Origin of the sequence: Nonomuraea phyllanthi (assembly GCF_006334985.2) — a bacterium.
Classification (GTDB): domain Bacteria; phylum Actinomycetota; class Actinomycetes; order Streptosporangiales; family Streptosporangiaceae; genus Nonomuraea; species Nonomuraea phyllanthi.
Window position 1 is genome coordinate 1 of sequence record NZ_VDLX02000024.1, and the last position, 115,343, is coordinate 115,343.

A 115,343-nucleotide genomic window follows, 5' to 3' on the forward strand; every position below is an offset into this window, starting at 1 on the left:
GACCGGGAGTGATGTGCATTCCAACAACGGGACCAAGGCGGTTCCGTCGCTGTCGGGCGACGTTCTGGGGGACTGGCGTGAGGAGGTGATCTGGCCCACCTCCGACAACCGGGCGTTGCGGATCTACTCCACGCCGGTCCGTACCGGCATCAAGATCCACACGTTGCTGCACGATCCGCAGTATCGCGTGGCTCTGGCCTGGCAGAACACCGCCTACAACCAGCCGCCGCATCCCAGCTTCTTCATCGGCGACGGCATGAGCACCCCGCCCCAGCCCGACATCTACGTCCGCTGAACACCCGGCGTCGATCTCCGCGGGTTCTTCGTCCGTCATGGCCACCCGTCCGGCGCTCGCCCGCGCCGGCGGGTGGCCACGGAAGGAACGGAATCACCATGAAGCTCACGCGCCCCGCCGTCGCCGCCGGCACCGTGGCCGCCGCGCTCGCGGCCCTACTCGTGGCCCTGCTCGTGGCCCTGTTCGTGGCACCCTCCGGCGTCCTGGCCGCCACCGGGGACGGCTCGCCCACCGACCCGAACATCCGCTTCGTCGGCCGCTGGGACACCCGGAACGCCACCGCGTACGTCCCGGGCTGGGCCGGCGCGTACCTCACGACCGGGTTCACCGGCACCACCGTCAAGCTGAGGCAGCGCGACACCATCGACCTCTACTACAGCATCGACGGCGGCCCTGACGTCTACCTGCAGGGCGTGCGCGGCACGGTGAACCTCACCCCGAACCCGCTGCCGGCGGCCACGCACAGCCTGCGGGTGTCCTACCGCGTGGTGGCCGGTTCGTACCATGGCGACGCGGTGTTCCAGGGGCTCGTGCTCGACCCGGGCGCGCGCACGCTGCCCGCCGCGCCGCCCCGCGGCATGGTGGAGTTCGTCGGCGACTCCATCACCGTCGGCACCACCACCTCGAAGAACGCGCTCACCGCGTACGGGTGGCTGGTCGGGGAGCAGTTAGGGCTGGACCACATGCAGGTCGCCCAGGGCGGCGCCTGCCTGGTGAGCACCGCCGACGGCTGCGTCGGCCTGGACCGCCGGTTCGTGAAGGTGAGCGCGGTCGACGGGGCGCCCGACCACGACTTCAGCCGCTACCAGGCGGACGTGGTCGTGATCAACCTGGGCACCAACGACGTCGGGCACGGCGTGTCCACGACCCAGTTCCAGAGCTCCTACACCGGGCTGCTGCGGACCATCCGCGGCAAGTATCCCGATGCCGTGATCCTGGCACTGAAGACCTTCCGCGGGCGGTACGTCCCGCAGACCCAGGCCGCGGTGGCGGCCGTCAACGGCGCCGGTGACCCCAACGTCTTCTTCGTCGATACCGACGGCTGGGTGCCCGCGGACGGCCTGTCCGACAGCGTCCACCCCAACGACGCCGGACACCGCGCGATCGCGGCGAAGCTGGCGCCGATCGTGGCCGCCCACCTCCCGTCGCGTCCCACCCCCACTCCTTCGGCGTCGCCCACCCCGACGCCGAGCGACACGTACGGCGCCTGCACGGCGCACTACGCGATCACCAACCAGTGGCCCGGCGGATTCCAGGGCGAGGTTCAGGTCACCAACACCGGGACCGGCACCCTCGACGGCTGGGCGCTGCGCTGGGCCTTCGCCGACGGCCAGCACATCGACCAGGGATGGAACGGCACGTTCAGCCAGACCGGCGCCACCGTCACCGTCACCAACCCCGGCTGGAACCCGGCCCTCGCTCCGGGCGCCTCCGCGACGCTCGGCTTCACCGGGACCTGGAACGGCGCCAACACCGCCCCGGCCGCCTTCACCCTCAACGGCGCCGGATGCGCGCTGGCCTGACCCCGGCCACGGGCCCACAGCCTCGCCACTTCGCTCGAGAAGGAGAGAACCGCGGATGAGCATGGTTCGACGGCTGGCCGCCGCGGCGGTGGCCGTGCTTTGTGGGGCGTCGGCCCTCGTGGCGGCGTCGAGCGCCGGCGCCGCCACGACCGGATGCGCCGTCACGTACAAGATCACCAGCCAGTGGCCCGGCGGGTTCGGCGTGGACGTCACCGTGACCAACCTCGGTGACGCGGTCGACGGCTGGACGCTGGCCTGGACCTTCGGCACCGGCCAGAGCGTCACCCAGGCATGGAACGCGGTCGTCGCCCAGACCGGGACCGACGTCACCGCCGGGAACGTCGGCTACAACCGCACCATCGCGGCGGGCGGATCGGTCGCCTTCGGATTCAACGGCGCCTGGAGCGGCGCCAACCCGGTGCCCGCCTCCTTCGCGCTCAACGGCACCACCTGCACCGGAGCACCCGGCACGGCCTCCCCGACCCCGACCCCAACCCCGACGCCGACCCCGACGCCGACGCCGACTCCGGCCCCGGACGAGATCACGGTCTGGCTGGCCGGGGACTCCACCGTCGCCAACAGCTCCGGCAGCAACATCGTCGGCTGGGGCCGGGAGCTCGCCTCGTACCTCACCACCGACGCCACCGTGGTCAACAGCGCCGTGGGCGGGCGCAGCGTCCAGACCTGGCTGTACGAGTCCGCCGTCACCAGCAGCCAGAACTCGGCCGGTGAATGCGTGCTCAGCTCCACCGCCTACGCCGCCCGCTGGCAGGCGATGCTGAACTCCGCCACCGGGATGCAGGCCGGCGACTACCTGTTCATCCAGTTCGGCATCAACGACGGCTCGCCCACCTGCCCGCGCCACGTCGGCTCCGCCCGGTACCGTGAGCTCCTCACCACCATGGTCCACGCCGCCCAGCAGCGCGGCGCGCATCCCGTACTGGTGACCCCGGTGGCCGCCCTGACGTGCAGCGGGAGCACGGCGACGCCCAACCGCGGGTTCGTGAGCGAGACCTTCGCCGTCGGCACGGCCACCGGCGCCCCGGTCATCGACCTCCACAAGCTGAGCTACACCCTCTACAACAGCCTGCGCTTCTGCCCGTTCGACGGCGACTACACCTCCGGCCCCGTCGGCGCGTTCTTCGCCAACGACCACACCCACTTCGAAGCGGCCGGGGCTCGGCAGATCGCGGGCCTGGTCACCACGGCGGTACGCGACCAGCGACTTCCCCTCACGGCGTACCTGCGCTGACCCCCCGGCCTGGCCGTCCGTACTCCATGAGGTGCCGGCACGGCTTCGGTCAGGCCGTGGCGTCGAGGACGGGCGATGATCCCGGCCGTGGCGAGGCCGACGTTGAGCGCGCAGTGTTTCGGGAGTCTTTGCCGAGACTGATAGTATCGACAAATCCGGATACCGAAACCCCCGGTTCCCTCAAGTGCTACGCTCGGCTGCGTGAGCCCTGAGCCCCGACCGCACACCGGGCGCCGGCGCAATCCCGCCGTCCGGCAGGCCATCCTCGATCACGCCGCCGACCTGCTGATCGCGCACGACTACGCGGCCGTCTCGACCGACGCGATCGCGCGCGCCGCCGGGGTCAGCAAGCACACGATCTACCGCTGGTGGCCCTCCAAGGGCGCGGTCCTGCTGGAGGCCATGGCGGAGCGGGCCAGGCAGCAGACGCCCGGCCTGAACACGGGGGTGTTCGCCGAGGACCTGGAGACCTTCCTGGCCGCCACCTTCCGCACCGCCGACAGGGTGAGCGGGCTGCTGCGCGGCATCATGGCCGAGGCGCAGCGCGACCCCGTGGCCGCCGAAGGGCTGCGCCAGTTCGTCACCGGCCGCAGGGACGAGCTCCACGCCCTCCTCACCCGCGGGCTCGAACAGGGCGAACTACCCCCCGACACCGATCCGGACCTGCTCGTCGACCAGATCTTCGGGCTGATGTGGTACCGCCTGCTGATCGGTCACGCCCCTGTGGACGGCGACGTCGCCACCCGCCTCGCCCGCTCGCTGATCCACCGCCAGGAAGGCTGAGGCCAGTCCGGGGCCGCGACCGGCCCGCCGCCTCCTCACCGGCGTCGGGCACGACGGAGCTGTAGTGGCCGGCCCACACGGGCGCGGTGCACGGCTACATGCGAGCAGCGGTCGGAGCTCGCCGCGCCTCCACAGCTCGATCTCCTCCTCCAGGTGCCGTTCCTCCGGCGGCGGCGCCGTCGCGGGCGCCGCGCCCCGTGCCTGGCGCCGACGTCGACCCGCGGGGCGTCACAGGGAGACGGCTTCGGGCCCGAACAGTTGCTTGATGTCGGCCGCGAACGACGGCTCCGGATTGACCCGGAACTCCGGCAGCGACATCACCACGGTCTTCCCGGCGACCCGGCGCAGGTTGATCAGCAGCGGCACCTGGCCCTCGTGCAGCTTGAGGACGTTGCGCAGCTCCTCCACCACGCTCGGGTTGATGCGTTCCTCGCGCAGCTGGAGGGTGACCGGCGCTCCGCCGTCGCTGTTGACGCCGGACACGTCGATCAGCGTGAGCTCGTTCGCGAACACCGAGATGGCGCCGTCGCGGTTGTTGATCTGCCCGGACACCGACACCACGATGTCGGGGCGGAGCTCGGGCCCGTACAGCTCGTAGGAGCGGGGGAAGAAGAGGCATTCGACGGAGGCGTCCATGTCCTCGACGGTCACGATCGCCCACACGTTGCCGGCCTTGTTGACCCGCTTGTCCACATTCGTGATCATGCCGCAGACGCGGATGTCACCGCGGTCGTCCCGGCCGCTGTCGAGCAGTTCGGCGATGGTGGTGTCGCGGTTGCGGGACAGCAGCCGCTCGGTGCCGGCGAGCGGGTGATCGGACACGTACAGGCCGAGCATCTCCCGCTCGAAGTCCAGTTTCGTCTTCTTGTCCCATTCCATGTCGGGGATGGCGACGGTGAACGCTTCGCTGCCGTCCTCGTCGTCCATGCCGCCGAACAGGGAGTCCTGGCCGTGCGCCTCGTTCTTCTTGATGTCGATGACCGAGTCGACGGCCTGCTCGTGGATCATCAGCAGGGCCTTGCGCTGGTGGTCGAGCGAGTCGAACCCGCCGGCCTTGATCAGCGATTCGATGACCCGCTTGTTGCAGGCGGTGAGCGGCACCTTGTCGAGGAAGTCGTTGAAGTCGCGGTAGGCGCCCTTCTGGGTGCGGGCCTTGATGATGCCTTCGACGACGTTGGCGCCGACGTTGCGGACCGCGCCCATGCCGAACCGCACCTTGTCCTCGCCGACCGCGGCGAAGTCGAGCTGGGAGTCGTTGACGTCCGGCGGCAGGACCTGGATGCCCATCTTGCGGCATTCGGCCAGGTAGATGGCCGCCTTGTCCTTGTCGTCGCCCACGGAGGTGAGCAGGGCGGCCATGTACTCGGCGGGGTAGTTGGCCTTCAGGTAGGCGGTCCAGTAGGCGACCAGGCCGTAGCCGGCGGTGTGCGACTTGTTGAAGGCGTAGCCGGAGAACGGGAGCATGACGTCCCACAGCGCCTGGATCGCCTCGTCGCTGTAGCCGTTGCCGCGCATCCCGCTCTGGAAGTTCTCGAACTCCTTCTCCAGGATCTCCTTCTTCTTCTTGCCCATCGCGCGGCGCAGCAGGTCGGCGCCGCCGAGGGTGTAGCCGGCCAGCTCGCGGGCGATGGCCATGATCTGCTCTTGGTAGACCAGCAGGTGGAAGGTGGAGCCGAGGATCGGTTCGAGGGCGTCCTTGAGCTCGGGGTGGATGGGCTCGATGTCCTGGCGGGCGTTCTTGCGGTGCGCGTAGTTGGTGTGGGCGTTGGCCGCCATCGGGCCGGGCCGGTACAGAGCGAGCACGGCCGCGATGTCCTCGAACCGGGTCGGCTCCATCAGCCGCAGGAGCTGCCGCATGGGGCCGCCGTCGAGCTGGAACACGCCGAGCGTGTCACCGCGGGCCATCAGCTGGTACGTGCGCGCGTCGTCGAGGGGGATCGTGAGGGTGTCGAGCTCGATGCCCCGGTTCTGCTTGATGATCTTGATGGCGTGATCGATGATGCCCAGGTTCCGCAGACCCAGGAAGTCCATCTTGATCAGGCCCATTTCCTCACATGAGGGATAGTCGAAGCCTGTGATGATCACGCCGTCCTTGTCCCGCATGTGCATCGGGATCAGGTCCAGCAGCGGCTCGCTGGACAGGATGACGGCGGCCGCGTGCACGCCGGTGCCGCGGATCAGGCCCTCGATGCCGCGACCGGTGTCGATGACCTTGCGTACGTCGGTGTCGTTCTCGTAGAGGGTCCGGATCTCGGTGCCCTCGTTGTAGCGGGCGTGCTCCTCGTTGAACAGGTCCGCCAGCGGCACGCCCTTGCCCATGACGTCCGGCGGCATCGCCTTGGTGATCTTGTCGCCCATGGCGAACGGGTAGCCGAGGATGCGGGAGGCGTCCTTGACCGCGGCCTTGGCCTTGATGGTGCCGAAGGTGTTCACCTGGGCGGTCATCGCGCTGCCGTACTTCTCGGTGACGTAGGACACCATGCGGTCGCGCTGGCGGTCGTCGAAGTCGAGGTCGATGTCCGGCGGGTTGATGCGCTCGGGGTTGAGGAACCGCTCGAACAGCAGGCCGTGCTCCAGCGGGTCGAGCTCGGTGATGCGGGTGGCGTACGCGACGATCGAGCCGGTCGCCGACCCTCGGCCGGGCCCGACCGGGATGCCGTTGTCGCGGGCGTACTTGCAGATGTCGGCGACCACCAGGAAGTACGACGAGAACCCCATGGGGCCGATGACCTTCATCTCGGTCTCGTACCGCTCCAGCACCTCCTCGGGGACGGGCGCGCCGTAGCGCATCTCCAGGCCGCGCTCCACCTCCTTGCGCAGCCACGACTCCTGCGTCTCGCCTTCGGGCAGGTCGGGATAGTCGGGCATCCGGTCCACGTACGCGAAGACGTCGCTGTAGTCGCCCACCATCTCCGCCACGAGCAGCGTGTTGTCGCACGCCTCCGGCAGCTCGGGGAACAGGGCGTACATCTCCTCGGCGCTCTTGAGGTAGTAGCCCGAGCCGTTGAACCGGAACCGGTTGGGGTCGTCCTTGTTCTTGCCCACGCCCACGCACAGGAGGCTGTCGTGGGCGTCGGCCTGGTCCTCGGTCACGTAGTGGGAGTCGTTGGTGGCCAGCAGCGGGATGTTGAGCTGCTTGGCCAGCTTGAGCAGGTCGGCGCGGACCTCCCGCTCGATGTCGATGCCGTGGTCCATCAGCTCCAGGAAGTAGTTCTCCTTGCCGAAGATCTCCTGGTATTCGCCCGCCACCCGGACCGCCTCGTCGTACTGGCCGAGACGGAGCCTGGTCTGCACGGCGCCGGACGGGCAGCCGGTCGTGGCGATGATCCCGTTCGCATACTGGGAGACCAGCTCCTGGTCCATGCGGGGCTTGCCGTAGTAGCCCTCGAAGGAGGCCAGGGACGACAGCCGGAACAGGTTGCGCAGCCCGGTGGCGTCCTTGGCCCACATGGTCATGTGGGTGAACCGGCCGCCGCCGGAGACGTCCTTGCCGCCCTCGTTGTCGGCCACGCCGGTCTCCGCCCGCTGGCCCCAGAAGACGGGCTTCTTGAACTGCCTCGCGCCCGGCGCCACGTAGGCCTCGATGCCGAGAATGGGCCGGACCGCACTGTCCTTGGCGATCTTGTGGAACTCGTACGCGCCGAACATGTTGCCGTGATCGGACATCGCGATGGACGGCATCCCCAGCCGTTCGGCCTCCTTGAACAGCGGTTTGATCTTCGCTGCCCCGTCAAGCATGCTGTACTCGGTGTGAACATGCAGGTGCACGAACGACTTGCTCACCCGTCCCCCAACTCCCAGCGACCCCAGATCCTCGCCTGAGCCTATTCCTTCTCCGGCGACCTAGGGAGCACGGCGCGAAGGGGTCATACAGGTTGTTGCCAGGCTGTTGTCCACTCTGCGTACAGGGCTCGCGCCGGCCCTGCGGACAGCGTCGGAACCCGCTCCCCTCAGGGGGAGGGCGGCGGCCATGAAACGCTCCGCGTGCTGGAGGACTGGTACGCGGGCAGCCGCACCGCGACGCGGAGCCCGCCGGCCGGGCGGGAGGTGAGGGTGAGGGTTCCGCCGTGTGCCTGGGCGATGCTCTTGACGATCGCCAGGCCGAGGCCGACACCCGCCTGGTCGGTACGTATGCGCTTGGTGCCGCGCTGGAACGGCTCGACCAGCGTGGAGACCAGTTGCGGGGCGAGCCGCCCGCCGGTGTTCTCGACGACGAGCAGCACGGCGTCGGGTTGGATGGCGGTCGTGACCCACACGGTGCCCTGTTCGGCCAGGTTGTGGACGATCGCGTTGTGCACGAGGTTCGTCGCCATCTGCAGCAGGAGCTCGTGCGAGCCGACGGTGGGGGTCATGTCGCCGGAGGTCTCGATGGTGACGCCGCGTTTCTCCGCGAGGGGGAGGAGCGTCTCGGTGGCTTCCTCGGCGATGAGGGAGAGGTCGACGTGGTATCGGGTGAAGCCCCGCTGGTCGGCGCGGCTGAGCAGGAGCAGCGCCTCGGTGAGGCCGATCGCGCGGGTGTTGACGGCGTGGAGGCGGTCGACGAGCTCGCCGGTGTCGCTGATGGGATCGTTGCGGGCCACGTCGAGCAGTGTCTGGGCGATCGCCAGTGGGGTGCGCAGTTCGTGGGAGGCGTTGGCCGCGAATCTCTGCTGTTCGGCGACGTGTGCTTCGAGGCGGGCCAGCATGGTGTCGAAGGCGTCGGCGAGTTCGCGGAACTCGTCCTTGCGGCCCGGCAGCCGGATCCGGTGGGAGAGCGATCCGTTCGCGGCCTTGCGGGTGGCGTACGTGATGCGCGCCAGCGGGGTGAGCATGCGGCCGGCGAGGATCCACCCGCCCACGAGACCGAACACCAGCAGGAACACCAGCACCACGGTCGCCGCCGGGACGAAGGCGTTCATGAGGTCGGACCGGTTCGGAACGAAACGGCGGGTGATGATCACGCCGTCCGGCACATAGCGCAGAAGGAACCGCCACACGGCCGCGAGCAGCAGGGCGCCCGCGAGCATGACGAACCCGGCATAGCTGAGGGTCAGTTTGAGGCGGACGCTCATTCCGGGTGCCCTAGCCATGCCCTCCTCCCTCAGCCCCGGTGCCGGGTGCTGTGTCGATGCGGTAGCCGACGCCGGCCACGGTGGCGATGACCCAGGGTTCGCCGAGGCGTTTGCGCAGGGCCGAGACGGTGATGCGGACGGCGTTGGTGAAGGGATCGGCGTTCTCGTCCCACGCCCGCTCCAGGAGCTCCTCGGCGCTCACGACACCGCCCTCGGCGGCGGCGAGGACTTCGAGCACGGCGAACTGCTTCCGGGTGAGCGCGACGTAGCGCCCGTCGCGGTGGACCTCGCGGCGGAACGGATCCAGGCGCAGGCCCGCGATCTCCCGTACGGGCGGTCTGTTGTGGGCGCGCCTGCGGTCGAGCGCTCTGAGGCGGAGCACGAGTTCGCGAAGCGCGAAGGGCTTCGTGAGATAGTCGTCGGCGCCGAGTTCGAACCCGGAGGCCTTGTCGTCGAGCCGGTCGGCGGCGGTGAGCATGAGAATGGGCATGCCGCTGCCGGAGGCGACGATGTGTTCGGCGATCTCGTCGCCGGAAGGCCCCGGAATATCGCGGTCGAGGACGGCGATGTCGTAGGAATTGACGCTCAGCATTTCCAGAGCGGTGTCACCGTCACCGGCGATGTCGGCGGCGATCGCTTCCAGGCGCAGGCCGTCGCGGATTCCTTCTGCCAGGTAGGGCTCGTCCTCGACGATCAGCACACGCATGCTCTCGATGCTATGAGCCGGTGCGTATCGCCGGCATATCGAAAACCTCATACGTGCTGACAACGCCGCCCTGCCTTGACTGCGGGCATGACCTCCAGGGAACCAGCACGAACATCAGCCCGCCGTACCCGACCGGCCATTCTCACCATTCTTGTGGTCGTCTGCGGAGCGATTGTCGCTGCCCTCGTTCACCAGCCGCCGGCGTCATTCGCGTCGCTCGTCGACGTTCTTCGCGGCGGCCACCATGGTGGTCTCGGCGAGGCGGACGGGGCCGTCCCCGACGGCGTGACGGTCTTCGACGACGACATTCCGTCCGTGGCCAACCTCGACCCCGATCTGCTCGGCGCCCTGCGCGAGGCCGCGGCCGACGCCGCGGACGACGGGGTCGAGTTCTTCGTCAACAGCGGCTGGCGTTCCGCGGAGTACCAGGAACAACTACTCCGGGAGGCGGTCTCGCAGTACGGCTCGAAGGAGGAGGCCGCCCGATGGGTGTCCACCCCGGAGACGTCTCGCCACGTCCTGGGTGACGCGGTCGACATCGGGCCCACCGACGCCACGGCGTGGCTGTCCAGGCACGGCGCCAAGTACGGGCTCTGCCAGATCTACGGCAACGAATCCTGGCACTACGAACTGCGCCCCCAGGCCGTCGACGACGGATGCCCGCCCATGTACGCCGACCCCACGCAGGACCCGAGGGCGCGGAAGTGACCGGCCTGGGCCCGTCCCGGCCCGGACGCGAGAGGCCCCGCGAACGGGCCCCTCCTCGAACCCGTCCGCGGCACACTCCCCGACGCCGCCGGCCTCGGGAAGGATCGGTCAGCAGCCGTCGGCGCCGTCGAAGGAGCGGATGCCTCGCGGCACCTGGGACCAGATGGTCTCGCCCGGCTCTACCGTCTGGCACGCGCTGTCGGTCCCGCGTGCCCACTTGATCTTCAGGCGTAGCTTGGAGCCGCAGTCGTTGCGGACGTACCCGGTCTTGGTGATGCGTCCCGTCTTCTCCCAGACGGTCACGCACGAAGGGGCGTTGCCCGCCGGCGCGGCGGCCCAGGCCGGTGGCGTGGCGGCGACGGCACAGCACGTGACGGCGAGAGCGGAGAGGACTGCGGTGACGGTTGGGCGCATGACGACCCTTCTGTCCCGCTCCGGGACCGGCTTGGCGCCTGGTCGGGTGGCGAAGCGGACACAGAAGCGAAGATCTCAAACGGGCACGGGTGCCGCGATGGCGCAGCGATACAGCATGTGACCTGCGGCTTTGGGCGTGTCGCCGGTAACGTTGGAGCGGCGTGGCCGAGAATGCGGACAGAGGCCACAAAGCCCGGTGTTGTCGACGAATCCCGGTTCGTCTCCGTCGATGTGCAGCCCAAGGTCTGTGACGTCAGCCTCAAGGCGATCAGGATCGCCGCCCTCGCGACAGCGGTAGCTGTAGAGGCTGAAGCTCGTGACCAATCGACGCCGAATCCGTCCCCCTCCAGAGGGCTGCCCGGCACCACGTACCGCCCGCCTGACGCGGGAAAGCGATCGAGCACTTCTTGAGCACGACCAGAGCCCGCGTCCGGTTCGGACCCGGCCTAGATGTCGCCCCGTTGCCAGCCTCGGTGCGGCCCGGCGGTGCCGACGAACCGGGGGTCGCGCGCCCGGTAGACGATGTACGGCCGGAAGAGGTAGTGCACCGGCGCCGCGTACGCGTGCACCAGGCGGGTGAACGGCACGACCGCGAACAGCAGCAGCCCCGCCACGGCGTGAACCCGGTACTCCAGCGGCGTGCGGGCCATGAGCTCGATGTCCGGCTGGAAGACGAACAGGCTGCGCGCCCACGGGGAGACGCTCGTCCGGTAGTTGTAGTGCAGGGTCGAGGCGTTCATGAACGTCGTGACGAACCCGAGACACAGCGGCGCCAGCAGGAACAGGTACATGATCTTGTCGTTGACGGTGGTGGCCAGGAACACCGGTCCGGTGGTACGGCGGCGCCAGACCAGCAGGGCGATGCCTCCCAGCGTCAGCACCCCGGCGACCAGGCCGAACGTCATCGCCATCCAGCTGTAGGCGGCCTCGCTCAGGCCGACCGCCTGGGTCCAGGACATCGGGACGAACAGCCCGAGGATGTGACCCGCCAGGACGGCGAGCAGGCCGAAGTGGAACATCGGGCTGGCGAGCCTCAGCACGCGCTTCTCGTACAGCTCCGACGACCGCGTGGTCCAGCCGAACCGGTCGTAGCGGTATCTCCAGACGAGGCCGGTGACGAGCAGGGCGACGCACATGTACGGCAGGGCGCCCCAGAGGAAGACGTCGATGAGCGATGGCACGGAAACCTCACGATCACGGGTCAGGCGCCCCGCCCCCGCTGCGGGGCAGGGTCGGACGGTAGGAGAGGGTGGCCGGGGAGAAGGCCCGGCGCCTCCAGCCCGACCAGCTCGGGTCCGGCGGCGGGCGGGCGCCGGATCATGGCCCTGGCCTGCTCGCGGCTGGCGGGCGAGGGGCCTGGCAGGGTGGCGCAGACCGCTTCCAGCAGGAGCGCGTAGGGCGTGCCGGCGTCGGCGAGGGCGAACCTGATCAGCTCCAGGGCGCCCCGGTGCTCGATGAGCAGCGCGGTGCCGTCGTCGGGCTCCAGCGCCGCGTACTCCAGCACGACCGGCAGGTAGTCCGGCAGCTCCGCCCCCTCCGGAGGGGTCAGCCCGCGCGCCCGGTAGCGCTGCTTCAGCGTCGCGAGTGACGAGCCTCGCCGGCGGGTGTCCCCGTCGGTCCACCAGGTCAGGTACAGCGTCCGGCGGTTGCGCGTGTCGAAGACCGACACGTAGTGCTCCTGCGCCCGCAGCAGGGGCCGGCTCTCCAGCTCCGCCGCGAACTCGGCGACGGCACGCAGCGCACGCAGCGCGGGACGCCCGCCGTCCTTCCGCGCCGCATCGCCGTCCTTCCGCACCGCGGCGGCGTCCTTCCGCACCGCGGCGGCGTCCTTCCGCACCGCGGCGGCGTCCTTCCGCACCGGGGCGCCGGTCTCCCGCACCGCGGCGCGGATCAGGGGCAGCCGCTCGTACAGTGCCTGGTCGGGATAGTCGAGGCACAGGCCGGCGGCCCGGTGCACCACGCGACGGCCGTCCGGGGAGAGCCCCGGCCCGCCGCGCCTTCTGCCCCACCTCACTGCGGTCGCCGCTCGTCCGGCGGCCTGAGCTGGATCTCGCCGGGCCCGGCCGCGAGCCGATCGCTCCCGTCCACACCGCGCCGCTGCTCCTCGCGGGCGCCCTCCGCCTCCGCCTTCGTGCCCTCCCGGGGCGGGAAGAGGCCCTCGGGATCGCTGCGGGCGTCCCAGTTGAGCAGGTTGACCTGCCCGTGCCGCAGGGATGCCCGGCTCGCGCTGTCCGCCGTGCTGCGCTCCCGCAGCCCGTGGAAGGTCTCGACGGCGATGGGCGCCGGGCGTCCCGACGCCTCGCCGAACGGTCCCGACCCGGCCCCGCCGCCCATCCCGGGCCCGCCCTCGTAGTCCAGGCTGCAGCCCAGCGGCGCCTCCTCCAGCGCCCTGACGTCCCCGGCCACGGCGGTCGGGATGACGTAGCGGTCCTCCGGCTTGGCCAGGGCCAGCAGCCGGTACATGTCCTCCAGTTGATCGACGGTGAAGCCGACCGACTCGGCGATCGAGGGATCGACCGGGTCGCCGAGGTTGAGCCGCCTGCGATGGGTGCGCATCGCCGCCAGCCGGCGCAGCGAGCGCCGGACCGGTTCCTCGTCACCGGCGGTGAACAGCTCGGCGAGGTAGGACACCGGGATCCGCAGCACGTCGATGGCTGCGAACAGGTTGTCGTGGTCCTCTCCGTCGTGGCCGGACGCGGTGATCGCCTCGACCACCGGCGACAGCGGCGGGACGTACCAGACCATCGGGAGCGTGCGGAACTCCGGGTGCAGGGGAAGCGCCACGCCGTAGGTGACGATCAGGTCATAGACGGGGGAGCGGCGGGCGGCGATCAGCCAGTCGTGCGGGATCCCGGCCCGCTCCGCCTCGGCCGCGACCCGTGGGTCGTGCGGGTCGAGGAAGACGCCGAGCTGTGCCGGGTACAGGTCCTGCTCCCGGGGCGTCGCCGCCGCCTTCGGGACCCTGTCGGCGTCGTACAGCAGCACCCCGATGTTGCGCAGCCGCCCGACGCATGTCTCCGAGCAGACGGTGGGCAGCCCGATCTCGATCCGCGGAAAGCAGAACGTGCACTTCTCGGCCTTGCCGGTGCGGTGGTTGAAGTACACCTTCTTGTACGGGCAGCCGGTCACGCACATCCGCCAGCCACGGCAGCGATCCTGGTCGACCAGCACGATGCCGTCCTCCACCCGCTTGTACAGCGCGCCGGAGGGGCAGGAGGCGACGCAGGAGGGGTTCAGGCAGTGCTCGCAGATCCGCGGCAGGTAGAACATGAACGCCTGCTCGAACTCCAGCCGGATCTTCTCCTGGATCCGCGCCAGGATCGGGTCGTCGCTCTCGTGCTGGGGCATGCCGCCGAGGTTGTCGTCCCAGTTGCCCGACCAGGTGATGTTGTCCATCCGCTCGCCGCTGATCAGCGACCGCGGCGGCGCGACGGGGAAGTCGTCGCCGGGCGGGGCCTGGGCGACCGATTCGTAGTCGTAGGTCCAGGGCTCGTAGTAGTCGCGGATGTTGGGCAGGAGCGGGTTGGCGAAGATGCTCGCCAGGCGGCGCGCCCGCCCTCCGGCCTTGGGTACGAGCCGTCCCCTTCTGGTGAGCTTCCAGCCGCCGCGCCACCGTTCCTGGTCCTCGTAGCGGCGAGGGTACCCCTGGCCGGGGCGGGTCTCCACGTTGTTGAACCACACGTACTCGACGCCGGGCCGGCTGGTCCACAGCTGCTTGCAGGTGACCGAGCAGGTGTGGCAGCCGATGCACTTGTCCAGGTTCATCACCATGGCGATCTGGGCCATGACGCGCATCAGTACTCGACCTCCTGCGCCCGGCGCCGGATCACGGTGATCTCGTCACGCTGCGAGCCGACCGGGCCGACGTAGTTGGGGAAGAACGTCTGCTGCCCGTATCCGCCGATGAGGTGGGTGGGCTTGAGCAGCACTCTCGTCAGCGAGTTGTGGGTGCCGCCGCGACGGCCGGTGGTCTCGCTCTTGGGCACCGCGATGACGCGGTCCTGCGCGTGGTACATGTACACCGTGCCGGCCGGCATGCGGTGCGAGACGATGGCGCGCGCGACCACGACGCCGTTGCGGTTGACCGCCTCGACCCAGTCGTTGTCGGCCACGCCGATCGCGGCGGCGTCCTGCGGGCTGATCCAGATCGTCTGGCCACCCCTGGACAGCGACAGCATGATCAGGTTGTCCTGATACTCCGAGTGGATGGACCACTTGTTGTGCGGGGTGAGATACCGGACGGTGACCTCCCGTGCCCCGTCCGCGCCCACCGACGGCTCGCCGAACAGGCGGTGCATGTTGAGCGGCGGCCGGTAGACGGGCAGGTTCTCCCCGAACTCGGACATCCAGTCGTGGTCGAGGTAGAAGTGCATGCGCCCGGTGAGGGTGTGCCAGGGCTTGTCGTGCTCGACGTTGATGGTGAACGCGCTGTAGTGGCGCTCCTCGGACTCGATCCCGGCCCATTCCGGGCTGGTGAGGCTCCGTTGCGGGTGCGCCTGCGTGTCGGCGTAGCGGATGCGGTGCCCGGCGTCCGGTGCGGCGAGCCCCGCCAGGCCGTCACCGTCGGACCGTCCTGTCAGACCGTCACCGCCGGCCCGCCCGGCCGGGCCGTCCCCGCCGACCTGCCGGGCCAGGGTCCGGAATCCCTGGTCGGCGAGGTGGCCGTTGGTGGATCCTGACAGCGCCAGGATCGCCTCGCACGCCTTCACCCCGGTGTCGATCAGCGGCCGGCCGGCGGCGGGGCCGGCGCGGGCGACGCCGTTCTCGGCGGCCAGCTCGCGCAGGACCGAGCGGACGTCGAAGGTGACGCCCTTGCACGACAACCCCTTGCTCTCGGCGAGCGGCCCCAGCGTGCGCATGTGGTCCGCGACCGCCGCGTAGTCGCGCTCGACGACGGTCACGGCGGGCATCGTCCGGCCGGGCACCGGCACGGTCCCGTCGGCCCGCCAGTCGCGCCCGGCGCCGCCGGGATCGCCCAGCTCGCCCGGCGTGTCGTGGTTGAACGGGGTGGCCACCAGGTCGTACCGGGTGCCCAGGTGCACGGTCGCCAGCCGGGAGAACGCCCCGGCGATGTCGTTGAACGTCTCGAAGTCGGTACGGGCCTGCCAGGGGGGCTCCACGGCGGGGTTGAAGGAGTGCACGAACGGGTGCATGTCCGTGGAGCTCAGGTCGTGCTTCTCGTACCAGGTCGCCGCCGGCAGCACGATGTCGGACAGCATCGTCGTGGACGTCATCCGGAAATCCAGGGAGAGCAGCAGGTCGAGCTTCCCCTCGGGGGCGGGCTCGCGCCACTGGACGTCCCGGGGCCGCAGGCCCTCCGGCGCCTCCTCCGCGCGCAGGTTGTGGTGCGTGCCGAGCAGATGGCGCTGGAAGTACTCGGCGCCCTTCCCCGACGAGCCCAGCAGGTTGGCCCGCCAGGCGATGAGGATGCGCGGCCAGTTGACCGGATGGTCGGGATCGTCCGCGGAGAAGCCGAGGCGGCCCGCGGCGAGTTCCTCCGCGACGTACTGCCCCGGGTCGCGTCCGGACGCCCGCGCCTCGTCCGCCAGATCCAGCGGGTTGCGGTCGAAGGTGGGATAGGACGGCATCCAGCCGAGCCGGCACGCCTGCGCCAGCGCGTCCGCGGCGGACGTCCCGGCGAACCGCCCCCGGCCGAGCGGGGAGGCCAGGACGTCGGTACGGAAGTGGTCGTAGCGCCACTGGTCCGTGTTCAGGAAGAAGAAGCCCGTACCGATCATCTGCCGGCTCGGCCTGGTCCAGTCCGAGGCGACGGCGAGCGTCGTCCAGCCGTTGAGCGGCCGGCACTTCTCCTGCCCGACGTAGTGCGCCCAGCCCCCGCCGTTCCTCCCCACGGTGCCGCAGAGCAGCAGGAGCGTCATCAGGTTGCGGTAGGCGGTGTCGGCGTGGAACCAGTGGTTGACCCCGGCCCCCATGATGATCATGCTGCGCCCGCGCGTGCGCTCCGCGGTGCGGGCGAACTCCCGGGCGATCCGGATCGCGGCGGCGGCCGGCACGGAGGTGATCGTCTCCTGCCAGGCGGGCGTGCCGGGAGCGTCCGCGTCGCCGTAGCCGGACGGCCAGTCGCCGGGCAGCCCCTCGCGGCCCACCCCGTAGCGGGCCAGGAGCAGGTCGAAGACGGTCGTGACCAGCGGTCCGCCGTCCGTCAGCCGGCAGGCGGGGACGCCACGCCGCAGCACCTCCCCGCTCCCGTCGGCGGTGTCGAACCGGGGCAGCAGCACCTCCACGCCGCCGGCGTCGCCGAGGCCCCGGAGGCTGAGCCGGGGCACCACGTCGCCGAGGCGCAGGTTCCACCGGCCGGGCTCGCCCGACCAGCGGTCGGCGACCGTTCCCGAGGGCACCTCCGGGCGGCCGGTGGTCTCGTCCATGACCACCGTGCGCCATTCGGCGTCCTCGGCCTCCGCCCGCGGCCCGCCGAGATCGGTCGCACGCAGGAACCGCCCCGGGACGTACGCGCCGTCCCGCTCCTCCAGCCGGACCAGGAACGGCAGGTCGGTGAAGCGCCGTACATAGTCGGAGAAGTACGGCACCTGCCGGTCGACGAAGAACTCCTTCATGATCACGTGGCCCATCGCGTGCGCCAGCGCCCCGTCGGTCCCGGGATGAGGGTGGATCCAGTCGTCGGCGAACTTGCTGTTGTCGGCGAAGTCCGGCGAGACGACGACGACCTTCTGCCCGTTGTAGCGCGCCTCGGCCATCCAGTGGGCGTCCGGGGTGCGGGTCACGGGGACGTTCGAACCCCACATGATCAGATAGGCGGCGTCCCACCAGTCGGCGGACACCGGCACGTCCGTCTGGTCGCCGAACACCTGGGGCGAGGCCACCGGCAGGTCGGCGTACCAGTCGTAGAACGACAGCGCCTGACCGCCGATCAGGGCCAGGAACCGGGTGCCGATCGCGTGGGAGAGCATCGACTGGCCCGGGATGGGGGTGAAGCCCGCGATGCGGTCGGGGCCGTGCTCCTTGATCGTGTGAACGTGCGCGGCGGCGATCATCTCGAGCGCCTCTTCCCACGTGGCGCGCACCAGCCCGCCCTTGCCCCGGGCCCGCTGGTAGGTGCGCCGCCGCTCCGGATCCTCCACGATGTCGGCCCAGGCCAGCACCGGATCGCCCAGCCGTTCGCGGGCCTCGCGGTACATCTCCGCCAGCACGCCCCGCACGTACGGATACCGCACCCGCGTCGGCTGGTAGGTGTACCAGGAGAAGGCCGCTCCGCGCGGGCAGCCCCGCGGCTCGTACTCCGGGCGGTCGGGACCGGCGCTCGGGTAGTCCAGCTCCTGCGTCTCCCAGGTGATGATCCCGTCCTTGACGTAGACCCGCCAGCTGCACGAGCCCGTGCAGTTGACGCCGTGGGTCGATCGCACGATCTTGTCGTGCGCCCACCGGTCCCGGTAGAAGTCGTCCGCGACCCGTCCGCCCCGGTAGGACACGTCCCGCAGGTCACGGGAGTAGGTGCCCTTGCTGAAGAACTTCCCCACCCGAAGGAGCATCGCTGCGTCTCCCTCGTTCGGGCGCGCCTGAGCGTCGTGGGCGTCGGCCATACGGGGTTACCTACCGGAGACCCTCAGGCGGTACACAGTGCACGATATCAACAATGCGTAAAGTACGGTGACTCTGTGTGATATGCGCGATTGGGGTGGCGTGATCTCACCGGCGCGCTCACATCCCCGGGTGGACCGAGGTCGCGCTCAGCGCCCAGCCCTGCCCTGAGGGTACGTTTCAGATCGCTACATTGAACGATGTTCTGCCCCGACCGGCTCACCGCGAAGGACCCGTTGATGCTCATCCGCCGCGTGTCGATCGTTGCCGCTCTCACCCTTGTCGCGTCCCTGGTGGCCCTGCTTCCGGCTCACGCCTGGGCGCCCGCCGTCGCCTCTTCGGGTGTCCCTTTACCCGGAGGGATATACCCAGGCCAGCCTGGCTATCAGGACGCCGGCTACTACCAGTACGCGCCGTCCATCGTGCAGACCTCCGGCACCCAGAGGATCATCTACTACTGCGCCAACACGGTCGAGTACGCACCAAGTAGCGGCAACGCCCTCAGGGCCACCCACGATCACGTCCTTTTCAATGTCGGCACCCGGCAGCCGAACGGGTCGTACACCTGGGGTCCCACCCGGACGGCGCTGCGGCCCCGCCTCGAAGCAGGCGACCCCGGGCACAGTCCGGCGACACCGAGTTGGGCGGCGTACCACATCTGCGATCCCGATGTCGTCAAGGGACGCTTCACCTACACGACACCCCAGACGGGCAGGACGACCTACACCTGGGCGATGTTCTTCACGGCCGCGGACAACGACGACCATGGCGCTGACGGGCGGTTCAACGTCGTCGGTGTCGCCCTGGCCACCTCGCCCCTCGGACCGTGGACCATCGTCGCCAAGCCCGTCATCGACGTCACCGAGCCCGGCTACAACGCCGCCGGGTACGGCGTGGGGCAGCCGAGCGTGACCAGCGTCGATCAGCAGGGGAATCTCCTGCTGTTCTACAGCGGCCTGGACTGCGCGGCCCTGGACACGCCGGATCCCTCCTGCGACGTGGCAGACCGGGGCACCGCCGTACGCACGCTGGACCTCGGCGACGCCGACGCACCGGTACTCGGCGAGAGGTCGTTCGTCACCACGGCCGGGCTGACCCCGGAGCCGTTCCTGCCGAACTCCGGGCGATTCCTGCACAACGCGTGCTGGGCCTACGATCCCAGCCGGCAGTCGTTCGTCATCTCCCGTGACACCGGGCCGCTCGACGGCAATGAGATCCAGAAGAACGTCGAAGTCGACCGGATCGCGGGATCCGGTATCTGGACAGGTAGTGGGGCCTGGACAGTCGTCGGTCAGATCACCGAGGCCCAGACCGGCTACACGTGGAACCACAATTCCGGCCTTGTCCGCGACCCCTATGGGGGCCTGGCTTACGACAGACCACTGGACTACTCAGGTGTCGACGTCTACTTCGCCACCGAGCCCGGCACGGGAAACACCCCGCCGCCTTGGGACGGCTACTTCACCTACCGCATGCTCCACAGCACTTCGGTGCTGTGACCGCGCGAAAGGCGGGGCTGGACGTCGGGTCCGACGCCGACCGCGCCGTGGTGCTGTACTGGGAGCACGTGTTCGAGGGTTTCGTTCCGCCGTGGACTGGCCGGCCTCGTTCTTCTGGCGCGAGCTCGCGGACATGTACCCGGACGCCAAGGTGGTCCGGCCCCCCTCGGTGCCCACAGCGCCCACCGAGCCTCCTGCGCGGAGCAAAGCGGCCCCGCAGGGCGCCTGAAGCCCGGCCGGGGCCGGGCGGAGCTGTGGTGTTCCGCCCGGTCCCGGGGTTCGGTTCAGGTGGGTTGCATCATGGGCAGTTGCCGATATCGCTTTCGGAGGAGGCCAGGACGACGTTGGTCTTGGCCAGGCCGAGGGCGTTGACGGTGATGTGGACGGCGTTGACGGTCAGGCCTTTGTCGGGGGTGGTGAACGGGATCTGCTCGTTGAGGACCAGCTTGACGACGCCGACGTTGACGGTGGTGTTGGGTTGGATCTCGGTAGGTTCTGCGATGACCACCGTGTTGCCGACCTTGAGGAAGGCGATCGTGGTGGTTCCGTTCGATCCAGCGCAGGTGGTGGTGGAGCTGGAGTTGATGGTCTTGACGGTGATCACGGGGATACCGGCGATCCCGACGGTGGTGTCGTCGATGGAGGCGGTGGCCACCGATTTGCCGGGGAATGCGGTGGTGGCGACCTGGGCGCACAGGGTGTGCCCGGTGATCAGTCCGCTGAGGGTGACGGTGCAGGGCACCGAGGTGGTATCGGTTGAGGTGGTGGAGATGTGGCCGGTGTCGGGGGTGGGTGCGATGTCGACCAGTTGGATGCCGGCCAGAGAGGCGTCAGCGGTCAGGCCGTAGGCCCGTCCGGTCAGCCGCTGCGGCGTGACGGTGACTTCTTCGTCCCCGCACGGTGAGGTGACGGAGTTGTTGTGGGCGTCGCCGCTGTAGGTGGCGGTCCACCGGTAGGTGCCGGCCGCGCCGATGGTCACGTTGCCGGATGCGGCGGTGCCGCTGCCGGACACCGTTTCGGTACGAGTCTCGATCGGCTCCGTACAGCCGGTGTCACCGGGCTCGAACAGCTGGAACGTGACGGTGCCTGTCGGGTGGTACCCACCGGACAGGGTCGCCGTATCAGAGACGTTCCCGCCCGCGGGCACCGTGCCCGATGGCGTCGTGGCGATCGACGGGGTCGCCTTCGGGACGTGTTCGGTGATCGTTTCAGTGAAGCCCGGTGACAGGGCGCCGTTGAGCAGGAAGTCCACCTTGCAGGTGATGGTGCTTCCCGGTACGGCTCCGCCGCCGACGGAGACGGTCTCAGTGAAGGCGGCATCATCGCCGCTGGTCACCGTCCGGCTGTCCGGGGTCAAGGACACCGACAGGTCCGGGTCGCAGTCGCGCAACTCGTGGGTGACCGTGACCGGCAGGTTGCTCAGGGCCTCCAGGATGGTGTCGCTGACCTCCGAGGAGTTGATGCCGGAGAACAGCTGTCCACCCGTGGCGTCGGTGATCGCGGTCGCTTGCCCGGTCGAGTCCAGCCCGGCCAGGTCGAACGCGAGCACGGTGATGTCGGCTGCCTGCAGGGCGCTGATCGCGTCCGCCAGCGTATGGCCGTTGCTGGGATCATGGCTGGGGGCGTCCCCGATCAGCAGCACGATCCGAGAGCTGTTCGGCCTGAGGTCGACAGCCCCGGACGCGACCTCGAACAGGCCGTTGATGCCGTCCTCGGGGAAGTCGCCGCCGCCCGACGCGACCAGCGAGTTGAGACCGTTGGTGACGTCGGTGTCGTTGGCGGTGAGGTTTTGCGCCACCCGGAACGACGTCGGGTCCGCCACGTCCTTGTACTCGGCGACCGCGAACTGCGCGTCCGGCTGCGCCGAAGCGACGTTGGACAGGATCGCGTTCGCATTGGTCTGCACGTTCGAGATGACGCCGCCCATGCTCCCTGTCGTGTCGATCAGGAAGGTGATATCCGGCTTGGGCGGGATCGCCGGAGTGGAGACGGTCTTGGCGATCGTCGTCGATCCGCCCGGGTCCAGGTTCAGCGTCACGTCCGCCGGGGTGACCCCGGGCGCGGCGGACGCCGTGCCTACCCCGGCCACCAGCATTGCACCGGCCACCGCCATGCACACGGCAGCCCGTAATCTTCGAGTCATTCTCACGGTGTGATTCCTTCTGTGTGGCGTTATGCCTTTGGGATCGCTGGCCGTGCAGAATTTCTATGATTACGCCATCCGGGACGCCCGCTCCTCATGCGTTGGCGCGACCGGATACGATGTCGCATTGGTTGACAACCTCGGTGACTTTTCAGCGCCAGCCGTTGATCAACGAGGCGAGGTGTGGCCACGGTCATAGGGTGACTGGTCGACGAATCGATGTAAATAGGGCACTTACGGGAATTTCCCTACTGGCCGCATTCGGCCACTTCCTGCCGATGAGACCGTCCACGAGAAGCAGCCTTTGTCAAGACCTTTGGCGCATATCCGATCAAATGAATAATTCTCAGATTATCGTGGTAAAAAGAGCGGCCGTTTTCAGACCTCCGTACCGGCTGAATTGGGGTTATGAGCATTGCCGCGGAGCCGACCGGACCTCTCACGCCCGGTACGGTGGCCGCTGAGCCAGTTCGGCCATTCCGGTGGCGCGGCCTGGCTCCATCCGCTGCACCGCGCCGCCGACAGCGCCGCCGACAGCGCCGCCGACCGCGGCGGCGTTCAGCAGCGCCGTCGACGCGAGCACGCGCAACACGTCCACGTTGGCCGCGTACATCTCGACGATCGCGTGGATCGCGCCGCGTAGCGCCTCGCGAGCGTCGGGATGGGCGATGCCCGGAGCATGCGGTCGAAGCCGCCGCGCTGCAGCAGGTCCGCGCCGACCGCGTCGAATGGCAGCCCTTGTTGCGGCAGCGCATGGCGCTCACTGCCTGCGGTGCGACGGACACGGCCGCCTGACAGGCCTCCGGACCGCAGACGCCCACCTCCGAGCCGGAAACCTCCGAGCCCGCCGGTAAGGGTCTCCCTCCTGAGCAGGAGCAGGTGAATGACGTGCCGTCGGAGCCGGCTGAGCCAGGCTCGATGATGAAGGGACGTCACCCTCCGGGAGGCCGCAGCGCGATCATCGCGATGTCGTCCTTGGCCGCCATGCTCAGCCGGGCGAGGAGCTGGTCGCACAGGACGTCGAGCGGCTCGCGAGCCAGGGAGGAGGCGTTGCGGATGAGGCGCTCCAGGCCTTCGTCGAGGTGCTCGCCGGGGTTCTCGACCAGCCCGTCGGTGTAGAGCAGCAGGGTGCTCTCCGGGGGCAGGTGCGCCACGGCGGTCGTACGGGGCTGGTCGCCGGCGACGCCGAGCAGCGGGTCGCCGAGGGAGTCCAGGTAGCGGGCCTCGCCCTCCCTGGTGACCAGCAGGGGCGGCGGATGCCCGGCCACGGAGTACGTGAGCCGCCACCCGACGCCCCGGCAGCGCTCCAGGCGGGCGAGCACGCAGGTGGCCGTGACCCCGTCGTACAGGGACTCGGTGGCGACGTCGAGGCGGCGCAGGATGTCGCCGGGCGGCTCGTCGCGGTCCATGGCCAGCCCTCTGAGCATGTTGCGGAGCTGGCTCATGGTGGTCGCGGCGGTCAGGTCGTGCCCCGCCACGTCGCCGATGGTGAGGACGGCCGAGCCGTCGGGCAGCCGGAAGCAGTCGTACCAGTCGCCGCCGATCTCGGCGACCGTGGCGCTGGGCCGGTAGCGGGCGGTGATCTCCAGGCCGGGGATCTCGGGCGGGTCGGAGAGCAGGTACTGCTGGAAGGCGAGCGCGACGCGCTGGGTGCGCTGGAACCGCATGGCGTTGCTGAGATGGGCGTGCGCGTGGTCGACCAGCCGGTTCAGCAGCTCGACGTCGGTCTCGCCGATCGGCTCGCGGTCGCCGCAAACCACCGCGTCGAGCACGGCCGCCACGGAACCGTCGACGATCACCGGCACCAGGGCCGCGCTGTTGGCCCCGGTGCGCCTGAACCACTCCTCGGCCGCGGGCGGCGCCAGCCCCGGCGGCGGCCTTCCGGCCGGGAAGGTCCTGTGCACCGGCCGCCGGGTCCTCACCGCCTCGACGAAGCCGCTCCACCCGCCCGTCAGGACGACGGTGCCGGGTTGGGGAGCGGGCTCCAGGTCCCGCCGTACGATGCTGACGAACCGCTGGACCACCAGGGGTTCCGGCAGCTCCCCGTCGAACTCGGGCACGAGGTAGATCCCGCACCCGTCGAGCACGTTGGGCACGATCACGTGCGTGAGCATGGTCAGCACCTCGTCGAGATGGGCGACGTTGGCGGTGGCGGTGGCGGCCTGTTCGAGCAGCTCCGCCTGCCGTGCCTCCTGCCATTCCTGCTCGACGTCGGAGCAGACGCCGACCCACTCGACCAGCACCCCGTGGGAGAGCACCGGCTGGCTCACCAGGCGGATGTGCCGGTAGGTCCCGTCGGCCATGCGCAGCCGCATGACGACGTCGAACCGGGTGGCCGTACGCGCCGCCTCGGCGATCACGTCCTTGACCCGCCCCAGGTCGTCGGGGTGCACGGTGTCCTGCCATCCCTCGCCGCGCATCTCCTCCCAGGACTGGCCGGTCATCCGCTGCAGGCCGGGGCTGGGCTCGACGACGTCTCCGACGGGGTCGGCCACCACCAGCACCTGGGTCTCGACCGCCATGAGGCTCCGATAGCGGGTCTCGACCTTCAGCAGGCTCTGGTAGTGCCGAAGGAACCTGGTCCTGCTGCTGCCGACCAGCTCGCTCGCCCGGACGGCGTCGACCCGATCGGTGACCTCGGTGACCATCATGAGCACGCCGTCCACGCCGTCGCCCAGCGAGATCCTCGACCAGCTGCAGGTGGCGTAGCGCTCGTATCCCTGGCCGCTCAGTTCGAAGGGCGCCTCGCTGAGGGCCAGCGACTCCCCGGTCCGATAGACGCGGTCGAAATGGCTGACGTAGCCGCGCTGGACGAGATCGTCGAACGCCTCGAAGAAGGGGATGCCGAGCGTGCGGTCGCCGAGCATGGTCCTGAAGGCGTCGTTGATGTAGACGAGCTCGTGGTCCGGCCCGCTGGTCACGGCCACCCCGACGGGAGCGGGATCGAAGGCGCGCAACGGCAAGCCGCCCCCGTGCCGCGCTTGTTCTCCCATCAGCGCTCCGGCCGCCTCCCCCGTTCCTGCATGCGTGGTGGCCTCGCCCGCCCAACGAGGCACGCGAATCCCCCTATGCCACCACTCAAGCATTCGCACAAACAAGACATAAGGCACAAAGGGACCATCAGGCCTTGACAAAGGCTTCAGAGGGCGCTTCGAGAGCCCAAGGCGCCTTCGCCTGTCGGGCGCCCGCACGATCTACCGTGCCGGCCGCATGCGCCCGATCCGTGGCGCCACCCCTCACGGCTTCAGCTTGAGCCTCTTCCTCGACGCACCCGGGAACACGACGACCAGGTGCTCCTCCCCGACATCGCCGACCCGCACGTAGACACGGAGCCGGTAGCGGCCCTTCCCCGCGATCGCCAGGTTCGGCATCGGGGCACCCGCACCCACCTCGCCCTCACCCTTCTCAGGCACGGTGAGCCGGCCGCTGAGGCTGACGATCGGCACCTCGTTGACCTGATCCCACCCGGCCGTCCGCCGTGGCGGCGCGGTACGGAGGGCCTTCACCGTGAGGCACAGATCGACGACGTCCTCGACATGTCCGATGAGCGCCGCGGTGCGGGCCACCCCGATGCCGGTGCTGTCGTCGAAGACCTTGTCCATCGCCTGTCCCGCCGCCTCCTCGGCAGCTTCGTCCGCGGGGTCGTGGACCAGATAGCCGGGATCGCCGTCGACGAACAGGAAGTAGTTGGCCGTGGCCTGGACGACACCCTTCGTCCGGGGCCACGGATCGCGGCACCTCGCGTTCTGCTCGGCGATGTAGGCGTCGTTCGCCGCCTTCATCTCCGCGGTCGACCGCAGCAGTTCGGGATGGGTCTCGCCGATGATCTCCGGGCAGACGTAGACGAGGTCCCACGGGTCCGCGCCCCAGGCGGGCCGCGCGCTCCCGGCCCGCTTCAGGATCGCCTCCTGCTCGTTGCGGTCCTTCGCACGGCAAAGCTCCCGCCCGTACGCGAGGATCGCCTGGTCCGACAGACCGTCCGGGAACATGGGCGGCACCCCGCCGTCTGTGCTCCGCGCCCGGCACAGGAACACGGCGTCGCGTGCCGCGGGTTTCACATCGCCGAAGCTGGGCCGGTCGTAGCAGCCCGGCGACCTGTCCGTGTAGGTGAGGTACGCGTTCTGCTCCGGTTGGATCATGGCGATGATCGGCAGCACGGCCACGGTCGCCACCGCGACCCGGACCGCGCGCCGCCGAGCGGGCGGAAGGTCCTCCAGGCGGTCGTCAGCGGGCAGTTCGCGGGCGGTCGCCGCGATCCACACGGTGCTGACGAGCCCCACCGCGTCCATCATGACGCTTGTCGCCAGACTGCCGCTGAAGACCTCTTCGAGGAGAAGGTTGAGTGGGATCACCAGTGCGTAGACGCCCACCGACAACCATCCGGCGGTCAGCGTGCCGCGGCTCCACCGGCCGTCGCGCCACTGCCCGATGACCGTGATGACGGTCGCCGCCACTCCGCCCAGCATCAGGCCCAGTCCGAGGATGTCGCCTGAGCCGAGCTCCAGGAGGTCGAGCTCGTCGAGCAGCTCATCGGCCATCCCGGCCAGTTCGAGCGCGAACAGCACCCCGGCCGCCGTGCGCAGCATCCCGGACCGCCAGCGGATGACGAGCAGGTACAGGACGTCGATCGCGGTCCACAGCGCGAGCTGGAACGCCGCGTCGACCACGTCGGGGAGCAGCGCGATCGGCAACCACAACACGAGCGCGTACGCCACCGCCAGATACAGCAGCCGGCGCAGCGCCCTCGCCCGGCGACTCAGCGGTCCCGGTGCGGGGGCACGCAGGATCAGCCACAGGAGCGCGGCCTTCACCGGGGCGGCCATGAGCAGCGCCACCACCGTCAGGGTGTCGAACCCGTTGTGCGCGTAGAACGCCCCATAGGCCGGGGGCGACCATTGGACGGCCACCCAGAGCCAGGAGTCCCCGATCAGCAGTCCCGCGACCGCCGCCGCGAGAACCAGACCCACTAATCCGATCCTGAGAATCCGCCATAAACCATCGGACAGCACGGGACGCGATCTTAGCGCGGCGCCGCCGCGGCGAGCCGCCGCGCGCACCTGCTCGGAGTCACGGAGCCCATGGACCGCCCAGGCCACCCGCAACGTCCTCATTGGCACCGCATCGGTACCGCGGCCCACGGTTGTCGACGTGGTGATCGGTCAGCCGTTATGACCGGGGCCGGTGAGGCAGACCGCGCAGAACCCCTCCATCAGGGCGTTGAACGCCGATGACAGTACGGCGGGGTCGCCGGGCAGGTCGAACCCGGCGGTCTGGAGCCGCTGGAGGTGTCCGCGCATGGTCTGCAGTTGGGCGTGGCGGATCTGGGCGACATGTTCGGCGAACTCCGGGTCGATGAGCGCCGGCGAAGTGCTTATAGAAGGAGCCGGCGGAGCTACTCGGGGAGGACCGGTGGGGTGCGGCCGTCGCGGAGCGCGGCCGCGAGGACGTCGCGCCAGGTCGCGCCCGCGTCGACGACGATCCGGTCCGCGCCGACGTGGTGGATCGTGTTGTGTCCGGACATGTCGACGACGACGCCGTGACCGACCTGGGCCCGGCCGTACACCGAGTGCCGCGCGCCCTGGGCGGCGACCTGCTTGCCGGCGCCGGCCGCCCATCGCACGACGGCGGCGACGTCCGCGACCGAGCCGGGGCGGAGCACCGCCTCCGGGACGGTGCGCACGACGTGGCCGAAGTCGGCCGCGGCGCGCTCGCGGGTGGCCGGGTCGCGCACGAGCTCGCCGTCGAGCGGTGGCTGGTCGAGGTCCTGGGGGTACGAGCGGAGTTCGACGGTGTTCCCGTCGGGATCGCGGACGTAGATCGACTGGCCGTCGCCGCGGGCGCCCGAGCGGGTGACCGGGCCCTGGACCACGTCGAGCACCCCGGAGTCGATGACCGCCGGCCAGTCGAGCGGCGCCACGACCAGGCAGATGTGGTCCACATTGGACTCACCGCGCGGACGTTCGACGAGGTCGATGATCGTGGCCGCGTCTACGCGGACCGAGGGGAGGAGACTTCATGATGGCCCGGCTCGTGCGGAAGGGGCTGGCGATCGCGCTGCTGCCCTCGGTCTACGTCCCCCACCTGACCGGTCTGGCCACCATCGAGATCACCGACGCGCCCATGCGCGTCGAGTACCTCGACTGGAGCGGCGTCGGACGCACCCCGGCGGCGACCGCGTTCCTCAACCTGCTGGACCTGCCGGACCGCTGACTACCAGGGGATTCTGGTGAGCTTGTCCGGGTTGCTCACCGAGCAGATGCCCAGCGCCCGGCCCCCGGCCGCGTTCGCAGCGACACCCGCAAGCGGCTCCGCGACCGTCCCCTGGTCGCCGGCCGGGTCCGGATGCTGGTCGCCGCCGCCTGCGTGGTTGTGGAAATCGCCACGCTCTTCAGGTACGAGGGCCGGCGTGCAGGACAACGAGCAGCCCCCGCGCGCGGGTGCCGTCCGGCACACGCCAGGAGCCGGCGACGTGGCCCATCGCTTCCGGCGGAAGGAAAGGCGCGTTGTCCGGGGCGGGGCGGAGGACCCGGTGCAGGCGCAGGGCCGTACCCTGCGGTGCAGGCAGCTCTGTGCCCTCCTGGTCGTCGGTGGCGGCGGTGGCGGTGAGTTCCGTGAGGGCGAGGCTGTCACCGATGTAGGAGCGGGTGACCTCCCGGTCAGGGGTGTCGCTGGTGTTCTGGTCCTGGGCGTGGACCCGGCCCTCGATCAGCGCCAGCAACTGGGTGACCAGCACCGGGTCGTGGCAGCCGTCGTAGGCCCAGCGCCGCCCCAGCACACCGTGCTCCATGGTGCCGACGAGAGCGTGCTCGGCACCGTCGAGCGGGGCACCGCGATAGGTGAGCGGCACCAGGTAGCTGGTCGGGTGAGTGCCTGAGGTGTCGGTGACCACCAAGAATTCGATCCCGACCTCGCCCTGGGGGTCATCCAGCCGGAAGCCCCCGGCCTTGGCCAACTCTGGCTCGCCCGCCCCGAGGTACCACGGCCGGGAGGGTAGCCAGGAGGCGAGCAGTTCCAACTTGGTCGGCTTGAGGTCGGTGTGGTGAATGACGGCCATGCCGAGGATTCTCTTCCGTTGAGCGGTACGACCTTCACATTTTCCCATCCGCACGGTAAGGCCCTGGACCAACAACCAGACGCGTCCCCGTGCCCAGCGGCTCCCGGTCCCTTCGGCCTGTGTACCCTCCGCGCCCTCCGAGACGGTGGGCCGGGCTGACGAAGGAAGCCCGGACCTTCGATCGCCGTCAACCAGTTTGATGATCAGCCACAGCGCGATCGCGACCTGTATGGGTGTGGTGGCTGACCCGTAGCTCTAGTCACGCTTGGGCCAGATCGGGCCCTGGTCGGTCCAGATGACGCCCTTGTTGCGGCACAGGCAGAAGGGGTGGCCGATCGGGTCGGTGTAGACCCGCCAGCCGTAGCCGTCGGGGCCGGTGAAGTCCTGCTGCAGCGTCGCGCCGAGATCGATGACGCGGCGCTGCTCGGACTCGATCTCGTCCACCTCAAAGTCGAGGTGGAACTGCTTGGGGTGCTCGCTGTCGGGCCACTGCGGAGCGCGGTAGTCGTCCACCCGGATGAAGGCCAGCTCGACCTCGCCGAACTTGATGCCGGCCCAGTTCTCGTGGCTGCCTACCTTGATCGGGCGGCCCGTCACCTCGGAGTAGAAGGCCGCCAGCTTCATCGTGTCAGGGCAGTCGATGATGAAATCGGTGAGTCGCAGCATCCCGCGATCTTGCCACAAGATCAGGGGAGCCTTGGGCTGTGCCCGAGCTGTCCTCTGTGCGGACGCAGTGGCGGCATCTGCGACGGCGCGTCCCTGTCGGCGGGTGTGAGGCTTGGTACGGCGAGCGCTGCGTGCGGCGGGCGGCTGTAAGGACCCGCACGCCGGCGGCGAAAGGCTCTACCGCTACCCGTGCCCGAAGGACCGCCCAAGGCCAAGAGCAAGGAAGCCGTCATGATCCCGCCCCCGCTGATCCCGCTCCTCAAGCCCCACCAAGAGGCCCAGCACGCCGTGAAGGAAGCGGCGGGGGAGCGGTGGCAGGACAAGGACGCCCGCGTAGACGACGCCCGCCACACTGCCGCGCGCCTTCTCATCGAACAATGGCTGGACATCAGCGTCGTTCAGGAGATCATCGGCCATTCACAACTGACCACCACCAAGCGCTACACCCATATCACGGCGACGCTCTCGACTGACGGCGCAGCCCGCATGGGTCGGGCTCTCTGGGGCTAACTGCAACTGGGAATGCAACCGGGCGGGCTTTCTGATCATCATGATCGACGAGTCCGCCCAGGTCATTGGTGGTAGGGCGCCCGGGGCTCGAACCCGGAACCTACGGATTAAAAGCCGCAGTTCTCAATGCCGCCCGCTATCGCAACGTGTCCTCTTGTATCGCCATGCCATGCGTTGCCCGCGCTCAAAATGTCCGAGGATGCCGCCCGGTGGTATGCCGCATCAGGTGCCGATGAGCATCCAACGAGCAACCGTGCAACGGTTGGCATCCCTTGACCATGCGCACTTCTCGACTGCCTGGGCAGTGTGCCACGTGGATCTCGCTGGTGCGGACCGCTGGTCACCAGGCATGGAACCGCCGGTTACTCGGCTGTGAGGCACACGTCGTTGAGCCGCTTGATGAGGCTGGGCTTGCGCTGGTGTCGTTCCCGGAGGCGGGCGAGGCGCCGGGTGAAAGCGCCGACATGATCGTCGCGGATGGCCAGGGCGTGCAGGTCACGCAGAAGTTCGACGGCCAGATCGTATTCGCGGGGCTTCTTGGTGCCGATCGAGGTCTCCACCACGTTCCATGCGGCGTCGAGATCCTGGGCGAGCCGGTTCAGGCGCAGTTCCCTGGCCTGCCGTCGCTCCTGTTCTCGTTGGGCCTGTTCTCCGGCGCGCCGGGCCGCCTCCTGCTGCTCGCGTATGTGGCGGCGGGTGGCGGCGGCGTCGAGCAGTTCGGCGACCGTCCGCCCTGTCTCCACCGCCTGGCCGGTGATTCCGCCGCCGAACTCGCGCAGCAGCTCCCACCGAACCTTCGCGCCGTCTTCCTCGATCACCCGCAGCAGCAGCGCGTCCTTGCGTTTGGCGGGCAGAGCGCCGATCCAGGCGGTCAGGGCCGTTCGGTTGTGCTGTACGGGTTGCGCCGGCGGGCTGGCTTCGGCGGCGGCTGCGAGCAGGTCGTCGTCCAGGCGCAGAAAGTCGGCCAGGGCCCGTTGCGGTGCGCTGAGCGAGCCCAGTCCGGGTGGGACGGGCGGCTCCAGTTCGTCCTCTTTCTCGTAGTCGAAGGCGTCCTCGTCACGCTCCCAGGTCCCGTACGCCGACAGCCAGGCCAGATACAGCGGCCGCAGGTCCCCGGCGGCCAGCTCGGCGCGGATGCCGACGATGGCCGACAGCGAGCGTTCGACGTCGTTCTCCCAGTACTCCTCTTCCGCTTCGCTGGTGAAGTCGAGGATGAGGTGTGCGCCGCTGGTCCAGACGCCGACTTGATCGCCTACGCAGTAGCATTCGGCCTGCTCGGGGTCGAGCAGGGCCTTCGGCAGGCGCAGCATGATGCGGTGGGTGCCCCAGTTGGCCAGGTACAGGTGGGCGTCGTAGTAACGCTCCATCATGCGGGACGGGTCGCCGTGGAAGTCGCCCCAGTGGTACTCGTTGGTGAAGCTGGTGGCGGTGATGTGGGCCCGGGTGGACAGGGCACGCACCTCGGCCTGCTGCTGCTCGGTGAGCGGCCGGTCGATGGCCAGAAACTCGTAGTACTGGTATTCGCTCATGCTGTCACCCGGCCCAGCGGCGGAACGCGTGGATCCATTCGGCTCCGGCCGGTGGCGGGTCGGGGAGCGGCAGCTCGAGGATGCCGATCGCCTGCTTGTGCTCGCCATGGCGGCAGATCGCTACGATGCCACTCCCGACCAGGAAGTCGATCGCGGTGACGGTGACTTGCAGGCCGAGCACGGTCGTCTCGAACGGCATCGCCAGATTGTCGCCGATCATCACATGGAAGCCGGAGAGCTGCTCGTCATCGTCGTAGGCGTCCACGATCGCCTGCTCGATCAGCTCATCCAGATGATCGTCATGGGGGCGGCGAGTCACGGCAACACACGATACTCCCGGAGGAAGCCGCTGTGATCGCGCTCGGGCGTGGAGATTGCTGGTTGTCAAGGCTGTGCGGGGGTGAGGTCGGTGTGCGGGAAGTCCTCGCCCTTGAAGAGCAAGGGCTGCGTGCAAGCCGAGATCGTCCGTAAGCTCAGCCGCAACCATCTGGAGTGGCTCGCCGACTTGGTGCCTGCCGACTCCTCCGACGAGGAACTTCTCGCCGTCCGCACCCAGGCCCGGTACTTGGCGCGCGTCGCCCAGAAACTGCAGACGGAGGGTGCCACGGTCCCCTACCTGACGTACGCGACCTACCAGGACTATGTGGCCGCGATGCTGGATGTGGCCAGAAACCTCAGCGACACCATCCGCGGCTACCAGAGCCAGATCCGGCAGCGCAGGGAGGCCGAACGGGAGGCCGACAACGCCGAGAAGATCAACCAGAACTCATCACGAACCACGGCTCCCAGAAGAACGACCTGACCATCAACGTCAACGAACCGATCCCGGACAACTACGCATGCTCGCTGATGATCGACACCAAGATCATGTTCCGGGACATCTTCGTCGGCGGCTTCAACCAAGGTAACAGCACGCTCACTCCGGGCGGCCCATGCGCCTGCACCGACAACGACCTCAAAATGCGAGCGCTGGACGGCATCAAGGGCAAGCTCCCGACTGCACTCAAGGACCAAGTGGGCAGCGTGACCTTCAAGCCTGTCTCGGTGTTCGCCCTGGAAAACCTGCTCTTCCCCGCCGCTCAAGTCATCAGCTTGGAGCAGGCTTACGTTCCTGGCGATCTCCTCGTCGTCGGAAACTTCATTGACAAGGACTCGTTCTAGAGAACCGGGTCATCTATCGTTAGCCTCGATCTTTCGGGTGCCCAGCAGTGAGGAGCAACCGGGCTCCGGCTGCCTGCGGCTCGGGGAACCGCCGCCCGCCGAGCGTCTCGGGCAGGCCACCGCGCCGCCTATCTCTCGGCCGTTTCGGCCGAGAGATAGGATCACCGCCACAATCACTTTACCGAGGTGGCCAGGCGTCCCGAGCGCCTCGATCCGGCCAACGGCAGCCGTCCGCCTGGACGGAGCGCTATCTCGATCTGGCCGTACACAGAATCCGCTCGGCGGTGGTCACCGTCAAGGTCTTCTGGCATCTTGCGACGCCTTGGCACCTGGAGCCCACAGGACCTGAACCGCCCGTGTGCGTCGACCAGGCTCCCGCCCTCTCGCCGATCAGTCGTCCGCCACCGCGGAGAAGTAGTCGAAGAGCAGCTCGTCCGGCACGTCCATCGCGGTGCTGATTCCTTGCAGATGTGTGGTACGCAGCATCGGCAGGTTGGCCTCTCCACCAGGACCGCCGGTGCGCGCGGTGCCGCCGTCGATGGGTAGCAGCGGGACGGGGCCCAGATGGCTGTCATTGATCTTCAAGGTGCCCCCGTTGCGTACTTCCGTCGCGAAGGCGGTGATGACGGCGCGATCGGTGGCCCACAGGGAGTTGCGCAGCCCGTAGCGGTTGGCGTTGAGGAAGGCGATCACGTCGTCGATACGGGGTGGGTCGGCGATCACCGCGGTCAGCAAGGGGTAGAAGGTCTCCTCGCAGGCCGCGCGCAGCGTTCGTGCTTGCTGCAGTCCGTCCACCCGCAGCAGGGCGGGCCGGATGAACGGTCCTCGCGCGCGTGGCACCTCGTGGACGTCGACGAACTCTCCGCCGGTCACCAGCGTCGCCCCCGCACCGACCGCCTCCGCGACGACCTCGGTGAACTCCGCGCGCCGCACGACCGGGCTGAGAATGACGTCCGGACGTTCCGGGCGTCCCACGGCCAGCCGTTCGATCTCCCGCTGCAGTCCTTTGAGCACCTCATCGGCGATCTCGGAGTGCAGCACGGCACGGTTGGGAGTCAGGCAGATCTGTCCCGACGCGTAGAAGGCCTCCAGCATGGCTGTGATCGCCGGGTCCAGGCGAGCGTCCTGCCACACCACCACGGTGTCATTCGCCGACAGTTCCAGGATCGGCTTCTTGCCGTGCCGCAGGCAGTCCGCAGCCAGCTCCAGCCCCCGGCAGGACGGGCCGAAGTAGTAGATGTCGTCAAGGTTCGGACTGTCCAGCCACTCCGGCACCACCTCCCGCACGGGGGCACACAACGCACTGAACACGCGGGCATGGCCGGCCAGCAAGGGCGCGATCAGCTCATGGCAGACGAACGCCGCGCTGAGCGGGGCGCTCGGCGGCAGATCGACCACGACCGCGTTGCCCGCGGCCAAGGTCGTCACCGCGGAGAACACCAGGGTCGCGGCGGCGGCGTTGCGGGCCGGGATCAGGCCGACCACGCCGTCCGGCTTGCGTACCAGCTCGATCCTGCGGCCGTTGACCCCATGATCACAGCTCATCAACCTGGCCGCGACGGTGACGGTCCTGGGGTGCACCGCCGCCAGCATGGTGGAGATCTCCATCCGCGCGACGCGTACCGGATGGCCCTCCGCGACCAGAAGATCCAGCAGCTCATCCTGGCGGGCGCGCAGCACCTGGTGGAAGGCGGTCACGAAGCCCACGCGCTCGGCCAGCGGGACCCTGCCCCAGGCCGGCTGATGGGCGCGGGCGGCGTCCAGAGCCTGACGGCGCTGGCCGGGGCCGCTCAGCGCGACCCTGCCGACCAGGGACGGGTGGGTAAGCGCATCGGGGCCGGCCGCGCCGGTGTCCAGCGTCGCCTTCAGCGCCGCCATGTCGTACGGCGCCTCGAGCGCGTCCCCGGCCCGCACCCAATGCACCCATCCGGCGCCATCCACCAGTTGGCCGCCGACCAGCGGCCGGTAGCTGCGCAGCACGCCTTAAACCCTGCCGAACAGCCAGTGTCCGAGCGCGTCGGCGCTCTCATCGGGGTTGCTGTAGTAGTCGCGCATGGCGGCCAGCAGCTCGGTGACGCTCAGAGAAGCGCTGCCATCGGTGTCCAGTTTGCTGAAGGCCAGGTCGGCGTTGTTCACGGAGGTGCGCATCACCTTGTGGAACTCGGCGAACTCCTGGCGGCTGACCGTGCCGTCGCCATCGGTGTCCAAGAGCCCGCACAACGCCTCGGCCATGGGCAGGAACGCCCGGTCGAAGCCAGTGGGATCGTCGACGAACGCTCGCGTCATGCCCGTCCGGTACTCCTGAAGAGTGAGCCGCCCGTCGCCGTCGACATCGGCGGCCGAGCACAGCGCCTCCCAGAACCGGACCATCCCCGCTGCCATGGCGGTCGCCTTCGGCGAGGTCGGGGACTCGCCGAACTGGGCCACCAGGCGCGAGCCGACTCCGAGCAGGTCGTCCCGTTCGACCGTGCCGTTGCCGTCGACGTCGAGATGTCCGAAACAGATATCGATCTTGCGGGTCATCAGGTCCAGGGTTTGCATGGCCGGCCTTCCGTCGGAGATCGTCACGCCAGTTACATCAGCAACCAGCCCTTCCCTCTTTGTATTCATATCGTCACCGACAGTGAAACTCATGGTTATGCTGGTGTCTCCGCCCGGCCAGGGTCCGGATCCGACGAACGACAGATGGGCCCGCAGTAGCGTCGCGTCATGTCGGGCGCCTTCGCCAGGGTCCTCGTACAGACCGACCAGAGTGGCCACCGCCCGCCGGACATCCGGCAACCTGGGCGCGGGAAGGCGGCCCACCGCTCTTGTCGGATGGACGCAGCGGCCTCGCTCGATGGCGTCGCCGCCACTGAGTTCTGGCTACGCTTTTGCCTTTCGCGCACAGATCAAGCGTGGGGCCCAGAAGGCGACCAGCCTTGCCATGCCGTTCTCTGGTGACTTCCATTCGGCTTTGGCATGGCGCATGAGGACGATTCGCCAGGATGTGTCCATCGACACGGTGTTCCACACCGGGCCCTTGCAGCGCCCGCCTCGGATGACGCGGGCGCTGGCGAGTTCGATGAGGGTGGTCGAACTATGCGCAGGCCGTGGAATGGATCACGTCTGGCTCCTGGGCGTGTCCGCGTCGCAGGGCTGGGTGCCGGGGTTGCGGTAGAGGGACAGCAGGCAGCGGCCGAGCGCCTGCTGGCCGAATGCGTTGGGGTGCATGGCCTCCTGCTGGTGTCCCTGGCTGATCTTCGCGCCGACGGTGCCGTACCGTACCCACTCCATCGTGTCGCCCAGTTCGGCGGCGTCGTCCAGCGTGCCGGCTTGGCCGGTGCCCCGCTCGCACAACGCGTGGCCCTCCACGGCGCCCAGCATGCTCAAGAACTCCGCACCGGTCGCGGTGGCGACCCGTCGCAGCATGGCGTCGATCGCGGGTGCCAGGGTGTCGTGCATCAGGTCGAAGTCGGCGTCCCACAGCGGGCAGCCGCCCACGAGCGTACGCGTGGCGGTCTTGCCGCCGCTGCCCTCGCCGTAGCGCACCCGGGACGAGGAGGGCACCGGGGAGGGATAGGACTGCAGGATCAGCCGGTAGCCGGCGGAGCGGGCCGGTGCCTGGCGCATCACTTGGCGGATCTTCTGCACCGCCAGGGTCACCTGCTGCTCCGTCGCCGGTAGCGCGGCGAGAAACCGGTCGCCCTCGCCCGTGGAGGCGCAGGAGCGTTTGTCGCCCGCCATGTACAGGGCGGCGCAGCGGCGCAGCATCCCGGACAGGTTCAGGTCGTTGCCGCCGATCGACAGCACGACCGCCTCGACCTGCCGGGTGGCGGCGACCTCGGCCAGCAGGTCGGCTTGGGAGGTGGTGTTCTCCTTGAACGCCTCGTCGATGACGTGCCGGGTCTCCGCGCCCGAGCAGGCCAGGTTGACCGGGGTGAACCCGGCCTGGCGCAGCCCGGTGATCTCGGCCACATCGGAGCGGTGACATCCGGTGCCCGCTCCGTGCACGGCCGTGTCGCCATAGACCCGCTGGGGGTCGTAGCGGCAGATCAACCGCTTGCGATAGGCGGCCCGGTCGGTTCCGCCGCGGGTGCAGCCCGCGGCGGCGGCCACCGTGCTGTTGCCCCACCATCGACCCGCCTCGCCGGAGATGAAGCTGTCTCCCAAGGACACCGCCACCTGCCCGGCTTCCTGGGCATGGGCGGGTGCGGGAACGGCCAGGGCTGTGCCGCTCAGCACCAGGAGTGCCAGGACCCGGCCAGCGTACCCGGCACGGCGCAGGCGGCGGGGAGCGGCGGGAGCACTGCGGGGATGCTGCGGGGTGGTAAAGCTCACTGCTGTTCCTTCACTGTGAGTGGGAAACGCCTCTGAGTCGGCCTTCGGCGTGTGGAAGTACGCAAACGCATGCCTGATCTCGGCGTTCGGGGCTGCTGGAGATCCGTTGGCTGCTTTCTCAGGTGAGAGTGGGTGGTGCGAACACGTGTCCGGTTCGGGGGGAGCCGCCGGTACCGGGCGCTGAGCGCGTACAGCGGCGGGTGGAGCTGCCGTCCAGGCCGAGGTGTTCGACGATGGCGGTGCCGTTCCTCCAGGCATGGAAGCACGCACGCACGCTCATCCTGTTTCCCGGCTCATGCGGGACACATGAGACGAGGCGGGGCCGGGGGAGCGGGTGGCTACGGCCGGGGGCAGGGCAGGTGGCCGTTCAGGCGGTGCTCAGGGCGGCCGGGAGCCGGGGGGTGGGTGGGATGGGCAGGTACATGACACTTCCTTTCCGCCGAACATGCGAACACTTAGAGTAGTCATTGATAACTGTGTGTTGATGTATCGTTTGAGTGAGGAGACTCTGCCCTGCATGCGATGCCTGAGCGCGCCGGGCAGCCGACAGGGCCCTCCGTCGCCCGAGGGCCCACGGTTGCTGTTCCTCGAGTGCCGCATCGGCATGAACGATTGCGGGACGGCATGTTCTCCTGCGATGGCGTGCGCTCGCATGTGCCGACCAGAAGTTGTACGCACTTGCTTGGTTCCGGTCGTTAGCCATTCCCCACCCCGGGTAGATCCGGTTGGTCCATCAGCGGTCGGGAAACGAGGGCCGAACATGACCCTGCAAGTAGCCGAGATGCTCTCCACCTATCCCAAGGATCTGGGCGGCGTCGATCAGGCGCGCCTCACCAGCTGTATCGAAGCATGCGTGCGGTGCGCCCAGGCCTGTACGGCGTGCGCGGACGCCTGTCTCAGCGAGGACATGGTCGCCGAGCTGACCAAGTGTGTCCGTACCGACCTCGACTGCGCCGACATCTGCGAGACCACCGCCCGGGTCCTCTCCCGGCACACCGGATACGACGCCCACATGACGCGCGCCATCCTCCAGGCCTGCGCGCAGGCGTGCAAGGCGTGCGGCGACGAGTGCGAGCGGCACACGCGGCACCGCCACTGCGCCGTCTGCGCCGAGGCCTGTCGCGCCTGCGAACGCGCCTGCCGCGACCTGCTCGGCGCCCTCGGCTGAGGACCTCGCCTAGCCTGGGCAGCGCCGTTCGAAGACGGTCAGATTCCTGAGCTCATGGCGCCGCGTCGGCTCGCCCAGGGCCTGAGCGATCCGCGCCAGCTTCTCCTCAGCCAGGGAGTTCTTCCTGGCGATCGGTGAGCTGCCGGTGGCGCTGTGCCAGGCGATGAGCAGCCTGCCACGTGGCCGGGTCACGCGGCGCAACTCGCGGACGCCTGCCTCCAGATCCGGCCACATCGCCACGTTGTTCACCGAGACCACGACATCGAAGCTGCGGTCGGGATGGCCCGTGTCCGCCGCGGTGCCGAGCCGTAGGTCGATGTCGCGTCCGCGGTTGTGCCGGGCCGCCAACTGGAGCATGTCGGGTGAGGGGTCGATGCCGCAGACTCGATCGGCGTCGATGTGCCGCAGCAGACCGCCCGGACCGCATCCCACTTCCAGCACGCTGCCCTGTTTCCCGATGAGCGTCACGAGCTCGCCCGGATCGTTGAGCCACAACATGAGCCGCCCCGCCAGACGTCCGAGCGCTCCTCGCGGAAGGGCGAACGGAGAGCGGATGGGCTCGTCGTACGCCCAGGACTGGATTTCGTCGGTGGCCATGCCCCCAGGTTCGCGGTTCAACCGGGCTTGAAGTCAAATGGACGCATGGAGCTCATCTCGATAGGTGAGGCCGCCCGCCGCCTCGACCTCAACGCTTCGGCTCTGCGCTACTACGAGGAACGAGGTCTGGTACGGCCGGCCGCTCGACACTCCGGCAAGCGGATGTACGGACAGGCCGAGCTGCGCCGTCTCGCCCTGGTCGCCCTGATGCAGCGGCTTGGGGTCCGGCTCGACACCGCCGCCGCCGTCATGGACGAGTCGGGCGAGCAGTGGCGCTAGATGGTACGGGACCAGATCGTCGAGCTGGAAGCACTGATCGAGCGAGCCCAGGGAGCCCGGAAGTTCCTCTCAGAGGCGCTGACCTGCCCCGCCGACCATCCCACGAGCGAGTGCCCGCATCTGGTCGGCGTCCTGGACCGGTTGTTCACCGGCGGAACGTTCGAGGAACTGGCCGAAGAACACGTGGATGATCAGGACAACGCGATTAGATGATCCGTCGGGCAGAAGCCGGCCGGGGGTAGGGCTCCCTCACGCATGTCAAGGGCGGTTCTCAGTGGCCGTGGTGGTACTGGTGCGTCACCGCGTGCCCCTTGCCGCGGGAGATCAGCCACTTGTTCACCGGTGTCGTCAGCACGAAGGCCACCAGCAGCGACCCGGCCAGCGCCACCCAGAACAGCCAATTGGCCAGGCCCGCGTCCATGGCGCCGGGCACCACCAGCATGACCGTGTTGTCCAGGATCTCCATGATCGCGATGGACACGGTGTCGGCGGCCAGCGCGACCTTCAACGCCGTACGCAAGTCGACCCCCGCCCGCAACACGCCCCGCATGGTCAGCGCATAGCCGAACACGAAGGCCAGCGCAACGGACAGCACCACGGTGGCGAGGTTGGACAGGCCGGCGGCGGTGCCGATGACCATGCCGAGCACCTCGCCGATGGCACACCCGGTCAGGCAGTGCAGCGTTGCCTGCGCGGCCATCGGCCAGGTGGCCACGGGCAGGCGATCCTGCCCGGCGGATTCGGTCGCATGGTGAACGTGCTCGTGCCCGGAGGGTGGAGTGGGCTCAGGGGTTGCGTGATGGTGACCGCTGTGGTCCATGAAAACGCTCCTTAGTCGGAAAGCCCAGACTATATACGGCAGGGGGGTATCCGGGAAGGCTGGGACGATGCGTCCCGCGCCCTGTCATGAGCGTTTGCGTTTTTGATCCGGACTTGGACGGGTCGGTCGCGGCTCGAGAGGCTCGGAGCGCATGAGCACCTTGTTCACTCGGTCGTGTGGTGGGGGCGATGGAGAGAGCCGCTCCGCGATCATGGACTGAAAGTGGGGACAACCGGCCAGATCCTCATGATCGCAGTCCAGCGCACAGTCGATGAGGTCAAGAGACGCCTGTGCCTCGGCGATGTGCCGGGCCAGCTCCTCCCGGCGGCGCAGCAGGGCGGTGCGTCGTTCGGCCGCGTCCGAGGTGGCCATCATCTCGTGGATCTCTTCCAGGCTGAATCGCCGCCGCGGACACCAAGGACGAACTGCTACGCCGAGCGCTGGATCCGGACGATACGCGGCGAGTGCACCGACCGAATGCTGATCTACGGCGAACGTCATCTGCGCGTGGTCCTGAACGAGTATCTCGATCACTACAACGCGCATCCGCCGCATCAGGGCCGTGGACAGCGACCATCCGATCACAATGAGCATGTAGTGGTGTCACTGAAAGGCTGGATCGAACGCCACGCGATACTCGGGGGAGTGATCAACGAGTATCGCCGAGCCGCATAGCTCGGTCGCAGAAACCTCAGCTCAAACCATGCACGCGAGTTTTGACGCCCTACACGCCCGGCTGTTCGGCGACAATGCCTGGCCCCGCCTCACGTCAAGGCTGTGCTCAGCTCATCCTCGCCGCGCGATGATGGCCCGTCTGTCGCTCAGATCACGAGATACGTGCCGGCTCCGGTACCGCTTCAGGTCCCGCGGCGTCGGCCGGGTCGTTCTCGATCAGGATCACTTCGGCCCGATTATCCGGGCGTCCTCCGGCACATTGCCGAGGCCTGGAGCGGCCGGGCTGTCCCAGTCGACCCGGTGGTGGAAGACCCAGGCCATCTTCTCGGGTTTGGCCAGCTTGGAGAAGGTCTTGATGGCCCACGCGTTGATGATACGCATGACCGGTCCTGCGGCCTTGGCACTGTTCTTGCGGTTCGTGGCGGCGATGACCTTCTCCACGCGCGGCCGGCGGTTCTTCTCGTACGTCGCGAACGCCTCGGCATACGGCTGATCGCGCAGGCATCGGGCCAGCTCGATCGCGCTTTCGATGGCCAGTGACGCGCCCTGCCCCGAGCTGGAGGAGGGGGCGTGCACCGAGTCGCCGACCAGGACCATCCGGCCCTTGCTCCAGGCCGGCACGCGCGGCATGTTCTCCATCGGGCCTACGACGATCAGCTCGTCGGGGCGGGTCGCGGCCATCAGCTGGGCGGCAGGGGTGCGGTCGGCCGCGTAGGCCTCGGTCAGGATGCGCAGCCACTCCTCGGGCTTGGTCTCCCGGACCTGTGCCGGCGTCATGGGCTCTGCCTGGGGGAAGTTGGCGAACCACACACTGGTGTCGTCGTCGAAGACCTGATAGCCGAAGAAGCCCTTCTTGCCGAACGGCATGTTCATCTTGCCCTCGGTGGACGGGATTCCGGGTTCCTTGATCAGTGCGCCGAAGCTGATCAGCCCGGCGTACCTGGGTCCGGGCGCGTCGGGGTCGATCAGTGAACGGACCGCGGAGCGGATGCCATCGGCGCCGATGAGGATGTCGCCCTCGGCCGTCGTGCCGTCGGCGAAGTGCGCCGTAACGCCGTCGTCGCCTTCCTTGGCGTCGACGAATCGTTTGCCGTACTCGATGGGGATGCCGCGCCGGGCCGCCTCGGCCATCAGCACGCGGTAGACGTCGTGGCGGAACATGAACAGCATCGGCGGGATGCCCGGCGGGTTGCCGAACTCGCCCAGTCTGCCGCTCTTCCAGTCCTGTAACACGATGCCGGTCATGGGCTTGCCCAAGGGGCGGACGATGTCGCCGAGGTCGAGCGCGTCCAGGGCGAAAGCACACCTCTCGCGCTCACCGTTCTCGGAATGCTCATGTACGAGCCGCAGCACGTGTACGGCCTGCAGCAGTTGATCAGGCAATGGGGGAAGGACCTCGTGGTAAACGTCGGCCAGCGGACCAGCCTGTATCGCGTGATCGAAAGGCTGGCCACCGAGGGGTTGGTGGCGGTCCAGGGCACCGAGCGCAATCAGGCCTAGCCCGAGCGCACCGTGTACGAGATCACTTCGGCCGGGCGGCGGGTCGCGGTCGAGTGGCTGACCGAGATGCTGGCCGTGCCAAAGCAGGAGTTCGCGCAGTTCCCGGCCGCCCTGTCACATCTGCTGATGCTCGCCGCCGAGGACGCCGCAGGCATCCTCCAGCAACGGCTCGACGCGATGGACAAGGAGATCCAGGACCTGCAGAACCGGCTGGCCGGGCAGGAGGTCGAGCGGGTGAGCATGCTGGAGTTCGAGTACCTGCACGCCGTCGCCCAGGCGGAGGCCGCGTGGCTGCGGGGTGTAATCGCCGACCTGAAGGCCGGCCGACTGTCCTGGTGAGAAACCACCGTGATCAGCTGATCCGCGGTCAGCGGTTTGAGCAGCTTGGCCCATCAGGCTCGACCCGCACGTCCTGCAGCATCAGCGTGTTGATGTATTCCCTGAACCAGCGAGGGGCTGTATGGAGTTGAGATCAGAGAGTTTCGCTGCGCTACGGTGCGTGATCCTGGTAGGTCTGCGTCATGGCGTGTGGAGACCTCTGCGCCTGCCGACAATCACATCCACCCCCGTCATGGCCATGCGCGCCTTCGCGCGGCGTACGCGGCCTCCGGCCATCAGGAGAAGAAGAACGTGTCAGTCGTGCACCTTCGCCTGGCCTACTTGACCGTCACGAACGCCTTCGCCGCGTTGCGGCTGCTCTCCTTGGGCGATCGGGACAAGGAGGTCGAGATTCTCGCCTGGCGTCACCAGATCACCGTTCTGCAGCGACAACTCGGCGATGACGCCCGGGTGAGATTCGCGCCCGAGGATTGGGCCCTTCTCGCCGCTCCTCTGACCTCGCTGCCCTACGATCTCCTGCGCCGGCTGCGGCTGCTCGTCCGACCAGACACCGTCCTGCGCCGGCACCGCGATCTCATAAGACAGCGTCATGCCCGTACCTGCCGGTCGAGGCGGCCAGGGCTCCCGCCCACGGTCCGCTCCATCCGCGCCCTCATTCTGCGCCTGGTTCGCGAGAAGCCCGGCTGGGGCTACCGGCGGGTCCACGCGGAGCTCACCACGCTCGGTATCAGGGTCCGGACGCGAGCGGGGGTGAGCCGCTCGGGCGACAGCGGCCTCTCCCACGGGCGGCGCAGGTCTCCGGCGAGCAGGCGAGCGAGACGAAGCCGGGCGTAGGCGATAATGATCAGCCAGGTCCAGCGGTCAGCGGCATAGGGGTCGCGGATCTTCGGGACGGCCCAGCCCAGGGTCTGCTTCCACATTCTGAACGTGTGCTCAAGATCGAACCGGCGCCAGGCGCTGCGGCGGCCCAGCCGGGGGTGGAGCCGGTCCCAGCAGGAGGCGACCGCCGTGCCGTACCGGCTGGTCGCGGTGCTCGTGAGGTGGGCTGGCTCGCCCCAGCTGGTCTCGTCCTTCATCCGGAACTCGCCTCCGTGTTTGGGCGGACGTCCGCCACAGGGGCCGGCCAGCAGGAATTCCTCACGCGACGGGGCGGGACGCAGCAGCACCCGGTCCGAGCGCAACCAGCCCGGGGACGGTGTGCGGCAATGCCCGCTCGATGAAGCATTCTGGTCCAGCATCAGTTGCTCGCCGACCCCGGGTGCGCGCATCGATATGAACAGCGGGCGGGCGTCGGCGGGGAACTCCTCCCACGACATGGGGCAATCGGTCGACCACCTGGAACGGGCGGGCTACATGGAACGCCGCCCGAATCCCCACGACGCCAGGTCGCGGCTGATCGTGCTCACCGAACGGGGAAAGCCGTCCAGTCGCCGGCGGCCGGCGCAGGAGACCGGATCGAGGAACGGTGGGCCGAACTGACAAGCCCCGAGGACTTCGAGGCTCTCCGCGCCCTGCTGCATGCACCGCCTGCTGGACCGCATCGGCGAAGCAGACCCCGATGCCGCCGATCGCCTGACCTCGATTGACAAGAGCCGACTCGACCAACAGTGAGACGGTGTCACCTCGGCTACGAACGGGCTCGACAGCATTCGACATCACCGCAGAACAGAAGTAGCGGAACGAAAAGTCACGCCCAGCCCCTCCACCGAGCGGCTGAGCGGAACCGGTGATGGCGTGAGTGGGCCCCGGGGACGGGTGCCGCAGCGGCAACGATCACCACTCGGCTCCGCTGTCACATTCGGAGCCCCGGCGGTGTCTTCATGTCGAACAGCCAGAACGCACACCTACAGGGAGAACGTCATGGCGCTGCGCGTTCCCAAGGCCGAGCTTCCCGCCGACCTCAGGGAAAACATGATCAGGCAATTCGGCAGCGTGCCCGAGAACGTCGAGGTGCTATGGAACAGCCCCGCACTCGCTCGTGACAACTTGGAGTTCGGCGGCAAAGTAGGCGCGTGGAATGCGGCCGACGCGAGCCTCAAGTCGTTCGCGCACATGGCCGTCGCCGCACAGATCGGTTGCAGTTGGTGCCTCGACGTCGGCTACTTCCAGGCACAGAACGACGATCTGGACCTGGCCAAGGCGAGCCAGGTGCCGCGCTGGCGGACCTCGGATGTGTTCACCCCGTTGGAGCGGGACGTGATGGGGTACGCCGAGGCCATGTCGAACACGCCGCCGACCGTCACCGACGAGCAGTACGCGAGTCTGCTGGAGCGGCTCGGCCCTGCGGCGATGGTCGAGCTCACCGCGTACATCGCCTACGCCAACCTGGCGACCAGGGCCAATGTGGCGAACGGGGTCACCTCGCAGGGCTTCTCCGAAGCTTGCGAGATTCCGCTGGCCAAGGTCCCGGAGAAGTCAGGCGCGGCGCCGACGGCGTGACCAGGGACACGATGACCAAGGACCCGTTCCTCACCCACCGCAGCCTTCTGTTCACCGTCGCCTACGAGATGCTTGGGTCGGCGACCGACGCGGAAGATGTGCTGCAGGAGTCCTGGCTCCGGTGGGCCGATATCGACCACGCGCAGGTGAACGCCCCCCGGGCCTACCTCGTCCGGCTCGTCACCCGGCAAGCGCTCAACCACCTGCGCACGCTGTCGCGCATCCGCGAGGACTACGTCGGCGAGTGGCTGCCGGAACCACTGCTGACCAGCCCTGACGTCGCCGAGGACATCGACCTTGTGGAGAACGTCTCGATCGCGATGCTGACCGTACTGGAAACGCTCGCTCCGACGGAACGTGCGGTGTTCGTGCTCCGCGAAGTCTTCGAGATGCCCTATGGCGAGATCGCCGAGGCCGTCGAGAAGTCCGCGGCCACAGTGCGGCAGATTGCCCGGCGGGCCCGTGACCGCGTGGCCGCCCGGCAGCCCCGGGTGCGGGTGAGCCGGTTGGAGCAACAAATCGTGGTGGAACGGTTCCTGGCCGCGGTGCGCACCGGGCAGGTGAAGGAGCTGATGGAGGTTCTCGCGCCAGACGTGGTCCTGATCGTCGACGGCGGCGGGCTCCCGTCCGCCGCCCGGGCACCGATCCATGGGGCCGAACTCGTAGCGGAGTCGCTCGCGCGCCCGAACCGAACGGTGTCGGCCGTCTGGCTCAACGGCGCGCCCGCCGGCCGGATCGAGACCGACGGCCAAGTGGCTGCGGTGAGCCTGATAGTCGAGAACGGACGGGTGAGCCGGATCCACGCGGTAGCGAACCCGCAGAAGCTGACGCGGCTTGGGGAGCCGGCCCAACTCGCCAGATGATCCCGCTACTACGTCGTCCAGTCCGCGATCGCGTCGTTGCAGGCCCGCGAGCGGATCGACTGGCCGCAGGTCGCCGAGCCGTACCGGCGGGCCGGCCTCACCGGCTCGTCGGCGGTCGAGCTCAATCGCGCCGTCATGACCTGGGCGCTGGGCTCCGGCTCGCGTCCTTCGGCTGTCCGGACCTGTTCGCGCAGGTCGTTGTGGAGAGCGTAGAGATCACCGTCCTGCCACCAGCGAGTGAAGATCGCATGGACGGTGCGCCAGGGCGTCAGGAAGTCGGCGGGCAGATTGCGCCACTTGCAGCCGTTGTCTGCCACGTACCGGATGGCGTCCATGATCAGGCGACGGCAGTACTCCTCGGGTCATCCACCGTTGCCGTGTAACCAGGCCGGCCAGGGCATCAGCGGCTTGATGACCTGCCATTCTTCGTCGCTCATGTCGGTGGTGTAGCGGGGCGAGCGGATCGGGTGATCGGAAGGTCATCACACCGTCGCCTGCTCCAGGTGCGCGTCAGGTGCCTGCCCCTGACGCTCCGTTGCGGGACCTCCGCTGACGAGCGGCAGCCACAGCACGAACCTGGCCCCGCGCGGCGAGTCCTCGACCGTGAGGGTGCCGTGGTGGGTGTGGGCGATGTCGCGCGAGATGGCCAACCCGAGCCCGCTCCCGCCGGGGTCGCGGCGGCGGCCGTCGTCGAGGCGGACGAACCGTTCGAAGACGCGTTCGCGGTGGGCCGGCGGGATGCCGGGCCCGTCGTCGGTCACCGTGACCGCGACCCCGTCGTCGGCCGGTTCGACGCTGACCTCCACCGCGGACTCGGCGTGCCGCAGAGCGTTGGCCAGGAGGTTGTCCAGCACGCGGATCAGCTGCATGCGCGAGCCGCGGATCTCCAGCCCGGCAGGCGCGTGGATGTCGATAGGCACCGCGGCGGAGTGCGCGCTCGCCTCGGCGGCGACGAGCTCGCCGAGATCGATCTTCTCCGGCGGCAGCGGATCGGCGGCCCGGAGACGGGCGAGCAGCAGCAGGTCGTTGACGATCGCATCCAGCCGGCCGGCGGTGGTCAGAGCGTTCCTGAGCGCGGCCTGGGCGTCGACGTCGTCCGGATAGAGCAGCGCCTCCTCCAGTTGCGTGCGCAGCCCGGCGATCGGGGTGCGCAGCTCGTGGCTGGTCGTGGAGGCGAACTGGCGCAACTGCTCCACCGCGCCCTCGAGCTGGGTGAGGGTCTGGTTGGCGGTGGTGGCCAGCCGGCTGATCTCGTCGTTGCCCCGCGGTTGCGGGACGCGCAGGCTGAGGTCGCTCACCGTGATCCGCGCGATTCTGGCCCTGATCGCCTCGACCGGACGCAGCGCGCGCCCCACCAGCATCCATGCGGTCCAGGCCGCGATCCCGGTGACCACGGCGATCCCGGCCGCGATGGCGTACTCGAGCTTATGGGCGGCCAGCAGGTCCGGCTCCGGGAAGCCGGCGTAGACGACGCTCGCGTCCGGTGCCGGAGTCAGGCGGATGGCGTGCAGCAGCAGGCACCGGTCGTTCGGCGGGCACTCGCGGTAGGGCTGGAAACGGGCATAGGGCGGCGGTCGGCGGCGGCTCAGCGGCACGGTCGCGGAGGCATCCCGGCTGGCCTTCACGACCCGGCCATGGACGTCCACGACCTGGATGAGGGGGACGGCCGGGTCAGCGGGTATCGGATGCGGCACCCCGCCGGCGCGGGCGACCGGGCTCCATTGGCTGGCCACCACTTCGGCCTGACGGAAGTCGGCGGACTGGATCCGGTAGCGGATCGCCAGGTCCAGCGTCCCGCCGAGTACCACCAGGACGCTCATCGCGAACAGCGCCGCGATGAGGGTGCACCGAGCCCGGAGGGAGCGCGGGCGTGGAAGGATCGGCATGCCACCTCCGAAGGCCAGAAGGCGTCGAATCGGTGCGGGGTTGGCGCCCTGCGGCATCACGTCAGTCATGTGCTTTACCAGTTGTTCGGCCACGGTACCGAGCAGTCCCGCCAGGACCTCGCGAACGTGTCGACATCCTTCCGTTCGAGAGCTCGGAGCACAGCGGCCACGTCGACACCGGCCCTCGTTCGCGGCCTTTCCCATCAAATCGGTGGGGGTTACGGGCCAGGACGAGGCGGGGATCATGATATCGGCCATACTTTATTCATAATTTGTCCGTTTTGTAGCTCTATGGCCATTTTGGGGTAATCGGGTGATGCGGGCGCACTTGCGCCGGACGTTCACCGCACAGAATCGGACAGAACTCGACGGGGGATCACATGACCACAGCGGATGATCGATACCGCGAGCCGCACCGCATCGGGGTGGTGGTCTTCGACGGAGTGAAGATGCTCGACGTGGCCGGAGCGAGCGAGGTCTTCAGCGAGGCCAGACTGATGGGCGCGAGGTACGAGATCGAGTTCTGCTCGGTCGGGGCCCGGGGGGTGATGTCGTCGATCGGCATACCCGTGTGCGTCAGTGCCGATGCCGCCGATCGCGATCTGCGGTTCGACACCGTACTGGTGGTGGGCGGCGACCTGTTCCCCACACACCCAGTCGATCCGGAACTGCGGGAGGCGGTGCGCGGCCTGGCGGCCAGATCCGGCCGCGTCTGCTCCATCTGCACCGGCGCCTTCATCCTGGCCGAGGTCGGCGTGCTCAGCGGAAGGCGAGCGACCACGCACTGGCGGCACACCGGCGTGCTCGCCGCGAGCTATCCGGACATCACGGTCGAGCCCGACTCGATCTTCGTCCGTGACGGCAACGTGTTCACCTCCGCCGGCGTTTCGGCGGGCATCGATCTCGCACTTGCCTTGCTCGAGGAGGACCATGGCGGCGAGATGGCCCGGCAGGTTGCCCGGTCGCTCGTGGTCTACCTCCAACGCCCCGGCGGCCAGTCGCAGTTCTCCCCAACGCTGGAGGGGCCGCGGCCCAAGACGCCCCTGCTCCGCGCCGTCTTCGACGCCGTCGCCGCCGATCCCGCCGCGGAGCACACGACGCAGAGCCTCGCCACACGAGCTGCGGTGAGCCCCCGGCATCTCACGAGGCTCTTCCGTTCAGAGCTCCAGACCACGCCGTCGCGGTACGTCGAGTCCATCCGCCTCGACACCGCCAAGGCCGCGCTGGAGGGCGGAGCCGCCGTGACCGAGGCCGCGCAGAAAGCCGGCTTCGGCAGCCCTGAGACGATGCGCCGGGTGTTTGTCACGCGGCTGGGCGTCTCGCCACGCGCCTATAGGCAGGGCTTCCGATCGGCACGCCGCGAGGCGCCGGCCGAGCCCGGAACGACCCGAAGGATGGCGTCCCGCCGAGTGGTGTAAATCATGACGATCAGTGACTGGCCTATAGTCCACCGTCACCACCGCCTCCCGCATCTGCACTCACAGTAAAAGGCGGTTCCCCATCAAACAGTCACGACCACAAAAGACCAGCTCAGGCACTCACTGACGAAGAGCTGCCCCAGCTGGGATTGACGGTGCCAGCTCCGTGCTGACGGCGAACCTGACACCAGCCTGCACGTCCGCCACGCTCTCGGGCAGCATGACAAAGGTCGGACTACCCGAAACCAGCATCGAACGGCCGGCCGATTCATAGGCGGCCGAGCCCGGTTCGATGATGTCCCCGCCGAAGTCACGCCAAGCGGTTTCACTTGCTGAATTCATGATGTTCCCTTCCACTCAGGAGAATCTCGATCTGCAGATGCCCGGGGCGTTCAGCGTCCTGTGCGCATGTAGGCGCGGAGCGACAGCGGGATGAAGACCGCCAGCAGCGCGGCCGACCAGAGCAGGACGGTGGTCACCGGATGCGCGAGTGGCCAGGCCACGTCTCCGGATCGGGCGCCCGGGTTGCCGAACAGCTCCCGTGAGGCGGCGGTGAGCGCGCTGACCGGGTTCCAGTCGGCCAGGAAGCGCAGCCAGCCCGGCATGCCGTCGGTCGGGACGAACGCGTTCGACAGCATCGTGAACGGCAGGCCCAGCGGCACCATCGCGTCGGCGACCTGGTCGTTCTTCACCGCCAGGCCCACATAGACGCCCACCCAGCTCAGCGCGTACCGCAGCACGATCATCAGCAGGAACGCCTGGGCCGTGGGGACCAGGCCGCGGTGCGGCTGCCAGCCCACCAGCAGGCCCGTTCCCACCATGATGGCCAGCATCAGCAGGCCGGTCAGCAGGTCGGCGCCGGTCTGCCCGAACGGCACCGCCAGCCGCGCCATCGGCATGGAGCGGAACCGGTCCATCACACCGCGGGAGGCGTCGGCGGCCACCCGCGTCATGACGCCCAGCCACGCGGAGAAGGTCACCATCGCGAACAGGCCGGGCATGAGGTATTCGCGGTAGTCGCCGCCGCCGGGCACCTGGATGGCGCTGCCGAAGACGTATCCGAACAGCACCACCATGACGGCCGGGAAGATCAGCGCGGCGACAATCTGTCCAGGTTCTTGCCGGAGCCGGCCCAGCTCGCGGCCGACCAGGGTCAGCCCGTCGGCGAACGTCCAGCGCAGGCGGCCCAGCGGTGAGGTGAGGGCGGTCATCGCGCGGTCTCCTTACGGTCGGTCAGGCGCAGGAACACCTCGTCGAGGGTGGGGCGACGCAGGCTCACATCGGCGGCGGCGACCCCGGCGTGGTCGAGCTCGCGGACGATGTCGGCGAGCCGGAGGCCGGTGGCGGGCAGGGCGACGCTGAGCCGGCCGGCGTCAGTCGTCGCGGGTTCGGTGCCGGCCAGGGTGTTCAGTACGGTCGCCGCCGTCGCAAGTGTGGCGGGATCTTGGAGGACAACGTCGAGGCGGTCCCCGATCGTGGCCTTCAGCTCGTCCGGAGTGCCGGTGGCGATCACTTTCCCGTGGTCGATGACGGCGATGTCGTCGGCCAGCTGGTCGGCCTCGTCCAGATACTGCGTGGTGAGCAGCACTGTGGTGCCGTCGGCCACCAGCTCGCGGATGCTGTCCCAGATCTCGCCGCGGCTGCGCGGGTCCAGGCCGGTGGTCGGCTCGTCCAGGAAAAGCACCTCGGGGCGCAGGATGAGGCAGGTGATCAGGTCGAGGCGGCGCCGCATGCCGCCGGAGTAGCCGGAGATCGGGCGGTCGGCGGCGTCCATCAGGCCGAAGCGCTCCAGCAACTCGTCGGCCCGCCGGTACGCCGCGCGCCGGGACAGGTGATAGAGCCGGCCGAACATGCGCAGGTTGCCCCGGCCGGTGAGCTTCTCGTCCACGGCGGCGTACTGGCCCGCGAGCCCGATCCGCTCGCGTACCTGGCCGGCCTCGCGGACGACGTCGTGCCCGGCGATGCGCGCGTGCCCGGCGTCCGGGTCGGACAGGGTGGCCAGGATGCGCACCGCGGTGGTCTTGCCCGCGCCGTTCGGCCCCAGCACCCCGCAGACCGTTCCCGCCGGGACACTCAGGTCCAGGCCACGTAGTGCATGGGTGTCGCCGAAGGACTTGTGCAGCCCTTCGGCGACCACGATCGGATCTGTCATGACCACCCCACTGAGTACGGTGTACGCGGTTATGGCAGTCAGAGTAGGTTACTGAGTACTATGTACGCAACAAGGAGGTGAGGCGGTGACCGACGCCGAGTACGTGAACATCTGGATGCGCCCCGAGCGCCCTGCCCGGGGGCCGAGACCGGCCTACAGCCGCGCGCAGATCACCGCGTCGGCGATCCGGATCGCCGACGCCGAGGGACTGGAGGCGGCCACCATGCGGCGCATCGCCGCTGAGATCGGCGCGGGCGCGATGTCGCTCTACCGCTACGTACCGAGCCGCGACGACCTCCTCGAGCTCATGGCCGATCGGCTGCAGGGCGAGATCGACGTCGAGGGCATGCCCTCGGGCGACTGGCGCGCGGACCTGGCGCGCTACGCCGACGGGCTGCGGGCGATGTGGCTGCGGCACCCGTGGATCGCCACCGTGCAGCGATCACTCCCCCGCTTCGGCCCCAACCAGCTGCTCGTGATCGAACGGGTGATGGGTGCCCTCGACGCCCACGTCTCCATCGACGAGAACCTCGCCCTCATGGCCATCCTGAACGGCTACGTCGAGGGCGCCGCCCGCGAGGAAATCAGCTGGGCCGAGGAGGTCCGCAGCAGCGGGGTCAGCGAGTCGGAGTGGATGGCGCGAAGTGGCCCCTACGTCGAGCAGCTGCTGAAGAGCGGGGAGTACCCGATCTTCAGCAAGATCGTGATGGAGGCGCACCGGTTCCACCTGAGCCGCGACGACCAGTTCCGGCACGGACTCCAGCGCGTCCTCGACTGCATCGCCGCGGCCCTCCCGCAGGCGGCCGAGTCTCCGACGTCGGCGCACCGAGAGGGGCGGGAAGAACCGGACGGGGCCAGGGCAGGCTCGTAGGCGACCATCCGAGAGGGCAGCAAGAGCCAAATAGACGCACCAGCCATGCCTGACCTAAGTGGGACTGTGGTACGTCGGTCGTACGGGATCTGCGCCTGGGTGGAGTCCATCGGCACCGACGGCGCGACATCCACGGTGACCACCTATACCTATGACTCGGCACCGTGCTCATCAGGCCCTGGATCAAGCGACTCGCTTCGACCTGTTCATCCAGCACCTTGGCCATCTGCGAGACCTGGCTTTTGGAGATGTGCTTGATGCCGAGTTGTTCGACCAGCTTGTCCACCCGCCTGGTCGACACTGTGCCTGCCGATAATTGCGTCCGCCCAGTTCACGGCCATATGGGCCGTGCACGGGCGCGTGCGAGCTCCGGGCCTCAGACGAGGGAGACGCATGCGGAATGATGATCGGCTGTGCTCCTTCGCCTGGCCTGTCTCGCCGCCACGAACGCCTTCGCAGCATTGCGGTTGCTGCCGATGGGCGATCGGGACAAGGATGTCGAGGTACTCGTCCTGCGCCATCAGATCACCGTGCTTGAACGGCAGCTCGGCGCCGATGCCAGGGTGCGGTTCGTGCCTGAGGATCGGCCGCCGGTCAAGCGATCACTGTGGCGGTACGAGCATCAGGACGAGAATCGCTCCCTGCGCTGGGCGGCGGCGGCCACGTTGACCGGCATCCGCCCGAAGATCAGGCCGTGGAAGGGCGAAATCGCCCGCCAGTACAGATGACCGAGCAATCCGCGTGGATGGAAGATCGCCCGCTGCGTATAGATGGTCCGGCCGTCGCGGTGGAGGACGCCGAGCTCCAACCAGGCCAGGCCGGGCAGCCGCATCTCAGCCCGTAGCCGCAGCAGCCGTCCGGGAACCACCTCCTCCACCCGCCAGAAGTCGATGGAGTCACCTACCCGCATCCGGGCCGGATCGCGCCGGCCGCGCCGCAGTCCCACCCCGCCCAGCAGCCGGTCGGCCAGTCCCCGCAGCTTCCACGCCACCGGAAGGGAATACCAGCCGTTACGACCGCCGATGCCCTCGATCACCTGCCACAACGCCTCGGGGCTCGCCGGCACGGGCAGGCTGCGCTCGTCGACGAACAGGCTGCCGCCCGCCCAATCGGGATCGGTGGGCAGCGGATCGCTCGGCGCGCCCGGCGTGGACGCCGAGGACCAGCGAGTGGCGACATCGGCTTCCTTGATCTTCATCAGCGCCAGGGACACCGCCCGCCGGAACCCGACCAACCCACCCGCGGGGCAGGGGACGTAACGCGCGATTTCGTGCTCCCGGCACACGGCCTCGTTGCGCAGCGACTCCACGAGAGGTCGTGCGATATTCGCCGGGACCGGCGTGACCAGCCCCACCCAAAGGCTCGACAGCCGGGGGCTGAGCAGCGGCACCGGAATGATCCACCTTGGTGGCAGCCCAGCCACCGCAGCATAACCCTGCATCATGTCGGCATAAGTCAGAACATCGGGCCCGCCTATGTCGAACCCCCGATTAACGGCCCCTGGCACATGCGCCCACGCGGCCAGATAGCGCAGCACGTCCCGTACCGCGATCGGCTGCGTACGGCTGCGCACCCAGCGCGGCGTCGTCATCACCGGCAACCGCTCAGTCAGGTAACGCAGCATCTCGAACGAAGCCGACCCCGACCCGATGATCACCGCGGCACGCAACACCACCGCCGGCACGGCACTCCGCAGAAAGATGTCCCCCACCTCGGCCCGCGAGCGCAGGTGCGGCGAAAGCTGCTCGTCCGCCGTCAACCCGCCCAGATAGACGATCCGCCGCACCCCCGCCTCGGCCGCCGAGGCCGCGAACGTGCGCGCCGCCAGCCGATCCCGCTCAGCGAACCGGCCGCTCGCCCCCATCGCGTGGATCAGGTAGTACGCGACCTCCACCCCGTCCAACGCCCGGCGCGTCCGCTCAGCGTCGGTAGCGTCGGCCTCGACGACCTCCGCCTGTGCCGACCACGGCAGATCGCGCAACCGACCGGCCGAGCGCACCATGCATCGCACTTCATGACCGGCGGCCAGCAGCTCAGGCACCAGCCGCCCACCGATATAGCCGGTAGCCCCTGTGACCAGGCACAATGCCATGCCCACGCACCTTCCCCGTCTCTTCCGCCTCATGCTCCGGAGGCCGTGCGGGCACGTGCCCGCCACATCCCGGCCAAGCAGACCGCAGCGCACCGGACCGGCGCTTCGGTGAGGTCGACCGGGTCGTGTTCGTCGACGACCAGGCGGGCTTCCTCCTCGGTGGCGAACAGGACGTCCACCGACGGCAGGGTCTCCCGCAGCATCGTGGAGGCCTCGTCCCGGCTCCACAAGGTGTGACGATGGTTGACGTCCATCGAGACCAGCACGCCCGCGTCCCTGGCCTCGGCGAGCACGACGCGCACCGCCTCCCGTGCGGAGTCCGACAGGGCGAGCGTGATCCCCGTGATGTGCAGCACCCGCGCCGACCTGATCAGTGACAGGTCCGGGTCGTCGGGGTGGAGCCGGGAGCCCGCGCTCCCCGACCGGTAGTAACGCGCGCCAGACCCGATGAATCACACTGTTCCGTCATGTCCGCCCGCCCGGTCCGCAGCCGCGCAACACCTTCTTCCTCGAAGCCCATCGAGACACCGCAGAAAGGTGCGAGTCGCCATCGGCTCGGACACGATCCGATATTTCAGATGCACTCCGTCGAGTTCGGCGCGCTGCACCCAGGTGTCCGGACCCCACCAGGCCGTTTCACCCGATTGCCCTCATGCGCACAGAACTCGACGGCCGGAATCAGCTACGCAGGGTCCACCGCTGGTTGGCCTGTCCGTTGCAGGACCACAGGACGAGTTTCGTGCCGTTGGCGGTGCCCTGCCCGTAGGCGTCGAGGCACAGCCCGGACTGCACGCCGGTGATGGTCCCGTTGCTGTTCACGTTCCACTGCTGGTTGGTCTGGCCGTTGCAGTCCCAGATGATCACTTGAGTGTCGTTGGCGGTGCCCTGCCCGTAGGCGTCCAGGCACTTGTTGCCGTACACCTGCAACTGCTTGCCCGAGGTGTATGTCCAGCGCTGCATGGTGCCGCCCCAGCAGTCCCACAGCTGCACCTGGGTGCCGTTGATGGTGCTGCCGTTCGGCACATCAACGCAGCGGCCGGACTGGCCGCCCACGATCTGGACGTCCTGCTGCGGGTTGCCGCCGCCCGCCGGCGCGTAGCCGGCGGCGGCGATGTTGGCCTGTACGGCGTCCTCGGTGGCGGCGCTCGGGTAGCCGGAGGTCAACACGCCCTCGTAGAAGGTACCGCGGCCGGAGACGCTGTTGTCACCGCCGATGCCGAGCAGGATGGCGCCTTCCTTCTTCATCGGGTGGTAGCCGTTGGGGCGTTGTCCGTCGAAATATGTCGTCAGGCCGCCTGACTGCGCGTTGCCGCCCCGGATCGCCCAGTGGTTCGGCTCGCCCTTGACAATGGCGGTGACGAAGCGGTGGTTGATGGGCGCGAGGTTGTTGTAGCCCGCGTTCACGCCGGAGAACAGTCCCCACTCCAGGTCGGCCATGATCCAGGGACCGGCTCCGGCCCCGTAGCCCCACTGCTTGTCGGCGCCGAAGTAGACGGTCTCCATAATGGCGGGGGAGTCGGCTATGCCATCCGTCTGCGCGTTGCCGTAGTCGAAGCAGCACCACTGGTTGTAGTGCGTGCCGTCGACGACGGCGTAAATGCCCTCGGGCTCGTCGCCCTTGGCGACGCCGTTGGTGTTGTTGTTGCGGTAGCCGGTGCCGGGCTCCACGCGGACACCGTACGCCTTCTGCCCGCCGATGGTGATCGGTGCCGCCTTCGCGTCGGCGAGATTATCCCATCCGCCCGGAGCGGGGCCCTTCCAGTAGCCGGGCGGCGCCTGGGTGAGGCGGTTGTTGCGGCCGGACTGGTCATAGATGACGGTGATGAGGCAGGTCGTGTTGGCGCAGAACGAGTCCTGGGTGGCGGCGTTGACGACTCCGCCCGGGCTGAGGACGCCGATGTCGCGCGTGGTGTTGTCCGACGCGCGCCTGACCTGGTACAGCGGGCCGTTGTAGGCGCCGTACAGAGCACGAGTCGTGCTGTGCGCCGCCACGCACGGCGTCCCGCCCGCGGCATAGATGTCACACGGCTGCGACGTCGCCGCCTGGGCCGTTGTGCCACCGCCGACCAGGCAGGCGGTGGCGAGCAACGCGCTCGTCCCGGCCGCGAGCGCCTTTCTCAGGCTCCCGAAAAGCATCATGCATTTCCTTTCTCAATCACGAATAATGAGCGGCCGGTGCCGGCACGGCAGGTAAGGTCAGGCTTATGTTAGCGTTAACATTTGTCGTCCTCCGACGCTGATTCGCGGGTGACAGTGATGTGGAGTCAATTCAATGAAGGCCCGGACGTCAAGAACGTGGATCACGTCTCTCGGAAGCCCCGGGCGCCGTCGACGCGCCGCCTGGGCTCTTATCGTGACACGTTCGCACCGCTGCGATGAGATGTCGTGAAACTTTCATCCCCGCGTCCGCCGGGTGGTGAGCCGTCGCCCGCCTCGCCGGACTGTCAACGACGCGTGAATACTGGGTCTGGCACGAATTTCGTGAAGGCTCGGGCTCAGTCGGTGAGTAGGACGCGCCTGCGCAGTAGGTCGGGGTTGGCTCTGCGCCTGCCGAGAATGTCATCCGGCCAGGTCATGGCCTTTGCTGGGGATCGTCTGACGTGGGTGATGCCCAGCCGCTCGAGTGCGGCATGATGATCGTCCGTGCCCTTTCGCCTGGCCTATCTCGCCGTCACAAACACCTTCGCCCCGTTGCGGTTTCTGCCGATGGGCGATCGAGACAAGGACATCGAGATCCTCGTCCTCCGCCACCAGATCACCGTTCTCGAACGGCAGCTCGGCGCCGACGCCAGGGTGAGATTCGCTCCCGAGGACCGTGTCCTCCTCGCCGCCCTGCTGACGTCGCTGCCCCGCGAGATCCTGCCCCGGCTGCGGCTCCTTGTCCGCCCGGGCACCGCGTTGCGCTGGCACCGCTATCTGATGAGACGGCGTCATGCCCGCACCTGCCGGCCGAAACGGCCCGGGCGCCCGCCCACGGTCCGCTCCATCCGGGCTCTCATCCTGCGTCTGGCCCGGGAGAACCCGTCCCGGGGCTATCGGCGGGTGCACGGCGAATTGGCTGTGCTCGGCATCAAGGTCGCTCCCTCCACCGTGTGGGAGATCCTCAAGCAGGAAGGCGTGGATCCGGCACCTGAGCGGGCGTCCACCACCTGCGCAGATTTCCTGCGATCGCAAGCCGACGCGCTGCTGGCCTGCGACTTCATCGAGACCGTCACCCCTCACGGGGCAGCGCCAGTACATCCTGGCAGTCATCGAGCACACCACCCGGCGCGTCCGCGTGCTGGGCACCACCGCCCATCCGACCGCGGCCTGGGTCGTCCAGGTGATGAAGGGCGAGCATGAGCTGGGCGGTGGGACGCTCCCGCAACGGATGCTCCCTGACGTGCACGGCGAGGTCACCGGCCAGGGCTCGATGGTCGCCCGCGGCCAGGCGCAGCTCGGCATGGTCTTCCCGTACGGCCAGCCGCTCGGCCTCCAGCCGCTCGGCCTCCAGCCGCACGGCCTCGAGCCCCGCCCAGGGAGCGTCCAGCTCGGCCAGCGCCGGCCCCCGCCACAGCTCCAGCGCGCCGCGGAACAACGCGTCCGCGGTCGCCGTGGCGCCTTCGGCGCGGGCGGCGCACGCCTGCCTGGACAGGCGGACGAAGGCGTGGACGTCCACGTGATCCCGCTCGATCGCGAGCCGGTAACCGCCGGGAACGGTCTCGATGGCCTCCGCGTCGCCGTGGGTGGCAAACGCCTCGCGCAGCTTCGAGACCACGATGTGCAACTGCTTGGCGGCGGTCACGGCGGAGCTGCTCGCCCACACGTCGGAGAGAAGCAGCTCGGCGGGTACGGCCTGCCCCGCGTTCAGGGCCAGCCGGACCAGCACGCCGATCCGCCGCTTTCCCGTGATCTTGACCGCATTGCCGCCGGCCTCGACCTCCAGCGGGCAAGCAACCTGATCTCCAGCCTCACGCGAGGGCTCCTGTCCTCCACGAGGGTCTCGTCAGCGAAGATCCGAAATTCTAGCGATCAAGATGATGTGTTCGCTGGCAGGTTCGGCCGGTTCTTCCTCGCATGCGGTATGCGGCGGGTATATCGGGAGTCCATCGACGTTGACAGCCGGACCGGCGGCTGGCGGAATAGACGATCTCCCCGCTTCCGGAAAGGAACCCCGTGCGTCTCGCCCGCCCTCTCGCCGTCGCCGTGCTCGTGGCCGCCGCGTTATCCGTGCCTCAGCCCGCGCAGGCGGCCGTGTTCAAGCACCCCGGCGTCCTGGTCAGCCGCGCTCAGCTCGATTTCGTGAGGGCCAACCTCGGCAACGAGCCGTGGAAGTCGGCCTGGAGCGCTCTGCAGCGCAGTTCCCATGGCTCGCTCTCCTACACGGCCAAACCTCGCCCGGTCGTGGAGTGCGGGCCGTCGTCGGACCCCGACTACGGGTGCAAGGACGAGCAGGCGGACTCCATGGCGGCCTACACGCACGCCCTGCAGTGGTACCTCACCAAGGACTCCCGCTACGCCACGAAGGCGATCCAGATCATGGACGCCTGGTCAGCCGTGATCAGCAAGCACACTGGGGCGAACGCACCGCTCCAGACCGGCTGGGCGGGCGCCAACTTCTCCCGCGCCGCCGAACTCATCAAGCACACCTACGGTGACTGGCCACAAGCCGCCAGGTTCGCCGGCAAACTACGCACCGTATACCTGCCGACCGTGATCGCCGGTGCACCCAACAAGAACGGCAACTGGGAACTGATCATGACGGATGCCGCCATCGGCATCGCCGTGCATCTGGACGACCGTGCCTCCTTCGACCGGGCGGTCGCGACCTGGCGCGGCAGGCTGCCCGCCTACATCTACCTGAAGACGGACGGCTCGCTGCCCAAGCCGCCGCCACGCAGCTCGTACGACACCAAGGCCGAGATCATCGACTACTGGCACGGCCAGACCACGTTCGTGGATGGTCTGACCCAGGAGACCTGCCGGGACTTCTGGCACACCGGATGGGGCCTCGCGGCCATCTCCCACGTCGCGGAGACAGCCTCCCACCAGGGAGTGGACCTGTACTCCACGGCCAAGCACCGGCTGCGGTTCGCGATGGACCTCCACGCCCGCCTGCAACTGGGCGGCACGGTGCCGTCATGGCTGTGCGGCGGGAAGCCCACCCGCGACCTCGGCAGGCACTTCGAGGTCGGCTACAACGCGCTGCACCACCGTCTCGGATACGACGACATTCCGTACGCCACGCAGTGGGTCGAGCAGAGCCGCCCCGTCCCGGTGTCGCACTTCCTGGGCTGGGAGACCCTCACCCACGCGCGGAACCCGCAGTACGCCGGGCTGGGCACGTCCGCCACGCCCGACTTCGACTCCGACGGCGTCGGCGATCTCCTCTCGACCGCGACCGGAGAGCTGATCATCTGGAACGGCGCAGGCGACAACACCTTCGGACCGGCCGTCAAGGTCGGCGGCGGGTGGGCCGCGTTCTCCCGGCCGATCGCCGGCGACTTCAACGGCGACGGCATCAGCGACCTGGTCGCCGTCAAGAAGGACACCAACAAGCTGCACATCTGGAACGGCGAGGGCGCCAACGAGTTCGGCCCCGCCACCGAGCTCGGCCCCGGCTGGAAACCCTACGCCGCCAGCTTGATGTCGCTGGGGGACGTCAACGGGGACGGCCGTACCGACCTGGGCGCCGTGCACAGCGGGACCCACGTCTTCACCGTCTGGAACGGCAAGGGCGGCAACGCGTTCAGCTCGGCCACCCCGATCGGCGGCGGGTGGGCCGCGTTCTCCCGGCCGATCGCCGGCGACTTCAACGGCGACGGCATCAGCGACCTGGTCGCCGTCAAGAAGGACACCAACAAGCTGCACATCTGGAACGGCGAGAGCGGCAACGAGTTCGGCCCCGCCACCGAGCTCGGCCCCGGCTGGAAACCCTACGCCGCCACCTTGATGTCCCTGGGAGACGTCAACAGGGACGGCCTGCCTGACATCGGTGCCGTACACGCCGAGACGGGGACGCTGACCATCTGGAACGGCAAGGGCCGCAACCAGTTCGCTGCCGCCACCGCTGTCGGCAGCGGCTGGAAACCGTACTTCTGATCGGCTTTCCACGAGATCCCGATGCCATGGAGACCACGCGAGTCGAGGGGCCGCGTGCTTTCCGGCATCGCCCGAAAAGGGGGTGATGAGCAACCGGTGCGGAGCCGGTCACACCGAGGGAGGTCGGATAGCAAGCGACAACCTCGTCGCGGACATCGCGGGCGCTCAAGCCGCAGGCGCTCCGGGAGCTCATCACCGTCCACGCAACGCTGCAGCGCCATCAGCGGCCGGGTGAACGTCGTCAGGAAGCGGCCGGCCCTGGCCCAGCCCTCGGTCGCCGGATCGAGGTCGCCGATCCGCTGATTGCAGGTCAGCGGCACACGCCGTCCGGGTCGAAGGGGTAGGGGGCGCCGGCGTAGGAGTAGCCGGCTGGAGTGGCGGGATCGCGAATCAGGCGGCGTCCTTCGGCGATCCCCGGCGAAACGGTAGTAGTGTGCGACGTCCCCGTCGGGGCCGAGCGGGAAGCCCGGATTGCCCTCGCCCTCCGCGGCGATGAGGGTCAGGGTACGGGCCGCGTCCTAGGTCGTTCACGATGGGGAAGAGCCGGTCGGTGCCGCACCAGGCGGGGGCGATCTCCTGGCGGGTGACGTCGCCGGGCAGGACCGGCTCGGGCAGGGCGCGTGATGTGCAACTGGGAGATGGTGTGCCACAGGCGGCGGCGAACAGCCCCGCTTGATCCTTCGCTACGTCACGGCTCACCTCCTGCTCTGCCGGGCACACGAAAGCCGGAGGCTACTCGAGCCCAGTCATCCGACTGATGAACCGCCCCCGCCGGACCTCCAAGCTTGGAAGGCGAAGGGCCAACGCCCATGCCCCAGTGGCCGATGGCCACCTGCACCCGATTCGATGCGACAAGCAGGAGAGCGATGAGTGACTTTCAGACGATCGCCGACCGCGTTGAGATCGAAGCACTGCGCGGCGAGTTCACCGACGGAACGATGATGCGCGATTACGACCGCATCGCATCCTTGTTCACCCCGGACGGTGCACTGCGGATGCCCAACATCCCGGCCGAACTGATCGGTCAGGAGGCGATCCGCGCCTATGGCCGGAACGTGCCGGAGTTCGTGGAATTCCTCGTACAGAACACCCACCCTGGCACCATCCAGATCAACGGCGACACCGCTACCGGCCGGGCATACATGTCAGAGATCGGACGCGCCTTCGACGGCCGCTCCTCAATGATGTACGCCATCTACCACGACCGCTACCAGCGCACCCCGGATGGCTGGAAATTCGCCGAACGCCTCTACGAAGTCCGCTACGAGGACACCTCACCACTGACCGGCTCGGGTTCGTCATCCCGACCACCCAAAGCACCGACCGACTCGCCGCCCGGCGACAACCCCCGACCGAAAAACGACGGTGACCCCGCCACACCACAACACTCCGACACCTGACCTCCGGTTGAGATCCGGCAGGGATCCGGTCCACCGCGCCGCGGCATTACCTGCCCGCGGTCGCTCCCGCAAACAGGATCATCAACGGCCGGAACAGACATCACGGACTGTGCCGACATCGATGCCGATCACCTCCGCGGCTTCCACACCAACGACGCTCACAACCCGGCGAGGGGACACCGAAATGAACATCGCTCTTTGGGTGGTTGCGGGACTGCTCGCCGCAGTCTCCCTGGCCAGCGGCGCCAGGAAGCTGATCCAGCCTGCGGAGAAGTTGGCTGCCTCCGGCTATGGATGGATCGAAGACTTCAGCGGCAACACGGTCAAGGCCATCGGCACCCTCGAGATCCTGGGTGCGGTGGGCCTGATTCTGCCCGCCGTGCTTGGCATCGCACCGGTTTTGGTGCCACTGGCTGCGGTCGGTCTGGCGTTGCTCATGGTCGGCGCGATCATCACGCACCTCCGCCGTCACGAGAGCCAGGCAATCGTACTGCCCATGATCCTGCTCGCTCTGTACGTCTTCGTGGCGTCGGGCCGCTTCGGCCTCGAGCCTTTCACCGGGTGACCCCGCGTGACCTCTGGCCCGGAACGCGGTCAGGATGCCCACTGGTTCACATTCGGACGGTGCGGGCGGTGGAGGTCAGTGGAGGCGGGTCTTCCCGGCGTCGGTCCCTGCACAGTGATCAGATCGCACACACCCCGATCAGCGGCCGGGGCCGTGCGGCCAATCCTCCAGAGCCGCACCGGTTGGAGAATCGTGACAGCCACACCCGGCACCCTGGGTGATTACAAGCCTACGAACGCCGCGATCAACCCATGAAGGAAGGTAGGAAGTCGTGGCCGACGCCGTACGGCTCGCCCGGGAACACACCGCTCGGCTGGATTTGTGATCAACAAGCTCCGCCCGGCCATACTGGCGCGACCTGATGCCGGGCATCGGACGGGGCCCATGCCGATCCCGGCCGTGCTGGTCCCGGCCGGCGGCTCGGGCAGGGCCGACCGTTACGAGATCACCCAGCACGAGGCGGCGGTGGAGGTCTTGCCCGGCATCCGGACACGGCTGTGGACCTATGGGGGCACGTTCCCGGGGCCGACGATCGAGTTGCGCCGCGGCCGGTCGATCATCGTGACCCATCGCAACGAGCTGCCCGTGCCGACCGTGGTGCACCTGCACGGCGGACACAGCCCGGCGGCCTCCGACGGATACCCCACCGACCTGGTCTTGCCCCAGGGCTGGCCGGACGCCGCCCACGACGGCCGCGACGGGCACGACGGCCGCGGCGGGCACGACGGCCGCGGCGGGCCCGGTCCCGGGCACGCGGGCGCGACCCGCGGGCGGTGCAGGCCAGGCTGAGGCGGGACTACGCCTACCCGATGGACCAGCGGCCGGCGCTGTTGTGGTATCACGATCACCGGATGGACTTCACCGGCCCGGCGATCTGGCGGGGCCTGGCCGGGCTGCAGATCGTCCGCGACGACGCCGAGGAGGCTCTCGGCCTGCCCGCCGGGCCGCACGAGCTCCCGCTCGTGCTCGCCGACCGGGCGTTCGCCGCCGACGGGAGCCTCGACTACCCCGCCCTCGACCCCGCCCCCGGGTCTGCGCTCGGGTCTGTGCTGCGGGAGCGGCCGGGCGTTCGCGAGCCCTATCTCGCCGGCGTCCTGGGGGACGTGATCTTGGTGAACGGCGCGCCGTGGCCGGTGCACGAGGTCGACGCGGCCCGCTACCGGCTGCGGCTGCTGAACGCCTCCAACGCCCGCCACTACGCGCTCCAAGCGGTCGGCGACGACGGACGCCGGCTGGACCTGGTCCAGATCGGCGCCGACCATGGGCTGCTCGCCGCGCCGGTCACGCACCGGCTGCTGCCGATCGCGCCGGCCGTGCGTAAAGTCACCGTCAGCGAGATCGCTCGCGCGGCAGGGGTCGGCAAGGGCACCGTCTATCTGTATTGGCCGACCAAGGAAGACCTCATCCTCGGGTTGCTCGCCCGCGAACTGCTGACCCTCTTGGACGAGGCCATCGGCCACATCGCCGCCGACTCCGCCGCCGTGTGGCCGCGCCGCCTGGCTCCGCTGCTGCTCCGTACCGGGCGGGATCTTCCGCTGGCGCGTCGCCTCTTCAGCGGCGACACAGACCTGTTTCGGCTGCTCACCCAGCAGGCCGGCGACCGTGATCTGTTCGACCGCACCCGGCCCAGCGCCCTATCCGAAGCGGTCCTGCCGATCCTGCACCGGCACGGGTTGATCCGCTCCGACTGGCCGCTGCCCGACCAGGCATACGCCGCGCACGCAGTCGTGACCGGATTCGGCATCGTCATGTCCGACCCAGCAGCCACCCCGGCCGCCCATGCCCCCGACGAGGTCCTCGCCGACACTATGGCCCTGCTGGTCGAGCCCCCCGTCGCACCCAGCGACGCAGCGGTCGCCGCAGCCGCCGAGGACGCCCTCGCCATCTTCCGCGAAACGAGGGACGCCGTACTGGAACTCATCGAGCGCAGTCAGGCCACCGCGAAATGACCGATGCCCCTTCCTGTGCCGGGCATCATCTTTTCCGGAACCAGCCCCGCACAGAAGTTCGCCTGGCACACCGGAATCGCCGGTGAACGCGTCAGCCTGGAACGAGCTGTCCGCCGGCCAGGAGTTCGTCGCAGTCGCCGACAACACCGGGCAAGCCCGTTGGACGAGAGATCATCACGGGCCCGGCAATGCCTGGGCGCAGAATAATCACTTTCCCGTGCCGCAGGGTGTTGTTGCCTTTCCGAGAGCTACCCAGTCACGCGGCAGATGCCGGATTGACCCAAAGGGTCATAGCGTCCATCGAACAGAGCAATGCTGATCTTGGCAACGAAGAGGAGGCTGATCATGGCGAGGTGCCCTGCTCGATCCGCTCGGAGGTGGAAGCAGTGACAGAGGCGGATCGCGATGATTTCGTGACCTATGACGAGTTCAAGGGGCCGGACCTGGACCCCGCTCTGTGGAGGACGGTCAGCCTGCCGGTCCCCGCGGGCGGCGAGCATACCGCGCAGGATCCGAACACAGAGGTGGCCGTCGGTGGTGGTGTGGTGCGGGTGAGGATCCCCCGCTTTTCGGTGTCGAGCGACACGTTCCAACCCGCCGACAGTGCCAAGTACTTCAAGCTCACGACGCGGCAGTTCGAGCTGCCGCCAGATCGCCCGGTCACGTTCGCCACCGACTTGGCGGTCGAGAACATCGGCGGGGACCCTGGCGACTATCGGCTGGGCATGGCCGACTTCCAGGTCACCGACCTCAGGTCCGTGTTCAGCATCGCGGGGACCGCTACCCGCGTGTTCGCGATGCACGAGCACCTCATGGGAACGGACGATCCGTTCGTGCACGTAGCCGAGTCGCCGTATGAGGACTTCGACGAAGACTTCACCCGGCTGCGGGAGTGCGAGATCACATTCGATCGGGCCGGCTCGACCGTGGTATGGCGGGTGGATGGTCACCAGGTGTACAAGATCTACGGCACCGCCATCCCCGAGCGCATGGCCGTCGCGATCGGGATCTGGACGCAGCTGCCGATCCGGGACGGTCGCAGCCGTTCGCTCCGTGGGCAGGGCCTCGAGGCACGCTGGGGCCGATTCCGGGTACGCGGGGCCGATGCCTGAGACACCCCGCCTAGAACCCGAGAAAGAACACAACGGCGGCGACCGGAAGCCCGGGTTCGATCAGGCCGGCTACCGCCTTCACGCCCTACCTTCCTGATCTCCGGGCAGAAGCATGCGGATGAGTTCGGTCCGGGAGGCCACGCCGAGCTTGGGATACGCGTTGTAGAGGTGATAGCCGACGGTCCGCGGGCTGACGAACAACCGGGCGCCGATGTCCCGGTTGGACAGCCCCTTCGCGGCCAGCCGCACAACGTTGAGCTCCTGCGGGGTGAGGCGGTCGAGGAGATCCGGGGCGGCAGCTTGGGCCTGGCGCGCCTCGCCCGCCGCCCGTAGCTCTGCGCCGGCCCGCTCGGCCCATGGTTTGGCCCGGAGCCGTTCGAAGATTTCCAGGGCCGAGTGCAGTGGCTCACGCGCGTCGTTGCGGCGCCGGTTCCGTCGCAGCCACGTCCCATAAAGCAACTCGGTGCGTGCCCGCTCGAACGGCTGCGCCCGGTCCTCTCGATGTAGTTGTACGGCTCGCGCGTACAAACGTCCGGCCTCGGCACCATCGGCCAGAAGAGCCCGGCAGCGCAGCTCCATGGCCTCGGCACAGGGGCGGCCGGCGACCTCGGCCCAGGTACCGAAGCGGGCGGCGGCATTTTTCGCCAGGTCCCGCCGACCGGCATGCACCGCCGCTTCGACCTGGTTGACCAGCGTATTCGTCAGATACATGGCGGGATCGTGCAGTGTCTCCGCCATCCGATGCACCACGGCCTCGTATCGGCCGAGTCCCAGGTCGAGCAGGTCCATCGCGTATCGGGACTCAATACCGCGCTCGGTCGGCTCGCCGACGAGCACATCACCGATCGCCTTCCGGCAGCCGGCCTCGTCCCCTTCGATCGCCGCCACGCATGCCAGCAGCCCCGACAGATGTGCCGCGAAGTGTGGCCGATCGGTATCCTCAGCGATCTTGAGGCCTTCTTCGCATGTGGCCCGCGCATCGCGGTGCCGCCCAAGAAGGAGGTGACCTCGGCCAAGGTGCAGGCAAACCCGTGGCAGCAGCCCGATCAGCCCAGTCGACCGGCAATGATCGAGGAGTTGTGTCAGCCCCGCCACCGCGTTCTCGAGGTCGCAAGCCCAAAGCGTCCAGTACAGCGTGCTCTGCCGTTGCCAGATCGGACGATCGCTACTGTCGCCGATCTCATGGAGCAGGATGCGCACGGGGTTCTGCGGTTCCTCGGCACCCATGCCACTCACGGCCTCCGTGACCCGGCCGAAACGCCCATCAGCGACCGGTGAGGAACGGTTGATGACATCGCGTACCTCGCGATCCCTATCAGTGGTCCACGCCGTCGCCATCGCCTCCAGAAGCATGAAGACACTGTCATGGGGCGATTGCTTGCCCAGCTCCATCGCCGCTTCGGCCAGCTCGACAACGGGAGGAGGCCTTTCCTGCTCATGGGCGATGAATACCCGCAGCCACGCGAGCTGCGCCCGGGCCCGTGGGTCTGAAACGTGCGGACCCGCCTGCTCGGCGAGGTCGGTGGCGAGCGCGCCCTGACCGGCGAAGCCCGCAGTCCGCGCGGCGGCGACCAGCCGCATGGCGCGTCTTCCCGGGTCTGGGGTGAGCTGGGCGGCGCGCTGATAGGCGGCGGCGACCTCGGCGTAGCCGCCGCGCGACCGCGCGGCCTCGGCCATTCGCTCCAGTTCCGCGGCCACAGTCTCGTCGGCCTCGGTCGTCGCGGCGGCCAGATGCCACGCGCGGCGAGCCAGATCTTCTCCGAGTAGGTCGGCGAGCGTCCGATGCACGGCGAGTTGTTGCGAGAACGTCGCCACCCGATAGGCGGCCGCCCGAATCAAGGGATGGGTGAAAACCAGACGCCCCGCATTCACCCGTACCAGCCGATCGCGTTCGGCCGCCTCCAGGTCAGCCACGCCGGCACCGAGCCGCTCGCCGGCACGCAACACCAGCCCCAGGTCACTGCCTTCGTCCGCAGCGGCGATCAGCAACAATTGCCGAGTCCTTTCCGGAAGGACCTGAATGCGGTCGCCGAAGGACTCCTCTACGCGGCTCGCCACCGACTGGGTGCCAGTGGCGAACGAGACCGCCGGCGCCTCACCCGCCCGTTGCTCCGGCGTCATCGCGGCGGGCAGCTCACGCAACGCCAGCGGATTCCCCTGCGCCTCCGCAAGAACACGATCCCGCACATGCGGAGCAAGGTCCCTGGCGTGCTCCGCCAGCACGGCCGCGCCAGCCGTACGATCAAGGGCGGAAAGCCGCAGCTCCGGCAGGCCCGGCGTAGTGAACCGATGCCCATCCCGGGCCGTCAGCACCACCGCGATCGGCTCGGCCTCCAACCGGCGCGCGGCGAACAACAACGCATCCACCGAGGCACGATCCAGCCAGTGCGCATCATCCACAGCGACCAGCATCGGCCGCTCCTCGGCCACCTCACTCAACAACGACAGCGTGGCCAGCCCCGCCAGAAACCGATCCCCCGCCGGGGCGACCGCCAGCCCGAACGCCCCCCGCAACACCGCCGCCTGCGGACCCGGCAACACCCCTAACCGATCAACAAAACCACCCAGCAACATATGTAGCCCGGCGAACGCCAACGCCGCCTCCGCCTCGACGCCCACGCTGCGCAACACCCGCATGTCGGCCGCTTGGTCGACCGCATACTCCAGCAGCGCCGACTTGCCGATTCCAGCCTCACCACGCACCACCAGCACGCCGCTACAGCCGGAACGGGCACCTGACAGAAGATCATCTATGGCAGCCTGCTCTGCCGACCTTCCATGCATCACGTGCCGATTCTCCCGCAAAGCCCCCATCCAGGACGACCCGGTCATGCGACGGATGCCTTGGCGGCCCGGACGGGGTCTTCGCCTTCCACGGCAGGCCCTCCCATATCCATCCGGCCTCTTACACGGTTCGTGTCCCTCGGTACAGGTTTCGGCTCGGGCTTCCTTTAGACCCCGCCTCGCGACGACGCCCTCCCTTGAAACCATCCGATGGGACCACCGTCCGTTTCGAGTTCGCGGAGTCGACATCGTGGACTTCTGGACCGAGATCCCGCGCGACCACCCCTATTGGTCTTGGTCACGCCCTTGATCATGTACCACCACTCGGCCGATGTCGGGTTCTGGCGGGTGTGTCCAGTAAACGGCTCTGGTCCGTAAGTCGGTGGTGGCGCTAAGTGATCCCTGCCAGGCTGGACCGTGCTGAAGATCGTCGATCTTGCTGGTGTGGTGTTCGCGGGGCTGTCTGCCCTGGTCATCGAGGGAGTAGAGGACGAGGGCGACCGCATTCGAGTGAGGGCTCGTACTCGTGACGAGCCGGTGCCGTGCCCGGCGTGTGGGGCGCTGACCGGCCGGGTGCACGGCTACGCCGGCCGGATGGTCAGGGATGTCCCGGTCGATGGGCGGCCGGTGGTGGTGTCGCTGCAGGTCCGGCGTCTGGTCTGCCCAGCGTGGGAATACCCTCGGCGGACGTTTCGCGAGCAGGTGCCCGGGCTCATCGAGCGGTATCAGCGTCGCACCGGCAGGCTTGCCGGGCAGCTGAGCGCGGTGGTCAAGAAACTGGCCGGGCGAGCGGGAGCTCGGCTGTCGGCGCCCCTGGCCATCGGCATCTCGAGGTCCACGGCGCTGCGTCTGCTGATGCGGCTGCCGCTGCCGCCGCTGCGGATCCCGCGCGTGCTGGGGGTCGATGACTTCGCGCTCAAGCGCCGGCACCGGTATGCCACCATCCTCATCGACGCCGAGACGGGTGAGCGGATCGATGTCCTGCCCGGCCGCGGGGCCGAGGTCCTGGAGACATGGCTGCGCTCCCACCCGGGTGTCGAGATCGTCTGCCGCGACGCCGACCTGCCCCACCTGCACAGTTTCGCCAACGGCCTCGAACTCGACCGCGACGCCGTGAACGCCGCCCTCACCCTCCCGCACCACAACGGCCGGACCGAAGGCGTCAACACCCGCACCAAAAGAATCATGCGCCAGATGCACGGCCGCGCCGGCTTCGACCTACTGCGCCACCGCATCCTGCTGCAATGAAGATCACTCAACGCCACCACCGATTACGGGCCAGAGCCGTTATCTAGACAGACCCCGACGAGGATCACCGGTCAGGCTCTCCACCACGCTCACCGGCCCGTCGAAGATGGTGAACGCATTGTCGCCGCTGCGCCGGGAGGTCTCGGTCACTCCATGGTGGCCGTGCCGGAGTTCTCGCCGTGACTCAGAGCGGGAGTGGGTGGGCCAGCACACCCGCGCCCTGAGCGCGACCGGAGAGGATCCGGGCGAACTCGACCGCGTCGACGGTGGTGGTCTCGTACGTCGCACCCTGCTCGAAGCGACCTCCGGCCGGCCCGGTGAGCTCGAGCCGGAAGGGCTGTCCGTGGACGGCCGCCCACTCGGCCACGATGTCGGCAACCAGCCGGCCGTCGTGCTCGGGGGTCAGCTCCGGCGTCGCGCCGACCGCGCGGCTCAGGTCGATGCGGTGCATCCAGAAGTCGCGGGTGAATCCGACCCGGAGCAGGTAGGTGAGCGGCTGCCAGCCGATCGGCGGGCCGAACGGGATCGGCGCGCTGCGCACCGGCCACGGCGTACGGCGTCGTCCGGCGACGGCCTTCGGCCCCATCGCCGCGATCCGCTCCACGAGCTCGCCGGGTGAGAGGTCGCTGCGCTCTCGCACCTGGATTTCGTTGAGCCCGTCGACCCAGTGGTGGGAGTCGATCTTCCGATTCAGTGGCAGCCCGCGTCGGAACTGGTGGATCAGCTCCTTGGGGGAGGCCTGGGCCTCCAGCGCGCCGAGGACGTGGCGGGCCAGGTCCGCCACGGTCCATCGGTCGCAGTCGGTGGGCCGGCCCCAGGCCTCGTCGTCGAGCTCTGCCAGCGCGGCCGCGAGCCGCCTGTTCTCCTCGGTCGCGAGCCGCCAGACCTCGGCTCCGCGGATCCGCTCGACGTCCGCGACGGCGACCATCAGGCGGCCCAGGTCGGGGCGATCCGGCGCCGGTACCAGCGCCCGCCGAGCCGACGGACGACGAACAGCACCGGAGCCGGTACGTCGCGCCTGATCTGCGCCAGCGCGGGAGGGTCCGCATCATCTGACAGCCAGGCGATGAACGTCCCGATGGTCTTCAGGTGCGACCTCACCACCGCCTTCTGGGCCGCCTTCACCTGCGGCGTGCCGTGCCGGCTCGCGGAGAACGGCTCGAGGTCGCGCTCCTCGTGCTCGAGGTGCGGCAGCAGTGCGCTGCCCAGGACCGCCACTCGCTCCCGGGCGCTCGCCGCCGAGCTGGTCGTGGGGCGGTCGGCGAGCGCGTGCATGGCGGTGCCGGCCTCGGTGGCGGACCGCAGCATGGCGGAGTGCTCGCCGTCCAGGTCACCGACCAGTGCGTCGTCCACGCCGAGCTCGCGCAGCGCCGGCCAGAAGTGCTGCTCCTCGTCGTCGTCGTGCTGCCGCAGCTGGGCCTCGAAGTTGTCCCAGGCGACGATCAGGTCGGCGGCTCGCCGCTGGTCGCCGTCGGGGAACGCGGCCAGCGCCGCGTCGAACCGGCGTAGGTCGCGCCGGAAGGCGGCGTGGACCACCGTGTTGAGTGTCTTGTGCTCGTTTATGGGAACTCCTCCCTGGGTGGTGGTGGTCATGGGATGGCCTCGGTCCAGACGTTCTCGCGGCTGATCAGGCCGTCCGCGGAACTCGAAGACGTGGAGCATTCGGAAGGTGATCTCGGAGCCGTCGTCGGCCTGTGGGCTCCGCCCGGTGACGTCGCTGTCCACGATCACCGCGTCGCGGGCGACGTCCTCGGTCACCGGGGCTGCCGGCCGAGGAGCCCGAGCAGTCGGTCCTGGGCCGAGGAGCCGGGCGGCACCTCGACGGCGGGTCCGAAGGCACCGCGGCCGCGGAGCCGCTCCATCGGCGCGCGCTCGTAGAACCCGAGCACGGCCGTCGCGAGCTCCTCGTCGATCGTCGCCTGCCGACCGGTGCCGACCGCGATGTCCCAGCCGTGGACGGCGATCTCGCCGAGATTGATGAGGTACGCCGCGGCCGAGGGGAACGTCCCGAACGGCAGCACGGTCTCGCCCTGCCTTGCGCCTGATGCGGCCCAGGCGGCGGTGTTGGCCCGGCGCACCCGGTCGAGCGCGGACGCAGGGTCGGCCTGGCCGAGCAGGTCGCCGAGCCGGTCACCCACCGGGTGCCCCTCTTTTACGTCGGTGAACATCTGCGCCGCGGCGAGCGTGTGGCTGAGCACGCCGCGCACGTCGAGCTCGGCGCAGGGCGTGGCCTTACCCAGGTCGGCCGGACCGAGGTCGTGGACCAGCTCGGTCAGCCGGTCGTATGCCTTCTCGAGTGTGGCGGTCGCTCCTGTCTCGAATCCGAGTTCCATGATCCCTCTTTTGCCTTTAGTGGTATTCAAGTTGAATTGCATTCTTACTTGAATTGTGCTCTAATGTCAACCTATGACCGACCGGCGCAGCTACGACGCGACCCGTCGCCGCGAGCGGGCCGAAGAGCAGAAGCGGCAGACCCGCGAGCGAGTGGTCGACGCCGCCCGTCGGCTCTTCCTCGAACGGGGCTACGTCGCGACCACGATCACGGCGATCGCGCAGGAGGCCGGTGTCTCCGCGCAGACGGTCTACCTGTCGTTCAGCGGCAAGGCCGAGATCCTGCACCGCGTCGCCGACGTGGCCATCGGTGGAGACCACGAGGAGCTGACGATCTTCCAGCGCACGACGTGGCAGCAGCTCGAAAGCGAGGCCGACCCGGCGAGGCAGGTCCGGTTGCTCGCCGACCTGATGGCCGCGATCGCCGAGCGGATGGCCCCGGTGTGGCAGGCTTACCGAGAGGCCGCCGCGACGGACCCGCGGGCCGCGGCGGACATGGCAGCACTGCTCAAGGGGCGCCACGAGTCGCTGACCAGGGCGCTCCGGCTGCTGCCGGAGGAGCGACTGCGACTCCCGTTGGCCGAGTGCGTCGACAGCTTCTGGACGATCTCGAGCCTGGACGGATACCTGCTGCTCACCGGGTATCGGGGCTGGAGCCATGAGCAGTGGCGGGACTGGCTGCGCGAGACCGCCGTTGTCCAGCTGTTGTCGCCAAGCTAGAACACGTTCCCGTTGAAGTGGCGCTCGTCGAGCGCGCGGTCGCGCTCGGCGCGCCACCAGCAGCGTCACGCCGCCGGGTAAAGGGCCTGGGTCAGACGCCGAACGCCGCCGGGTAGCGGATGGTGCCGGACGGCACGGACCTGGCGGGGTCGAAGACGGGCTACAGCCCGCACACCGACGTCGAGCAGATCACCTCGGAGTCGGGTGACACCCGAGCCACCTACGGTTACACCGCCTACGGCAAGAACGACGACAAGCTTTTCACCGGCGTCGACAAGCCCGACCCCGTCGACCCCACCGCCGAGGAGGAGTACAACCCCTATCGCTTCAACGCCAAGCGGTGGGACAACTCCACCGGCATGTACGACATGGGGTTCCGCGACTACAACCCCGGCCTCAACCGCTTCCTCAACCTCGACACCTACAACGGCGCCCTCGACGACCTGTCGCTCAGTCTCGACCCCTGGACCAGCAACCGCTACGCCTTCACCGGTGGCAACCCCATCAACGGCATCGAACACGACGGTCACGAACCACGGCCCGGTCACTGTCAGAGCACCTGCCCCACCTCCCAAACTGACATAGACAAGGCCAACGCCGAAAACCGCTCCGGGCACGAGCGGATGCTCGCGAACTTTGCAGCGCGAGAAAGGAAAGCTCAGCCCACGAAGAAGCAGGCGACAGGAAAAGAGTCTGGCGGATTATGGGATTGGTGGAAGGGCTTCTCGGAAGGGCTCTTCTATACGACTTACCCCTTCGGTTTCGCCGTTCCGGATGACGTTACTCTGGACAACGGCACAGAAGCATATAAGTCAGGGTCAAACGTATGGCCGGAAATCAACCCATGCGGAGATTTGCCTGCAAATACTAACTGCGGTGTAGTCTTCCCGTTCGGGAGAAGAGGCGCCCGAAGTCCTGGCAAGACAGGCACCATCGACGACTATATTGGTGAGGGTATCGTCGCTTCGATAAGCGATGACGGCATCGTCTCTATGGCTATAGAGAAGGGGAAAAATACGCCTAAGGGTGGTCAGATGTTTACAGATGCATTTGCCCATTTCGGTCCAGATAACATCAAGGGTTTCGACGCTAAATGGATTCCCGCGATGCTCACAAATCTCGATGCGTTCAATAAAAATCTCCGTAGCGGAATGAGTATGACCGAGGCTGCGAAGGCAACCTTCACAGGTCATATGCTGTCCAAGTACGGAATCACAGAGGCTGTAGTCGATTATAGCTCTCTACGTGGGACTCGCGGTTGGTATACTAACGTCGAGGTCGAGTTTCGGAGGCCAGGAGGATGACACAGAGAAGGCCAGAGCTTCGAGCCCTTCTGGACGACGGTGCGAGCCTCGCAGAGTTGCTGGAGCATCTGAAATCCCAGGAGTCGTTCACGCTCACGCCACTGGCCTTCCTCAAGGTAGTTCAACTGGAGCTGGGAATCTCCTTCGTGCGAACACGGCATCTCTTGGAGTTCTTCGATCCAGAAATGGAACCCTTGGCCGACAGCACGGTAATCGAGGGGTATTGGAAGGGCCTTCTTCGCGGAACTTGGCCTTGATTGTCTTTGACGCGATCACGGCCTGTCTCGTTGATTAGAGGATACCCCGCCAGAGCGCTGCTCTGGCGGGGTATCCTGCCGGGGCGCGGTCCGACCGGCCCGGGAACTGCGCGCGTCCGGGGTGGCGGTCACCCTCGTGGTGCACGAGCACAAGAGGCTCGGCCGAGCAGCGTTTCGGACTGGGCCGGCGCTAGTAGTACTTTGTTAGTTCGTTATGGCGGTCGTTGATGGCAGGTGGGGCAGCGACCGCTCCAGGTGGCTAACAGCACCTGGAGCATGTGCAAGATCTTGTAGAAGGTCAGACCGTGCAAGCCGCTTTTGGGCTGGTCAACCGCAGTTCAGTGAGGAACAGGTGGACGGCTGCAACGAGGGTGACGTGGCGATGCCACCTGTGGGTGCCCGAAACTCGGCCGTTGGGGCTGACCTGAGGTTTGGCGTTTCCGTTATGGCGTGCATGATCGCTGTTCATGGCGCTGCGGTTGCATCTGATCTTCGTTCGGCTCACGGGTTGGCTGGTGTTGCTGGGGCCGCGTCCATGATCGTGGTGTATGAGAAGACCACTCGTAATCCGGCGAATTCTTAAGCGGTAATCGCCTCGATATTCACTTTAGCATCGTTCGTCCCATTCTGGAGTCCATCTTTGCGGCATTCGGCCAGGATTTCCAGCCCCATGTAGCGGCGCTGCTCGGTCCACTCGTCGTTCTGCTCGGCCAGCACCGCGCCGACCAGGCGGACGATCGCGTCGCGGCCGGGGAAGATGCCCACCACGTCGGTCCTTCTGCGCACCTCCTTGTTCAGGCGCTCCTGGGGATTGTTGCTCCACACCTGGCGCCACACGGCCTTGGGGAAGGCGGTGAAGGCCAGGATGTCCTCGCGTGCCTCGTCCAGGCGCGTGGCGGCCTTGGGGTACTTGGCCTCCAGCACCTCCACCACGTGCCGGTGCTGGGCGCGGACGGAGTCGGCGTCGGGCTGTTCGAAGATGGTGCGCAGCATCGTGTGCACCCACGGCTTGCGCCTGCCGATAATTACATCCACCCAGGTCATGACTCTGCGAGGGCTTCGCGGAGCGTACGCGAGCTTCGGTCACCTGGGAGACGGAAGCGCGTACGCCAGGGTGATCCGCCGTGCTGCTTCGCCTGGCCTATCTGACCGTCACGAACGCGTTCGCCGCGCTGCAGTTGCTCCCCATGAGCGATCGGGACAAGGACGTGGAGATCCTTGTCCTGCGTCACCAGCTCGCCGTCCTTGAACGCCAACTCGGCGCTGACACCAGAGTGAGATTCGCTCCCGAGGACCGAGTCCTTCTCGCCGCGCTCCTGACCTCGCTGCCGCGCAAGCTCTTTTGTCGGCTGCGGCTCCTCGTCGGACCGGACACCGTCCTGCGCCGGCACTGCGATCGGGACTTGACCGAGCTCAACGACCCCAGATCCACCCGCCGACGACCCGTGGTCGCCGGCATGACCAGCGAGTACTGCCACGCCGCGCAGCCGCAGCTCATGCCACGTAACCCAATATTCGAGCGGACACGCTCCCCGGTGAGGTCCTGGACCCCGGGCGGAAGCATGCAGACCCGCCGCACCCGGCTGGGACCGCGTCGCTGCCAACACCCCCTGAACTGCGACCGGCGCGAACTCCCCAGAGACCGGTGGTCCCGTCTTTGCTCTCGCCCTGTTGTCCACCGATGACGTCAGGTGTTGCGTGGCACTTGATGGCAAAACCGATCAAGAAGGGGCAGGACACATGAGACACTTTCAAGATCGCGTCCTGGTGTACAAGCGGTGCGGATGCGTCGATGCGACCTCCGGCAGGCAGCTCGGCCGGCGCTGCGTGCGACTGGACAAGGAGGAGCACGGCAGCTGGTACTTCGGGGTGCAGGTGCGCGGTCCGGCCGGACGTCGCGAGCGGTTCCGGCGTGGTGGGTTCGCCACAGCTGGGCAGGCCCACCACGCGGGTGGTGAGGCGATCGTCGCCGATCTGGACAGTGGGCCGGGTGCGGGATACACGGTGGCGCGATGGCTGCGCTGCTGGCTGCAGACACAGCAAGGACTTCGGCCCAGCACCCGCGAAGGCTACGCCGATCACATACGGCTGCACCTGATCCCGTACCTGGGCCGAATCGAGTTGGGTGCGGCTCCTTCTGAGGGAGTGGCTGAGCTGGGGTTCGTGGTTCGGGCCTGGTTGGGTGAGGGATCACGTCCTACCGTCTGAGGCAAGGCGGTGATGACGATGGGCTCGTTGCTGGAGGAGTTGGCGCGGCGGGAGGCTGCGGCTCGGCGTCGGATCGAGGGGCTGCGACAGCAGATCAGCGAGTTGACCGAGCGGCTGGGGAGCGAGGAGGACCGGCTGTCTCGTCTGGTGGTCACGCGCGAGACGGTTGAGGAGATCCTTGGTGAGGCCGCCTCGCTGGTCGAGGAGCCCGATGAGGAGGGCGGCTTGGCTGATGCGGCGGGGGGGGAGGAGGAGCCGCCGGAGGTGGTGCGGTTGGGGGTGGTGACGGTGCCGCGGTGGCGTTCGGGGATGGGGACGAAGGTGTTGCCGCAGGCGTATCGGGACGCGGTTGAGATCTTGGTTGATGGGGGCGGGCCGATGCGGGCGGGGCAGTTGCTGGTGGCGATGGGCCTGCAGGATGCGGCCTCGACGCGGGAGGGGCTGCGGTCGAAACTGAAACGGCTGGTCGAGCGCGGTTGGCTGGAGGAGGTGGGCGCTGGTTTGTTCATGGTGACCGAGCAGGTAGCCGCGCAGGTGACCGGCCGCGCATCGAAGAGGGGGCCGGCTGGTTCCGGTGATGGCAGCGGGCCCTCACCGCCGCAGTGATTGCGGCGGGGCTCTTCTGCCAGGGAGGTTCGAAGGTGCCAACCAGTCGAAGCCGCCCACGAGAAGAGCCCTGCGGTGGAACCATACTGTGCAGACGCGGCCGCTGACGTCTTTGCAGCGGCGATCGGAACCTTCAACTGTCTCCTCGGACAGCTCGCCGACCCCCAGACCGCGTCCTGGACGCATGATCGGCTTGAGGAGGTGATCGAGCAGCAGGGCCGTGAGCTGCTGCGGCTGTTGTTGCAGGCCCATCTGGATCTGCGGGCGTTACGCGAGCAGGACGCCGTCGCCAAGGCCGGGATCGGTGGGGCCGGGATCGGTGGGGCCGCGGCGGTGATGGGAGCCGACGGCCTGCCGCGGCGGCGGGTGGAGATGCGGCATCACCGTCTGCTGGCCACCGTCTTCGGGACGGTGACCGTGACGCGGTGCGCCTGGCGTGCTCCCGGCCTGCCGAACGTCTATCCCGCGGACATGGCGTTGTCGCTGCCCGCGGGTCGGCACAGCCACGGACTGGCCCGCCTGGCGGTGGCCGAAGCGGTCCGCGGTTCGTTCGATGCCGCTCACGCCGCGATCACCGCTCGGTGCGGGAACGTACTCGGCAAACGGCAGCTGCAACGCCTGGTCCAGGCCGCCGCCGTCGATATCGACGCCTTCTACCAGCAGCGCACCCCCGTGCCGCGGACCCGTGATGAGCTGCTGGTGCTCAGCTGTGACGCCAAGGGTGTGGTGATGCGGCCCGAGGCGCTTCGCCCGGCCACCGCGAAAGCGGCTGCCCGAGCCACCCGCACGTTCCGGACCCGCCTTGCGGCCGGTCAGAAATCGTGCCGCAAGCGGATGGCCACTCTCGGTGCCCTCTACGACGCCGAGCCCGCGCCGCGTCGTCCGCACGATGTGATCGCCCTGCCCGGCGGACGCACCGGCGAACGCAAGCCGCGGCCAGGGCCGCACGCGAGCGGGAAATGGCTGTGCGGCTCGGTGATCAACGACCCGGATGAGGTGATTGCCGCCCTGTTCGACCAGGCCGAAGCCCGCGATCCCCGCCATGCGCGCCCCTGGATCATGCTTGTCGACGGCGCCCGCCACCAGCTCGATCTCATCCACGCCGAGGCCATCCGCCGCAGTGCGGCCATCAACATCGTCATCGATTTCATTCACGTCATCGAAAAGCTCTGGGCCGGCGCGTGGTGCCTGCACCGGCCAGCCGATCCCGCGGCCGAGGACTGGGTCGCCACCCACGCCTTGGCCCTGCTGGCCGGACACGCACGCCAGGTCATCACCGATCTCGACACCCAGGCCGCGCACCTGCCCGCCGACCGGCGAGACGGCATCGACACCTGCATCCGCTACCTGACCGACCATGCAGAGTTCCTCCGCTACGACCAAGCCCTGGCCGCTGGATGGCCCATCGCGACCGGCGTCATCGAAGGCGCCTGCCGCCACCTCATCGCCGACCGCCTCGATATCACCGGCGCCCGCTGGGGCCTTGCCGGAGCCGAAGCCATCCTCAAGCTCCGCGCCCTCATCACCAACAACGATCTGCCCGAATACTGGCGCCATCACCTCGGCCAAGAACATCAGCGCGTCCACGGCCAGCACGACTACGGGCTCATCGCCTGATCAGCTCGGTCCCTCAGAGGGAGCCGCACCCAATCGAGTTGGCCCAGCTGACCACCCGGGACATCAGCCGCATGTTCGCCGCTCTCGCCGGACGGCGCACTCGCTACGGCAAGCCGATCGCGCCCTCCACCCTGCACCGCATCCGCGCCACGCTGCGCGCGGCACTGAACGCCGCTGTGCGTGAGGGTCTGATTGCCGCCAACCCGGCACGCATGATCCGGCTGCCCACATCCTCTCGACCGTATCCGCAGGTGTGGACCGACCGGCGAGTGGCTGCCTGGCGGCGCGAGGGCGAACACCCGACGGTGGCGGTGTGGACCGCCGACCAACTGGCCGAGTTCCTCGCCTTCGCCCGACACGATCGGCTGTACCTGCTGTGGCAGTTGATCGCGCTGCGTGGGCTACGTCGCGGAGAGGCAGCCGGGCTCCGCTGGATCGACCTGGACCTGGACCGGCGGGAACTGGCCATCAGCCGCCAACTGGTGCACACCGACGCCGGGCTGATCGCCTGCCCGCCGAAAAGCGCCGCGAGCCGGCGGATCATCGCCCTGGATCCGGAAACCGTCCGCCTGCTGCGCCGTCATGAGCAGACCGAGCGGCGACGGCTGGGCGACGCCTGGCGGGAAACGGGCCCGATCTTCACGCGGGCGGATGGATCTCCACTGCGGCCGGACTATCTCACCGTCCGGTTCCGCAACCTCGTCCACGCCAGCGGCCTGCCCCCGATCCGGCTGCACGACCTGCGCCACGGCACCGCCAGCCTCGCCCTGGCCTGCGGCTCCGACCTGCGAGTCGTGCAGGGCACGCTCGGACACGGCAGCATCGTGGTGACCTCCGACATCTACACCTCGGTCCTGCCAGAGGTGTACCACCGCTCAGCCCAGGCGATCGCGCGGCTGGTCCTAGGCAAGACGCGCAGAACCGCCCACAACCTCCGGAAGGCGGCAGCCTGACCAAGTGACCCAGGTGTGACCCACACGTGTCTCACGATCAGCAAGAAGCCTTCCCATAAGGGAAGGACCCGCAGGTGGAGGTGGTAGGGCGCCCGGGGCTCGAACCCGGAACCTACGGATTAAAAGAAGTCGCACCGCGCAATGGCTCAAAGTGCCACTTAATTCGCGAATTCCATCTTCAAAACGCCCAAAAATGTCGTACGGTGCCATGACGTATCAGGTGCCGACGAGCATCCAACGAGCAACCGTTTGCGGATGGCATCACTTGACCATTCTCACTTTACATTCAAATTGGGTCAGCTGGGAGTCGCCACTGGGTTACAGAGAGGCACTCTCGAATTCGGTGATCAGCTCTTTGTGGCGGGTGGTGCCCGGGACCAGACGCGATCGGTGATGGCCGCGCTTGTTGCGCCGTAGCGTGATGCCTCCGATCCGTGCGACCAGTGGCTTCCTGCCGCTGCGTACGATCGCCTGAGGCCTGGCTGGAGCGGATCTGTCGCCACCAGATCGCGTGTGGCACATTACGGCGAGGTCATCTTTCGTGCTTGGCCGGGTGGGGTGTGTACGTCCTGGGTGGGGTGTTCGTGTGTAGCTGCCTGTGCGGATTTCTTCGGCTGTCCTGGTGGTTGTCTGGTTTGGCTGGGTGGGGTGTGCGGTGGTCTGTTTTCGGGGGTCACGCTAGGTGGGGTTGGTCGTGGGTCGGGTGAGGTGGCTTGGGTGGCGGTTTTGGTCGGGGTGGGGACGGCTAATCGTGCGGCGGTTGACGTCTTACGCCGAGGCGGTGTGATCCGGGCGGCGGCGGGTGATGTGGTGCGGTGTCGGCGTGTGGTGGAAGTCCTCTGCGTTCTTCGTGGGGTGCGCGCCGTGGTGGTGGGCGAGGTGGCGGGGCGAGGGCGCGCTGTGGGTTTGGCTGGTATGGCGGTGGGGTGGGCGGCGAGGGCGGCTGGGGGTGGTGTGGTGGTGTCGCTTTCCGGGATGGGCAGTTCGTCGAGGGTGGGGTGGTTGGTGGGGATGCCGATCAGGAGAGCGGCGAGGACGAGGTGGAGGAGGCCGGTCAGGACGGTGGCGATGCGGATCGCCTGTCCGCGGCTGTGCCGCTGTTCGGTGGTGGCGTCGTCACGGTGGTGGGTCGTCACCGTGGGGGTGTTCGGGTCGCGGTCATGTCGTGTGCTCCGGGGGTGCGGGGGCGGGCAACGGCAAACCTTTTCGATCTAGACATGGATGGTGACGGCGGTCAAGAGCGTTCGGCGAGGATTCGCTGCCGTATGCCGGTTGGATGAGTCTTTCCGCAGGTCAGTGGTGTGGTCGTGAGGGATCTTACGAACTGTGTTGCTTGCTGTGAGTTTGCTGGGAATTGACTGTCAGGTGCGCCAGCGGGTGGTCCCGGCGACCTGGGGCTTTCACTTTCTGTAATCATTGGCTGAAGCTGGGCTGGAGTCCCATCTTCGGGTTGATCGATGCAGCTTGGGCGCTGTCTGGCGACCTATTCATCAGTGTGTTCGAATCTTCGGATTGGTCACTTTCTGTGTGTATTGACCGAATATGCCGATTTGTGGCGTGATGCGGATGTTTTGCTCTCTGGATCTTTTAGATCCGCCTTATGCGCGGCCCATTCGGGTCGCCTGAGTCGTGGAGTGAGCCCGTGTCGCACTTACCCCTCCCTCGACCGAACCCGGCCGAACGGCCCCGACCCCGGCGTCACACTCGGTTACGCCGATCCGTGGTTCTGATCACTACGCTCGCCCTGGTGGCCTCCCTCGCGTCGGTGCCGCCCGCCGCGGCGCAGACAGCCACCTCGATCCCGGGTGAGCCGAACCTGATCTCCCGTGTCTCGAGTTGGGTGGCCGCGCAGGTGGCCGGCTGGTTCGCTGAGGAGCCGAAGGGTGAGATCCGCCCGAGCACCCAGAAGATCACTCTTCCCGGCCGTGATGGCGGCCCTGCGGGCGGTCCGCAAGAGCAGCCACCGGGCAAGCGGGTCAAGGAGTTGACCGGCAAGCGGTGGCGGTACGGCACCGTGTACGAGTTGGACAACGGTCGTTCGCAGGCGGAGATCTCCACCCGGCCGGTGTACTACCAAGATTCCTCCGGTGCCTGGCAGCCCATCGACACCACGGTCGGTGCGGACGAGGGCGACGGGTTCGTCCACGGCAATGACAAGACCGGGTTCGTGTCCCGCTTCGGGAACACGAGTGACAAGCTGGCCCGGATCGCTGTCGGTAAGCGGCAGGTCACTTTCGGCGTGGCCGGGGACGTGCGGCAGGTCAGCCCGCAGGTGGACCGCTCGACGGTGACCTATCCGGGAGTGTGGGACGGCGCGGATCTGGTCTACACGGTGACTGCCTCAGGGGTGGCCGAACACTTGGTGTTGTCCAAGCCGCCGGCGGCCGGCACCTCGTTCGCCTTCACCGTCAAGACCGGCGGGGGCGTGCAAGCGGCGCAGAACGCGGACGGGTCCATCTCCTTCGTCGGCAAGGACGGCGAGAAGGCGTTCACCATCCCGCGCCCGTTCATGTTCGACGCCCAGCCGGATGCAGCTTCGCCGTACGGTAAGCGCACCGGCGCCATCACCCAGGAACTGACCCAGGGGCAGGGCGGTGAGGCGACGATCACGCTGAAGCCGGACGCGGCGTGGCTGGCTGCGCCGGAGCGTGAGTGGCCGGTGGTGATCGACCCGACCCTCAAGATCAATGATGTGGCGCCCAACAGCCTCTACGACGCCTATGTCAGCAACGCCGCGAGCAACAGCAATTTCGCCGACTCGTGGAAGCTGCCGGTGGGCAAGAGTTCGGCCGGGCTGAACCGGGCGCTGCTCTACTTCGGTGTCCCCGATGCGGATGTACTGCCGATTGGCACCCGTATCGACCAGGCCGAGCTGGAGCTCTACTTCGACCAGGCCCTGGGGGAGAGCGCGGCGGTCACGCTCGCTGCGCATGAGATCACCGATGAGTCCTGGATCGACGATCCGCTCGGCGTGACGTGGAACAACCAGCCCTCCTTCGCCTCGACGGCGGCCTCGACGGTGACCCGTAACGTCGGTGAGTTGTCGCGCTGGCATTCCTTCGATGTGACCGCGATGGTCAACGCCTGGTACTCCAGCGCGACGGCGCCGATGGGCGGCGTCCTGGTCAAGGCCGTCAACGAGGCCAAGACCGCTCCGGTGGGCGGTGTGGCCTACCAGGCGATGGACGACTTCACCGGGGTCAACCCCTTGACCATCGACCCGACCACACACCCGCGGCTGCTGGTCACGTTCGGCAAGCCGTCAGTGACACTGGAGCAGCCGACGCTGGCAACGTCGGTGGGTGCGTCGCTGTCCTGGTCGGCCTACGCCGACCCGACCCCGGACGACGCCTCCGATGACCTGGCGGAGTACCGGCTACGCCGGACCTGCCCCAGTGGGTGCCAACTCACCTCCAACACCACCGGCGGTGGTGTGGATGATCTGGTGGTGACCTTGCCGCCGGGGGTCACCTCTTATGTAGACACCAGCAGCGGCGCCGCGCCGGGTGAGGCGGCCGATCCGGACTACACCCACAGCGCCGACTACCGGGTGGAGGCGGTGCTGAAGAACGGCGAGGTCGTGCCGTCCCAGCACGTGCGGGTGTTCCTGCCCAAGCCGGGCTATGTCACCCGCACCCTGTACGGCAGCGCTGATACCACGCTGGCCTCCGGCGAACCCACGACCGGCCACGATGAGGTGAACGGTCAGAAACGGCTGCAGGTCGGTAACACCGCCACCGCTGTGGGCAACAGCCGCGCTGTGGTGGCCTTCGGCGACTACGCCGAGCAGATCCCGGCCGAGGCGCAGATCGCCGACGCAAAGCTGTCGCTGTGGCAGGCCACCGCCGCCGGCAGCGGCGCCTCCTTCACCGCGCACCAGCTGACCACGTCCTTCGACGAGGCGGCGACCTGGAACAGCCCGTGGACCACCCCCGGCGGTGACTTCACCTCCACCGCACTGGCGACCATCTCCGAGCTGAGCGACACCACTGGCTGGCGGCAGTGGAACGTCACCGACGCCGCCAAGGCCTGGACCGCCACCCCCGGCGCCAACCATGGCCTGCTGATCAAGGTCGACGACGAAGCCGGCACAGCCAAGCAGTCGGCGCAGTTCCTGGCCACCGAAACCGGCGAGCCACTGCTGCGGCCGAAGCTGTCGGTGACCTATACCGACACCGGCGCCCCAGCCTGGTTGTACGCGCCTGGCACCCCCGAGCAGTTGGACACCGACGACACCACCGAAGTCACGGTGATGGTCAAGAACACCACCACCGAGACCTGGCCCGCTGCCACCACCGCGCTGTCGTACCACTGGATGCTGCCGGACGGCACCGACATCTCCACCGCCGCCGACCAGCTCAAGACGCTGCTGCCCTACGACCTTCAGCCGGGCACCGCCACCACGGTGGACGCTCAGGTCAAGGCCCCGGCCACGGTCGGGAACCTGGCCGAAGGCGCCCAGCTGGTGTGGGACGTGCAAGACACCACCACCAACAACTGGAAGTCGGCCACCCACCATCTGCCGCAACTGCCCCAGCAGATCCGCATCGATTCCCCCACCTCGGATCTGCTCGGTTTGGAGAAGTTCTACGCCTACACCGGCAAGAACACCGGCGCCGGGACGGTCGCGCTGGTCAACCCGTATGCCGGGAACGTGGTGTGGAACTACGACGCGTTTTCCAACCCCTCCCGCGGGCCGCAGACGTTCGCCCGGATGACCTACAACAGCCTGGACACCAGCGCCGCCTCGCTCGGCTACGGCTGGTCCCTGCAAACGAGCACGCTGGCCAAGCTGGGCTCGCAGCTGCAGTTCCAGCCACCCGGCCAGCGGTGGCCGGGTCAGATCCGGCTGACCGACGGGGATGGCACCACCCACGTCTGGACACTCGACGACCACGGCAACGAAAGCTGCCTGCCGAACACCTGCGACTACAAAAATCCCCGTGGTGTGCACCTGTACCTGCAGCGTGTCGCCGAGTCCCCCGATCAGCCGGACCGGTACTCGAGTGATCCGGCCCGCCAATGGGTGTTCACCAAGCCCGACCGCACCCAGTTCTTCTTCGATGAGGAGGGCTTCCAGTCGGCCATCGTGGACAAGAACGGCAACACCATGTCGTTCACCTACGAACGCCGCAAGTCCAACAACAAGCCCACCAAGTTCCTGCAGTTCATCACCGACGCCGCCGGGCGTAAGACGCTCACCTTGGACTACTACGCCAAGGGCCAGGACTACACCTACATCGACGATGAGACCTGGCAGCCGGTCGATGACACCAAGCTGACCAACCCGCACATCATCGACAACGTCGAATCGATCACTGACATCGCCGGCCGGAAGGTGACCTTCGCCTATACCGACAAGGGCCTGATGGCCCGGATGATCGACGGCGCGGGCGACGATGAGGCGAAGACATTCGGCTTCGAGTATGACGCCACGCAGGGCAACAAGAACGTCAAACTTGTCAAGGTCATCGACCCGCGCGCTCACACGGAAACCCCGCAGGGCACCGAGAAGTACGCCACCGAGCTGGACTACTACGACGCGACGGAAGACGAGAAGAATCTGTGGAAGGTCCAGACCCTGACCGACCGGCTGGGTAAGGACACCGGCTTCGCCTACGTCGACCCGGACGGTTCGCAGGGCGCGGTCATCAACGCCACGGTGAGCGACCCGCTGCAGCACCAGACCCGGTACGTGCTGGACGCTTACGGCCGCCCCACTCTGATCACGAACGCCAACGACGAGGTCACCGACCTGGTGTGGGACGCCGACCACAACGTCACCATGCTGATCGAGAAGGGCAGGGACACCAACCCTGCGGATGACGTCCCCGCGGATGACGACGCGGTCACCACGTGGGAATACGATCCGCTGACCGGCTACCCGAAGACGATCACCGATGCCGAGGCCAACAAGAACGGCACCCCAGGCACGACGCTGGACTACGTGTCCGCCCTGGGTGGCCACGTCGCCGACCTGGTCGCCAAGACCAGCCCCAACGGCAACACCCCAGGATCCGGCGATGGTGCCGAGCATTACACGTGGAAGTTCGGCTACGACGGCAACGGCAACCTGAAGACGGTCACCGACCCGCTCGGCGTCTTAACCGACGACCCGGACGACTACACCACCACCTACACCTACGGCCCCTTCGGCCAACTGGCCACGACAGTCGACGCCAAAGGCAACACCACCGCCTACGACGACTACCACTCGACCGGCTACCCGCAGAAGATCACCGACGCCTACAACAACGTGACTGCCACTGAGTACGACGTGCGTGGCAATGTGCTGTCGGTCACCGACGCGCTGGACAAGAAGACCACCCAAACGTACGACATTTTCAAGCGGCCGCTGGAGTCTCAGGTCCCCAAAGACCAGGACAAGAAGGAGTTCATCGTCACCCCGGCGCCGGTCTACGACGCCAACGACAACGTCACCAAGACCACCGCCCCCAACGGTGCCGTCGCCACCGCGGTCTACGACAAGGCCGACCAACTGACCGACTCGTACCTGCCCAAGGACACCGAGGACGGGGACGAACGTAAGGCCAGCTTCACCTGGGATGACGCCGGCAACCTGCACACCCAGACCGAGCCCAAGGGCAACCTGTCCGGCGCGAACCCAGCCGACTTCACCACCACCTACGACTACGACCTGATCAACCAGCTCATTCATGTCACCACCCCCGACGTCGCCAACAACAACAGTCAGAACAAGATCACCTACAAGTACAACGACGTCGGCAACCTCGAGTACGTCATCGACCCGCGCAAGAACGCCACCACCGACGCCGGCGACTACACCGCGTTCTACACCTACGACCTCAACCACCAGGTCAAGACCGTCAAGGACGCCGCCGGATTCCAGACCTCCGTCGACTACGACCTGGACGGGCTGGTCGTGGGTCAGACCGACCAGGACGGCAACCGGGCGATCACCGTCTACAACGAGCGCGGGGAGGTCATCGAGACCAAGGTGCCGCACTCCGGGACGGGCGATGCTCTCAAGTACGTCACCACCCAGTTCGTCTACGACGAGGTCGGCAACCGGACCAAGACCATCACCCCCCGGGGGGTGGAACGGGGCGGCGACCTGGTCGACTTCGTCGCCGAAACCAGATACGACAAGCTCAACCGGCCGATCGAGGAGATCTACCCCTACGACCGCTCCGATCCGGTCTACAACACCCCCGACAGCGTCTACTACGCCTACGACGCCGTCTCACGGCTGAAGGAGATCTCCCACCCGCCCTCGCACGGGCAAACCATCCGCAACATCACCACGATGACCTACTGGGACAACGGCTGGTCCAAGACCACCACCGACCCGTGGGACATCAAGACCACCTACGACTACAACGACCTCGGCCTGCAGAAAAACCGCACCGTCACCAGCGCGGGCGGCTCCTCGCAGCGGGCTTTGGAGTGGTCGTACTATCCCGACGGCAAGCTCAAGACCCACTCCGACGACGGCGTCCCCCTCGGCCTCGACGTCGTCTTGAACGACAACTCCGATGTCGGCCAGGTCACCACCACCGGCACCTGGACCCTCGGCACGGGCGGCACGTCTGCGTCGAACATCGTCGGCCCCCAGGTAGAGGCGGCGACCGGGTTCGTCGGCTACGACTACGCCACCGCCCCCGCTGGCACCGGCCAGTCATCGTTCACCTGGAACCTGACCACCCCGACCGACGGCACCTACACGGTGCAGGTCCAGTACCCGACCGGCGCCACGGCAACCAACGCCAAATACACCGTCAAGCACCAGGGCGGCGAGGCCAGCGTCACCCTCGACCAGACCCAGAACCCCGGCACCTGGGTCGAGCTGGGCACGTACGCCTTCACCGCCGGCACCACCCACTCCGTCACCCTCACCGACGACGCTGACGGCACCGTCGCCGCTGATGCGGTCAAGCTGGTCCGCGACAACAGCGGCGAGACCGACGACGAGAAGAAGGACTTCACTTACACCTACGACGCCAACGCCAACCTCACCACCATCGAAGACAACTCCCCGACCGCGAAGATCGACCTGTGGGACATCTCCTACACCAACCTCAACCAGATCGACACGGTTCTTGAAAAGGTCGGCGACACCAACCCGACGGTCAAGAACACCACCACCTACCGCTACAACGAAAACAGCGCCGTCATCGAGCGCACCCACGACAAGACCCTCGCCACCTACGCCTACGACGTGCGGGACCTGGTCGAGCAGGTCGTCAACCAGAAGAACGCCACCGACCCATCGCCGAAGACCACCAGCTACACCTACACCAGCCGGGGCGAACGGGAGACGGAGACCAAGGCCAACGGCAACACCGTCACCTATGACTACTTCCTGTCCGGCGTCCTGCGCCACAGCCTGGAAACCAAACCCAACAGCGCAGTGGTCGTGGCCGAGCACACCATCGGCTACCAGGGCAACCTGCAACGCGCCAGCGACCACGCCAAGATCCAGAACGCCGACAACCCCAGCGCCTATCTCGACCACGACTACGCCTACACCTACGACCCCCGCGACCGCATCGCCAAGGTGACCAAGACCCCGGTCGGTGGTGGGACAGCGGAGACCGAGACCTACTCCCACGACGCCAACAGCAACGTCTGGGAGGAGGAGGTCCTCGGCAAGCAGACCACCTTCACCTACGACCGCAACCGCCTGATGACGTCGGTCACCGGCGGCCAGACGTCGACCTACACCTACGACCCGTACGGGCGGCTGCGCACCATCCAGGGCGGCGGAAAGACCTGGGAGAAGTACACCTACGACGGCTTCGACCACGTCACCCGCCACGACAAACTCGGCACCGACGGCACCACCAACACCGTCACCACCTACACCTACGACCCCCTCGACCGCACCACCACCAAGACCGAAAAGGAAGGCACCACCAGCGCCGAAACCACCACCTACTCCTACCTCGGCCTCTCGGCAGAGGTCCTGGACGAAGAGGTGGCCGGCAAACTGGTCAAGTCCTTCCAGTACTCGCCGTGGGGTGAGCGCCTGTCGCAGGTGAAGGTCACCGACGAAGACCGGGAAGAGTCGTCCTATTACGGCTACAACCCGCACACCGACGTCGAGCAGATCACCTCGGAGTCGGGTGACACCCGAGCCACTTACGGTTACACCGCCTACGGCAAGAACGACGACAAACTCTTCACCGGCGTCGACAAACCCGACCCCGTCGACCCCACCGCCAAGGAGGAGTACAACCCCTACCGCTTCAACGCCAAGCGGTGGGACAACTCCACCGGCATGTACGACATGGGGTTTCGCGACTACAACCCCGGCCTCAACCGCTTCCTCAACCTCGACACCTACAACGGCGCCCTCGACGACCTCGCCCTCGGCCTCGACCCCTGGACCGCCAACCGCTACGCATTCCTTGGCGGCAATCCCATCACGATGGTGGAGCTCGACGGCCATGAACCACGCCCGTGGCACAATCCGAAGTACGACGGCTCGCAATGCGCGGGGAACTACGGTAAGGAATGCGATCCTGCGGGTACCAAGCCGCGTAACACCAATGTCAATCTGCCCAAGGACGGGCCGACCTCCACGCAGTTGGGCAAGACCACCATCACGGCGCCTTCCCGGAAGGCGCTCGAACAGGCGCTGGTGGATGCGTTCAACGACTTTCAAGGGTCGGAGGACCTGTTCGCGGGCTGCGGGAACAATGACCCCTATTCCATCGGATGCAAGGCTGAACAGGGCCTCGTTCCCGACATCCTTGTCATGGAACTTGGGCGGCGAGTCTGCGCAGCCCACGAGAGTTGGTGCGGAAATCCCACCAGCCTCGGAGACGAACTCCTGTGGGCGACGGCAGTTGGCGGCCTACCGATACCCGGGGGCCGCATTCCGAAGAAGGGTGGTACGGCGCCCAACCTGATAGGAAAAACGGGCGTACAGCGACTCACCGCCAAGCTGCAGGCCAACGGTCACAAAATTCTCGGCTACGAGGTTCATATGCGAGTTCCGGGGCTCAGTGGCAAAGGGTCGTTCCGGAAGTACGACATCGTGAGCCAGAAGAACGGACTCTACTACCTGCATGAGTCGAAGGCAGGACCAAAAAACTACTACAAATCCAGTCAGAAGCGCCTCGACGATCTCATATCGTGGTCCGGGGGAATCGCTTTCGGTCCTCAAGCCACAGCGGCCGGTATGCGCGGGTGGTATGATCCGTCGATGCTGGTCATCACGATGTGGAGGATGCGGTGACCGCCGGCTCTCTGCAAAAGGCAGTGCTCGCGGGCTGCAAGGAGCGACTGACCGGGCTCGGGTTCAAGAAACGCTCGGGGCCCATCTATACGAAGGAGTTGGGGGAGGATGTCAACGGCTGGCTCGGAATCGGCTTCTCGACCGGCTACTACGCTGATGCCCTCGGTATCACCCCTACCGTGGGGATACGGCACGGCCGGGTCGAGAAACTACTAGCCGCCTTCACGGAATCCTCAGAGCACGACGCGAAGCAGCTGCAGGCGACCTTCGCCGAGCCACTCGGCTATCTCATGCCGGCGGCGGAGATCGTGGTATGGCGGTGTACCGCCGAAGAGCTGTTCACAGTACTGGATGACATGGTCGCAGCCATCTCCACATACGGCATTCCCTACATGGAAAGCTGCGTGGATCCGACCGCCATGGCGAACTGCATCACGAACAGCACCATGCCAGAGCTGGAAAAGGCCAAGCGGAGCGCCATCGTGCACCTTCTCCGAGGAGATGCGGGCAGCCTGGCACGGGCCCTGTATCCGCTGGAGGCAGAAGTGCGAGAAGGCGGGAACATGCAAATCCATGCAGCCCGCTTCCTCGGCAACGTCAGAGCGTATCGTTCTGCGGACAGTCGTTGAAGGCGGTGTCGCCGTCCTCACGGTACGGACGGCGACACCCACGCATGGTTTGTGGTGAGGTCACGAAAAGCGAGTGGGCTCCAATACGATTCAAGCCCGGGCTGTCGTGCAGGGAACTACCGTTCAGTTCCAAATCTCTAAAGGGGGGTGATGCGGCCTACTTAGCCCCTTACACAAGTTGAATTCGTAGAGCCGGTCATGTGTTCAAGGGGTGTTCGATGGTGAGTCCGGCCTAGGCGAGGCAGCCGTCGATCAGGTGTGGCCGGTACTGGATCTTCTTGAGCTTGCGCTTGATGATCCGGACGAGCCCGGTCAGGTCGGCGACGACGAAGTTGCCCATAGCCCGTTTGAGCAGCGACCAGATGCCCTCGGCCGGGTTCAGCTCGGGAGCATAGGCGGGCAGTCGGTAGATGCGCAGCCATTCGGCGTGCTCCTCGGCGAAGGCGGTCAGCTCGGCCACCAGGTGCACGTTGAGGTTGTCCCAGCACCAGACAAGGGGAGCGTCGAGCAGCAGGTGAGTGGCCACGATCAGATCGCGGTAGTCGCTCCAGGCGAAGCTTTTGGGCTTGCCCTTGCGCCCGTGGTAGACGAGCAGCTTGTACAGCAGGCGTGCTCGCTGGCCGGGCGGGTAGGCCACGACGCCGGCGATGTTGACCCGGCCGGTCCGTCTGCCCCGCACGGTTATCACCGGGCGGGCGCCCCGCGGCGCCCAGGTACGTGCTTTCGGCGGCCTCAGCCCCTGGCCTGCCTCGTCTTCGAAGCAGATGTAGACGCCCAGGTCCGCCGCGGTGGCTTTACGGCCGGCCAACACCCCGGCCTTCCAGGCGGAGATGGCCTGTTCGTCGCGTTCCAGGGCGCGCCGGGCCGGTACCTTGTACCGCTTCAAAAGTCGTCGCAGGGTGCTTGACCTGTGGATCGACCTGATGCGGTGGTATGGGCAAGATCGGTTCTCGTGTCCCTCCATCTCCTTTACCTACTCATGGTCCGGGTATTCGGCTGGCTGGTGTTGCTGGGCGGAGCGAGGCGGCCAAGGACGCCGAGATCATGGTGCTGCGACATGAGGTGGCGGTGTTACGGCGTCAGGTCATCCGGCCGAAGCCGGACTGGGCCGATCGAGCGCTCCTATCCGCGCTGGCACGACTCCTGCCGCCCGGGTTACGGGCTCGGCGGCTGGTGACGCCGGGGCACTTGCTGGCCTGGCATCGGCGTCTGATTCGACGCCGGTGGACGTATCCGAGCCGGTCCGGCCGCCCGAGTATGAGCATGGAGATTCGGGCCCTGGTGCTGAGCCTGGCGCGGGAGAACCCGGCCTGGGGATATCGCCGGGTGCACGGCGAGCTGGTCGGGCTCGGCTACCGCGTAAGCGAAGCGACCGTGCGGCGGATCCTGCGGGGCCGGCGCATCGGTCCGGCGCCCCGAGACGCCGACACCTCCTGGCGAACGTTCCTGCGCACCCAGGCGAAAGGGCTGTTAGCTGTCGACTTCTTCCACATCGACATGATTTCTCTGAAGCGTCTGTACGTGCTGTTCGTGGTGGAAGTCGCCACCCGGCGCGTGCATATCCTCGGCGTGACCGCCCACCCGACCGGCGCCTGGACGGCCCAGCAGGCCCGCAACCTACTCATGGACCTCGGCGACCGGGTCAGCTCCTTCCGCTTCCTCATCCGCGACCGGGATACCGAATTCACCGCTGTCTTCGACGCGGTCTTCGCCGGCGTGGGCGGGACGGTGCTGAAGATCCCGCCGCGCACACCGCGGGCCAACTGCTACGCCGAGCGGTGGGTGCGCACCGTACGGGCCGAATGCACCGACCGCATGCTGATCTACGGCGAACGGCACCTGTGCTTGGTGCCGGGGAGTACGTCGATCACTACAACGGTCACCGGCCGCACCAATCCCGCACGCAGCGGCCACCCGATCACGACAAGCGGACCCTCGTACCGCTGGAAGGCCGGATCGAACGCCGAAAGGTGCTCGACGGATTGATCAACGAGTACCATCGAGCCGCGTAGCTGCTCCGGAGAACGCCCAGCTCAAGCCCTATGCAATGAATTTGTAGCGGTACAGGTAAGAGCGGTGACCGCCAAGGCGATACGAGGGAACATACGGGGTCCGTTCCAGTGAGGAGATCAGAACGGAGCCACGGTGGAGCCAAGGAACCCTCGGATCCCGCAGGACAGCGCCCCTGATGACGTGCCTTGATCAACATTTGCCCTGCGACTCACCACAGGGCCCGGCGTCCCTCCCGCCGCGCCGCCGCTTGATGACGACCGGGTAGGCCACAGAGAGAAGCCTGGCTCCTTGGCCAGCGCGTTGCGCTGTTTGCCAAAGTGGGATGCGCCGGGCCGGGTGCAATCTTCTTCCTTGGTCTTCTCTTGGCCTTCCGAGTGGTCGTTCCAGGCGTTGGGCGCCTGAACGATCTATCGGTCCGGGTCGCATGTGCCCGATCCGTGCCCGCGAGCAGCCGCCGAGCAACCATCCGCGCGTCTCGGCCTCGCGCAAGGCACCTCGAAACCGAGAAAGCCCAGGTCAGATAGGGTGTGGAGTGGTAGGGCGCCCGGGGCTCGAACCCGGAACCTACGGATTAAAAGTCCGCAGCTCTGCCAATTGAGCTAACGCCCCTCGCAACAGCAAGGGTACAGAGATTACCGCCCTGTCCGCGACGTCCACATCACCGGTACGCGGCCAGCCCCGTCAGCGCCTCCCCGAGCACCAGCGTGTGGACCTCTTGCGTCCCCTCGTACGTCAGCACCGACTCCAGGTTGTTCATGTGCCTGATCACAGGGTACTCCAGCGTGATGCCGTTGCCGCCGAGGATGGAGCGGGCCTGGCGGGCGATGTCGAGGGCGGCGCGTACGTTGGCCAGCTTGCCGAAGCTGATCTGCCGGGGCTCCAGCTGCCCCGCGTCCTTGAGAGTGCCCAGATGGAGGGCGGTGAGCCCGGCCTGGGCGGTGCCGACGTACATCCAGGCGAGTTTCTCCTGCGTCAGCTGGAACGCGCCGATCGGCTTGTCGAACTGGACACGGGTCTTGGCGTACTCGACGGCGGCCTCCAGGCAGGCGCGGGCGGCGCCCACGGCGCCCCAGATGATGCCGAAGCGGGCTTCGGAGAGGCAGGAGAGGGGGCCGCGCAGGCCGGTGACGCCGGGGAGCACGGCGGAGGCGGGCAGGCGGACGTCGTCGAAGTAGAGGGACGAGGTGACCGAGGCCCTCAGGGAGAGCTTCTTGTGGATCTCGGGGGCGGAGAAGCCGGGGGTGGAGGTCGGTACGACGAAGCCGCGGATGCCCTCGTCGGTCTGCGCCCACACCACGGCCACGTCGGCGATGGAGCCGTTGGTGATCCACATCTTGGAGCCGTTGAGGATCCAGTCGGATCCGTCCTTCTTGGCGTAGGTCCGCATGTTGGCCGGGTCGGAGCCGTGGTCGGGCTCGGTCAGGCCGAAGCAGCCGATCGCCGTCCCGGCGGTCATGCGGGGCAGCCACTCGTCCTTCTGCTCGTCCGAGCCGTACCGCCAGATGGGGAACATGGCCAGCGAGCCCTGCACGGAGACGAAGGAGCGCACGCCGGAGTCGCCGGCCTCCAGTTCGCGGCACGCGACCCCGTACGACGTCGCGTCCGTCCCGGCGCAGCCGTACCCCTGCAGGTGCATCCCGAGCACCCCGAGCGAGCCGAGCTCGGGCGCGAGCTCGCGCGCGGGGAAGACGGCCTGCTCGAACCAGTCGCCGACGTGCGGGAGGACGCGGTCGGAGACGAACGATCTGACCGTGTCGCGGATCAGGCGCTGGTCGGCGTTGAGTCGCTCGTCCAGGCGAAGCAGGTCGTCCATCGCGGGTCCCTTCCTCACATAGGGGGCTACCAGGGTTCTACCAGGGGGAATCCTGATGTGCGAATATCAGGCCCTCGGGCAGTCTTGAGGCATGAGCGAATTCAACGGCAAGAAGCTGCGTCGGACCCACAAGGGCAGGATCGTCGCGGGCGTCTGCTCGGGCATCGGCGAGTACGTCGGGATCGACCCCAACATGGTACGCATCGCGCTGGCGATCGCGACGCTCTTCGGCGGGCTGGGCGTCGGCGTGTACGCGATCGGCTGGCTGCTCATGCCCGATGAGCACAGCGACACCTCCATCGTGCAGGACCTGGTCAGCAAGCAGCAGGAGCGCGGCAGCACTGACTGGAGCGGCGAGCACAAGCCGCAGCCGTGATCACGCCGCGGCGGGCACGCGTTCGCGGGGCTCGGTCCAGATCATGGCGAGCACGGCCGCGCAGGTCAGCCCGGCCACACCGGCCAGCGCGACCACCGGCTCAGGGCCGAGTCTCTCCGCCGCGAACCCGCCGACCAGGATCCCGATGCCCTGTGCGGCCATCAGCCCCGACTGTACGAGGCCGAACGCCTGTGCGCGACGTTCGTCCGGTACGTACTGAACGAAGGCGGCATTGGCCGCGAGCTGGTACGCCCCACCGATCCCCGACAGAACCCACGCGGCCAGCACCACCTCGAGCGGCGGCCTGAGAACCGTCACGATCAGGGGCGCGCAGCTCAGCATGGCCATCCACCCCATGAGGCGCAGCCGCCGCGGCGGCGCCACGAACCTGCTGAACAGGAACGCCCCCACCACCGTCCCCGTCGGCATCGCCGCCATCAGCAGCCCGGTGATGACGGGCACCGGCAGGGCGCCGTCGGCGAGCCTGGCCGCGTACGGGACCGCGATGCCCTCAGGCAGGATGTAGAAGCCCGCAAGCCAGGCGAACAGCACCAGAGTCCGCAACTTCCGCGACCCGAACACGAGCCGTGCTCCCGCTCTGGTCATGGTCCACATGGACGGTTTCGCGCCGTCGTGGCTCGCGGCGGGGCGCCGGCGTACCCCTGAGAGCAGGATCAGCGCCGAGCCGAGGAAGGTCGCGGCGTCCAGAGCGAGCGCCCGGTAGGGGCCCATGGTGGCGATGAGCGCTCCGCCCGCCGCGAAACCGAGCATCTGTACGGCCTGGTTCGTCATGTTCTGCAGCGCCGAGCCGATGACGTAGCGGTCGCCCTCCAGCACCTCGGGCAGCAGCGCCGCCCGGGCGGCCGAGAACGGCGCGCTGAGCAGCACCACCAGGAACACCAGCCCGCACAGCGCCCAGAACGGCATGCCCGGCACCGCCATCGCGGCCACCAGCGCGGCTCTGACCAGGTCGCAGGTCAGCATGACGCCCCTGCGCGCGAACCGGTCGGCCAGGCCCGCCAGCAGCGGGCCGCCCACGATCGACGGGAGGTAGGTCAGCGCGTAGACGGCGGCGGTGGCAAGCGGCGAGCGCGTGCGGTCGTAGACCAGCACGGCCAGTGCCACCTGCGCGAGCTGGTCGCCGAGGAGCGAGAGGCCCTGGGCGTACCAGAGCGCCCTGAACTCCCGGATGGCGATGACTTCACCGTATGTGGCCTGGTCTTCGGCACGGCGATGCCGTCCCTGCGGCCGACGCGCCCGCATGGCCCCCATTGGACTCCGCTGTGCCTGAATTTCGGTGCTCGGTATTCCACCAAGGTGCCCGATCATTATGGCAGGCCGCAACCGAAAGCAGCCAACCAGAAGCAAAGGGTTACCAGCCCAGTTCGTGAAGCCTGGCGTCGTCGATGCCGAAGTGATGGCCGACTTCATGGACGACCGTGATGCGCACTTCCTTGACGACGTCCTCTTCCGTATCGCAAATCTGGCATATCGGATTGCGGTAGATCTCGATGCGGTCGGGCAGAACGGCTGAGTACCAGTCGCCGCGTTCGGTGAGGGGGACCCCGGTGTACAGGCCGAGCAGGTGGGGCTCCGGCGGATCATCGACGACGGTGACGACGATGTTGCTCATGGCACTCGTGAGGTTCGTGGGGATGGTGTCCAATGCCTCGGCCACGAGTTCCTCGAACTTCTCCCGGGAAACCTCGATCACACTTGCCATTCTGCCCCGTCCCTCGGGTAGGCAAGAAACTGTATGAAGTTCGTTCACAGCCCAAAGGCGATCATTAACGCCAAGGTCACCTCCAAGGTGACGAAGGCGGCAGCTGTGCTGTTCATCGCCGCCGTCGGCGCCTGGCTCGGCATCGTCCTCAGCGGAACCGTACGTGCTCCGATCGGTCCCGTGGAGACGGGAATGTCCCTGCGGCCGGCGTGGAGCGGCGAGACCGTCGTGGACGCCAGCCCGCTCGGCACGCTCACGTTCGAGACCCACGACGCGCCGCTACGGCTGCGCATCACGCTCGAGAACATCGACCAGGAACGCGCCAAAGCCCTCATACAGGACCCGCGCCTGGCCGACCGGCTGCCCGGCCTCATCGAGAGCGACCTGCTCGACGGCGTGCGCGCGCTCGTGATCCGCTCGCTCCTGTGCGCGGGGGCGGGGGCGCTCATAGCGGTCCTCATCGTCTTCAGACGCCCCCGCGTGGCGCTGCTCGGCCTCCTGGCCGCCTCCGTGGGCCTCGCGGCCACCGGAGCGCTGGCCGCCGTCACCTTCCGCCCCAGCTCGCTCGTGGAGCCGCGCTACTCGGGCCTCATCGCCGCCGCGCCGTCGCTGGTGGGCAGCGCCGAGTCGATCGTGACCCGTTTCGAGTCGTACAGGTCGCAACTCACCAAACTCGTCACGAACGTCTCCAAGCTCTACGACACGGTCTCCACCCTGCCTCTGTACGAAACCGACCCCAAGACCATCCGTGTCCTCCATGTCTCCGACATCCACATCAATCCCATCGCCTGGAACGTCATCCGCTCGCTCAAGGACCAGTTCGGCGTGGACATGATCATCGACACGGGCGACATCTCCGACCACGGCACCAAGGCCGAGAACAAGTTCGTCGACGAGATCAGCCGCCTGGGGGTCCCGTACGTGTACGTACGCGGCAACCACGACTCGATGACCACCCAGAAAGCGGTGGAGAAGCAGAAGAACTCCGTGGTCCTCGACAACAAGGTGGAAAAGGTGGCCGGCCTCAAGATCTACGGCCTGGGCGATCCCCGCTTCACCCCGGACAAAACCGTCGACACCGCCTCCGACCCCGCCTCGCTCGCCGCGTACGCCCGCGCCCACCTCGACAAGGTCGACGAACCGGACCTGATCGCCGTCCACGACCCCGACGTCGCCAAGGGCTTCTCCGGCCGCGCGCCCCTGATCCTCGCCGGCCACACCCACCAGCGGAAGACGTCCCTGCTCCCCACGGGCACCCGCCTGCTCGTCCAGGGCTCGACCGGCGGCGCCGGTCTGCGCGCGCTCGAACACGCCCAGCCCACCCCCGTCCAGGCCTCGGTCCTGTACTTCGACCGGGAGACCAAGCGCATGCGCGCCTGGGACGACATCACCCTGGGCGGCCTGGGGGAGCAGTCCGTGTACATCCAGCGTCACGTGGAGCCCGACCCGCGACGTATGATTTCCCCGGAGCCAACGGACACCCCGTCGCCAACGGGAACGGTCACCGGCTCTCCTGCGTCGGCCGCCGGTCAGCCGCTTTGGCATCAAGGGCAATCGTCCCCTATGCTTCAGAGGTCTCCGACGGAAGGCGACAGGGAATCCTGAGCCCCCATCGTCTAGCGGCCTAGGACACCGCCCTTTCAAGGCGGCGGCACGGGTTCGAATCCCGTTGGGGGCACTGCGAGCGCTTGGCGCACCGGAAAACGGTTGGCCGAAGGTCACCGAAGAGCTGGTAAGCTAAGCGAGCGCAAACAGCAAGACACGCAAGGTCCTGTAGAGCAGTTTGGAGTGCTCGCCACCCTGTCAAGGTGGAGGTCGCGGGTTCAAGTCCCGTCAGGACCGCTCTGGGTCAGGTAGCTCAGTTGGTACGAGCGTCCGCCTGAAAAGCGGAAGGTCGGCAGTTCGACCCTGCCCCTGACCACAAGCATTGAACAGCCAAGATGCCCCGAAGCGATTGTCGCTCCGGGGCGTTTTCGTGTCCGCCGGCGGCAACGTCCAACCCGACCCACCGCTCTCGATCGACGAGCTCTGGACGGTGCCGGCCCAGGACGTCCATACCCGGGCGTGCCGGCGGTCGAGGCAACGAGGACGGTTACGAGAAGCAGGCGCGGGCGTACCAGCAGTAGTTGCTCGGTCCCACCATGGGTGGGCTCCATGAGTCCTCGGATCTATCTCGGTAGTCCGCGTAATTACTTTTGTGCGGGACTGATCTCCGATTGGCATTCCAGCACGCTTTTCTCTTTTGTGTGAATTTGTATGATGGATGGCCGATATGGTCGGCCGGTTCAGTGGCTTAACGCGCGCTGGGGGTTCGGGGAATTGGCGCGCACTGTTGAGAGTGAGGCCGTGTTTATGGATCGCGGCTGCGGGGATAAGTGTCCCCATAATCGCCCATTCTGGGCGATTCGAAGAATCCGGGAGGCTGACATGAACGGATTCCTGCCGTATCGCGAAACCACTCCGAGTGCCCGCATCGGCGGCGTACGCGGCTGGCAGGCGGACATTCTCCGCGGCGAGTCGTAACCCAGTAAGTCGAGGTACTGCGGTGCGTAGAGGCCGCAGTACCTCAATCCACCGCAGTCTGGGCAATGCTCCGGAGGGTTTTGTGACGCGATTGTTCTACCCTGCCGCCTGGCGCAGCGATACGGTCGAGGATCTGTTCGGATTTTTGGTTTCCGATCCCTACCGATGGCTGGAGGACGCCGATAATCCGCGCGTGCGCGACTGGGCCGCGGCCCAGGATCGTCTCTTCCGCGCATATCGCACCGGATGGTCTGAGAGTCGATCGTGGGCGTCCTTGGTGGATCAGGTCTCTTCCTTCGGCGTGTCGGAGCCCCCGATGGTGCGTGGTTCTGTCATGTTTCTCGCCGAGCAACTGCGTGGGGACGAGCAACGCCGTCTGCTGGTCGTCGACGCCGAGGGCAACAGGCGGGTGCTGGTGGATCCGGCCGAGATCGATCCCTCCGGTCACACCGGGCTGTACACCTGGTGGCCGTCGCGCGAGGGCGAACGGGTAGCCGTTCAGATGGAGGTCGCCGAGCAGCCGGGCAGCGACATCATGGTGCTGGACGTACGTACCGGCGAGGAAGTGGACGGGCCGTTGCCGCGCGCCCGTAACACCTCGCTCGCCTGGCTGCCGGGAGGGGAGGCGTTCTACTACGTCAGCCGTGCTCCTGACGAGGAACTGGAGCCCGGAGACAAGCGTTTGCAGCGGCGGGTGCGGTTGCATCTGATCGGTTCGCCCTGGCAGGACGACGCGGTGGTGTTCGGGGGAGAGGATGCCCCAGACCACTACTACGGGCTCACGGTCAGCGTCGACGGTCGCCATCTGGCGATCACCGCGATGGCTGGGCCGACCTCACACAACGATGTGTACCTGGGCGAGCTCATCGATCCGCGGGCCCCGCACTTCGTCAGGATCGTGGACGGGCGCACCACACGGGCCCGTGTCCTGCCACGCTTCCTGGCGGACAACGATCTGCTGCTGGTCACTGACCACCAGGCCCCGTGTGGCCGCATCTGCACGGCGCACCGGTACGACACCGACCCCGCCGCGTGGCGAACCCTGGTAGCCGAAGACCCCCAGGCCCCCTTGGACGAGTGTGTGGCCCTGGACGACCCGGCGCTTCCGCGGCCCCTGCTGCTGGTGGCACGCACCCGCCATGGCACCTCCACCCTGACCCTCCACGACCTGGCCAGTGGCGGCAGCCTCACCACCTTGCCCCTTCCCGGCGCCGGCGTGGTGTCATCCTTGCGTACCGACACTCCGGGCGGACGCCACGCCTGGTTCAGCTACTGCGATGCGACCACACCTCCCACCATCTATCGCTACGACGCCACCAGCGGGGAGCTGGAACAACAGGCCGGCGCTTCGACAGCCGGGCATCGTCCACGAATCCGCAGCCGCAGCGTCCGCTATCACGCCGGCGACGGTACCGAGATCACGCTGTTGCTGTTCACCCCGGCTGAAGAACATCAGGGGCCCCGCCCCACCCTGCTCTACGGCTACGGCAGCTTCGGCATGCCGATGCGCCCCTGGTTCTTCCCCATGGCGGCCGCATGGGTCGGCGCCGGCGGCACCTACGCGGTCGCCTGTGTCCGCGGAGGCGGCGAAGAGGGCCAACGCTGGCACGACGCCGGCCGCGGACCACACAAGTACCGCGCGATCAGCGACTTCAACGACGCCGCGAACTGGCTCATCACCACCGGCCGAACCACGTGCGACCAACTGGCGATATTCGGCCAATCCGCCGGCGGGCTCCTGGTCACCGCCGCCGCCGTACAGCGACCGGACCTGTACGCCGCGGTCGTCGCCGAAGGGCCGCTGTGTGACATGGTGCGCTACGAGCATTTCGGCCTGGGACACACATGGACCGACGAATTCGGTACCGCCTCCGAACCCGAACAGCTCCAATGGCTACTCACCTACTCGCCCTACCACGCCATCACGCCCGGAGTCCCCTATCCCGCATTCCTCTTCACCGGCGCGGTAACCGATCTGCAGACGGGAGAGGCCCACGTCACCAAAATGTGCGCGGCCCTGCAACACGCCACCAGCAGTGACCGGCCGATCCTCATGCGCCGGGAACCCGACACCGCCCACGCCGCCTCCCCCGCGAGCAAAGAACGCGCCCTGGCCGCGGACATCCTGGCCTTCGCCGCGGAACGCACCGGCCTGTCCCTGACGAAGACAACCACCATGAGCCTTCACCAGACCGGCGCAGCAACAGGCTGAGAACGACCCGACCGCGACTTACTTGAATCAAGCGGCGGGTCGCGCCGATCACCATCCGCTGGTTCGTGAACGGCAAGGACATGCCGGCGTCGTCAGGCGTTGGCGTCGCGGAGCCCGACGGCGTCGTGACGCCAGAACGGCTCGGAGTAGACCAGCGTCCCCGTCATCCACGGCTCGTACGCCGGGAGCCTGATCACCTGGAAGGCGGCGTCAGGGATGCGCAGGGACGGCTTGCGGAAGCCCAGCTCGGCCCCCGGGGCGAATCCGAAGCGGGTGTAGTAGCCGGGATCGCCTTCCAGAAAGACGAGAGGGCTCTCACCCTCGGCGAGAGCCGCGAGCCCGGTGCGGACCAGGGTCGAGCCGATGCCCTGCCGCTGGTGCCCGGGCAGCACGCCCAGCGGGCTGAGCACCTGCACGTCGACCAGCCGCCGAGGGGCGTCGAGCAGGCAACGAGTGAACATGACGTGCCCGACGACCTGCCCGGCGGCCTCGGCCACGAGCGCCAACCCCTCGCCGGACCTGATGCCGTGGCGCAGGGTGTCGACCAGGTCGGCCACTACTCCGCCATGGTCGCCGAACGCTCGCAGATGGACGTGACGCACGGCGCCCGCATCGTCCGGCCGTTCTTCGCGAAGCTCCATCCCCGGAGGCTAAACGATCCGTCCCGCTGCCGACATCTGGTTGTCGCCTCGCCGCTGCCGCTGGGTTCGCTGAGAGAGCCAGGTCGTGCATGGGCGGGGTCCGGCAGTGCCGCCCGGCGAAGTGCGGGTCTCACACCCGGTCGAGGGGGCGATGCGGCTCGGCCGGGAGTTCCACCTCGATCGGGTCGCCCGGCCGTACGACGCCACCGGTGATGACGATGCTCATGATGCCGGCCCTGCGCACCAGGTTGCCCGCCCCGTCGCGGCCGAGGACCTGCTTGAGCAGGCCGTCCTGGACGTTGTCGATCTGTACGCAGGGGTTGCGCAGCCCGGTCACCTCCACGACGGCCTCGTCGCCGAGGCGCAGCAGGGTGCCGACCGGCAGGCCGAGCAGGTCGATGCCGCTGGTGGTGATGTTCTCGCCGAGCTCGCCGGGCCTGACCGTGAAGCCGGCCGCCGCGACCTCGGCGAAGAGTTCCTCGTGGATGAGGTGGACCTGGCGCAGGTTGGGCTGGGTGGGGTTCTTGGCGACGCGGGAGCGGTGCTTGACCGTGACGCCCGCGTGCACGTCACCCTCCACGCCGAGGCCGGCGAGCAGGGTGACGCTTTCCCGGTTCGGCTTGGTGAAGGAGTATCGGCCGTTGCTGCTGACCGCCGTGACCGTCGCGCTCATCCCGTCCGAGCCCCTTCCGGATCGATGGTGCTGGTTTCACTCCGGACCCTAGTTCAGCCGCCGTGGCGCCCCGAGGCCGGCCCATCGGTCCTGGGTGCGGGGGCGAAAATGGTTGTACGGCTTGGCGGTGGACGTTCTACCGTGTACGCCGTGACGACCCAGGTAATCGTGCTCAACGGCGGATCCAGCGCGGGCAAGTCCGAGATCGTGCGGCAGTTGCAGGCGGTCCTGCCGCGACCGTGGCTCGCCTTCGGGGTCGACTCGCTCATCGAGGCGATGCCCCGATCCATGGAGGGATCGGAGGCGGGGCTCGAGATCGGTCCTGACGGAGGGGTGGAGGTCGGGCCCGAGTTCATCGCGCTGCAGTCGGCGTGGATGGAGGGGCTCGCCGCGATGGCCCGTGCCGGGGCGCCGGTCATCATCGACGACGTCTTCCTCGGCGGAGGGGCGTCCCAGGCGCGGTGGCAGAAGGCTCTCGGCGGGCTGGACGTCCTGTGGGTGGGTGTCAGGTGCGACGGCGCGGTCGCCGCCGAGCGCGAGATCGCTCGGGGGGACCGGGTGCCGGGCATGGCGGTGCTGCAGGCCGAGGTGGTTCACGAGGGCGTGGTGTACGGCCTGGAGGTGGACACCACTCATACCGAGTCCCTGGTGTGCGCGAAGGTCATCGCCGATCACGTGCGGCAGTCCGGCTGACGTCCCGGAGCGCGGGAGTCCGGCTGACGTTCCGGCGTGCGGCAGTCCGGCTGACGTTCCTGGGCGCGGCGGTCCGGCTGATGTTCGGGGTGCGGTGCTCGCCTGGGTGGGTTGATCGGTCCCGTCCCGCGGCGAGACTGACGGCTGGTTTTCCTCAACGGCGTCCCAAGCTCCCCGGAAGACGACCGCTTATGTGGATCAATGTGCCGTTTGGGGGGCGTGTCATCATGGGGGCATGCTTGAGGTCGCCGGGCTGAGTGATGTGGAGGAGCGGGCGTACCGGTTGCTCGTGCGGGCGGGCGAGGCGGACCTGGAGGACCTCGCCGAGGAGCTCGGCATCACGTCCGAGGCGGCGGCTCGCGCGCTGGCCGCCATGCAGGGCGCGGGGGTCGTGCGCGAGGTGGGCGGGCGGAGGTTCGCGCCGGTGGCGCCGGAGGTCGCGCTCGGGCCCCGGCTGGTACGCCAGCAGGAGACGATCGACTGGGCGCGCCAGGCCGTGGAGCAGCTCACGGAGGAATACCGGGCGAGCCTGCGGCGCAGGGACGCCGACCAGCTGATCGAGATCCTGCCGAGCCGGGCCGCGCTCCGCGAGCAGGTACGCCATCTCCAGGACAGCGCCAGGGACGAGGTCATGTACTTCTGCCGGGCCGGGCACGTCGTGATGCCGTCCGTGGACAACGACGAGGAGCTGGAGGCGCTCGGCCGCGGGGTCAGCTATCGGGTGATCTACGAGCGGGGGCTGCTCGAGGAGCCCGGCATGGTGGACAACGTGGCGTACGGGATCAAGCATGGCGAGCAGGCCAGGGCGGTGCGGTCGCTGCCGGTGCGGATGATGATCGCGGACCGGGCCGCCGCGCTGCTGCCGCTGGTGCAGTACGCGGGCAGGACGACCGAGCCGACGGCCGCGCTGGTGCGGGGGAGCAGCCTGCTGGAGGCGCTGATCGCCCTGTTCGAGGCGCAGTGGGAGCGGGCCACGCCGATCAGGTTCCTGGAGGACGGGCAGGTGACCGCCGCCGCCGCGGCCTGCCCGCTGGACGCCGACGAGCTGTATCTGCTGTCGCTGCTGGTCGCCGGGGTGCCGGAGAAGACGATCGCCAGCCAGCTGGGGCTCAGCCTGCGTACGGTGCAGCGCCGCGTCTACCACCTGATGCGGCTCGCGGGCGCGCAGACCAGGATGCAGCTTGCCTGGCATGCGGCCCGCGAGCGTTGGTTATGACTCACAAGCCCCTGTGAGCCTCTAGCGGACTCCGTACGCCCGGGTGATGGTCTGCTCGAAGCGTTCGCCCCTGGCGCCCGTCGCCGTGACCCGGAGCGACACGCCCGTGTCCGTCGCGCGGTGGGAGACGATCGCCCGGTAGCGCCCCTGCCCCAGCGGGATGAGCCCCAGCTGCCGCCACGACGTCCCGTCGTCGTACGACATCTCGACCGTCAGCCGCCTGGCGTCCCGAGCGGTGAACCCGAGCGTGACCGGAAGCGTGCGGCGCACCGTGCCCTCCAGGTCGGCGGGCACGTCGTAGTCGACGCCCAGCAGGGGCAGCGGGCCGTCGCCCGCCCCGGAGCGGAAGGTCCACGAGGTCTCGGTGGCCGTGGCGTAGCGCCACTCCTCCGAGGTGCGGGTCGTGGAGAGCTCCAGGCGGTACTCCGCGTCCTCCGGCACGGCGGGGAAGTCGCCGCGCAGGTTCGCGCGCTCCTCCACGAGCTGCCCGTCGCGGTGGAAGCGGGCCTTCGTGGTGTCCTTGTCGCCGCTGCCGCCCGCGTAGCCCTGGTGGCCGTCGGCGTCCACGAACTCGGGCACGTGGATCGAGAGCACGTCGCCGGTGCGGGTGGCGGACGTCGCGGCCGGGCGTACGACGGGAGCGAACCACCGCTCCTTGACGACCTCGCCCGCCCGGTACGCCCTGGGCACGTCGGTCAGGCCGCCGCGCAGCCGGTTCATGGACTCCCAGGTGTGCATGTGCTGGACCACGTGCTGCCACTGCGTGTCGCCGGCGCTGATGTACTCGGCCCTGTGCAGCGGCGTGCGCACCACGCGCTGGGTCTCCATCTGCAGGTCCAGGTCGTACTCCTGCCACGGCCGCCAGCCGAACCGCTGGTCCTTGCCGTACGAGCCGCCGCCGGACTCGTGGTAGCCCGTGTCGACGAGCGCGGTGTTGCGCCAGCTCACCTCGTGCACGACGCGCTCGGGGACGCGGCCGGGGGAGACCTGCATGACCTCGTACAGGTACGGGGTCGCGAAGGCGCCGGTCACCTCCAGCACGGCGTCGCCGGCCCCGGCCCGCTCCAGCAGCGCCTGGCCGCGATCGTGCGTGATCATCAGCGTGGGCAGCGGGTCGCGGGTGCCGACGGGCGACCAGGGCTGCCACATGGCGCGGCCGTCGGGCCCGACGACGATCGCCGCCGCCGCGCCGGCCTCCGCGAGACCCTTGAGCTTGGCCGTCCAGTCGCCGAACACCTCGCTGGCGATGACGACCGCCTTGCCGCGCACGTCCTCCGCGCCGAATTCGGCGAGCGGCCAGCGCTTCCTGCCCGCGATCTCCGGGGACCTGATCGTGGGACGGACCACGAGCGCGTCGCGGCCCAGCCGGGCCGTCGCCCGGGGAGCGGCCAGCTGCCAGCGGGAGGCGAACTCGAACGTGCCGTCGGCGACCGGCGCGGTGGGCGTGACGGCGAGGCCCTCGACCGAGGGGAAGTTCATCGAGCCCAGCGTGATCGTGCGAGAGCCATAGGTGCGGTGGGTGAAGTAGGTGGAGATGCCCTCCTGCATGACCGGCTGGGAGGTTTTGATCTCGACGGGTACGGCGGTCCTGGCGTCGAGCACGACCTCCATGTCCGCGGTGACGGGCAGTTCGGGCTTGACGACGAGGGTGTCGACGGGCAGCTCTTCGCTGGTCTCACCCATGATCGACTGCATGTGGTACGTGCCCTCGGGCACCTCCACCGTCCAGCCCTCGTCCTCGTGGTTGATGAAGCCGTACGCGTCGTCCCTGCTGGAGGCGCCGTACAGGGCGATCAGCGGCACGCGCGCCGGGTGGCCGTCGCGTCCGACGCCGGTGAAGTGCACCTTGTGCGTCCTGCCGCGCCGGGTCAGCGCGAGCGTGGTGTGCGCGGCCACAGAGCCGTCCGCCGTGGTGGCGGTGACGTAGCCGGCGTGCCTGCCGTGGGTCAGCCTCGCGAGGTCCACGGTGGCCTGGACGGTGGCGGTGGCTCCCGCGTCGACCGTCAGCGTCGTGGCGGACAGGCTCACCGCTCCCTCGCCCGGCGCGGTGCCGTCCAGGTTGGTGAGGGAGGGAGCGAGGGTCAGGGAGACGGGGGTCTGGCCCGTGTTGGTGTAGGTGATGGTGCCGCCGGGGGAGTCCGTGGCGCCGTCCTCGTGCACGCCGAGGCTGAGCGAGGCGGTGGCGGTGAGGGCCTGGCGCTCGGCGCGGGCCACGTCCAGGCGGCCGCCGCCCTGCTCGTACGGGGTCTGCCCCGAGATGGTCCTGGCGGTGGACACCAGGGCGTCCTTGAGCTGCCCGGCCTTCCAGCCGGGGTGGCGCTGGGCCAGGATCGCCGCCGCGCCGGCCACGTGCGGCGTGGCCATGGACGTGCCGGACAGGCGGGTGTACCTGTCGTCGAGCGGCGTGCCCAGGCCGGTGCCGGCCGCGCGGGCGGCGGTGATGTTCACGCCGGGCGCGGTGATGTCCGGCTTGATCGCCTCGTCCAGGCGCGGGCCGCGGCTGGAGAAGGGTGCGAGCGCGTCGTTCGCGTCCACCGCGCCGACGGTCAGCGCGGAGCCGGCGGCGCCCGGCGAGCCGACCGTGTACTCGTCGCCCTCGTTGCCCGCCGCGATCACGAACAGGCTGCCGGTCCGCTCCGTCAGCACGTCCACGGCGGTGCTGAGCGGGTCGGTGCCGTCGGTGGGGCCGCCGCCGAGGCTCATGTTGACGACGTCGGCGCCGCTCTCCTGGGCGGCCCACTCCATGCCCGCGAGTACCTGGGACTCGGAGCCGCTGCCCGTGGCGTCCAGCACCTTGCCGATGACCAGCTCGGCGCCGGGCGCGACGCCCTTGCGCAGGCCGTCCGACGCCGCGCCGGTGCCCGCCACGGTGGCGGCGACGTGGGTGCCGTGGCCGTGCTCGTCCTTGGCCGAGGGGTCGTCGGTGAAGTTGCGGACCTCGGTGATCTTGTCCGCGACGTCGGGGTGGCTCTGGTCGATCCCGGTGTCCAGGACGGCGACCTTCACGCCCGTCCCGTCGTACCCGTCCTGCCACGCCTGGGGCGCGCCGACCTGCGGGACGCTGTGCTCCAGCGACGCGGTGACCTTCCCGTCGAGCCAGATCCTGGCCAGCCCGTCGCGAAGGCGCGGCTCGCCCGGGGCGGAGCGCTCGGCGGACTGCTCCGGGCCCCACAGGACGGGCAGCGCGTCCTTGTCGGCCCGTAACGTGCGGGCGTTGACGCTGTGCAGCGTGACGGCCCGCGCGCCGCTGTCCTTGTAGGACAGGATGAGCGGCAGCACGTCGCTGCTCTCGTCGTCGTACCCCTGCTCGATCAGGTCGGTGACCGCGAACAGCCGCTCGTCCATGAGGCCGCGGGAGAGGTACGGCACCATGTCGGCCGGCGTGACCACGAGGTCGCCGTTCTCCTCCTTGGTGAAGAACCTGACGTCCTCGCGGCCCTTGCCGGGCCGTACGGTGGCGGCGTGCCTGCCGCCGGGGAAGTCCCGCACCGTCACGACGTCACCGGTGATCAGCGTCACGTGGTGCGGGTCTGAGGGGACCGCGGGCTCGGGCGCCGCGGCCCGCGCGGGCACCGGTACGGCTGTCATCGCCAGGCCCGCGCCCACGGCGGCGAAACGGGTGATCCATCTCATGACACGCAAGAATGGAGGATCACGCCCGCGCGTAGGACCCCCCTGGCCTGGTCAAACAGCGACATGTCGTCAAGACGACAGTCAGGCCAGGAGGGTCCCGATGATCAGCGGGTGATCAGCGGGTGGTGCAGACGGTGCCGTTGAAGGTGAAGACGGACGGCAGGACGTTCGGCCCGCTGTAGTTGCCGACGAAGCCGATCGTGGCCGTCGCGCCCGTGCCGAGCGAGCCGTTGCCGGCCTCGTTGACGACCTTCACGTCCGACCCGTCCTGCGTCCAGACGCCGCTCCAGCCGCTGCCGAGGCTCTGCCATGTCCTCGGCCAGCTGAAGTTCAGGGTCCAGCCGCTGACGGGGGCGCCGTCGTTGGTGATGTCGACGGCGCCGACGTACCCGCTGGCCCAGTCCGACTGGATGGTCAGCCGCACCGAGCAGGAGCTGGTCGCGGGCGTGCCGGTGGTGAACGTCAGCGGCGGCGAGGCCCACGACAGGTCGCCCGCGCTGTCCCGCGCGATGACGTTGACGGTGTAGCGGGTGCCGGGCTTGAGGTTGTGCGGCGTGAACGAGGTCCCGGAGGTCTCGCCGAGCTGCTCGCTGACGGCGCCGTTCTGGCGGTGGACCTCGTACTTGACGATCGGGCGCGAGCCGGGGGAGGCGGCCGGCCAGGAGATCTTGGCGGACGTGTCCGTTACCTGGGAGGCTACCGGCTGCCCTGGCGCGCCGGGGCGGCCGGCCTGCGGCGCGGCGGGGTGCAGCACCAGCGTGGTCAGCGAGAGCGGCGGCAGGGTCCTGGCCGTCGCGCTGCCCCCGGTCGATGTGGTGATGCTCGTGGCGCCGTTGGTGTGGGTCAGCACGGTGGGCGCGCCCGAGGCCGGGCTGTAGCCGGAGTAGTCGATCTCGACGGGGTACGACGTGTCCGCCGAGGTGTTGACGAGCATGACCGCCAGGTCGCCGTTCGGCCTGCGGGCGGCGTGCGCGCTGACCTTCGCCTCGCCGGACGCGGCCCGGACGAACTGGTCACCCGGCCGGGCGAACCTGCTCACCATCTCCAGCGCGTAGTACGGCGCGAAGGGCGTGTTGAGCGCCGGCTCGCAGACGCTGCCGTCGGAGTTGCAGACGCCGCTCGACAGCAGGCCGAAGTCGCCGTAGTCGGTGTGCCCCGCGACCTCCGTGACGGCGCCGATGCCGTTGTGCACGTTCCACCAGTCGACCGTGAAGACGCCGTTCGCCAGCAGCGTCGCGTACGAGTCGGCGGCGGCCAGCGCGCCGGGCTGGGTGTTGGTGCCGTTGCTGCTGGAGCCGGTGTTGAACTCGGTCATCGCGATGCCGATCCGCTCCGAGCCGGGGCCCGCGTACGCGGCGATCTGCTCGCGGGTGAGCTGGATCATGTCGGGCACGTGCCCGACCTTGTCCAGCGTGCCCGGGTACCAGTGCAGGATCACGAAGTCGATCTTCGAGCCGGCGGTGGACAGGACGACCTTGTTCCAGCTGCCGTCGTCGCCCTCGGCCGTGATCGCGTCGGGCCAGTTGGCGGGCGTGGTCAGCACCGCGCCGATCTTGATCGTGGGGTCGACCGCCTTCATGGCGTCGGCGTACGCGACGACGGTGCGGGCGTACTCGGCCGGGCTCTTGTCGGCGTGGTCGTCGGCCTCCCAGGCGGCGCCGTAGTGGCCGTTGCCGTAGTTCTCGTTGCCGATCTCCCAGAGCTTGACGCCGTAGCCCTTGACGACGTTGGCCTGGCGCACCCAGGCCGCGGCCTCCTCGGCGGTGCCGGTGCCGTAGTTGGCGGTCACCATCGCCTGCGCCCCGGTACGCCGCACGCCGCTCATGAAGGTGTCGAAGTCGGTGTCCGGGGCCACGTAGCCGCCGGGGGCGGTGTGGTCGGCCCAGTGGTAGATGTCGGAGTAGGAGCCGCCCGGATAGCGCAGCAGCTTGACCCCCGCGTCCTTGAGCAGGTCGGCGGTCTCGTCGGTGCCCAGATTGCTGTCCCAGATCGCATGGTTGGTGCCTATGCCGGTCTCGGGGACGGTGGCCAGTGCCGCACGTGCGTTGACGGTCACCGCTACGGGGGTGACGTCGTCGGCGTGCGCCGCGGGCGCGCTCAGGGCGGTCAGCGTCAGCGCGAAGGCGGACGCGGCTCGTAACAACGTTCGGGGCATCGGCGTACCTCGCCATGGTCAGCGTTGATCACTCGACGCCTCCTCCTGACCAGGAGGCACCATGATCATGGAGGGGTGCCGCGATGCCCGTCAAACGTCGCTGAAACTTTCACGCCACCGGTCAGTTGTACTTGTACAGCCTGGTGGCGATCCGCTGGTTGCCGTTGAACACCGAGGCGCGGTACATGCTGATGCGCAGCTCGCCGTGCTCGGCCTTGCCGCAGGTGTTCGTCCCGGCCAGCTGGTGGATCTCGAACCGGGCCGTCGGGTCGCCGGCGACGTAGTACTCGGCGCGCGCCTGGCGCCGGTCGGCGCGGGTGTCGCAGGCGAAGACGAACGTGTCGCGCCCGCCGAAGCAGAGGGTGGCGGCGCCCTTGGTGGAGGTGCACGTCTTGGAGCGGGCGCGGGCGGCGGCGGGGGTCACCCGCGTCTGCCGCTTGACGGGATATTTCGTCATGTCGTGGACGGTCTTCCACTTGCCGTACTTGACCCGGCGGTCGCCGTTGTAGATGGCGGCCCTGAAGGTCACGACCCGCCCGATCTCGCGGGTGCCCCGTACCGCGCCCTTGCGGCCGGTGTTGTGGATGACGTACTTGGTGCCGAGATAGCCGTTGAGGTAGTACTCGACGGCCGGGTGGTAGTGGTCGTTCGCCGTGTCCTCGATCGTGATTCCCGGACGCTCGCTGCCGTCCGGCCCGACGCACGCCCGCGCGCCCCTGAGCCGCAGGCATTCGAGATCGTCCGCGACGCCGGCGGGAGCGGACGCCGTGGCCACCGGCACGGCGGGCCGCGGCTCGGCCACTGCGGGCCTGGGCTGGGCCGCGGCGGGACGGGGGCTCGCGCCGGCGGCGGCCCCGTGGCCGCCGAGCACGACCGCCGCCATCGCGACGCCCGCTAAGAGGGTACGACCCATGGAACCTCACCAGCCTCACAAGTCACAAAGCGCTTCGTGTGGGAGTGTGACGTGGGAAATGCCGGAAAGGTTGTGAATTATTCAGAGAAGGTGCAGGAATCCCGCCTCGTCCGCGAGATCAGCGTGGCCACCCCGAGCAGCAGCGCGCTCTGGGCGAGCATGCCGGGCGCGAGCGGCGGAGCCTGGCCGACCGACTTGGTCAGCGCGTACCACCACTGCGTGAGTGGCGAGAGCGTGTCCCACGACGGGTCCATCGCGCCCATGCCGTGGTTGACGGACACGTGCATGAAGACGCCGTACGCGGACGCGAGCAGGACGACCAGCGCGACGATCCGTACCACGGCGGTCGCGCGCGGGGTGTCGCGCGCGGCCAGCACGACCAGCGCGAACGCGAGCAGGGCCAATGCCACCCACGGGATGAGCTGCACCGGGGTCTGCCAGTGGCGCTCGAAGGCGAGCTCCAGCGCGGCGCCCGCGATGCCGATCGCGACCAGCGCGAGCAGGCCGATCCGCACCGCGGCGAGGCCCGCGGGGCGGGCGGCGAGCTTCGGTGACGTCGGGGTCGAGGTCGAGGTTGAGGCCATGCGGGACCACCATCCGGTACGAGACGAGCTCCGGTCGGCTCCACGCTTTCCGCGCTCCCTCAGAGCTTCATGTGCGAAATCTGAAGATCTCGTGAGAATGCATTCTGCGTGGCATGGATTCCGACAGTGCGGGATGATTTGCCCATGGACGTACTCGCGGCCGCCGTGGCGATCCTCGCCCTCGTGCTCAACGGGCTGATGGCGGGCATCTACTTCGCGTTCTCGACGGCGGTCATGCCGGCACTCGACGCCGTCGGCGAGGAGCCGGCCGCCGCCGCCATGCGCAGCGTCAACAGGAAGATCCTCAACCCGCGGTTCCTGCCGACGTTCACCCTGTCGCCGGTCGCCGCGCTGGTGGCCGGGGTCCTGCTGCTGGTCGCCGGGGCCGTCCTGCCGGGCGCGCTGGCCGTCGCCGCCGCCGTGGCCGGCTTCCTCGGCTCCATCGGGGTGACGGCCGCGGTCAACGTGCCGCTGAACAACGCGCTCGACGCGGGCGAGGTGGGCTGGCCCGGCTACGCGCCGCGCTGGACCCGCTGGAACAGCGTGCGCGGCTGGGCCTGCGCGCTCGCCGTGGCCCTGCTGGGCGCCGCGCTGTACCTCTGGGAATGACCGGTACGGCGGCGCCGTACCGGACCGCTGAAGGCTACATGTTGATCATGTGTCCGGCGAGGCCGTGGATCGCCTCCTTGACCGCCTCTCCGAGGGTGGGGTGCGCGTGGACGTTGCGCGCGACCTCGTGCACCGTCAGGTCCCACTGCTGGGCCAGCGTCAGCTCCGGCAGCAGCTCGGTGACCTCGGGCCCGATCAGGTGGGCGCCCAGCAGCTCGCCGTGCGTGTCATCGCTGATGATCTTCACGAAGCCGCCGCTGTCGCCGAGGCCGTGCGCCTTGCCGTTGGCCGTGAACGGGAACTTCGCCACCTTCACGTCATAACCGAGGTCGCGCGCCTGCGCCTCGGTGTAGCCGAAGCTCGCCACCTGCGGCTGGCAGTAGGTCGCCCGCGGGATCATCACGTAGTCGAGCTCCATGGTCTCCGCGTCGGCGATCGTCTCGGCGGCGATGATGCCCATGGCCTCCGCCGCGTGCGCCAGCATCAGCTTGGCGGTGACGTCGCCGATGGCGAAGATGTGCGGCACGTTCGTCCGGCAGCGCCCGTCGACCGCGATGGCGCCCCGCTCGGTCAGCGCCACGCCCGTCTTGTCCAGGCCGTAGCCCTCGACGCGCGGCTGGAACCCGATGGCCTGCAGCACCTTGTCGGCCTCCAGCACCTGCGTCTGGTCGCCCCTGGTGACGGTGACCTTGACGGAGGCGCCGGTGTCCTCGATGGCGTCCACGCGGGTCGAGGTCAGCACCTCGATGCCGAGCCGCTTGTAGCGCTTGGCCAGCTCGGCCGACACGTCGGCGTCCTCCAGCGGCACCATGCGGTCGAGGAACTCCACGATCGTCACCTTGACGCCGTAGTTGTGCAGCACGTACGCGAACTCCACGCCGATCGCGCCGGCGCCCGCGATGATGATGCTGCCGGGCAGCTCCTCGGTGAGGATCTGCTCCTCGTACGTCACCACGCGCTCGGACAGCCGCGTGCCGGGGATCAGCCGGGTGGTCGCGCCGGCCGCGATGATGCAGTGGGAGAACGTGATCGTCTCGCCGTTCACCTGGAGCGTGTTGGCGTCGAGGAACGTGCCCCGGCCGTCGTACTCCGTGATGGCGTTCTTCTTCATCAGGTAGTGAACGCCCTTGACCCGCCCGTCGGCCACCTTGCGGCTGCGCTGGAAGGCCGCCCCGTAGTCGAAGGTGACCTCGCCGCTGATGCCGAACGTCTTGGCCTCGTTGTTGAAGATGTGGGCCAGCTCGGCGTTGCGCAGCAGCGCCTTGGATGGGATGCAGCCCACGTTCAGGCAGACGCCACCCCAGTACTTCTCCTCGACGACCGCGGTGCGCAGCCCGAGCTGGGCGGCGCGGACCGCGGCCGTGTAACCTCCCGGGCCAGCGCCGAGGACGACGACGTCATAGTGAGTGCTCATGAGTCGGACCATACCGCCAGCTAGACATCGACCTTGTACGAGAGGGTCAGCTCGTCGGCGGGCACCCCGCGGATTCCCCAGTTGACCTTGGGCGTGTCGATGATGGTGATCTCGACGTCCTCCGGATCATAGCCGGATTTGTCGTAGATCTCCCTGATCAGCGCCCGCTTGGCGTCGTCGCTGCGTCCCGTGAAACAGATCACCTCGATGATGAGGTAGCGCTCGCTGCGCGCCGGGCAGACGAAGTCGTCCTCGTCCAGCAGCAGGAAGCGGTGGAACCGCTTCTCCGGCGGCAGTCCCCACGCGCTCACCAGGCACGACTGCAGCAGGTCGGAGACCTCTCGCTGCCGCCCGGCCCAGACGTCCCTGCGCCCGTACACCTTCACCTGTGCCATACCGGCCCATCCTAGGGTCGGCCAAGATAGAGCACGTGATCCGCATACTTCTCGCCGACGACGAGGCGATGATCCGCGCCGGGGTCCGGGCGATCCTCGACTCCGACCCGTCACTGGAGGTGGTGGCCGAGGCGGGCGACGGCAGGCAGGCCGTCGACCTGACCCTCAGCCACCACCCCGACGTGGCGCTGCTCGACATCCGCATGCCGAGGCTCGACGGGCTGGCCGCGGCGGCCGAGCTGCGCCGGGTCGCGCCGAGCACGGCGGTGGTGATGCTGACCACATTCGGGGAGGACGACTACATCGCCAAGGCGCTCGACGTGGGGGCCAGCGGGTTCCTGCTCAAGTCGGGCGACCCGCGCGAGCTGATCGCCGGGATCCACGCGGTGGCCGAGGGCGCGGCGTACCTGTCGCCCAAGGTGGCCCAGCGGGTGATAGCGCAGCTGGCCGGCGGCCGGATGGCCAAGGGCGCCAGGGCCCGCGACCGCGTCGAGGCTCTGACAGAACGCGAGCGCGAGGTGCTGGCCCTGCTCGGGGCCGGCCTGTCCAACGCCGAGATCGCCCGCGAGCTGCACGTCGTCGAGGGCACGGTGAAGGCGTACGTGAGCGCGATCCTCACCCGGCTCGACGTCCGCAACCGCGTGCAGGCCGCGATCATCGCCCACGAGGCCGGATTGGTAGCCTGACCCGTGATGTATCGCCTCGTGTTCTCGCAGGTCTTGCGGCGTTTCGACGCCGAGGCCGTGCACCGCCTGACCGTGAGCGCCCTCGCGCTCCTCGCGCGGCTGCCGCTGCTCAAGCGGCTGCTCCACCGCGCGTTCGCCCCGCATGACCCGGCCCTGCGGGTGAGCGCGTTCGGCGTGCACTTCCCCGGCCCGCTCGGGCTGGCCGCCGGCTTCGACAAGGACGCCGCGTGCGCCGAGGGCATCGCCGCGCTCGGCTTCGGCCACGTCGAGGTCGGCACGATCACCGCGCACGCCCAGCCGGGCAACCCGCGCCCGCGCCTGTTCCGGCTGGTGCGGGAGCACGCGGTGATCAACCGGATGGGCTTCAACAACGCCGGGGCCGCGGCCGCCGCCCGCAGGCTGCGCCGCACCCGCGGCGTCCCCGTCGTGGTCGGGGTGAACATCGGCAAGACCAAGGTGGTGCCCGAGTCGGGGGCCGTGGCCGACTACGTCGCCAGCGCCCGGCGGCTCGCCCCGCTGGCCGACTACCTCGTCGTCAACGTCAGCTCGCCCAACACGCCGGGGCTGCGCGACCTCCAGGCGGTCTCGCTGCTGCGCCCGCTGCTCACCGCGGTCAAGGAGGTCGCCGACGGCACGCCCCGCCGCACGCCGCTGCTGGTGAAGATCGCGCCCGACCTCGCCGACGAGGACGTCGACGCGGTCGCGGACCTGGCGCTGGAGCTGGGCATCGACGGCATCATCGCCACCAACACCACGATCAGGCACGGCGGCGAGACCGGCGGGCTGTCCGGCCGCCCGCTCAAGGCCCGCTC

General features: G+C 68.3%; 98 protein-coding genes, 4 tRNA genes and 3 pseudogenes (1 of these 105 running past the window's edge). 50 read left to right on the forward strand and 55 right to left on the reverse strand.

Annotated features, from left to right (window positions below; genetic code table 11):
• The 4 genes from FH608_RS43115 to FH608_RS43130 all read left to right on the forward strand — a co-directional run.
• Positions 1–295, forward strand: a 295-nt coding sequence (locus FH608_RS43115) for a rhamnogalacturonan lyase family protein (protein ID WP_455430077.1), incomplete at its 5' end; no start/stop codon positions are given.
• Between the two features lie 98 nt (positions 296–393).
• Complete coding sequence (locus FH608_RS43120; RefSeq protein WP_193318946.1) at positions 394–1,818, forward strand: cellulose binding domain-containing protein; 1,425 nt, start codon at positions 394–396, stop codon at positions 1,816–1,818.
• A gap of 55 nt (positions 1,819–1,873) precedes the next feature.
• A complete protein-coding gene (locus FH608_RS43125; RefSeq protein WP_139636788.1) occupies positions 1,874–3,070 on the forward strand; it encodes a cellulose binding domain-containing protein in 1,197 nt (398 codons plus the stop codon).
• Positions 3,071–3,271: 201 nt separating this feature from the next.
• Positions 3,272–3,853 carry a TetR/AcrR family transcriptional regulator gene (locus FH608_RS43130; protein WP_139636790.1) on the forward strand — a complete coding sequence of 194 codons (582 nt, stop codon included), beginning with the start codon at positions 3,272–3,274 and terminating at the stop codon, positions 3,851–3,853.
• A 228-nt stretch (positions 3,854–4,081) separates the two neighbouring features.
• On the opposite strand, the gene dnaE is transcribed toward FH608_RS43130, so the two are convergent.
• From dnaE to FH608_RS43145, 3 genes are all read right to left on the reverse strand, one after another.
• Positions 4,082–7,636 (reverse strand): DNA polymerase III subunit alpha, encoded by a 3,555-nt coding sequence (gene dnaE / locus FH608_RS43135; RefSeq protein ID WP_139636791.1) that lies wholly within the window; start codon positions 7,634–7,636, stop codon positions 4,082–4,084.
• Positions 7,637–7,803: 167 nt separating this feature from the next.
• Positions 7,804–8,922 (reverse strand): sensor histidine kinase, encoded by a 1,119-nt coding sequence (locus FH608_RS43140; protein ID WP_139636793.1) that lies wholly within the window; start codon positions 8,920–8,922, stop codon positions 7,804–7,806.
• Positions 8,915–9,610, reverse strand: coding sequence for a response regulator transcription factor (locus tag FH608_RS43145; protein WP_139636795.1), 696 nt, complete (start codon positions 9,608–9,610; stop codon positions 8,915–8,917). The genes FH608_RS43140 and FH608_RS43145 overlap by 8 nt, the downstream gene beginning before the upstream one ends.
• 285 nt (positions 9,611–9,895) lie before the next feature.
• Between FH608_RS43145 and FH608_RS43150 the strand changes: the two genes are divergently transcribed.
• Positions 9,896–10,318 carry a M15 family metallopeptidase gene (locus FH608_RS43150; RefSeq protein WP_226900421.1) on the forward strand — a complete coding sequence of 141 codons (423 nt, stop codon included), beginning with the start codon at positions 9,896–9,898 and terminating at the stop codon, positions 10,316–10,318.
• Positions 10,319–10,426: 108 nt separating this feature from the next.
• On the opposite strand, the gene FH608_RS43155 is transcribed toward FH608_RS43150, so the two are convergent.
• The 5 genes from FH608_RS43155 to FH608_RS43175 form a co-directional block, all read right to left on the reverse strand.
• The gene (locus FH608_RS43155; protein WP_139636799.1) at positions 10,427–10,732 is read right to left on the reverse strand and encodes a hypothetical protein; all 306 of its coding nucleotides are present in this window, start codon (positions 10,730–10,732) and stop codon (positions 10,427–10,429) included.
• Between the two features lie 446 nt (positions 10,733–11,178).
• Positions 11,179–11,913 carry a respiratory nitrate reductase subunit gamma gene (gene narI, locus FH608_RS43160; RefSeq protein WP_226900422.1) on the reverse strand — a complete coding sequence of 245 codons (735 nt, stop codon included), beginning with the start codon at positions 11,911–11,913 and terminating at the stop codon, positions 11,179–11,181.
• Between the two features lie 20 nt (positions 11,914–11,933).
• Positions 11,934–12,746: a nitrate reductase molybdenum cofactor assembly chaperone gene (gene narJ / locus FH608_RS43165; RefSeq protein ID WP_226900423.1), complete on the reverse strand. Its 813-nt coding sequence runs from the start codon at positions 12,744–12,746 to the stop codon at positions 11,934–11,936.
• Positions 12,743–14,527 carry a nitrate reductase subunit beta gene (narH, locus tag FH608_RS43170; protein WP_139636801.1) on the reverse strand — a complete coding sequence of 595 codons (1,785 nt, stop codon included), beginning with the start codon at positions 14,525–14,527 and terminating at the stop codon, positions 12,743–12,745. The genes narJ and narH overlap by 4 nt, the downstream gene beginning before the upstream one ends.
• Entirely contained in the window at positions 14,527–18,240 is a 3,714-nt protein-coding gene (locus FH608_RS43175; protein WP_226900424.1) for a nitrate reductase subunit alpha, read from the reverse strand. The genes narH and FH608_RS43175 overlap by 1 nt, the downstream gene beginning before the upstream one ends.
• Positions 18,241–18,528: 288 nt before the next feature.
• On the opposite strand from FH608_RS43175, the gene FH608_RS53425 reads away from it, so the two are divergent.
• Positions 18,529–19,788 (forward strand): glycoside hydrolase family protein, encoded by a 1,260-nt coding sequence (locus FH608_RS53425; RefSeq protein ID WP_139636805.1) that lies wholly within the window; start codon positions 18,529–18,531, stop codon positions 19,786–19,788.
• Complete coding sequence (locus FH608_RS52045) at positions 19,685–20,017, forward strand: sulfotransferase (protein ID WP_226900425.1); 333 nt, start codon at positions 19,685–19,687, stop codon at positions 20,015–20,017. The genes FH608_RS53425 and FH608_RS52045 overlap by 104 nt, the downstream gene beginning before the upstream one ends.
• Before the next feature lie 69 nt (positions 20,018–20,086).
• Here FH608_RS52045 and FH608_RS43185 read toward each other — a convergent pair whose 3' ends face one another.
• From FH608_RS43185 to FH608_RS43200, 6 genes are all read right to left on the reverse strand, one after another.
• The gene (locus tag FH608_RS43185) at positions 20,087–21,931 is read right to left on the reverse strand and encodes a vWA domain-containing protein (protein WP_226900442.1); all 1,845 of its coding nucleotides are present in this window, start codon (positions 21,929–21,931) and stop codon (positions 20,087–20,089) included.
• Between the two features lie 439 nt (positions 21,932–22,370).
• A complete protein-coding gene (locus FH608_RS52050; protein WP_193318948.1) occupies positions 22,371–22,544 on the reverse strand; it encodes a hypothetical protein in 174 nt (57 codons plus the stop codon).
• 319 nt (positions 22,545–22,863) lie between these two features.
• Positions 22,864–24,924, reverse strand: a complete 2,061-nt coding sequence (locus tag FH608_RS43190) for a SpoIIE family protein phosphatase (protein ID WP_139636809.1) — start codon at positions 24,922–24,924, stop codon at positions 22,864–22,866.
• Between the two features lie 243 nt (positions 24,925–25,167).
• The gene (locus FH608_RS43195; protein ID WP_139636811.1) at positions 25,168–26,898 is read right to left on the reverse strand and encodes a hypothetical protein; all 1,731 of its coding nucleotides are present in this window, start codon (positions 26,896–26,898) and stop codon (positions 25,168–25,170) included.
• Positions 26,899–27,090: 192 nt separating this feature from the next.
• Positions 27,091–27,228 carry a hypothetical protein gene (locus FH608_RS52055; RefSeq protein ID WP_193318949.1) on the reverse strand — a complete coding sequence of 46 codons (138 nt, stop codon included), beginning with the start codon at positions 27,226–27,228 and terminating at the stop codon, positions 27,091–27,093.
• A gap of 95 nt (positions 27,229–27,323) precedes the next feature.
• Positions 27,324–27,869, reverse strand: a complete 546-nt coding sequence (locus FH608_RS43200; RefSeq protein ID WP_139636813.1) for an FAD-binding protein — start codon at positions 27,867–27,869, stop codon at positions 27,324–27,326.
• A 77-nt stretch (positions 27,870–27,946) separates the two neighbouring features.
• Here FH608_RS43200 and FH608_RS43205 point away from each other — a divergent pair, with 77 nt between their 5' ends.
• Positions 27,947–28,141 carry a type 2 periplasmic-binding domain-containing protein gene (locus FH608_RS43205; RefSeq protein WP_193318950.1) on the forward strand — a complete coding sequence of 65 codons (195 nt, stop codon included), beginning with the start codon at positions 27,947–27,949 and terminating at the stop codon, positions 28,139–28,141.
• Positions 28,142–28,319: 178 nt separating this feature from the next.
• On the opposite strand, the gene FH608_RS43210 is transcribed toward FH608_RS43205, so the two are convergent.
• On the reverse strand, positions 28,320–28,985 hold the full coding sequence (locus FH608_RS43210; protein WP_139636815.1) for a maltokinase N-terminal cap-like domain-containing protein: 666 nt from the start codon (positions 28,983–28,985) through the stop codon (positions 28,320–28,322).
• 255 nt (positions 28,986–29,240) lie between these two features.
• On the reverse strand, positions 29,241–29,651 hold the full coding sequence (locus FH608_RS43215) for a VOC family protein (protein WP_139636817.1): 411 nt from the start codon (positions 29,649–29,651) through the stop codon (positions 29,241–29,243).
• Between the two features lie 231 nt (positions 29,652–29,882).
• On the opposite strand from FH608_RS43215, the gene FH608_RS43220 reads away from it, so the two are divergent.
• Positions 29,883–30,161: a tyrosine-type recombinase/integrase gene (locus tag FH608_RS43220; RefSeq protein ID WP_139636819.1), complete on the forward strand. Its 279-nt coding sequence runs from the start codon at positions 29,883–29,885 to the stop codon at positions 30,159–30,161.
• Between the two features lie 362 nt (positions 30,162–30,523).
• Here the strand turns inward: FH608_RS43220 and FH608_RS43225 are convergent, their stop codons facing one another.
• Positions 30,524–31,690: a hypothetical protein gene (locus FH608_RS43225; RefSeq protein WP_139636821.1), complete on the reverse strand. Its 1,167-nt coding sequence runs from the start codon at positions 31,688–31,690 to the stop codon at positions 30,524–30,526.
• A gap of 4 nt (positions 31,691–31,694) precedes the next feature.
• Positions 31,695–32,009 (reverse strand): calcium-binding protein, encoded by a 315-nt coding sequence (locus FH608_RS43230; protein WP_226900426.1) that lies wholly within the window; start codon positions 32,007–32,009, stop codon positions 31,695–31,697.
• A gap of 111 nt (positions 32,010–32,120) precedes the next feature.
• Here FH608_RS43230 and FH608_RS43235 point away from each other — a divergent pair, with 111 nt between their 5' ends.
• On the forward strand, positions 32,121–32,492 hold the full coding sequence (locus FH608_RS43235) for a hypothetical protein (protein WP_139636823.1): 372 nt from the start codon (positions 32,121–32,123) through the stop codon (positions 32,490–32,492).
• A gap of 47 nt (positions 32,493–32,539) precedes the next feature.
• Complete coding sequence (locus FH608_RS43240) at positions 32,540–32,851, forward strand: hypothetical protein (RefSeq protein ID WP_139636825.1); 312 nt, start codon at positions 32,540–32,542, stop codon at positions 32,849–32,851.
• A 390-nt stretch (positions 32,852–33,241) separates the two neighbouring features.
• Here FH608_RS43240 and FH608_RS43245 read toward each other — a convergent pair whose 3' ends face one another.
• The 3 genes from FH608_RS43245 to FH608_RS43255 all read right to left on the reverse strand — a co-directional run bounded on the left by FH608_RS43245 (position 33,242) and on the right by FH608_RS43255 (position 37,171).
• The gene (locus tag FH608_RS43245; protein ID WP_139636827.1) at positions 33,242–34,831 is read right to left on the reverse strand and encodes an aldehyde dehydrogenase family protein; all 1,590 of its coding nucleotides are present in this window, start codon (positions 34,829–34,831) and stop codon (positions 33,242–33,244) included.
• Positions 34,832–34,834: 3 nt separating this feature from the next.
• Positions 34,835–35,419: an EF-hand domain-containing protein gene (locus FH608_RS43250; protein WP_226900427.1), complete on the reverse strand. Its 585-nt coding sequence runs from the start codon at positions 35,417–35,419 to the stop codon at positions 34,835–34,837.
• Between the two features lie 534 nt (positions 35,420–35,953).
• Positions 35,954–37,171 (reverse strand): GDSL-type esterase/lipase family protein, encoded by a 1,218-nt coding sequence (locus FH608_RS43255; RefSeq protein ID WP_193318951.1) that lies wholly within the window; start codon positions 37,169–37,171, stop codon positions 35,954–35,956.
• Positions 37,172–37,937: 766 nt separating this feature from the next.
• Between FH608_RS43255 and FH608_RS43260 the strand changes: the two genes are divergently transcribed.
• On the forward strand, positions 37,938–38,339 hold the full coding sequence (locus tag FH608_RS43260) for a four-helix bundle copper-binding protein (protein WP_139636967.1): 402 nt from the start codon (positions 37,938–37,940) through the stop codon (positions 38,337–38,339).
• A gap of 9 nt (positions 38,340–38,348) precedes the next feature.
• Here the strand turns inward: FH608_RS43260 and FH608_RS43265 are convergent, their stop codons facing one another.
• Positions 38,349–38,936 (reverse strand): class I SAM-dependent methyltransferase, encoded by a 588-nt coding sequence (locus tag FH608_RS43265; protein WP_139636831.1) that lies wholly within the window; start codon positions 38,934–38,936, stop codon positions 38,349–38,351.
• Between the two features lie 45 nt (positions 38,937–38,981).
• Between FH608_RS43265 and FH608_RS53430 the strand changes: the two genes are divergently transcribed.
• Together FH608_RS53430 and FH608_RS53435 are read left to right on the forward strand one after the other, a co-directional pair.
• On the forward strand, positions 38,982–39,215 hold the full coding sequence (locus tag FH608_RS53430; protein ID WP_226900428.1) for a MerR family transcriptional regulator: 234 nt from the start codon (positions 38,982–38,984) through the stop codon (positions 39,213–39,215).
• Positions 39,216–39,428, forward strand: coding sequence for a hypothetical protein (locus FH608_RS53435; RefSeq protein WP_226900429.1), 213 nt, complete (start codon positions 39,216–39,218; stop codon positions 39,426–39,428).
• Between the two features lie 58 nt (positions 39,429–39,486).
• Here FH608_RS53435 and FH608_RS43275 read toward each other — a convergent pair whose 3' ends face one another.
• On the reverse strand, positions 39,487–39,930 hold the full coding sequence (locus tag FH608_RS43275; protein WP_226900430.1) for a DUF4396 domain-containing protein: 444 nt from the start codon (positions 39,928–39,930) through the stop codon (positions 39,487–39,489).
• Between the two features lie 351 nt (positions 39,931–40,281).
• Here FH608_RS43275 and FH608_RS54575 point away from each other — a divergent pair, with 351 nt between their 5' ends.
• Positions 40,282–40,710 (forward strand): transposase, encoded by a 429-nt coding sequence (locus tag FH608_RS54575; protein ID WP_226900443.1) that lies wholly within the window; start codon positions 40,282–40,284, stop codon positions 40,708–40,710.
• A gap of 222 nt (positions 40,711–40,932) precedes the next feature.
• Here the strand turns inward: FH608_RS54575 and FH608_RS43285 are convergent, their stop codons facing one another.
• Positions 40,933–41,967: an FAD-dependent oxidoreductase gene (locus FH608_RS43285; RefSeq protein WP_139636837.1), complete on the reverse strand. Its 1,035-nt coding sequence runs from the start codon at positions 41,965–41,967 to the stop codon at positions 40,933–40,935.
• Between the two features lie 72 nt (positions 41,968–42,039).
• Between FH608_RS43285 and FH608_RS53440 the strand changes: the two genes are divergently transcribed.
• Complete coding sequence (locus FH608_RS53440) at positions 42,040–42,210, forward strand: hypothetical protein (protein WP_226900431.1); 171 nt, start codon at positions 42,040–42,042, stop codon at positions 42,208–42,210.
• Positions 42,211–42,222: 12 nt separating this feature from the next.
• A complete protein-coding gene (locus FH608_RS53445) occupies positions 42,223–42,549 on the forward strand; it encodes a hypothetical protein (RefSeq protein WP_226900432.1) in 327 nt (108 codons plus the stop codon).
• Positions 42,550–42,843: 294 nt separating this feature from the next.
• Here the strand turns inward: FH608_RS53445 and FH608_RS43295 are convergent, their stop codons facing one another.
• Together FH608_RS43295 and FH608_RS43300 are read right to left on the reverse strand one after the other, a co-directional pair.
• Positions 42,844–43,140: a hypothetical protein gene (locus FH608_RS43295; RefSeq protein ID WP_139636839.1), complete on the reverse strand. Its 297-nt coding sequence runs from the start codon at positions 43,138–43,140 to the stop codon at positions 42,844–42,846.
• A gap of 98 nt (positions 43,141–43,238) precedes the next feature.
• Positions 43,239–43,625, reverse strand: a complete 387-nt coding sequence (locus tag FH608_RS43300; protein WP_139636841.1) for a hypothetical protein — start codon at positions 43,623–43,625, stop codon at positions 43,239–43,241.
• Positions 43,626–44,409: 784 nt separating this feature from the next.
• Between FH608_RS43300 and FH608_RS43310 the strand changes: the two genes are divergently transcribed.
• Complete coding sequence (locus FH608_RS43310; RefSeq protein ID WP_139636843.1) at positions 44,410–44,988, forward strand: carboxymuconolactone decarboxylase family protein; 579 nt, start codon at positions 44,410–44,412, stop codon at positions 44,986–44,988.
• Positions 44,989–44,999: 11 nt separating this feature from the next.
• On the forward strand, positions 45,000–45,851 hold the full coding sequence (gene sigJ / locus FH608_RS43315) for an RNA polymerase sigma factor SigJ (RefSeq protein WP_139636845.1): 852 nt from the start codon (positions 45,000–45,002) through the stop codon (positions 45,849–45,851).
• Positions 45,852–45,859: 8 nt separating this feature from the next.
• Here the strand turns inward: sigJ and FH608_RS43320 are convergent.
• Positions 45,860–46,198 (reverse strand): annotated as a pseudogene (locus tag FH608_RS43320) (transposase); the annotation flags it as partial.
• A gap of 135 nt (positions 46,199–46,333) precedes the next feature.
• Positions 46,334–47,737, reverse strand: a complete 1,404-nt coding sequence (locus tag FH608_RS43325; protein ID WP_139636849.1) for a sensor histidine kinase — start codon at positions 47,735–47,737, stop codon at positions 46,334–46,336.
• Between the two features lie 380 nt (positions 47,738–48,117).
• On the opposite strand from FH608_RS43325, the gene FH608_RS43330 reads away from it, so the two are divergent.
• Entirely contained in the window at positions 48,118–49,155 is a 1,038-nt protein-coding gene (locus FH608_RS43330) for a GlxA family transcriptional regulator (RefSeq protein ID WP_139636851.1), read from the forward strand.
• Between the two features lie 120 nt (positions 49,156–49,275).
• Here the strand turns inward: FH608_RS43330 and FH608_RS43335 are convergent, their stop codons facing one another.
• The 3 genes from FH608_RS43335 to FH608_RS43345 are packed head-to-tail and all read right to left on the reverse strand — an operon-like array spanning position 49,276 to position 51,307.
• Positions 49,276–49,512: a hypothetical protein gene (locus tag FH608_RS43335; RefSeq protein ID WP_139636853.1), complete on the reverse strand. Its 237-nt coding sequence runs from the start codon at positions 49,510–49,512 to the stop codon at positions 49,276–49,278.
• A gap of 35 nt (positions 49,513–49,547) precedes the next feature.
• The gene (locus tag FH608_RS43340; RefSeq protein ID WP_139636855.1) at positions 49,548–50,366 is read right to left on the reverse strand and encodes an ABC transporter permease; all 819 of its coding nucleotides are present in this window, start codon (positions 50,364–50,366) and stop codon (positions 49,548–49,550) included.
• Complete coding sequence (locus tag FH608_RS43345) at positions 50,363–51,307, reverse strand: ATP-binding cassette domain-containing protein (protein ID WP_139636857.1); 945 nt, start codon at positions 51,305–51,307, stop codon at positions 50,363–50,365. Before FH608_RS43345 ends, FH608_RS43340 begins: the two co-directional genes overlap by 4 nt.
• A gap of 85 nt (positions 51,308–51,392) precedes the next feature.
• Between FH608_RS43345 and FH608_RS43350 the strand changes: the two genes are divergently transcribed.
• Positions 51,393–52,178 (forward strand): TetR/AcrR family transcriptional regulator, encoded by a 786-nt coding sequence (locus FH608_RS43350; RefSeq protein WP_139636859.1) that lies wholly within the window; start codon positions 51,393–51,395, stop codon positions 52,176–52,178.
• A gap of 187 nt (positions 52,179–52,365) precedes the next feature.
• On the opposite strand, the pseudogene FH608_RS43355 reads toward FH608_RS43350, so the two are convergent.
• The 6 genes and pseudogenes from FH608_RS43355 to FH608_RS43390 all read right to left on the reverse strand — a co-directional run.
• Positions 52,366–52,479 (reverse strand): annotated as a pseudogene (locus tag FH608_RS43355) (transposase); the annotation flags it as partial.
• Positions 52,480–52,800: 321 nt separating this feature from the next.
• Positions 52,801–54,270 carry an SDR family oxidoreductase gene (locus FH608_RS43365; protein ID WP_139636862.1) on the reverse strand — a complete coding sequence of 490 codons (1,470 nt, stop codon included), beginning with the start codon at positions 54,268–54,270 and terminating at the stop codon, positions 52,801–52,803.
• Between the two features lie 29 nt (positions 54,271–54,299).
• On the reverse strand, positions 54,300–54,719 hold the full coding sequence (locus tag FH608_RS43370) for a PfkB family carbohydrate kinase (RefSeq protein ID WP_139636864.1): 420 nt from the start codon (positions 54,717–54,719) through the stop codon (positions 54,300–54,302).
• Positions 54,720–54,948: 229 nt separating this feature from the next.
• Positions 54,949–56,409 (reverse strand): arabinofuranosidase catalytic domain-containing protein, encoded by a 1,461-nt coding sequence (locus FH608_RS43380; RefSeq protein ID WP_139636866.1) that lies wholly within the window; start codon positions 56,407–56,409, stop codon positions 54,949–54,951.
• A gap of 420 nt (positions 56,410–56,829) precedes the next feature.
• Positions 56,830–57,204 carry a hypothetical protein gene (locus FH608_RS52060; RefSeq protein ID WP_193318953.1) on the reverse strand — a complete coding sequence of 125 codons (375 nt, stop codon included), beginning with the start codon at positions 57,202–57,204 and terminating at the stop codon, positions 56,830–56,832.
• A 277-nt stretch (positions 57,205–57,481) separates the two neighbouring features.
• A complete protein-coding gene (locus tag FH608_RS43390; protein ID WP_139636868.1) occupies positions 57,482–58,138 on the reverse strand; it encodes an AfsR/SARP family transcriptional regulator in 657 nt (218 codons plus the stop codon).
• A gap of 287 nt (positions 58,139–58,425) precedes the next feature.
• Here FH608_RS43390 and FH608_RS53450 point away from each other — a divergent pair, with 287 nt between their 5' ends.
• The 6 genes from FH608_RS53450 to FH608_RS43420 all read left to right on the forward strand — a co-directional run bounded on the left by FH608_RS53450 (position 58,426) and on the right by FH608_RS43420 (position 65,377).
• Positions 58,426–60,351, forward strand: coding sequence for an FG-GAP-like repeat-containing protein (locus FH608_RS53450; protein ID WP_226900433.1), 1,926 nt, complete (start codon positions 58,426–58,428; stop codon positions 60,349–60,351).
• 866 nt (positions 60,352–61,217) lie between these two features.
• Entirely contained in the window at positions 61,218–61,751 is a 534-nt protein-coding gene (locus FH608_RS43400; protein ID WP_139636869.1) for a nuclear transport factor 2 family protein, read from the forward strand.
• A gap of 184 nt (positions 61,752–61,935) precedes the next feature.
• Positions 61,936–62,316 carry a DoxX family protein gene (locus tag FH608_RS43405; protein ID WP_139636871.1) on the forward strand — a complete coding sequence of 127 codons (381 nt, stop codon included), beginning with the start codon at positions 61,936–61,938 and terminating at the stop codon, positions 62,314–62,316.
• Between the two features lie 384 nt (positions 62,317–62,700).
• Positions 62,701–63,105: a multicopper oxidase domain-containing protein gene (locus tag FH608_RS54260; protein ID WP_139636872.1), complete on the forward strand. Its 405-nt coding sequence runs from the start codon at positions 62,701–62,703 to the stop codon at positions 63,103–63,105.
• A complete protein-coding gene (locus tag FH608_RS43415) occupies positions 63,090–64,265 on the forward strand; it encodes a TetR family transcriptional regulator (protein ID WP_139636875.1) in 1,176 nt (391 codons plus the stop codon). The genes FH608_RS54260 and FH608_RS43415 overlap by 16 nt, the downstream gene beginning before the upstream one ends.
• Positions 64,266–64,540: 275 nt before the next feature.
• Positions 64,541–65,377, forward strand: coding sequence for a DUF6081 family protein (locus FH608_RS43420; protein WP_139636877.1), 837 nt, complete (start codon positions 64,541–64,543; stop codon positions 65,375–65,377).
• 78 nt (positions 65,378–65,455) lie between these two features.
• Here FH608_RS43420 and FH608_RS54265 read toward each other — a convergent pair whose 3' ends face one another.
• Positions 65,456–68,209, reverse strand: a complete 2,754-nt coding sequence (locus tag FH608_RS54265) for a helix-turn-helix transcriptional regulator (protein WP_317135615.1) — start codon at positions 68,207–68,209, stop codon at positions 65,456–65,458.
• A gap of 369 nt (positions 68,210–68,578) precedes the next feature.
• Here FH608_RS54265 and FH608_RS43430 point away from each other — a divergent pair, with 369 nt between their 5' ends.
• Positions 68,579–69,409, forward strand: coding sequence for a transposase (locus FH608_RS43430; protein ID WP_455430078.1), 831 nt, complete (start codon positions 68,579–68,581; stop codon positions 69,407–69,409).
• Between the two features lie 184 nt (positions 69,410–69,593).
• Here the strand turns inward: FH608_RS43430 and FH608_RS43435 are convergent, their stop codons facing one another.
• From FH608_RS43435 to FH608_RS43445, 3 genes are read right to left on the reverse strand one after another with little or no spacing between them, the layout of a single operon-like run.
• Positions 69,594–70,337, reverse strand: coding sequence for a maleylpyruvate isomerase family mycothiol-dependent enzyme (locus tag FH608_RS43435; RefSeq protein WP_139636879.1), 744 nt, complete (start codon positions 70,335–70,337; stop codon positions 69,594–69,596).
• Positions 70,337–71,167, reverse strand: coding sequence for a hemerythrin domain-containing protein (locus tag FH608_RS43440; protein ID WP_139636881.1), 831 nt, complete (start codon positions 71,165–71,167; stop codon positions 70,337–70,339). The genes FH608_RS43435 and FH608_RS43440 overlap by 1 nt, the downstream gene beginning before the upstream one ends.
• Positions 71,164–71,742 carry a TIGR03086 family metal-binding protein gene (locus tag FH608_RS43445; RefSeq protein ID WP_193318954.1) on the reverse strand — a complete coding sequence of 193 codons (579 nt, stop codon included), beginning with the start codon at positions 71,740–71,742 and terminating at the stop codon, positions 71,164–71,166. The genes FH608_RS43440 and FH608_RS43445 overlap by 4 nt, the downstream gene beginning before the upstream one ends.
• 73 nt (positions 71,743–71,815) lie before the next feature.
• Between FH608_RS43445 and FH608_RS43450 the strand changes: the two genes are divergently transcribed.
• The 3 genes from FH608_RS43450 (at position 71,816) to FH608_RS43460 (ending at position 74,021) form a co-directional block, all read left to right on the forward strand.
• Positions 71,816–72,460, forward strand: coding sequence for a TetR/AcrR family transcriptional regulator (locus tag FH608_RS43450; RefSeq protein ID WP_139636885.1), 645 nt, complete (start codon positions 71,816–71,818; stop codon positions 72,458–72,460).
• Between the two features lie 119 nt (positions 72,461–72,579).
• A complete protein-coding gene (locus tag FH608_RS43455) occupies positions 72,580–73,764 on the forward strand; it encodes an RHS repeat-associated core domain-containing protein (protein ID WP_139636887.1) in 1,185 nt (394 codons plus the stop codon).
• 56 nt (positions 73,765–73,820) lie between these two features.
• Complete coding sequence (locus FH608_RS43460) at positions 73,821–74,021, forward strand: hypothetical protein (protein ID WP_139636889.1); 201 nt, start codon at positions 73,821–73,823, stop codon at positions 74,019–74,021.
• A 579-nt stretch (positions 74,022–74,600) separates the two neighbouring features.
• On the opposite strand, the pseudogene FH608_RS43470 reads toward FH608_RS43460, so the two are convergent.
• Positions 74,601–75,029 (reverse strand): annotated as a pseudogene (locus FH608_RS43470) (transposase); the annotation flags it as partial.
• A gap of 116 nt (positions 75,030–75,145) precedes the next feature.
• On the opposite strand from FH608_RS43470, the gene FH608_RS53465 reads away from it, so the two are divergent.
• The 7 genes from FH608_RS53465 (at position 75,146) to FH608_RS43505 (ending at position 90,259) form a co-directional block, all read left to right on the forward strand.
• On the forward strand, positions 75,146–75,706 hold the full coding sequence (locus tag FH608_RS53465) for a hypothetical protein (protein ID WP_226900434.1): 561 nt from the start codon (positions 75,146–75,148) through the stop codon (positions 75,704–75,706).
• Between the two features lie 13 nt (positions 75,707–75,719).
• Positions 75,720–76,229 (forward strand): tyrosine-type recombinase/integrase, encoded by a 510-nt coding sequence (locus FH608_RS43480; protein WP_139636894.1) that lies wholly within the window; start codon positions 75,720–75,722, stop codon positions 76,227–76,229.
• A gap of 18 nt (positions 76,230–76,247) precedes the next feature.
• Positions 76,248–76,835 (forward strand): hypothetical protein, encoded by a 588-nt coding sequence (locus tag FH608_RS43485; RefSeq protein WP_139636896.1) that lies wholly within the window; start codon positions 76,248–76,250, stop codon positions 76,833–76,835.
• Between the two features lie 75 nt (positions 76,836–76,910).
• Complete coding sequence (locus tag FH608_RS43490; protein ID WP_139636898.1) at positions 76,911–78,452, forward strand: ISKra4 family transposase; 1,542 nt, start codon at positions 76,911–76,913, stop codon at positions 78,450–78,452.
• 38 nt (positions 78,453–78,490) lie between these two features.
• On the forward strand, positions 78,491–79,405 hold the full coding sequence (locus FH608_RS43495) for a site-specific integrase (protein ID WP_139636900.1): 915 nt from the start codon (positions 78,491–78,493) through the stop codon (positions 79,403–79,405).
• A gap of 1,747 nt (positions 79,406–81,152) precedes the next feature.
• Complete coding sequence (locus FH608_RS43500; RefSeq protein WP_193318955.1) at positions 81,153–89,630, forward strand: DNRLRE domain-containing protein; 8,478 nt, start codon at positions 81,153–81,155, stop codon at positions 89,628–89,630.
• A complete protein-coding gene (locus FH608_RS43505; RefSeq protein ID WP_139636904.1) occupies positions 89,615–90,259 on the forward strand; it encodes a hypothetical protein in 645 nt (214 codons plus the stop codon). The genes FH608_RS43500 and FH608_RS43505 overlap by 16 nt, the downstream gene beginning before the upstream one ends.
• Before the next feature lie 232 nt (positions 90,260–90,491).
• Here FH608_RS43505 and FH608_RS43510 read toward each other — a convergent pair whose 3' ends face one another.
• Entirely contained in the window at positions 90,492–91,223 is a 732-nt protein-coding gene (locus FH608_RS43510) for an IS630 family transposase (protein WP_139636906.1), read from the reverse strand.
• A gap of 80 nt (positions 91,224–91,303) precedes the next feature.
• Between FH608_RS43510 and FH608_RS43515 the strand changes: the two genes are divergently transcribed.
• Complete coding sequence (locus tag FH608_RS43515) at positions 91,304–92,245, forward strand: helix-turn-helix domain-containing protein (protein ID WP_226900435.1); 942 nt, start codon at positions 91,304–91,306, stop codon at positions 92,243–92,245.
• 560 nt (positions 92,246–92,805) lie between these two features.
• On the opposite strand, the gene FH608_RS43520 is transcribed toward FH608_RS43515, so the two are convergent.
• Together FH608_RS43520 and FH608_RS43525 are read right to left on the reverse strand one after the other, a co-directional pair.
• Positions 92,806–92,881: transfer RNA gene (locus FH608_RS43520), tRNA-Lys, on the reverse strand.
• A gap of 49 nt (positions 92,882–92,930) precedes the next feature.
• A complete protein-coding gene (locus FH608_RS43525) occupies positions 92,931–94,085 on the reverse strand; it encodes an acyl-CoA dehydrogenase family protein (RefSeq protein ID WP_139636908.1) in 1,155 nt (384 codons plus the stop codon).
• A gap of 91 nt (positions 94,086–94,176) precedes the next feature.
• On the opposite strand from FH608_RS43525, the gene FH608_RS43530 reads away from it, so the two are divergent.
• Positions 94,177–94,461: a PspC domain-containing protein gene (locus tag FH608_RS43530; RefSeq protein ID WP_139636909.1), complete on the forward strand. Its 285-nt coding sequence runs from the start codon at positions 94,177–94,179 to the stop codon at positions 94,459–94,461.
• On the opposite strand, the gene FH608_RS43535 is transcribed toward FH608_RS43530, so the two are convergent.
• Positions 94,462–95,724 carry an MFS transporter gene (locus FH608_RS43535; protein WP_317135616.1) on the reverse strand — a complete coding sequence of 421 codons (1,263 nt, stop codon included), beginning with the start codon at positions 95,722–95,724 and terminating at the stop codon, positions 94,462–94,464.
• Between the two features lie 109 nt (positions 95,725–95,833).
• Positions 95,834–96,184: a metallopeptidase family protein gene (locus FH608_RS43540; RefSeq protein ID WP_394367738.1), complete on the reverse strand. Its 351-nt coding sequence runs from the start codon at positions 96,182–96,184 to the stop codon at positions 95,834–95,836.
• A gap of 33 nt (positions 96,185–96,217) precedes the next feature.
• On the opposite strand from FH608_RS43540, the gene FH608_RS43545 reads away from it, so the two are divergent.
• The 5 genes from FH608_RS43545 to FH608_RS43565 all read left to right on the forward strand — a co-directional run bounded on the left by FH608_RS43545 (position 96,218) and on the right by FH608_RS43565 (position 100,919).
• The gene (locus tag FH608_RS43545) at positions 96,218–97,789 is read left to right on the forward strand and encodes a metallophosphoesterase family protein (RefSeq protein WP_139636912.1); all 1,572 of its coding nucleotides are present in this window, start codon (positions 96,218–96,220) and stop codon (positions 97,787–97,789) included.
• Positions 97,790–97,862 (forward strand) — tRNA-Glu (locus FH608_RS43550).
• A gap of 89 nt (positions 97,863–97,951) precedes the next feature.
• A tRNA-Asp gene (locus FH608_RS43555) sits at positions 97,952–98,026 on the forward strand.
• A 5-nt stretch (positions 98,027–98,031) separates the two neighbouring features.
• Positions 98,032–98,105, forward strand: a tRNA-Phe gene (locus FH608_RS43560).
• A gap of 684 nt (positions 98,106–98,789) precedes the next feature.
• Positions 98,790–100,919, forward strand: a complete 2,130-nt coding sequence (locus FH608_RS43565) for a prolyl oligopeptidase family serine peptidase (protein WP_139636913.1) — start codon at positions 98,790–98,792, stop codon at positions 100,917–100,919.
• Positions 100,920–101,011: 92 nt separating this feature from the next.
• On the opposite strand, the gene FH608_RS43570 is transcribed toward FH608_RS43565, so the two are convergent.
• Together FH608_RS43570 and FH608_RS43575 are read right to left on the reverse strand one after the other, a co-directional pair.
• Complete coding sequence (locus FH608_RS43570; protein ID WP_139636914.1) at positions 101,012–101,560, reverse strand: GNAT family N-acetyltransferase; 549 nt, start codon at positions 101,558–101,560, stop codon at positions 101,012–101,014.
• Between the two features lie 130 nt (positions 101,561–101,690).
• Positions 101,691–102,233, reverse strand: a complete 543-nt coding sequence (locus FH608_RS43575) for an MOSC domain-containing protein (RefSeq protein WP_139636915.1) — start codon at positions 102,231–102,233, stop codon at positions 101,691–101,693.
• Positions 102,234–102,383: 150 nt separating this feature from the next.
• Here FH608_RS43575 and cpt point away from each other — a divergent pair, with 150 nt between their 5' ends.
• Entirely contained in the window at positions 102,384–102,926 is a 543-nt protein-coding gene (gene cpt, locus FH608_RS43580) for a chloramphenicol phosphotransferase CPT (protein WP_139636916.1), read from the forward strand.
• A gap of 235 nt (positions 102,927–103,161) precedes the next feature.
• Positions 103,162–104,142, forward strand: coding sequence for a helix-turn-helix domain-containing protein (locus FH608_RS43585; RefSeq protein WP_139636917.1), 981 nt, complete (start codon positions 103,162–103,164; stop codon positions 104,140–104,142).
• Positions 104,143–104,163: 21 nt separating this feature from the next.
• Here the strand turns inward: FH608_RS43585 and FH608_RS43590 are convergent, their stop codons facing one another.
• The 4 genes from FH608_RS43590 to FH608_RS43605 all read right to left on the reverse strand — a co-directional run bounded on the left by FH608_RS43590 (position 104,164) and on the right by FH608_RS43605 (position 111,427).
• Positions 104,164–107,775: a S8 family peptidase gene (locus tag FH608_RS43590; RefSeq protein WP_139636918.1), complete on the reverse strand. Its 3,612-nt coding sequence runs from the start codon at positions 107,773–107,775 to the stop codon at positions 104,164–104,166.
• A gap of 115 nt (positions 107,776–107,890) precedes the next feature.
• Positions 107,891–109,930 (reverse strand): cellulose binding domain-containing protein, encoded by a 2,040-nt coding sequence (locus FH608_RS43595; RefSeq protein ID WP_139636919.1) that lies wholly within the window; start codon positions 109,928–109,930, stop codon positions 107,891–107,893.
• Positions 109,931–110,051: 121 nt separating this feature from the next.
• Entirely contained in the window at positions 110,052–110,843 is a 792-nt protein-coding gene (locus FH608_RS43600; protein WP_139636920.1) for a hypothetical protein, read from the reverse strand.
• Positions 110,844–110,920: 77 nt separating this feature from the next.
• Positions 110,921–111,427 (reverse strand): hypothetical protein, encoded by a 507-nt coding sequence (locus FH608_RS43605; protein ID WP_226900436.1) that lies wholly within the window; start codon positions 111,425–111,427, stop codon positions 110,921–110,923.
• Positions 111,428–111,571: 144 nt separating this feature from the next.
• Between FH608_RS43605 and FH608_RS43610 the strand changes: the two genes are divergently transcribed.
• Positions 111,572–112,036, forward strand: a complete 465-nt coding sequence (locus FH608_RS43610) for an anthrone oxygenase family protein (RefSeq protein WP_139636921.1) — start codon at positions 111,572–111,574, stop codon at positions 112,034–112,036.
• Between the two features lie 34 nt (positions 112,037–112,070).
• Here the strand turns inward: FH608_RS43610 and lpdA are convergent, their stop codons facing one another.
• Both lpdA and FH608_RS43620 read right to left on the reverse strand, forming a co-directional pair.
• Complete coding sequence (gene lpdA, locus FH608_RS43615; RefSeq protein ID WP_139636922.1) at positions 112,071–113,450, reverse strand: dihydrolipoyl dehydrogenase; 1,380 nt, start codon at positions 113,448–113,450, stop codon at positions 112,071–112,073.
• A 20-nt stretch (positions 113,451–113,470) separates the two neighbouring features.
• Positions 113,471–113,845, reverse strand: coding sequence for a tautomerase family protein (locus FH608_RS43620; protein ID WP_139636923.1), 375 nt, complete (start codon positions 113,843–113,845; stop codon positions 113,471–113,473).
• A 35-nt stretch (positions 113,846–113,880) separates the two neighbouring features.
• On the opposite strand from FH608_RS43620, the gene FH608_RS43625 reads away from it, so the two are divergent.
• Together FH608_RS43625 and FH608_RS43630 are read left to right on the forward strand one after the other, a co-directional pair.
• Positions 113,881–114,531, forward strand: a complete 651-nt coding sequence (locus tag FH608_RS43625; RefSeq protein ID WP_139636924.1) for a response regulator — start codon at positions 113,881–113,883, stop codon at positions 114,529–114,531.
• A 6-nt stretch (positions 114,532–114,537) separates the two neighbouring features.
• On the forward strand, positions 114,538–115,343 hold the 5' portion of the coding sequence (locus tag FH608_RS43630) for a quinone-dependent dihydroorotate dehydrogenase (protein WP_139636925.1). The gene runs 247 nt beyond the window's last position; only the first 806 of its 1,053 coding nucleotides appear in the window; it begins with the start codon at positions 114,538–114,540; its stop codon lies off the right edge, out of view.

Coding starts and splice junctions, on each gene's coding strand:
- FH608_RS43525 (WP_139636908.1), bottom strand. CDS start 94,085: ATGGACGACCTGCTTCGCCTGGACGAGCGACTCAACGCCGACCAGCGC.
- sigJ (WP_139636845.1), top strand. CDS start 45,000: ATGACCAAGGACCCGTTCCTCACCCACCGCAGCCTTCTGTTCACCGTC.
- FH608_RS52060 (WP_193318953.1), bottom strand. CDS start 57,204: ATGACGCCGTCTCATCAGATAGCGGTGCCAGCGCAACGCGGTGCCCGG.
- FH608_RS43515 (WP_226900435.1), top strand. CDS start 91,304: ATGGTGCTGCGACATGAGGTGGCGGTGTTACGGCGTCAGGTCATCCGG.
- FH608_RS43205 (WP_193318950.1), top strand. CDS start 27,947: ATGATGGCCCGGCTCGTGCGGAAGGGGCTGGCGATCGCGCTGCTGCCC.
- FH608_RS43175 (WP_226900424.1), bottom strand. CDS start 18,240: ATGCTCCTTCGGGTGGGGAAGTTCTTCAGCAAGGGCACCTACTCCCGT.
- FH608_RS43485 (WP_139636896.1), top strand. CDS start 76,248: ATGGGCTCGTTGCTGGAGGAGTTGGCGCGGCGGGAGGCTGCGGCTCGG.
- FH608_RS43595 (WP_139636919.1), bottom strand. CDS start 109,930: ATGCCCCGAACGTTGTTACGAGCCGCGTCCGCCTTCGCGCTGACGCTG.
- narH (WP_139636801.1), bottom strand. CDS start 14,527: ATGCGCGTCATGGCCCAGATCGCCATGGTGATGAACCTGGACAAGTGC.
- FH608_RS43600 (WP_139636920.1), bottom strand. CDS start 110,843: ATGGGTCGTACCCTCTTAGCGGGCGTCGCGATGGCGGCGGTCGTGCTC.
- FH608_RS43125 (WP_139636788.1), top strand. CDS start 1,874: ATGAGCATGGTTCGACGGCTGGCCGCCGCGGCGGTGGCCGTGCTTTGT.
- FH608_RS43620 (WP_139636923.1), bottom strand. CDS start 113,845: ATGGCACAGGTGAAGGTGTACGGGCGCAGGGACGTCTGGGCCGGGCGG.
- FH608_RS43190 (WP_139636809.1), bottom strand. CDS start 24,924: ATGGGAGAACAAGCGCGGCACGGGGGCGGCTTGCCGTTGCGCGCCTTC.
- FH608_RS43510 (WP_139636906.1), bottom strand. CDS start 91,223: ATGGAGGGACACGAGAACCGATCTTGCCCATACCACCGCATCAGGTCG.
- FH608_RS43365 (WP_139636862.1), bottom strand. CDS start 54,270: ATGGCATTGTGCCTGGTCACAGGGGCTACCGGCTATATCGGTGGGCGG.
- FH608_RS43295 (WP_139636839.1), bottom strand. CDS start 43,140: ATGACGCTGTCTTATGAGATCGCGGTGCCGGCGCAGGACGGTGTCTGG.
- FH608_RS43590 (WP_139636918.1), bottom strand. CDS start 107,775: ATGAGATGGATCACCCGTTTCGCCGCCGTGGGCGCGGGCCTGGCGATG.
- FH608_RS43215 (WP_139636817.1), bottom strand. CDS start 29,651: ATGCTGCGACTCACCGATTTCATCATCGACTGCCCTGACACGATGAAG.
- FH608_RS54260 (WP_139636872.1), top strand. CDS start 62,701: ATGCCGATCCCGGCCGTGCTGGTCCCGGCCGGCGGCTCGGGCAGGGCC.
- FH608_RS52050 (WP_193318948.1), bottom strand. CDS start 22,544: ATGTACGCGGCCAACGTGGACGTGTTGCGCGTGCTCGCGTCGACGGCG.
- FH608_RS52055 (WP_193318949.1), bottom strand. CDS start 27,228: ATGCGCGGACACCTCCAGCGGCTCCAGACCGCCGGGTTCGACCTGCCC.
- lpdA (WP_139636922.1), bottom strand. CDS start 113,450: ATGAGCACTCACTATGACGTCGTCGTCCTCGGCGCTGGCCCGGGAGGT.
- FH608_RS43585 (WP_139636917.1), top strand. CDS start 103,162: ATGCTTGAGGTCGCCGGGCTGAGTGATGTGGAGGAGCGGGCGTACCGG.
- FH608_RS43605 (WP_226900436.1), bottom strand. CDS start 111,427: ATGGCCTCAACCTCGACCTCGACCCCGACGTCACCGAAGCTCGCCGCC.
- FH608_RS54265 (WP_317135615.1), bottom strand. CDS start 68,209: ATGACCGGGTCGTCCTGGATGGGGGCTTTGCGGGAGAATCGGCACGTG.
- FH608_RS43345 (WP_139636857.1), bottom strand. CDS start 51,307: ATGACAGATCCGATCGTGGTCGCCGAAGGGCTGCACAAGTCCTTCGGC.
- FH608_RS43185 (WP_226900442.1), bottom strand. CDS start 21,931: ATGACTCGAAGATTACGGGCTGCCGTGTGCATGGCGGTGGCCGGTGCA.
- FH608_RS43380 (WP_139636866.1), bottom strand. CDS start 56,409: ATGATGCTTTTCGGGAGCCTGAGAAAGGCGCTCGCGGCCGGGACGAGC.
- FH608_RS43145 (WP_139636795.1), bottom strand. CDS start 9,610: ATGCGTGTGCTGATCGTCGAGGACGAGCCCTACCTGGCAGAAGGAATC.
- FH608_RS43265 (WP_139636831.1), bottom strand. CDS start 38,936: ATGGCCACCGACGAAATCCAGTCCTGGGCGTACGACGAGCCCATCCGC.
- FH608_RS43535 (WP_317135616.1), bottom strand. CDS start 95,724: ATGCGGGCGCGTCGGCCGCAGGGACGGCATCGCCGTGCCGAAGACCAG.
- FH608_RS43450 (WP_139636885.1), top strand. CDS start 71,816: ATGACCGACCGGCGCAGCTACGACGCGACCCGTCGCCGCGAGCGGGCC.
- FH608_RS43610 (WP_139636921.1), top strand. CDS start 111,572: ATGGACGTACTCGCGGCCGCCGTGGCGATCCTCGCCCTCGTGCTCAAC.
- FH608_RS43330 (WP_139636851.1), top strand. CDS start 48,118: ATGACCACAGCGGATGATCGATACCGCGAGCCGCACCGCATCGGGGTG.
- FH608_RS43435 (WP_139636879.1), bottom strand. CDS start 70,337: ATGGTCGCCGTCGCGGACGTCGAGCGGATCCGCGGAGCCGAGGTCTGG.
- FH608_RS43310 (WP_139636843.1), top strand. CDS start 44,410: ATGGCGCTGCGCGTTCCCAAGGCCGAGCTTCCCGCCGACCTCAGGGAA.
- FH608_RS43530 (WP_139636909.1), top strand. CDS start 94,177: ATGAGCGAATTCAACGGCAAGAAGCTGCGTCGGACCCACAAGGGCAGG.
- FH608_RS43570 (WP_139636914.1), bottom strand. CDS start 101,560: ATGGAGCTTCGCGAAGAACGGCCGGACGATGCGGGCGCCGTGCGTCAC.
- FH608_RS43400 (WP_139636869.1), top strand. CDS start 61,218: ATGAGTGACTTTCAGACGATCGCCGACCGCGTTGAGATCGAAGCACTG.
- FH608_RS43240 (WP_139636825.1), top strand. CDS start 32,540: ATGATCGACACCAAGATCATGTTCCGGGACATCTTCGTCGGCGGCTTC.
- FH608_RS43455 (WP_139636887.1), top strand. CDS start 72,580: ATGGTGCCGGACGGCACGGACCTGGCGGGGTCGAAGACGGGCTACAGC.
- FH608_RS53430 (WP_226900428.1), top strand. CDS start 38,982: ATGGAGCTCATCTCGATAGGTGAGGCCGCCCGCCGCCTCGACCTCAAC.
- FH608_RS43445 (WP_193318954.1), bottom strand. CDS start 71,742: ATGGAACTCGGATTCGAGACAGGAGCGACCGCCACACTCGAGAAGGCA.
- FH608_RS43340 (WP_139636855.1), bottom strand. CDS start 50,366: ATGACCGCCCTCACCTCACCGCTGGGCCGCCTGCGCTGGACGTTCGCC.
- FH608_RS43155 (WP_139636799.1), bottom strand. CDS start 10,732: ATGCGCCCAACCGTCACCGCAGTCCTCTCCGCTCTCGCCGTCACGTGC.
- FH608_RS53440 (WP_226900431.1), top strand. CDS start 42,040: ATGCTCATGTACGAGCCGCAGCACGTGTACGGCCTGCAGCAGTTGATC.
- FH608_RS43325 (WP_139636849.1), bottom strand. CDS start 47,737: ATGCCGATCCTTCCACGCCCGCGCTCCCTCCGGGCTCGGTGCACCCTC.
- FH608_RS54575 (WP_226900443.1), top strand. CDS start 40,282: ATGATCGCAGTCCAGCGCACAGTCGATGAGGTCAAGAGACGCCTGTGC.
- FH608_RS43545 (WP_139636912.1), top strand. CDS start 96,218: ATGAAGTTCGTTCACAGCCCAAAGGCGATCATTAACGCCAAGGTCACC.
- FH608_RS43300 (WP_139636841.1), bottom strand. CDS start 43,625: ATGAAGGACGAGACCAGCTGGGGCGAGCCAGCCCACCTCACGAGCACC.
- FH608_RS43220 (WP_139636819.1), top strand. CDS start 29,883: ATGATCCCGCCCCCGCTGATCCCGCTCCTCAAGCCCCACCAAGAGGCC.
- FH608_RS43405 (WP_139636871.1), top strand. CDS start 61,936: ATGAACATCGCTCTTTGGGTGGTTGCGGGACTGCTCGCCGCAGTCTCC.
- FH608_RS43140 (WP_139636793.1), bottom strand. CDS start 8,922: ATGGCTAGGGCACCCGGAATGAGCGTCCGCCTCAAACTGACCCTCAGC.
- FH608_RS43575 (WP_139636915.1), bottom strand. CDS start 102,233: ATGAGCGCGACGGTCACGGCGGTCAGCAGCAACGGCCGATACTCCTTC.
- FH608_RS53435 (WP_226900429.1), top strand. CDS start 39,216: ATGGTACGGGACCAGATCGTCGAGCTGGAAGCACTGATCGAGCGAGCC.
- FH608_RS43210 (WP_139636815.1), bottom strand. CDS start 28,985: ATGGCCGTCATTCACCACACCGACCTCAAGCCGACCAAGTTGGAACTG.
- FH608_RS53425 (WP_139636805.1), top strand. CDS start 18,529: ATGCTCATCCGCCGCGTGTCGATCGTTGCCGCTCTCACCCTTGTCGCG.
- FH608_RS43540 (WP_394367738.1), bottom strand. CDS start 96,184: ATGGCAAGTGTGATCGAGGTTTCCCGGGAGAAGTTCGAGGAACTCGTG.
- FH608_RS43225 (WP_139636821.1), bottom strand. CDS start 31,690: ATGAGCGAATACCAGTACTACGAGTTTCTGGCCATCGACCGGCCGCTC.
- FH608_RS43120 (WP_193318946.1), top strand. CDS start 394: ATGAAGCTCACGCGCCCCGCCGTCGCCGCCGGCACCGTGGCCGCCGCG.